Source organism: Streptomyces sp. NPDC087215 (assembly GCF_044744885.1).
In the GTDB taxonomy this organism is placed as follows: domain Bacteria; phylum Actinomycetota; class Actinomycetes; order Streptomycetales; family Streptomycetaceae; genus Streptomyces.
Window position 1 is genome coordinate 529,390 of the sequence record NZ_JBIUZD010000001.1, and the last position, 115,343, is coordinate 644,732.

88 protein-coding genes, 1 tRNA gene, 2 pseudogenes, 1 CRISPR repeat array and 1 riboswitch (1 of these 93 running past the window's edge) are annotated in these 115,343 nt (G+C 73.3%); of the genes and pseudogenes, 50 read left to right on the plus strand and 41 right to left on the minus strand.

The window, feature by feature from the left end:
• The first annotated feature begins 572 nt into the window (after window positions 1-572).
• From ACIO92_RS02245 to ACIO92_RS02255, 3 genes are all read left to right on the plus strand, one after another.
• Window positions 573-2,267, plus strand: coding sequence for a S8 family serine peptidase (locus ACIO92_RS02245; RefSeq protein WP_366446344.1), 1,695 nt, complete (start codon window positions 573-575; stop codon window positions 2,265-2,267).
• Between the two features lie 222 nt (window positions 2,268-2,489).
• Window positions 2,490-5,399: an AAA family ATPase gene (locus ACIO92_RS02250; protein WP_366446343.1), complete on the plus strand. Its 2,910-nt coding sequence runs from the start codon at window positions 2,490-2,492 to the stop codon at window positions 5,397-5,399.
• A 242-nt stretch (window positions 5,400-5,641) separates the two neighbouring features.
• Window positions 5,642-6,193 (plus strand): hypothetical protein, encoded by a 552-nt coding sequence (locus ACIO92_RS02255; protein ID WP_401236332.1) that lies wholly within the window; start codon window positions 5,642-5,644, stop codon window positions 6,191-6,193.
• Here ACIO92_RS02255 and ACIO92_RS02260 read toward each other — a convergent pair.
• Window positions 6,163-6,807 carry a 1,4-alpha-glucan branching protein gene (locus tag ACIO92_RS02260; RefSeq protein ID WP_402281204.1) on the minus strand — a complete coding sequence of 215 codons (645 nt, stop codon included), beginning with the start codon at window positions 6,805-6,807 and terminating at the stop codon, window positions 6,163-6,165. The genes ACIO92_RS02255 and ACIO92_RS02260 overlap by 31 nt on opposite strands.
• 150 nt (window positions 6,808-6,957) lie before the next feature.
• Here ACIO92_RS02260 and ACIO92_RS02265 point away from each other — a divergent pair, with 150 nt between their 5' ends.
• The 3 genes from ACIO92_RS02265 to ACIO92_RS02275 all read left to right on the plus strand — a co-directional run bounded on the left by ACIO92_RS02265 (window position 6,958) and on the right by ACIO92_RS02275 (window position 9,685).
• On the plus strand, window positions 6,958-8,190 hold the full coding sequence (locus ACIO92_RS02265; RefSeq protein ID WP_366446340.1) for a serine hydrolase domain-containing protein: 1,233 nt from the start codon (window positions 6,958-6,960) through the stop codon (window positions 8,188-8,190).
• A gap of 120 nt (window positions 8,191-8,310) precedes the next feature.
• Entirely contained in the window at window positions 8,311-8,778 is a 468-nt protein-coding gene (locus tag ACIO92_RS02270) for a GreA/GreB family elongation factor (protein WP_366446339.1), read from the plus strand.
• A gap of 4 nt (window positions 8,779-8,782) precedes the next feature.
• Complete coding sequence (locus ACIO92_RS02275; RefSeq protein WP_402281201.1) at window positions 8,783-9,685, plus strand: hypothetical protein; 903 nt, start codon at window positions 8,783-8,785, stop codon at window positions 9,683-9,685.
• Between the two features lie 17 nt (window positions 9,686-9,702).
• Here ACIO92_RS02275 and ACIO92_RS02280 read toward each other — a convergent pair whose 3' ends face one another.
• Together ACIO92_RS02280 and ACIO92_RS02285 are read right to left on the minus strand one after the other, a co-directional pair.
• Window positions 9,703-10,545, minus strand: a complete 843-nt coding sequence (locus ACIO92_RS02280; RefSeq protein WP_401239687.1) for a family 1 encapsulin nanocompartment shell protein — start codon at window positions 10,543-10,545, stop codon at window positions 9,703-9,705.
• 6 nt (window positions 10,546-10,551) lie between these two features.
• Entirely contained in the window at window positions 10,552-11,535 is a 984-nt protein-coding gene (locus ACIO92_RS02285; protein ID WP_366445111.1) for a Dyp-type peroxidase, read from the minus strand.
• A 481-nt stretch (window positions 11,536-12,016) separates the two neighbouring features.
• Here ACIO92_RS02285 and fdhD point away from each other — a divergent pair, with 481 nt between their 5' ends.
• The gene (gene fdhD, locus ACIO92_RS02290) at window positions 12,017-12,853 is read left to right on the plus strand and encodes a formate dehydrogenase accessory sulfurtransferase FdhD (RefSeq protein WP_401239681.1); all 837 of its coding nucleotides are present in this window, start codon (window positions 12,017-12,019) and stop codon (window positions 12,851-12,853) included.
• 207 nt (window positions 12,854-13,060) lie between these two features.
• On the opposite strand, the gene ACIO92_RS02295 is transcribed toward fdhD, so the two are convergent.
• Entirely contained in the window at window positions 13,061-15,625 is a 2,565-nt protein-coding gene (locus ACIO92_RS02295) for an ATP-dependent Clp protease ATP-binding subunit (RefSeq protein ID WP_366445109.1), read from the minus strand.
• 546 nt (window positions 15,626-16,171) lie between these two features.
• On the minus strand, window positions 16,172-18,250 hold the full coding sequence (gene recQ / locus ACIO92_RS02300) for a DNA helicase RecQ (RefSeq protein ID WP_366445108.1): 2,079 nt from the start codon (window positions 18,248-18,250) through the stop codon (window positions 16,172-16,174).
• 182 nt (window positions 18,251-18,432) lie between these two features.
• Between recQ and ACIO92_RS02305 the strand changes: the two genes are divergently transcribed.
• Window positions 18,433-18,684, plus strand: a complete 252-nt coding sequence (locus ACIO92_RS02305; RefSeq protein ID WP_366445107.1) for an EF-hand domain-containing protein — start codon at window positions 18,433-18,435, stop codon at window positions 18,682-18,684.
• Between the two features lie 161 nt (window positions 18,685-18,845).
• On the opposite strand, the gene ACIO92_RS02310 is transcribed toward ACIO92_RS02305, so the two are convergent.
• Together ACIO92_RS02310 and ACIO92_RS02315 are read right to left on the minus strand one after the other, a co-directional pair.
• Entirely contained in the window at window positions 18,846-19,136 is a 291-nt protein-coding gene (locus tag ACIO92_RS02310) for a hypothetical protein (protein ID WP_351790758.1), read from the minus strand.
• A 101-nt stretch (window positions 19,137-19,237) separates the two neighbouring features.
• Window positions 19,238-19,801 (minus strand): carboxymuconolactone decarboxylase family protein, encoded by a 564-nt coding sequence (locus tag ACIO92_RS02315; RefSeq protein ID WP_366445106.1) that lies wholly within the window; start codon window positions 19,799-19,801, stop codon window positions 19,238-19,240.
• A 116-nt stretch (window positions 19,802-19,917) separates the two neighbouring features.
• Between ACIO92_RS02315 and ACIO92_RS02320 the strand changes: the two genes are divergently transcribed.
• The 9 genes from ACIO92_RS02320 (at window position 19,918) to ACIO92_RS02360 (ending at window position 27,273) form a co-directional block, all read left to right on the plus strand.
• Window positions 19,918-20,841: a pirin family protein gene (locus ACIO92_RS02320; protein WP_402281197.1), complete on the plus strand. Its 924-nt coding sequence runs from the start codon at window positions 19,918-19,920 to the stop codon at window positions 20,839-20,841.
• Window positions 20,842-20,874: 33 nt separating this feature from the next.
• Entirely contained in the window at window positions 20,875-21,216 is a 342-nt protein-coding gene (locus ACIO92_RS02325; protein WP_401239667.1) for a GNAT family N-acetyltransferase, read from the plus strand.
• 92 nt (window positions 21,217-21,308) lie between these two features.
• Window positions 21,309-21,692 carry a hypothetical protein gene (locus tag ACIO92_RS02330; RefSeq protein WP_366445103.1) on the plus strand — a complete coding sequence of 128 codons (384 nt, stop codon included), beginning with the start codon at window positions 21,309-21,311 and terminating at the stop codon, window positions 21,690-21,692.
• Between the two features lie 210 nt (window positions 21,693-21,902).
• Complete coding sequence (locus tag ACIO92_RS02335; protein ID WP_402596681.1) at window positions 21,903-22,163, plus strand: hypothetical protein; 261 nt, start codon at window positions 21,903-21,905, stop codon at window positions 22,161-22,163.
• Between the two features lie 217 nt (window positions 22,164-22,380).
• Window positions 22,381-23,046: a hypothetical protein gene (locus tag ACIO92_RS02340; protein WP_401239663.1), complete on the plus strand. Its 666-nt coding sequence runs from the start codon at window positions 22,381-22,383 to the stop codon at window positions 23,044-23,046.
• Window positions 23,047-23,129: 83 nt separating this feature from the next.
• The gene (locus tag ACIO92_RS02345) at window positions 23,130-23,843 is read left to right on the plus strand and encodes a copper resistance protein CopC (protein ID WP_402281193.1); all 714 of its coding nucleotides are present in this window, start codon (window positions 23,130-23,132) and stop codon (window positions 23,841-23,843) included.
• Entirely contained in the window at window positions 23,833-26,037 is a 2,205-nt protein-coding gene (locus tag ACIO92_RS02350; protein ID WP_402281191.1) for a cytochrome c oxidase assembly protein, read from the plus strand. The genes ACIO92_RS02345 and ACIO92_RS02350 overlap by 11 nt, the downstream gene beginning before the upstream one ends.
• The gene (locus tag ACIO92_RS02355; protein WP_366445098.1) at window positions 26,034-26,702 is read left to right on the plus strand and encodes a thioredoxin domain-containing protein; all 669 of its coding nucleotides are present in this window, start codon (window positions 26,034-26,036) and stop codon (window positions 26,700-26,702) included. The genes ACIO92_RS02350 and ACIO92_RS02355 overlap by 4 nt, the downstream gene beginning before the upstream one ends.
• Window positions 26,703-26,760: 58 nt before the next feature.
• The gene (locus tag ACIO92_RS02360) at window positions 26,761-27,273 is read left to right on the plus strand and encodes a DUF3093 domain-containing protein (protein ID WP_366445097.1); all 513 of its coding nucleotides are present in this window, start codon (window positions 26,761-26,763) and stop codon (window positions 27,271-27,273) included.
• A gap of 473 nt (window positions 27,274-27,746) precedes the next feature.
• Here ACIO92_RS02360 and ACIO92_RS02365 read toward each other — a convergent pair whose 3' ends face one another.
• The gene (locus tag ACIO92_RS02365) at window positions 27,747-28,046 is read right to left on the minus strand and encodes a hypothetical protein (RefSeq protein WP_402281189.1); all 300 of its coding nucleotides are present in this window, start codon (window positions 28,044-28,046) and stop codon (window positions 27,747-27,749) included.
• A gap of 77 nt (window positions 28,047-28,123) precedes the next feature.
• Here ACIO92_RS02365 and ACIO92_RS02370 point away from each other — a divergent pair, with 77 nt between their 5' ends.
• From ACIO92_RS02370 to ACIO92_RS02395, 6 genes are all read left to right on the plus strand, one after another.
• Entirely contained in the window at window positions 28,124-32,614 is a 4,491-nt protein-coding gene (locus tag ACIO92_RS02370; protein WP_402281187.1) for a peptidase C14 caspase catalytic subunit p20, read from the plus strand.
• 198 nt (window positions 32,615-32,812) lie between these two features.
• Complete coding sequence (locus ACIO92_RS02375) at window positions 32,813-32,941, plus strand: hypothetical protein (RefSeq protein WP_366445094.1); 129 nt, start codon at window positions 32,813-32,815, stop codon at window positions 32,939-32,941.
• Between the two features lie 272 nt (window positions 32,942-33,213).
• A complete protein-coding gene (locus tag ACIO92_RS02380; protein ID WP_366445093.1) occupies window positions 33,214-33,750 on the plus strand; it encodes an EF-hand domain-containing protein in 537 nt (178 codons plus the stop codon).
• Window positions 33,747-34,880, plus strand: a complete 1,134-nt coding sequence (locus tag ACIO92_RS02385) for an isocitrate/isopropylmalate family dehydrogenase (protein ID WP_366445092.1) — start codon at window positions 33,747-33,749, stop codon at window positions 34,878-34,880. Before ACIO92_RS02380 ends, ACIO92_RS02385 begins: the two co-directional genes overlap by 4 nt.
• Complete coding sequence (locus ACIO92_RS02390) at window positions 34,877-35,539, plus strand: cysteine hydrolase (protein WP_366445091.1); 663 nt, start codon at window positions 34,877-34,879, stop codon at window positions 35,537-35,539. Before ACIO92_RS02385 ends, ACIO92_RS02390 begins: the two co-directional genes overlap by 4 nt.
• On the plus strand, window positions 35,518-36,435 hold the full coding sequence (locus ACIO92_RS02395; protein WP_366445090.1) for an SAM-dependent methyltransferase: 918 nt from the start codon (window positions 35,518-35,520) through the stop codon (window positions 36,433-36,435). The genes ACIO92_RS02390 and ACIO92_RS02395 overlap by 22 nt, the downstream gene beginning before the upstream one ends.
• 39 nt (window positions 36,436-36,474) lie before the next feature.
• Here ACIO92_RS02395 and ACIO92_RS02400 read toward each other — a convergent pair whose 3' ends face one another.
• The 3 genes and pseudogenes from ACIO92_RS02400 to ACIO92_RS02410 all read right to left on the minus strand — a co-directional run bounded on the left by ACIO92_RS02400 (window position 36,475) and on the right by ACIO92_RS02410 (window position 41,837).
• Window positions 36,475-37,452, minus strand: coding sequence for an alpha/beta hydrolase (locus ACIO92_RS02400; RefSeq protein ID WP_366445089.1), 978 nt, complete (start codon window positions 37,450-37,452; stop codon window positions 36,475-36,477).
• 1,617 nt (window positions 37,453-39,069) lie between these two features.
• Window positions 39,070-40,074: direct repeats of the CRISPR family, unit length 29 nt; unit sequence CTGCTCCCCGCGCAAGCGGGGGTGTTCCG.
• Between the two features lie 91 nt (window positions 40,075-40,165).
• Window positions 40,166-40,630: pseudogene (locus ACIO92_RS02405) on the minus strand (HAD family hydrolase); the annotation flags it as partial.
• A gap of 454 nt (window positions 40,631-41,084) precedes the next feature.
• A complete protein-coding gene (locus ACIO92_RS02410) occupies window positions 41,085-41,837 on the minus strand; it encodes a VanZ family protein (RefSeq protein WP_402281183.1) in 753 nt (250 codons plus the stop codon).
• 182 nt (window positions 41,838-42,019) lie between these two features.
• Between ACIO92_RS02410 and ACIO92_RS02415 the strand changes: the two genes are divergently transcribed.
• Together ACIO92_RS02415 and ACIO92_RS02420 are read left to right on the plus strand one after the other, a co-directional pair.
• Window positions 42,020-42,697 carry a DUF4230 domain-containing protein gene (locus ACIO92_RS02415; protein ID WP_401239631.1) on the plus strand — a complete coding sequence of 226 codons (678 nt, stop codon included), beginning with the start codon at window positions 42,020-42,022 and terminating at the stop codon, window positions 42,695-42,697.
• Window positions 42,698-42,910: 213 nt separating this feature from the next.
• Window positions 42,911-45,274: a glycosyl hydrolase family 18 protein gene (locus ACIO92_RS02420; protein ID WP_402281181.1), complete on the plus strand. Its 2,364-nt coding sequence runs from the start codon at window positions 42,911-42,913 to the stop codon at window positions 45,272-45,274.
• Window positions 45,275-45,481: 207 nt separating this feature from the next.
• Here ACIO92_RS02420 and ACIO92_RS02425 read toward each other — a convergent pair whose 3' ends face one another.
• The gene (locus tag ACIO92_RS02425) at window positions 45,482-46,330 is read right to left on the minus strand and encodes an S-methyl-5'-thioadenosine phosphorylase (protein WP_402281179.1); all 849 of its coding nucleotides are present in this window, start codon (window positions 46,328-46,330) and stop codon (window positions 45,482-45,484) included.
• A 114-nt stretch (window positions 46,331-46,444) separates the two neighbouring features.
• Window positions 46,445-47,869: a glycosyltransferase 87 family protein gene (locus ACIO92_RS02430; protein ID WP_402596683.1), complete on the minus strand. Its 1,425-nt coding sequence runs from the start codon at window positions 47,867-47,869 to the stop codon at window positions 46,445-46,447.
• Between the two features lie 113 nt (window positions 47,870-47,982).
• Between ACIO92_RS02430 and ACIO92_RS02435 the strand changes: the two genes are divergently transcribed.
• Both ACIO92_RS02435 and ACIO92_RS02440 read left to right on the plus strand, forming a co-directional pair.
• The gene (locus tag ACIO92_RS02435) at window positions 47,983-49,152 is read left to right on the plus strand and encodes a molybdopterin-dependent oxidoreductase (RefSeq protein WP_366445083.1); all 1,170 of its coding nucleotides are present in this window, start codon (window positions 47,983-47,985) and stop codon (window positions 49,150-49,152) included.
• Window positions 49,149-49,604 (plus strand): hypothetical protein, encoded by a 456-nt coding sequence (locus tag ACIO92_RS02440; protein ID WP_366445082.1) that lies wholly within the window; start codon window positions 49,149-49,151, stop codon window positions 49,602-49,604. The genes ACIO92_RS02435 and ACIO92_RS02440 overlap by 4 nt, the downstream gene beginning before the upstream one ends.
• 173 nt (window positions 49,605-49,777) lie before the next feature.
• Here the strand turns inward: ACIO92_RS02440 and ACIO92_RS02445 are convergent, their stop codons facing one another.
• From ACIO92_RS02445 to ACIO92_RS02455, 3 genes are read right to left on the minus strand one after another with little or no spacing between them, the layout of a single operon-like run.
• A complete protein-coding gene (locus ACIO92_RS02445) occupies window positions 49,778-50,443 on the minus strand; it encodes a methyltransferase domain-containing protein (RefSeq protein WP_366445081.1) in 666 nt (221 codons plus the stop codon).
• A complete protein-coding gene (locus tag ACIO92_RS02450; RefSeq protein ID WP_366445080.1) occupies window positions 50,440-51,078 on the minus strand; it encodes a DUF2064 domain-containing protein in 639 nt (212 codons plus the stop codon). Before ACIO92_RS02450 ends, ACIO92_RS02445 begins: the two co-directional genes overlap by 4 nt.
• Window positions 51,075-51,755 carry a glycosyltransferase family 2 protein gene (locus tag ACIO92_RS02455; protein ID WP_366445117.1) on the minus strand — a complete coding sequence of 227 codons (681 nt, stop codon included), beginning with the start codon at window positions 51,753-51,755 and terminating at the stop codon, window positions 51,075-51,077. Before ACIO92_RS02455 ends, ACIO92_RS02450 begins: the two co-directional genes overlap by 4 nt.
• A gap of 133 nt (window positions 51,756-51,888) precedes the next feature.
• Here ACIO92_RS02455 and ACIO92_RS02460 point away from each other — a divergent pair, with 133 nt between their 5' ends.
• Window positions 51,889-52,617: a response regulator transcription factor gene (locus ACIO92_RS02460; protein ID WP_402281174.1), complete on the plus strand. Its 729-nt coding sequence runs from the start codon at window positions 51,889-51,891 to the stop codon at window positions 52,615-52,617.
• The gene (locus tag ACIO92_RS02465; RefSeq protein WP_366445078.1) at window positions 52,614-53,726 is read left to right on the plus strand and encodes a HAMP domain-containing sensor histidine kinase; all 1,113 of its coding nucleotides are present in this window, start codon (window positions 52,614-52,616) and stop codon (window positions 53,724-53,726) included. Before ACIO92_RS02460 ends, ACIO92_RS02465 begins: the two co-directional genes overlap by 4 nt.
• Window positions 53,727-53,767: 41 nt before the next feature.
• On the opposite strand, the gene ACIO92_RS02470 is transcribed toward ACIO92_RS02465, so the two are convergent.
• The gene (locus tag ACIO92_RS02470) at window positions 53,768-54,829 is read right to left on the minus strand and encodes an NAD-dependent epimerase/dehydratase family protein (protein ID WP_402056220.1); all 1,062 of its coding nucleotides are present in this window, start codon (window positions 54,827-54,829) and stop codon (window positions 53,768-53,770) included.
• A gap of 316 nt (window positions 54,830-55,145) precedes the next feature.
• Here ACIO92_RS02470 and ACIO92_RS02475 point away from each other — a divergent pair, with 316 nt between their 5' ends.
• The 6 genes from ACIO92_RS02475 (at window position 55,146) to ACIO92_RS02500 (ending at window position 71,906) form a co-directional block, all read left to right on the plus strand.
• Window positions 55,146-55,787, plus strand: coding sequence for a CatB-related O-acetyltransferase (locus tag ACIO92_RS02475; protein ID WP_366445076.1), 642 nt, complete (start codon window positions 55,146-55,148; stop codon window positions 55,785-55,787).
• Window positions 55,788-56,476: 689 nt separating this feature from the next.
• The gene (locus ACIO92_RS02480; RefSeq protein ID WP_402281171.1) at window positions 56,477-57,331 is read left to right on the plus strand and encodes a sterol desaturase family protein; all 855 of its coding nucleotides are present in this window, start codon (window positions 56,477-56,479) and stop codon (window positions 57,329-57,331) included.
• Window positions 57,332-57,443: 112 nt separating this feature from the next.
• Complete coding sequence (locus ACIO92_RS02485) at window positions 57,444-67,097, plus strand: amino acid adenylation domain-containing protein (protein ID WP_402281169.1); 9,654 nt, start codon at window positions 57,444-57,446, stop codon at window positions 67,095-67,097.
• Entirely contained in the window at window positions 67,087-68,772 is a 1,686-nt protein-coding gene (locus ACIO92_RS02490; protein ID WP_366445073.1) for an NAD(P)/FAD-dependent oxidoreductase, read from the plus strand. Before ACIO92_RS02485 ends, ACIO92_RS02490 begins: the two co-directional genes overlap by 11 nt.
• 40 nt (window positions 68,773-68,812) lie before the next feature.
• Window positions 68,813-70,456: a phytoene desaturase family protein gene (locus ACIO92_RS02495; RefSeq protein ID WP_401239834.1), complete on the plus strand. Its 1,644-nt coding sequence runs from the start codon at window positions 68,813-68,815 to the stop codon at window positions 70,454-70,456.
• A gap of 208 nt (window positions 70,457-70,664) precedes the next feature.
• The gene (locus tag ACIO92_RS02500) at window positions 70,665-71,906 is read left to right on the plus strand and encodes a cytochrome P450 (RefSeq protein ID WP_401239605.1); all 1,242 of its coding nucleotides are present in this window, start codon (window positions 70,665-70,667) and stop codon (window positions 71,904-71,906) included.
• Between the two features lie 153 nt (window positions 71,907-72,059).
• Here the strand turns inward: ACIO92_RS02500 and ACIO92_RS02505 are convergent, their stop codons facing one another.
• Genes ACIO92_RS02505 through ACIO92_RS02530 form a run of 6 tightly spaced genes read right to left on the minus strand, consistent with a single transcriptional unit; the run spans window position 72,060 to window position 76,250 of the window.
• Entirely contained in the window at window positions 72,060-72,698 is a 639-nt protein-coding gene (locus tag ACIO92_RS02505; RefSeq protein ID WP_366445070.1) for a contact-dependent growth inhibition system immunity protein, read from the minus strand.
• A gap of 11 nt (window positions 72,699-72,709) precedes the next feature.
• Window positions 72,710-73,075, minus strand: a complete 366-nt coding sequence (locus ACIO92_RS02510) for an RNase A-like domain-containing protein (protein WP_401239599.1) — start codon at window positions 73,073-73,075, stop codon at window positions 72,710-72,712.
• A 1-nt stretch (window position 73,076) separates the two neighbouring features.
• Window positions 73,077-73,379, minus strand: coding sequence for a WXG100 family type VII secretion target (locus tag ACIO92_RS02515; protein ID WP_366445069.1), 303 nt, complete (start codon window positions 73,377-73,379; stop codon window positions 73,077-73,079).
• Between the two features lie 34 nt (window positions 73,380-73,413).
• Window positions 73,414-73,815 carry a WXG100 family type VII secretion target gene (locus ACIO92_RS02520; protein ID WP_366445068.1) on the minus strand — a complete coding sequence of 134 codons (402 nt, stop codon included), beginning with the start codon at window positions 73,813-73,815 and terminating at the stop codon, window positions 73,414-73,416.
• A gap of 58 nt (window positions 73,816-73,873) precedes the next feature.
• Entirely contained in the window at window positions 73,874-74,530 is a 657-nt protein-coding gene (locus ACIO92_RS02525) for a hypothetical protein (RefSeq protein WP_402281165.1), read from the minus strand.
• A 10-nt stretch (window positions 74,531-74,540) separates the two neighbouring features.
• The gene (locus ACIO92_RS02530) at window positions 74,541-76,250 is read right to left on the minus strand and encodes an RNase A-like domain-containing protein (protein WP_402281163.1); all 1,710 of its coding nucleotides are present in this window, start codon (window positions 76,248-76,250) and stop codon (window positions 74,541-74,543) included.
• A 2,586-nt stretch (window positions 76,251-78,836) separates the two neighbouring features.
• On the opposite strand from ACIO92_RS02530, the gene ACIO92_RS02535 reads away from it, so the two are divergent.
• The 6 genes from ACIO92_RS02535 (at window position 78,837) to ACIO92_RS02560 (ending at window position 86,552) form a co-directional block, all read left to right on the plus strand.
• Entirely contained in the window at window positions 78,837-79,709 is an 873-nt protein-coding gene (locus ACIO92_RS02535; RefSeq protein WP_402281221.1) for a helix-turn-helix domain-containing protein, read from the plus strand.
• Window positions 79,710-79,828: 119 nt separating this feature from the next.
• On the plus strand, window positions 79,829-80,695 hold the full coding sequence (locus ACIO92_RS02540; RefSeq protein ID WP_402281161.1) for an ABC transporter ATP-binding protein: 867 nt from the start codon (window positions 79,829-79,831) through the stop codon (window positions 80,693-80,695).
• A gap of 184 nt (window positions 80,696-80,879) precedes the next feature.
• Complete coding sequence (locus ACIO92_RS02545) at window positions 80,880-81,944, plus strand: iron-siderophore ABC transporter substrate-binding protein (RefSeq protein ID WP_366445062.1); 1,065 nt, start codon at window positions 80,880-80,882, stop codon at window positions 81,942-81,944.
• A complete protein-coding gene (locus ACIO92_RS02550) occupies window positions 81,941-84,046 on the plus strand; it encodes an iron ABC transporter permease (RefSeq protein WP_402281158.1) in 2,106 nt (701 codons plus the stop codon). Before ACIO92_RS02545 ends, ACIO92_RS02550 begins: the two co-directional genes overlap by 4 nt.
• Window positions 84,047-84,144: 98 nt before the next feature.
• A complete protein-coding gene (locus ACIO92_RS02555; RefSeq protein WP_402281156.1) occupies window positions 84,145-85,269 on the plus strand; it encodes a peptidase C39 family protein in 1,125 nt (374 codons plus the stop codon).
• A gap of 50 nt (window positions 85,270-85,319) precedes the next feature.
• Window positions 85,320-86,552 (plus strand): GNAT family N-acetyltransferase, encoded by a 1,233-nt coding sequence (locus ACIO92_RS02560; protein WP_402281155.1) that lies wholly within the window; start codon window positions 85,320-85,322, stop codon window positions 86,550-86,552.
• Window positions 86,553-86,706: 154 nt separating this feature from the next.
• Here the strand turns inward: ACIO92_RS02560 and ACIO92_RS02565 are convergent, their stop codons facing one another.
• The 3 genes and pseudogenes from ACIO92_RS02565 to ACIO92_RS02575 form a co-directional block, all read right to left on the minus strand.
• The gene (locus ACIO92_RS02565; protein WP_402281152.1) at window positions 86,707-88,764 is read right to left on the minus strand and encodes an FG-GAP repeat domain-containing protein; all 2,058 of its coding nucleotides are present in this window, start codon (window positions 88,762-88,764) and stop codon (window positions 86,707-86,709) included.
• Window positions 88,765-89,131: 367 nt separating this feature from the next.
• On the minus strand, window positions 89,132-90,244 hold the full coding sequence (locus ACIO92_RS02570; protein WP_402281150.1) for a hypothetical protein: 1,113 nt from the start codon (window positions 90,242-90,244) through the stop codon (window positions 89,132-89,134).
• 432 nt (window positions 90,245-90,676) lie between these two features.
• Window positions 90,677-91,492, minus strand: a pseudogene (locus tag ACIO92_RS02575) (asparagine synthetase B family protein); the annotation flags it as partial.
• Window positions 91,493-92,137: 645 nt separating this feature from the next.
• Here ACIO92_RS02575 and ACIO92_RS02580 point away from each other — a divergent pair.
• On the plus strand, window positions 92,138-92,560 hold the full coding sequence (locus ACIO92_RS02580) for a PPOX class F420-dependent oxidoreductase (protein ID WP_402281148.1): 423 nt from the start codon (window positions 92,138-92,140) through the stop codon (window positions 92,558-92,560).
• 850 nt (window positions 92,561-93,410) lie between these two features.
• On the opposite strand, the gene ACIO92_RS02585 is transcribed toward ACIO92_RS02580, so the two are convergent.
• The 7 genes from ACIO92_RS02585 to ACIO92_RS02615 all read right to left on the minus strand — a co-directional run bounded on the left by ACIO92_RS02585 (window position 93,411) and on the right by ACIO92_RS02615 (window position 99,114).
• Window positions 93,411-93,484 (minus strand) — tRNA-Pro (locus tag ACIO92_RS02585).
• Window positions 93,485-93,595: 111 nt separating this feature from the next.
• Window positions 93,596-94,177, minus strand: a complete 582-nt coding sequence (locus ACIO92_RS02590; protein ID WP_366442929.1) for a GAF domain-containing protein — start codon at window positions 94,175-94,177, stop codon at window positions 93,596-93,598.
• Window positions 94,174-94,797, minus strand: coding sequence for an ATP/GTP-binding protein (locus ACIO92_RS02595; protein ID WP_366442928.1), 624 nt, complete (start codon window positions 94,795-94,797; stop codon window positions 94,174-94,176). The genes ACIO92_RS02590 and ACIO92_RS02595 overlap by 4 nt, the downstream gene beginning before the upstream one ends.
• Complete coding sequence (locus tag ACIO92_RS02600) at window positions 94,775-95,146, minus strand: DUF742 domain-containing protein (protein ID WP_366442927.1); 372 nt, start codon at window positions 95,144-95,146, stop codon at window positions 94,775-94,777. Before ACIO92_RS02600 ends, ACIO92_RS02595 begins: the two co-directional genes overlap by 23 nt.
• On the minus strand, window positions 95,143-95,583 hold the full coding sequence (locus ACIO92_RS02605; protein ID WP_351791721.1) for a roadblock/LC7 domain-containing protein: 441 nt from the start codon (window positions 95,581-95,583) through the stop codon (window positions 95,143-95,145). The genes ACIO92_RS02600 and ACIO92_RS02605 overlap by 4 nt, the downstream gene beginning before the upstream one ends.
• 7 nt (window positions 95,584-95,590) lie before the next feature.
• A complete protein-coding gene (locus ACIO92_RS02610; protein ID WP_402281145.1) occupies window positions 95,591-97,444 on the minus strand; it encodes a sensor histidine kinase in 1,854 nt (617 codons plus the stop codon).
• A 386-nt stretch (window positions 97,445-97,830) separates the two neighbouring features.
• Entirely contained in the window at window positions 97,831-99,114 is a 1,284-nt protein-coding gene (locus tag ACIO92_RS02615) for an MBL fold metallo-hydrolase (RefSeq protein ID WP_402281143.1), read from the minus strand.
• A 736-nt stretch (window positions 99,115-99,850) separates the two neighbouring features.
• Between ACIO92_RS02615 and ACIO92_RS02620 the strand changes: the two genes are divergently transcribed.
• Window positions 99,851-101,029, plus strand: a complete 1,179-nt coding sequence (locus tag ACIO92_RS02620; protein WP_402281141.1) for a Glu/Leu/Phe/Val dehydrogenase dimerization domain-containing protein — start codon at window positions 99,851-99,853, stop codon at window positions 101,027-101,029.
• 186 nt (window positions 101,030-101,215) lie between these two features.
• The gene (locus ACIO92_RS02625) at window positions 101,216-101,920 is read left to right on the plus strand and encodes a TetR/AcrR family transcriptional regulator (protein ID WP_402056258.1); all 705 of its coding nucleotides are present in this window, start codon (window positions 101,216-101,218) and stop codon (window positions 101,918-101,920) included.
• Window positions 101,921-102,397: 477 nt separating this feature from the next.
• Here the strand turns inward: ACIO92_RS02625 and ACIO92_RS02630 are convergent, their stop codons facing one another.
• The 3 genes from ACIO92_RS02630 to ACIO92_RS02640 all read right to left on the minus strand — a co-directional run bounded on the left by ACIO92_RS02630 (window position 102,398) and on the right by ACIO92_RS02640 (window position 104,956).
• Window positions 102,398-103,168: an SIMPL domain-containing protein gene (locus ACIO92_RS02630; protein WP_401242385.1), complete on the minus strand. Its 771-nt coding sequence runs from the start codon at window positions 103,166-103,168 to the stop codon at window positions 102,398-102,400.
• A gap of 179 nt (window positions 103,169-103,347) precedes the next feature.
• Complete coding sequence (locus ACIO92_RS02635) at window positions 103,348-104,364, minus strand: DUF6745 domain-containing protein (protein WP_402281138.1); 1,017 nt, start codon at window positions 104,362-104,364, stop codon at window positions 103,348-103,350.
• Window positions 104,365-104,629: 265 nt separating this feature from the next.
• A complete protein-coding gene (locus tag ACIO92_RS02640) occupies window positions 104,630-104,956 on the minus strand; it encodes a hypothetical protein (protein WP_366442920.1) in 327 nt (108 codons plus the stop codon).
• Between the two features lie 183 nt (window positions 104,957-105,139).
• Between ACIO92_RS02640 and ACIO92_RS02645 the strand changes: the two genes are divergently transcribed.
• The 5 genes from ACIO92_RS02645 (at window position 105,140) to ACIO92_RS02665 (ending at window position 110,398) form a co-directional block, all read left to right on the plus strand.
• The gene (locus ACIO92_RS02645) at window positions 105,140-106,099 is read left to right on the plus strand and encodes an STM4015 family protein (protein ID WP_366442919.1); all 960 of its coding nucleotides are present in this window, start codon (window positions 105,140-105,142) and stop codon (window positions 106,097-106,099) included.
• Complete coding sequence (locus tag ACIO92_RS02650) at window positions 106,096-107,292, plus strand: STM4014 family protein (protein WP_402281135.1); 1,197 nt, start codon at window positions 106,096-106,098, stop codon at window positions 107,290-107,292. Before ACIO92_RS02645 ends, ACIO92_RS02650 begins: the two co-directional genes overlap by 4 nt.
• A 71-nt stretch (window positions 107,293-107,363) precedes the next feature.
• A complete protein-coding gene (locus ACIO92_RS02655) occupies window positions 107,364-108,185 on the plus strand; it encodes an STM4013/SEN3800 family hydrolase (RefSeq protein ID WP_366442942.1) in 822 nt (273 codons plus the stop codon).
• Window positions 108,182-109,528: an STM4012 family radical SAM protein gene (locus ACIO92_RS02660; RefSeq protein WP_366442917.1), complete on the plus strand. Its 1,347-nt coding sequence runs from the start codon at window positions 108,182-108,184 to the stop codon at window positions 109,526-109,528. The genes ACIO92_RS02655 and ACIO92_RS02660 overlap by 4 nt, the downstream gene beginning before the upstream one ends.
• Before the next feature lie 9 nt (window positions 109,529-109,537).
• On the plus strand, window positions 109,538-110,398 hold the full coding sequence (locus ACIO92_RS02665; RefSeq protein ID WP_402281133.1) for an STM4011 family radical SAM protein: 861 nt from the start codon (window positions 109,538-109,540) through the stop codon (window positions 110,396-110,398).
• On the opposite strand, the gene ACIO92_RS02670 is transcribed toward ACIO92_RS02665, so the two are convergent.
• Window positions 110,385-111,179 (minus strand): SGNH/GDSL hydrolase family protein, encoded by a 795-nt coding sequence (locus ACIO92_RS02670; protein WP_366442915.1) that lies wholly within the window; start codon window positions 111,177-111,179, stop codon window positions 110,385-110,387. The genes ACIO92_RS02665 and ACIO92_RS02670 overlap by 14 nt on opposite strands.
• A 153-nt stretch (window positions 111,180-111,332) precedes the next feature.
• Window positions 111,333-112,310, minus strand: a complete 978-nt coding sequence (locus ACIO92_RS02675; protein ID WP_402281131.1) for a peptidoglycan DD-metalloendopeptidase family protein — start codon at window positions 112,308-112,310, stop codon at window positions 111,333-111,335.
• A gap of 4 nt (window positions 112,311-112,314) precedes the next feature.
• A riboswitch (cyclic di-AMP (ydaO/yuaA leader) is annotated at window positions 112,315-112,470 on the minus strand.
• A 394-nt stretch (window positions 112,471-112,864) separates the two neighbouring features.
• On the opposite strand from ACIO92_RS02675, the gene ACIO92_RS02680 reads away from it, so the two are divergent.
• Complete coding sequence (locus tag ACIO92_RS02680) at window positions 112,865-113,686, plus strand: tyrosine-protein phosphatase (RefSeq protein WP_402281129.1); 822 nt, start codon at window positions 112,865-112,867, stop codon at window positions 113,684-113,686.
• Window positions 113,687-113,800: 114 nt separating this feature from the next.
• On the opposite strand, the gene ACIO92_RS02685 is transcribed toward ACIO92_RS02680, so the two are convergent.
• From ACIO92_RS02685 to ACIO92_RS02695, 3 genes are all read right to left on the minus strand, one after another.
• The gene (locus ACIO92_RS02685) at window positions 113,801-113,956 is read right to left on the minus strand and encodes a DUF6126 family protein (protein ID WP_366442912.1); all 156 of its coding nucleotides are present in this window, start codon (window positions 113,954-113,956) and stop codon (window positions 113,801-113,803) included.
• Between the two features lie 32 nt (window positions 113,957-113,988).
• Entirely contained in the window at window positions 113,989-114,618 is a 630-nt protein-coding gene (locus ACIO92_RS02690; protein WP_366442911.1) for an XRE family transcriptional regulator, read from the minus strand.
• A 124-nt stretch (window positions 114,619-114,742) separates the two neighbouring features.
• On the minus strand, window positions 114,743-115,343 hold the end of the coding sequence (locus ACIO92_RS02695; protein WP_366442910.1) for an aspartate aminotransferase family protein. The gene runs 785 nt beyond the window's last position; the window shows 601 of its 1,386 coding nt (coding positions 786-1,386); its start codon lies off the right edge, out of view; the stop codon is at window positions 114,743-114,745.

A 115,343-nucleotide genomic window follows, 5' to 3' on the forward strand; every position in this document is an offset into this window, starting at 1 on the left:
TGGGGGGGGGGGGGGGGGGGGGGGGGGGGGCGGCGGGGCCCGCCCCCCATGGGGGCGCGGGGGGGGGGGCCCCCCCGGGGGTTGGGGGGGGGGGGGGGGCGGCTACCCCCCCCCCCCCCCCGCCCCTTCCGCCGTCCCCTCCCTCACCACCCCCCACCGCCCCATGAGGGGTGACAAGGGTTTTCCCCGTATCGGGTTCACCCCCCCGTTGCCTACTGTCCTCCGCACCGGCAGATACCATCCTCCGACCCGCACCCTGACAGGTGCATGTGGAGGGTGGCATCCGCCGGTGACGGCCTTGACCCGGGCCGTCGCGCCGGTGGCGGCGCATGGGCACCCCAGCCCAGGGACCTGCGGACCGCGACCCCACTTCGCCCCGTGCGCCCCGCGCCGCCGCCACTGCTCCGCAGTTACGTCGTGATCGAAAGGGCCACACCTTGAACGGTTCCAGGCGGAGACTCATATCCGTGGTCGCGAGCGCCGCGATACTCGGCGCCGCTGCCACCACCTCCGGGGCGTTCGCCGCCGCCCCGGGCGCGGCCACCCCGAAGCCCGCCCCGGCTTCGCAGACGATGCGGGCGCTCCCCAGCGCCCCCGTCGAGAAGGTCATCGTCACCTACAAGAACCAGGCCGCCGAGGCCGGTTCCAACACCGCGGCGAAGAGCGACACGGCCGAGAAGGCCGCGAAGACGGGCGAGAAGCTCTCCTTCGAACGCCGCCTCGCGGGCGGTGCCGCCCTCGTCGACCTGGGCGGCGGGACCACCCCGCAGGACGTGACCGAGGTCATGGCCGCCTTCCGCGCCGACCCGTCCGTCGCCTCCGTCGAGCCGGACATCCGCGCCTACGCGATGGCGGTCACCCCGAACGACACCGACTACGCCAGGCAGTGGGACCTCTTCGAGCCCACCGGCGGCATGAACGTTCCCGCGGCCTGGGACAAGACGACCGGCTCCGGCGTCACCGTGGCCGTCATCGACACCGGCTACGCCGCCCACTCGGACCTGGCGGCCAACGTCGTCGCCGGATACGACTTCATCTCCGCCTCCGCCGACGCCCGCGACGGCAACGGCCGTGACGCGGACCCGAAGGACGAGGGCGACTGGAACGCCACCGACAACGAGTGCGGCGTCGGCTCCAAGGCCTCCACCTCCTCCTGGCACGGCACCCACGTGGCCGGCACCATCGGCGCCGTCACCGACAACACCAAGGGCATCGCGGGCATCGCGTACAACGCGAAGATCCAGCCGGTGCGCGTGCTCGGCAAGTGCGGCGGCTCGTCCTCCGACATCGCCGACGCCATCACCTGGGCCTCCGGCGGCTCCGTGCCGGGCATCCCCGCGAACGCCAACCCGGCGAAGGTCGTCAACCTGAGCCTGGGCGGCGCCAGCTCCACCTGCCCGAGCGTCTACCAGACCGCGATCAACGGCGCCGTCGCACGCGGCACCACCGTCGTCGTCGCCGCGGGCAACAGCAACGCCAACACCTCCGGCTTCACCCCCGCCAACTGCGCCAACGTCATCACCGTGGCGTCGACCAACCGCGACGGCAGCCGCTCGTACTACTCCAACTTCGGCACCCTCGTGGACGTGGCCGCGCCCGGCGGCGAGACCCGCCGCGCCACCGACACGCCCGGCACCGTCACCACTCCCGAGAACGCCATCTACTCCACGCTGAACTCGGGCACGACCACCCAGTCGGCCGAGAACTACAAGCCCTACCAGGGCACCTCGATGGCGGCCCCGCACATCGCCGGTCTCGCCGCGCTGCTCAAGTCGGCGAAGAGCACCCTGACCCCGGCCCAGATCGAGACCGCGATCAAGGCCAACGCCCGTCCGCTGCCCGGCACCTGCACCGGCGGCTGCGGCAGCGGCATCGCCGACACGGCCAAGACCGTCGACGCCGTCACCGCCACCCCGCCCGCGGGCACGGTCTTCACCAACGCGACCGACGTGACGGTCCCGGACAACACCACGGTGACGTCCTCGATCGCCGTCACCGGTCGCGTCGGCAACGCGCCCGCCGCCCTCAAGGTCGACGTGGACATCAAGCACACCTGGCGCGGGGACCTGGTCGTCGACCTGGTCGCCCCCGACGGCACGGTGCGCAACCTGAAGGCGTCCGCCTCCTCGGACAGCGCCGACAACGTCCTGGCCACCTACACGGTCGACGCGTCGAGCGAGGTCGCCAACGGCACCTGGAAGCTCCAGGTCCGCGATGTGGCCACGGGTGACACCGGTTACATCGACTCGTGGAGCCTCACCTTCTGACGCATCGCGTCCCCCACAGAACCACCCCCCACATCAGCATCACCGCTGGTCAGCGACGCGCTCGTGGTCCACACCACGGGCGCGTCCTGGCGTCCGCGCCCACCGGACGGCCGGGGCGCCCTGTCCGTATGCCGGACAAGGGGCCTGGACTCCGCCGGTGGGCTCCGTATTCTCAGCCCACGGGGCCCACGGGCCGGGCCCCCGGGGCGGAGGGGATGACCAGTGGCGACAGCTCCGTACCCCGTTCCCCGCCCCACGGGTACGGCGCCGGGACCGGCGCCCGTCGGCCGCGAGGAACTCCTCGCCCGGCTCGAACGCGCCCTCGCCGCCCGGGGCCGCGCCCTGCTGACCGGCCCCGCCGGAGTCGGCAAGACCGAGGTCGCGTTCGCCGCCGCCGGCCGCGCCGAGGCCCGCGGCGAGACCGTCATCTGGCTGGCGACCCTGCCCTCCGACCGCGAGATACCCGGGGCTTCGGCCGCCGCGCTCGTCGCCTCCGTCGGGGCCACCACGGTCCGCCCCGACTCCGGTCCCGACCCCGGCGCCCACCCGCCCGGGACCCCCGGGGTCCTCGCCGGACTCCCCGGCCCGCAGCGCACCGCCGTCGCCATGCTCTGCCGCGAGGCGCCCCTCGCGGCGGGCGGCTGGGACCCGATCGCGCTGCGGCTCGGCATCGCCCAGATCCTGCGCGCCCTCACCCTCCGGGGCCCCGTCCTCCTCGTCGTCGACGGGGCGCAGCACATGGACGCCGACAGCGCCGACCTGCTCCGCTCCGCCCTCCATCTGGCGCCGCCCAGCCTGCGGGTGGTGGCGGTCGAGACCCCGGAGCCGTACGCGGAGGCGGGCGGGCCCTACCGCGAACCCCACCGGACAGAGGCCCCGTACGCCACCCGGCTCTGGGTTCCGTCCGAGGCGGACGTCCTGCTCGTGCCGCCGCTGCACGCCGACGAGATCGCCGAACTCCTCATCCACCACCGGCTTCCCTCCCGGATGGCCGGACGCATCCACCGCGCCAGCGGCGGCAACCCCCGGCTCGCGCTCGCCGTGGGCCGTTCGCTCGCCGACGCCCGGACCCCCGTGCACCACGCCGAGGCCCTCACGCTCTCCGGCCGGGCCCGCGACCTCGCCCGCCAGCTCCTCGGCGCCGCGCCCCCCGCCGTCCGCGAGACGCTGCTGCTCGCCGCCCTCGCGCTGCGCCCGTCGGCGGCCCTGGTACGGCGTGCGGGGCGGTCCAACGCCGAGGCGGACCTCGCGGCGGCCGAGCGCGCGGGTCTGGTGTCGCTCGCCGAGGACGGCTCCGTCTCCTTCACCGCGGGGCTGCTGCCCTCCACCCTCGTGCACGACGCCTGCTGGGCCGAGCGGAGCGCCGGACACGCGGCCCTCGCGGAGGTCGTCGACGATCCCGTCGAGGCGGTACGGCACCGGGCCCTCGCCACCGATCGTCCCGACGAGGACCTGGCCGCCGAGGTCGCCGCCGCCGCCGACCTGGCCCGCCGCCGGGGCAACAGCGCGCTCGCCGCCGAACTCGCCCTGCTGGCGGCCGAGTCCACCCCCGGGCGGGACGGCACCCGGCGGATCGCCCGGCTCGTGGACGCCGCCGAGGAGGCCGCCCGCGCGGCCCGCGCCGACCTGGCGATGCGGGCCGCCACCGATCTGCTCGCCCGCGACGCCGAACCCGCCGACCGGGTCAGGGCGCGGCTCGCCGTGCTCGACACGGCGGGGCAGGGCCTCACCGGACTCGACGAGATGTACGTGCACGCCATGGAGGACTCCGAGGAGGACACCGCGCTGCGGGCCGCCGTCCAACTGCGCCTGGCCATCAAGTACGTGCTGGCCGACGGCGACCCGGAGCGCTCCAGGACCGCCGCCCTCGAATCGGCCGCGCTCGCCGCCTCCACCGGTGACCCGCGCCTCGCCGCCCAGGCCCTGACCGTTCAGGCCCGGATGGAGCGGGCCCTGGGCTCGCCCGACACCGAGGCCGTCCTCGCCCAGGCCCGCGCCCTGGAACTGGCCGAACGCCCCCTCGGCATCCGCAACGCCGCCCAGATCCTGACGATCCGTCACGCCCTTTTCGACGACCGGCTGTCCGACGCCCGCGACGAACTCGGCGCCCTCCTCCCGCTGGTGCGGCGGCGCGGCTCCGTCGAGGACGCCATCGAGCTCTTCCGCACCCTCGCCGAGATCGAGTCCCGGATCGGCCGCTGCCCCACCGCCCTCGCGCACGCCGGACAGTCCCTCGCCCTCACCCTGGAGGCCGGCCTCTCCCCCGGCCCCGCCTGGTACGCCCTCGCCCTCGCGGAGACCGCGGGCGGCAGCTTCGCACGGGCCGCGAGCTACGCCCGGCGCAGTGTCCAGGCGTCCGAGGAGGAGGGCGACCGGATCTTCCTCTCCCGCAGCCGGTACGCGCTCGGCCGGGTCCAGCTCGTCAACGGGGACGTCGCCGCCGCCCTGGAGACCCTGCGGCGCGTCCAGGCCGACGAGCGCGCCCAGTCGACCGTGGACCCCTCGATGCTGCGCTGGCACGAGGAACTGGCCGAGGCGCTGCTCGCCACCGACGCGGGCGACGAGGCCCGGACCCTCCTCGAAGAGGTACGTCCGGTGGCCGCCCGGCTCGGCCGGAACACGGTGCTGCTCGGCTGCGACCGGGTCCACGGGCTGTGGCTGGCCGCGGAGGGGCGGACGGACGAGGCGGCGCAGTCGCTCACCAGGACGGCCGAACGGTTCGGGCGTGCCGGGCTGCCCCTGGAGCGGGGGCGGGCCCTGATCGCGCTGGCCCGGGTGGAACGGCGCAGACGGCGCAGGTCGGCGGCGCAGGGCGCCCTGTACGAGGCGGCGACCGTGTTCGAGCGGGCGGGGGCGGCGCCGTGGCTGGCCCTCGCCACCGAGACCCCGGCGGGTGGCGCCGCAGAGGGCCCCGGGCCCGGCTCGGGGAGCGAGGAGGCGCTGCCCGGGATCTCCGCGCTCACGGAGGCGGAGCTGCGGCTGGCCCGGCTCGTCGGGCAGGGTGCCAGCAATCAGGAGGCGGCGGCGAAGCTGTATCTGAGCGTGAAGACGGTGGAGGCGCGGCTCACCCGGATCTACCAGAAGCTCGACGTCCGTTCACGGGCGCAGTTGGCGACGGCCCTGCGGCCGTGAACGGGCGGTGCGGGGGCGGGGCATCGCCCTGACACCGGCCCCCCGAGTGCGCACCGGGCCGGGCGGAGCAGACCTTCCGGAGCCGGGGTCCTCCCTCTGCGGGCGCACGGCCCGGGACGCGCCGCCGGAGCCCGGAGCCCGGAGCCGCACGGGAGCCTCCTTCCACGCCCCGCCGGGACACCCTCACACCCCGGCGACAACCACAGTTGTCGATACTGCCGCGCGTGAACTAAAGTTTCCATATGGTGACGCCTGAGATCACTCCCGAAGAGCGCTCCGCGCTCGACAAGGCCCTCCTCGACGCCCTCACCCCCCTCGCCTCGGCCCTGCGCGCACGCGCCACGGGCCTGCCCGAGGAGCGCGTGTGGAGCGAGGACCCGGTCGAGGTGGCCCTGTCCGTGCTCGCCACCTGGAAGGTGGTGGACACGCGGGTCGGGCATCTCACCGCGACGGCTGCGGGCACCGCCGGGGCCTACGGGGCGAGTTACGAGCGGCTCGGCGCCGCGTGGGGCATCACCCGGCAGGGCGCGCGCAAGAAGTGGCCCGACGCGGTCGGACGTGGGCCGGTCGCTCCGGTCGTACTCGAACTCTTCGGCGGTCGGGCGGAACTGATCGACGATCAGCCCTCGGGGCGATGGCGGTGGACGGGCCTGGGCGCCGACGGCACCCGGGGCGCCGCCGACCCCGGGACACCGTCCGCGACCAAGGAGGAAGCCGCCGCCTACGCGGGCGCCTTCCTGCGGGAGCACGGCACGGGTCCGGTTCAGGACCCGTCGGGGAGGAGCAGCGCGTAGGTCCCCCGGGCCCGGGTGCCGTCGGAGAGGCGCCACTCGGCCTCCACCCGGCCTCCGGCGGTGGGGGTCGCCTCCGAGCCGGGCCTCAGACGGCGGCTCAGCCGCAGGGTCGGGGCGGCTCCCCCGGCACGTACGACCACATCGGTGTGGCCGGGGCCGTCCACGACTCCGGCCGGTTCCGCGTCGGACGGGCCCGTCGGTGCGGCGGCCGTCACGGTGACGGTGGGGTCGACGGCATCGCTGAGGTTCTGGTCCTGGGCGCGCGTCCGGCCGGTGAGGAGGGCGTACAACTGGGCGACGAGCACCGGGTCGTGGGCGCCGTCGTAGATCCAGCGGGTACCCAGGACGCCGTGCTCGGAGGTCCCGACGAGCGCGTGCCCGGCGCCCGGCAGGGGTGCCGCCCGATAGGTGAGGGGGACGAGGTACGCGGCTCCGTCGCGGTCGGTCACCGCCATGAACTCGATGCCGACCTCGCCCGCCGGGTCGTCGAGCCGGAAGCCCCCGGCCTTCGCGGGACTCGCCTCCGTGCCCGTGAACCACTCCCGGCCGGGGAGCCACGCGGCGAGCAGCTCCAGTTTGGTGGGCCGCATGGTGGTCTCGTGGATGACGGCCATCGCGTCTCTTCTCCCTCGCCTCGTGGCCCCGGGCTTCCTGGGTGCGGGGCCCGCGCAACGTAACAGACCGGTCCGGGGCCGCCGCGCGCGCCGGGCCGCCCCGGCCTAGCCTGGGAGGTGGAGTTGTCCCCGGTCGGCAGGAGGGCCGCCGTGAGGTACTCACGTACATGCCGCAGACGCGTCTGCGCGGGCATCGCGGCTCTCGGGATCTTCGCCGCGCCGCTCGGCACGGGCGCCGCTTTCGCCGCCGAACCGCCCGCCCCGGGAACGGTCCTGACGAGTTCCTCCCCGGCGGCGCGCGACGACTTCCCGCAACTGACCCCGGCGGTCGCCCAGCAACTCGACCGGGCCGTACAGGACGTGATGAAGCAGACGGGCGTGCCCGGTGTGACGGTCGGCCTCTCCGCGCCGGGCAAGGGCACGTACATCCGTTCCTTCGGCGTGGCCGACAAGGAGACCCGGCAGCCGATGGACCCCGGTCTGTACATGCGGATCGGCAGCGAGACCAAGACGTTCACGGTCACCGCCCTGCTCGAACTCGTCGACCAGGGCAAGGTCAAGCTCGACGACACGATCTCGCGGTACGTGGACGGGGTGCCGAACGGCGACCGGATCACCCTGCGGAACCTCGCGTCGATGCGCAGCGGACTGTTCAACTACTCGGCGGACGACGGCTTCTACAAGGCGTTCACGACCGATCCCGAACGGCCTTTCACCCCGCAGGAGTTGCTGGACTACTCGTTCAAGCACCCGGTGAAGTTCCAGCCGGGCGCCGAGTTCGACTACTGCAACACCAACCTGATCCTGCTGGGTCTCGTCGTGGAGAAGGCCGGAGGGATGCCGGTGGACGAGTTCGTCCAGAAGAACGTCCTGGACCCGGCGGGTCTGCGGCACACGGTCTTCCCGACGGACGCCGCCATCCCCAGCCCGCACGCGCACGGCTACACCGATCAGACCGCGTCCGGCAAGCTGGAGGACGCCACCGACTGGAACCCGTCCTGGGGCTGGGCGGCCGGAGCGATGATCTCCGACCTCCAGGACCTGCGGACCTGGGCGAGGGTGGTCGCCACCGGGACCCTCCTCAGCCCCGCGACCCAGGCGGAGCGGCTGCGCACGTATCCGACGGGGGTGGCCGGAGCGGGATACGGGCTCGGCATCTTCGACATCCAGGGGTGGATCGGGCACAACGGCTCCCTGCCGGGGTACCAGTCGCTGACCATCTACCTGCCGGAGTCCCGGGCGACCCTGGTCGTCCTGCTCAACACCGACGTCACCCACGAGGGCAGCGCGCCCAGCACCCTCTTCGGCCAGGCGATCACCCGGATCGTGACCCCGGGGCACGTCTACGACATTCCCCATCCGGCGGCGCCGAGCACGGGCTGACGGCCCCTCCGGCGCTCCGGGCCGGGGCCGACCCTCCTGGTAATGTCCGAAATGCCCTTTAGTTTCGTATGTTGCTCGCGGTACGCAGCCGTGCCGCCGCACCGCACCACGGGAGCACGAATGACCGGTGGACCCGAGCCCATCAGCGCTGACGCCCGCAAGGGCCTGGAGCGGGAACTCGCCGACCTGCGCACCGAGCGCGAGGCCGTCGCCGTCACCCTGCGGGACGGCGGCGGCGACCAGCCGGGCGACCACGCGGACCAGGCCGACGAACTCGAACGCGTCACGGAGCTGAACCGGCTGGACCTGCGCATCGACGAGATCCACGGACGCCTCGCCGAGGCCGCGACGGCCGGGGCACCCCGTACCGACGCGGTCGGCGTCGGTACCAGCGTGACCGTGCGGTTCGAGGACGGCACCCGCACCACGGTCCGCATCGGCGAGGACGCCGTCGTCCTCGACGGAACCGTCGTCACCGTCGACAGCCCGCTCGGCGGCGCCCTGCTCGGTCACCGGGCCGGTGACACCGTCTCGTACCTGACGCCCGAGGGCCCGGCGACCGCGGTCGTCCTGTCCCTGGGCGGCTGACCGGATGGCGGACGCCCGCCCCCAGGACGGACACCCCCTCGGGGGACATCCCCGGGACGCCCGCCCCGAGGACGGACGCGCGGAGGACGGCCCGACCGGGCCCCCGTACGAGGAGCACGGGCGGGAACGGGCCGAACGGGCCGACCGCAAGGGCGGGCCGGGCCACACGGTCCTCCTGGCGCTGGCCCTCGCGGTCCCCGTCACCAAGGTGGCCTACACGGTCGGCGGCGGGGACGCCGTCCGGGACGTCTTCGCCGGAATGGAGCTGTCGAACTGGCCCGACGTCCTGATCGGCATGGTGATCACCGATCCGCTGCTCGGCTCGGTGCTCGCCGTCGTCGTCTCCCGTGTCGTCTTCGCCCTGTTCGCGGCGCGCGGCTCCGTCCCGCTCGGCGGCGGGTTCGCGGGAGCCGCCCGGCGCGCGGCGCTCACCCTGGTGAACCCGATCGCCGTGGGCGTGATCGACGCGTGTCTGTTCGGCCCCTGGTGGGGCCTCGCCACCGGACTCACCGCGTACGCGCTCCGCCAGGGCGTCGTCGTGGAGTACCGCACCGGACGGCGCCGTTCGCACCGGCACCGGAGCGGCCCGGGGCCACGGAGCGCCTACCGGCCGCCCCGCTGGCTGCGCCGGGCCGCCGGGTGCGAGCGGTGGGTGGCGCTGGGCCTGACCGTGGCCGTCCTGCCGTTCCTCGCCTTCGTCTCCGCGCTCGACGGCCGGGCCTGGACGTCGGTCGTCGAGTGCCGGGTCACGGACGGCACCCGCACCCGGAGCGACCGGCTGATCGAACTGAGCCGCGAGGGCGACGGGGTGGTCGGCTGGAACCTCGACTCCGGCCAGATCTCCAACGGTCTCGCCTGCACGAGCACCGGCAGCCTCTTCGTGCGCGAACCGTGGTGGCGCCGCTGAGCGGGGCCCCGCGCGCCTCAGGGTTCGAGGACGACCACGGCCTCGTCGGTGTACGCGAGGAACGTCAGGGTCTCCTGGAAGTACAGCCGGACGCTGTCCGCGTCGTGCCCGGTGTAGCCGATCGCCAGGTCCTGTCCGAGACGCAGCTCGAAGTCGCCGCCCCGGGTGGACAGGACGAAGCCGCCGCTGAGCGCCGGGGCCCAGATCGGGGAGCCGTCCAGCATCCGGGTGAGGTGCGCGGCGATCGGATAGCCGTGGTCGGAGGTCTCGCTGACCGCCCGGTACTCGTCGGGGCCGAGGAGCAGGGCGTACGGTCCGTCGACACCGGCGAGGCGCAGGGCGGTCAGTGCCCGGCTCACCGCGTCGGGGTAGTCGCGCGGTTCGGCGGGCAGCCGCACCACCGGGTTGGACGACCGGGTGCGCAGCCCTTCGACGCCCGCCGCCCCGTACCCGTCGAAGATCGTCCGGTCCTCGACGAACGCCATCGCGCGGGCCGCGTCCTTGACGGGCTGCCAGTCGGAGTCCTTGGAGCCGCGCTCGACATCGTCCACGGCGGACCGGGCGACGGTGAACGGCACTCTGATCTCGACCAGGGGTTTCGACTCGCGGAGCCGGGCGGTGACACCGGGGGCGGGCGGGCTCATGTCGGTGAGGTGTCCGGTGCCGACGGCGGAGAGTTCCGGCCCGGCCGGGTCGGGCACGTCGACGACCCGGCGCCCGGCCACATGGCGCCGGAAGGTGCGGCGGGCCTCCTCCTCGATCTCGGCCCAGGCCTCTGCCGTGATCGGGGCGAGTTCGCGGTGCAGATTGGTCGTGGCGGGTCCGTGGTGGACGTGACTGGTGGCCTCGGGGGTCGTCATGGGGGCTCAGGCTCCTTTCAGGCCGCCGATGCCGAGGGTGTCCCCCGGGCGGGCGGCGTCCGGCGGCGCGGCGGGCAGGTCGTCGAGGAAGTCGGCGCTCGGCACGAAGAACAGGTTGCCGGTGACGGCCCGGGAGAAGTCGAGGATGCGGTCGGTGGTGCCCGGCGGGTTCCCGAGGAACATGTTCCGCAGCATCTGCTCGGTGACGGAGGGGGTCCTCGCGTACCCGATGAAGTACGTGCCGAACTCGCCCCGTCCGACCTGCCCGAACGGCATGTTCGCGCGGACGATCTGCCGGGAGACGCCGTCCTCGTCGACGATCGTGTTCAGCGCGACGTGCGAGTCGGCCGGTTTGACGTCGTCGGGCATCTCCACGTTCGCCGCCTTGCTCCGGCCGATGGCCCGTTCCTGCTGTTCGACGGTGAGCGCGTCCCAGGCGGCGATGTCGTGCAGGTACTTCTGCACGACGACATAGCTGCCGCCCCGGAAGCCGGGGTCCTCGTCGCCGATGTGGACGGCTCCGGTCGCGGTGGTGCCCATGGGGTTCTCGCTGCCGTCGACGAAGCCGAGGAGGTCGCGCTCGTCGAAGTACGTGAAACCGTGCACCTCGTCCACGACGCTGACGGCGCCGCCGAGCCGGTCGACGATCAGCCGGGCCAGCTCGAAGCAGAGGTCGGGGCGCCGGGCCCGCAGGTGGAACAGCAGGTCGCCGGGGGTGGCCGGGGCGCGGTGCCGGGGGCCGTTCAGGGCCGGGAAGGGGTGCAGTTCGCGGGGGCGCGGGCCGCCGACGAGCCGGTCCCAGGCGTCGGAGCCGATCCCGGCGACACAGGTGAGACCGGCGTCGCGCAGCCGGAACGAGACGGAGCGGGTCAGGCCCGTGAGGTCCTGGAGCGCGTCCCTGACCGTGGCCTCGCCACCGGGGTTGACGGTGGCCACCAGGAACACGGCGGCCCGGGTGGGCGGCGTGACGACGGGCTGGACGACGACCATGGCGCTCCCGGCCGGACGGTGATCAACGAGGCTCCCGATCGCTCGCACACGCGAATGCCGACAGGGCCCACACCCGCAAGTGACCGCAAAAGGGAAGAAGAGGACAGCGTCAGCGTAGGCGCGGGGCTTCGCGCGCGCAGCACGGGGATCGGCCGGGTGGCGGCCCCGCCCGTGTCCGGAGCCTGCCGGGGGACGCTGTCCCCTCCCCGTACGGGGAGCCGGGTGACGCGCTTTGAGCACCGGCCGGGAAGCGGTACGGCCGAGTCCTTCGGCGCCCCGCCGCCGTACCGGTGCCGGAGCCGGGGCCCTGACACCGGGAACCTGACGCCGGGCACTTCAGGGTCGCGCGGCCGGGGGCGGGTGCCCCGGGCACCCCGTGGGGAACCCGTACGGGGTGGCCGTGGCAGAGTCGTACGGGGCAGCCGGGAGCGGTACGCCCGTCATCACGCCCGGGGCAGTGCTCCGAGGAGAGGAGCGGACCATGGGCCGAGTGACCGTACGGCGGCGGGTCCTGCGCGTACGGGAGGGTGACGCCTCCTACCGTCCGGACACCCTGGCCGCCGAGGAGCCGATGGAGATCCGTGTCGGCGGGCGCCCGCTGACCGTGACGATGCGCACCCCGGGGGACGACTTCGACCTCGCCGTCGGGTTCCTGGTCAGCGAGGGTGTGGTGCACCGCGCCGCCGACGTGGCCGGGATCCGCTACTGCGCGGGGGCCACCGCCGACGGCGGCAACACGTACAACGTGGTCGATGTCGCACTCGCCCCCGGGGTGGCCGCCCCCGACGCCTCCCTGGAGCGCAATTTCTACACGACGTCCTCGTGCGGTCTGTGCGGCAAGGCCAGCCTCGACGCGGTCCGCACCACGGCCGCCTGGTCGGTCGCCGAGGACCCGCTGCGGATCGGTACGGAGGTCCTGGCGGCCCTCCCGGACCGGCTGCGGGCGGCCCAGCGGGTCTTCGACGCGACCGGGGGGCTGCACGCGGCCGGGCTCTTCGACGCCGGGGGCGAACTGCTGTGCCTGCGGGAGGACGTCGGCCGGCACAACGCGGTGGACAAGGTCGTCGGGCACGCCCTGCGCGAGGGGCTGCTCCCCTTGCGCGGATCGGTTCTGATGGTCAGCGGCCGGGCCTCGTTCGAGCTGGTGCAGAAGGCGGTGATGGCCGGTGTCCCGCTGCTCGCGGCGGTGTCGGCGCCGTCGTCGCTGGCCGTGGACCTCGCCGCCGAGAGCGGGCTGACCCTGGTGGGCTTCCTGCGCGGCACGTCGATGAACGTGTACGCGGGTGACGAACGGCTCCACCCGGTCCCGACGGCCTGAGACCCGAACCCCGAGGGCGCGTACGGGATGTCCCGTAGGGCTCCGGGGACCCCCTTGGGGGACATCCCGTACGGCTCCGGGGACCCTTGCGGGATGTCCCCCACGACTCTGGGGGTACGTACGGGACGCGTCCCGTACGTACCCCGGGACGGGCGAGCCCCGGAGCCCCGGCAGGGGTCTGCCGTGCCCAGGGGCGGGCCGATCGGGTCAGGCGGCCGCCGCGCCGCTCTCCGCCGGTTCCTCGCCCGCGTCCGGGTCCGCGTCCGCGCTCCCGCCGCCGTCCGTCGGCGCGGGCCTCCGGACGGTGCAGTGCAGCGAGTCGTCGATGACGTCGGCGACGATCGTGTCCCCGGGATCGGCCTCGCCGCCGAGGAGCAGGGAGGCGATCCGGTTGTCCAGCTCGGTCTGGATCGTGCGGCGCAGCGGACGCGCGCCGAACTCCGGCTGGTGGCCGTGGGCGACCAGGAGCTTCTTCGCCGCCTCGGTGACCTCCAGGGTCATGCCCTGTGCCCGCACCCGGTGCTTGCTGCGGTCGAGGAGGTGGTCGACGATCTCCGACAGGTCGTCCTCGGTGAGGCTGTGGAAGACGATGATGTCGTCGATGCGGTTGAGGAACTCGGGCAGGAACCGGCCCCGCAGGTCCTCCATCAGCTCGTCCTTCAGCTCGGCGGCGTCGCCCTCGTGCGCGAGGATGCGGTGCGCGCCGATGTTGGACGTCATGATGACGACGCAGTGCCGGAAGTCGACCGTGCGGCCCTGCCCGTCGGTGAGGCGCCCGTCGTCGAGGATCTGGAGCAGGGTGTTGAAGACGTCGGGGTGCGCCTTCTCCACCTCGTCGAACAGGACGACGCTGTACGGGTTGCGGCGCACCTTCTCGGTGAGCTGTCCGGCCTCCTCGTAACCGACGTATCCGGGGGGTGCCCCGACGAGCCGGGCGACCGTGTGCTTCTCCTGGAACTCGCTCATGTCGAACCGGATCATCCGGTCCTCGTCGCCGAAGAGGAGGTCGGCGAGGGTCTTGGCGAGTTCGGTCTTGCCGACGCCGGTCGGGCCGAGGAAGAGGAAGGAGCCGACGGGACGGTTCGGGTCGCCCATGCCCGCGCGGCTGCGGCGCACCGCCTCGGAGACGGCGGTGACGGCCTCGTCCTGGCCGACGATCCGGGCGTGCATCTCCTCCTCCAGCCTGAGGAGCTTCTCCTTCTCGCTGGCGGTGAGCTGGGAGACGGGGATGCCGGTCCGCCGGGACACGATGTCGGCGATGTCGGAGGCGGTGACGGAGACGACGCCCTCGCGGCGCTCCTCGATCCCGGCGAGTTCGCCCTCGACGTCGGCGATCTCCCGCTTCAGTCCTGCGGCCTTGTCGAACTGCTCGGCGGCCACGGCCTGGTCCTTCTCGCGCCGCAGCTTCGCGAGCCGGTCCTCGCGGCTGACGACCTCGGTGGAGCGGGCCGCGCCGCGCAGCCGTACGCGTGCGCCCGCCTGGTCCATCAGGTCGATGGCCTTGTCGGGCAGGAAGCGGTCGCTGATGTACCGGTCGGAGAGCTCGGCCGCCGCCGTCAGGGCGCCGTCGGCGAACCGGACCTGGTGGTGGGCCTCGTACGCGTCCCGCAGTCCTTCGAGGATCTGTACGGTCTCCTCGACCGTGGGCTCCGGGATGAGCACGGGCTGGAAGCGGCGTTCCAGGGCCGCGTCCTTCTCGATGTGCTTGCGGTACTCGTCGATGGTGGTGGCGCCGACGACGTGCAGCTCGCCCCGGGCGAGGGCGGGCTTGAGCATGTTGCCCGCGTCCATCGAGCCCTCGCCGGTGGCGCCCGCGCCGACGACGGTGTGGAGTTCGTCGATGAAGACGATGACGTCGCCGCCCGCGTTCTGGACGTCCTCGATGACCTTCTTCAGCCGTTCCTCGAACTGGCCCCGGTACTGCGCCCCGGCCACCATGCCCGACAGGTCCAGGGAGACGACCCGTTTGCCCTTGAGGGTGGCCGGGACCTCGTCGGCGACGATCCGCTGGGCGAGGCCCTCCACGATGGCGGTCTTGCCGACGCCGGGCTCGCCGATGAGGACGGGGTTGTTCTTGGAACGGCGGGAGAGGATCTCGATGGTCTGCTCGATCTCCTCGGCCCGGCCGACGACCGGGTCGAGCCTTCCGGCCCTGGCCTCCTCCGTGAGGTCCCGGCCGAACTCGTCGAGGGTCGTCGCGGGCTGCTGGGGGGCGCTCTGGGCCCCGCCCTCGGGACGGGCCGCCCGGTCCGCGAGGCCACGGAGCTTCTCCACGTCCTGGCCGTCCGCGCCCAGCAGGCGGGTCGCACCGGAGTCCGAGTCGTCGAGGAGGGCGGCGAGGATGTGCTCGGGGCCGATGTACGACACGCCCGCCTGCCGCGAACGCCCGTAGGCGGCGGCCAGGGTGCGCTTCGCGGCCGGGGTGAGCCCCGGTTCCGAGGAGGGTTCGCCGGACTCCCTGGGCAGCACCGCGTCGAGCTGCGCCGCGAGCGCCTCGGGGTCGACGCCGACCTGGGAGAGGAGCCGCCGCGAGGGATCGACCTGCGTCGCCGCCCACAGCAGGTGCTCGGTGTCGAGGTCGGAGGTGCCGTCCTCCTCCGCCTTGCGGGTGGCCAGGCTGAGGAGTTCGTGCGAGGACTCGGTCAGCAGCCGTCCGATGGGGACGCGCTGCACGGCCGGGGGCGACGACGCGGGCGACATCCCGAAGAACCGGTTCAGCATGTCACTGAACGGATCGGACGAACCAAGGGGTGAACCGAACGCCATCGACATGTCAGCTCCAGGGACGCGAAGGGGGGTCGTACCCACTCAAACCCGGTCGTTCGGGCTCCGCAACCGGAATGGATCTCAGGGATTCCACGGCGGTACGGGCCCACGGGAGCCCTCGGAAGCACTGCCGGTACGGCCCCGGACCCACGACCGCGAGCGGGCGCGGGCAGGCCCGCGACGGTGACTGCCCGGCGGGGACCACGGGCCCGGCGGAGGCGGCAGGGGCGGGCCCGGCGCCTGCGACAGGCCGGACGGAGCGACGGGCCCGACCCGGGTCGGGCGCCCGACCGGGGTCGGGCGACAGGGCAGGCGGAGTGACGCGCGTGGCAGAAGCTGACGAGGCGGGCCGGGGGCGGCGGGGCCGACGAGGGCGGGCCGGGGCCCGTGGGGGCGGCGGGGCCGACCCGAGCCGCGAGCCCCGCCCGAAGGGAGCCCGGCCTCCGTGGCCGGGCACGGGCCCGGCCACGGAGGCCGGACGCGGAGGTGTGCGCCCACCGCCCGGTCACCTCGTCGACGACCGACCGCTGTACGGATGGCCCCCGGGGCCGGTTACCGCCAGTCGTCCCAGGGCGGCGGCTCCTCCGCCTCGTCCATGTCGTAGGGCGGCTCCTCGTCGTACGGAGCGTCGGCCGGAAGCGCCTCGGCACGGGCGGGGGCCCCGGCGGAGGGACCAGCTCCGTTCCCCACGGCGGCCCTGACGCCGGTGACGGCTGCCGTTCCTGCGGAGGCCCCGCTCCCGGTGGCCGTCTCCGCTCCGGCGGGGGTCCCGCCGCCGGTCGCTCCGCATTCCGCGAGCGCGCCGAGGACGCCCTCCGCGTACTTGGCGAGCTTGGCCTCGCCGACCCCACCGACCGTGCCCAGTTCCGCCACCGTGCCGGGGAGCTGCGTCGCGATCTCCCGGAGCGTCGCGTCGTGGAAGACGACGTACGCCGGTACGCCCTGCTCGCGGGCGGTCGCCGCCCGCCAGGCGCGGAGCGCCTCGAAGACCGGCGCGGCGGCGGCGGGCAGGTCCACCGGCACCCGGGCGCCCTTGCCGGTGCGCGCCCCGGACTCCTTGCGGGCGGCGGCCGGGGCCTTCTCCTTCCGCATGGTGACGGTGCGGTGTCCGCCGAGGACCTCGCCGCTGCCGTCGGTGAGGACGAGGGTGCCGTAGTCGCCCTCCACCGCGAGGAGGCCCTGCGCGAGCAGCTGCCGGACGACGCCCCGCCATTCGGCGGTCCCCAGGTCGGCGCCGATGCCGAACACCGAGAGCCCGTCGTGGTCGAACTGGATGACCTTGGCGGTCCGCTTGCCCTGGAGGATGTCGATGATCTGGCCCGCGCCGAACTTCTGGCGCCGCTCCTTGGCGAGCCGCCACACCGTGGACAGCAGCTTCTGGGCCGCGACCGTGCCGTCCCAGGACTCGGCGGGGGTCAGACAGGCGTCGCAGTTGCCGCAGGGCCCGCTCTGCTGCCCGAAGTAGGCGAGGAGCCGCACCCGGCGGCAGTCGACGGTCTCGCAGAGCGCGAGCATCGCGTCGAGGTGCTGGGCGAGGGAGCGCCGGTGCTGTTCGTCGCCCTCGGAGCCGTCGATCATCTTCCGCTGCTGGACGACGTCCTGGAGGCCGTACGCCAGCCAGGCGGTGGCCGGTTCTCCGTCGCGTCCGGCGCGACCGGTCTCCTGGTAGTAGCCCTCGACGGACTTCGGCAGGTCCAGGTGGGCGACGAACCGCACGTCGGGCTTGTCGATGCCCATGCCGAAGGCGATCGTCGCGACCACGACGACGCCGTCCTCCCGCAGGAACCGGGACTGGTTCGCCGCACGGGTCCGGGCGTCCATGCCCGCGTGGTACGGCACGGCCGCCACGCCGTTCTCCACGAGGAGCGCGGCGGTCTTCTCCACCGAGGAGCGGGACAGGCAGTAGACGACTCCGGCGTCGCCGTCGTGCTCGGTCCTGATCAGTTCCAGCAGCTGCTTGTGCGGGTTGTTCTTGGGGACGATGCGGTACTGGATGTTGGGCCGGTCGAACCCGGCGACGAAGTGCCGGGCCTCCTCCAGACCGAGGCGGGCGGCGATCTCCCGGTGGGTGGCCTCGGTGGCCGTCGCCGTCAGCGCGATCCTCGGCACCTTGGGCCAGCGCTCGTGCAGCATGGACAGGGCGAGGTAGTCGGGCCGGAAGTCGTGGCCCCACTGGGCGACGCAGTGGGCCTCGTCGATCGCGAACAGCGACACCTTGCCCCGGTCGAGGAGCCGCTGGGTGCCCTCGGTGCGCAGCCGCTCGGGGGCCAGGTAGAGCAGGTCCAGCTCATCGGCGAGGAAGGCCTGCTCGACGGCCTGCCGCTCGTAGGTGTCCTGCGTCGAGTTGAGGAAACCCGCCCGGACGCCGAGGGCCCGGAGCGCGTCCACCTGGTCCTGCATGAGGGCGATCAGCGGGGAGACGACCACGCCCGTGCCGTCCCTGACCAGCGCGGGGATCTGGTAGCAGAGGGACTTGCCGCCGCCGGTCGGCATCAGGACGAGGGCGTCGCCGCCGTCGACGACCTGCTCGATGATCTCCTGCTGCTCCCCTCGGAAGGAGCTGTAGCCGAAGACGCGCTGGAGCACCCGCGCCGCGTCGGAGATCTCGGAGGATTCGTCGGTGAGGAGCATTCGTCCAGCCTATAGGCCGCCGGGGACACTCCGGCGGCCCCGACGGAACCTGTGGACAACCCGGCCGGAGGACCGTACCGGGCAACTGTGCGGGGCCCGTACGGCGTCTTCCCGTACGGTACGGGCCGGACCGCACCGGCCACCATGACGCCCCTGCCGGGGGAACAGGAACGGGACAGAGCATGAGCGACAAGGCGCGCGTCCTCTTCGACGCGCTCGACCTGGACCAGGACGGCGCCCTCACACGGGTCGAGGTGATCAACGCCCTCCGGGCGAAGGGCCCGACCCTCGCGGCGCGGGGGGTGATCCCGTTCTGGGGCGTGGGGAACGACGACGACGCGTCGGCGCTGTTCGACGAGGCGGACCGGAACGGGGACCGGGTGCTGACCTTCGAGGAGTTCGCCGCCCTCGTGGACCGCCGTTTCGGCTGGTGATCCGATCCGGCCGGAAAGGCCGGAAGGGCGAACCCGGGCGGGCCGGAGGGGCGGTCCCGGACCGCCGGAGGGCGGTCCGACAGGCCGGAGGGGCGGCGCCGCGCGGGGAACGCGGTGCCGCCCCTCCGGGACGACGGTCGGCCGACCGGGGGCCGTACGGGTCAGGAGATCTCGGGGAGGAGCCCGGTGACCGGCGCGGCCTGGTCGGTGAGCTGGCGGAGCTGGCCCAGGTCGTGCAGCCCGTTGAGGCCGTTCAGCTGGCCGGCGATCCCGGGGTACTGCGCGCGGGACTCGGCGGGGAGCCCGGTGGTGGCGAGCGCGTCGAGTTCGGCGACGGGGTTGATCGGGGGGCCGAGCGGGCTGGTCGCGGCCTGGGCGGCGGAGGCACCGCCGAGGCAGGTGAAGGCGGCGGCCACGGCGAGGAGCGAGGTGATGCGTCGTGTAGAGGTCACACCCTCACAACGGCCCGCCCCGCCGTCGGACACGGCCGCCCCCGGCCCCGGCCGCCCGAAAGGACCACGCCACGGGCTCGACGCTCCCGTAGGGGCGCGCCTCAGCGATCCCGTACGGCCCCGCCCGCGTCCCCTGCGGGAGCGGCCGTGTCCCCTACGGGAGCGTTCGCGTCCCGTACGGGGGCCGCCGGCTCCCTCACGGGGTGCCGGCTCATGATCGAGACGCGGTTGAAGGCGTTGATGGTGATCGCCACCCAGATGACGGCGGAGATCTCGTCGTCGTCCAGGGCGGCGCGGGCCTCCTCGTAGGCGCGGTCCTGCGCGAGGCCGTCCGCCGGGTGGGTGGTGGCCTCGGCGAGGGCGAGGGCGGCGCGCTCCCTGGGGGTGAACAGTTCGGTCTCCCGCCAGGCGGGGAGCACGCCGAGGCGCCGGGGCGTGTCACCGGACCGGAGCGCGGCCCGGGTGTGCACGTCGAGGCAGGAGGCGCAGCCGTTGATCTGCGAGACGCGGAGGTTGACCAGTTCCACGAGGATGCGGTCCAGGCCCGCCCGCGCGGCTTCGGCCCGGACGGTTTCGGCGGTCCTGAGCAGCGCCTGATAGCTCGCCGGGTGCTGCTTGTCGAGGTAGACCCGTCGGCCGTCGGTGGCCCGTGTCACGTCCGTCACGATGTGCTCCTTCGCCGTCCCCGTGCGCTTCACGGGTTCTGGAGCTATGATCACCCATAATTGTTGAAAACGAAACTACATCTCTCGTGGAGAAACAATCAGGAAAGGGGTCGGCCATGTCCGACACGGAGGTCGAGATCCTCACCGCCCGGGACGTCCCGCTCGGCGGACCGCGCGCCATGACCGTACGCCGCACCCTGCCCCAGCGGTCCAGGACCCTCATCGGCGCCTGGTGCTTCGCCGACCACTACGGGCCCGACCGGGTCGCCGAGTCCGGCGGGATGGACGTGGCGCCCCACCCCCACACCGGCCTCCAGACCGCCAGCTGGCTCTTCACCGGGGAGATCGAGCACCGCGACAGCCTCGGCACCCACGCCCTCGTACGGCCCGGCGAGATCAATCTGATGACCGGCGGACACGGCATCAGCCACACCGAGGTCTCCACCCCCGGCACCACCGTCCTGCACGGCGTCCAGCTCTGGGTCGCCCTCCCCGAGGAACACCGCCACGCCCCCCGCGACTTCCGGCACCACGCGCCCGCGCCGGTCCGGCTCGACGGCGCCGAACTCCGCGTGTTCCTCGGCACCCTCGCCGGGGACACCTCCCCCGTCCCCACCTTCACCCCGCTGCTCGGCGCCGAACTCCTCCTCGACCCCGGCGCCACCATCACCCTCGACGTCGACCCCGGCTTCGAGCACGGTCTGCTCGTCGACGAGGGCACGGTACGGCTCGCCGGAACGGTCCTGGACCCCGCCGAACTCGGTTACGTCGCCCCCGGCCACGCCACCCTGACCCTGACGAACGAGTCCGGCCACCGGGCGAGGGCCGTCCTCCTCGGCGGCACCCCGTTCGAGGAGCGGATCGTGATGTGGTGGAACTTCATCGGCCGCACCCACCAGGACATCGTCGAGGCGCGGGAGGAATGGGAGCGCGCCTCCGACCGCTTCGGCCACGTCGAGGGCTACCCGGGCGACCGGCTCCCGGCCCCCGTCCTCCCGAACGCCTCCCTCACCCCGCGCGGCAACCCGCCCCGCACCTGAACCCCGCTCCCCACCCACCCCGAAAGGCACCCCATGAGCGAGCAGACCGGCGCCCCCGTCGTCCGTGACGTCGAGGCCCGCCACCGTTACGAGATCCTCGTCGACGACCGGCGCGCGGGCCTCACCGCCTACCGGGACCGCGACCGGCAGCGGGTCTTCTTCCACACCGAGATCGACGACGCCCACGCCGGGCAGGGCCTCGCCTCGATCCTGGTCGAACAGGCGCTCACCGACGTCCGCGCCTCCGGCAGGCGGCTCGTCCCGGTCTGCCCGTACGTGGCCAAGTTCCTGAAGAAGCACGAGGAGTTCGCGGACATCACCGACCCGGTGACCCCCGAGGTCCTCAGCTGGCTGGAGGCACAGCTCGCCCGCTGAACCGGGCCCCCGGGGGCCCCTGAATAATGGGCCCCCGGGTTCCTCCGCGCGCGAGCGGCCGCGACCCGGCCGACCGGGAGGAACGAGTACCGATGACACCGATGGCACTGACGGCGGGCCTGCGCGTACGGCTGACGACCGACCTCCGGCTGGGCGGGGTCACCCGGGACGACGGATCCCCGGCCGGATTCCTGGCCGTGGCGGCGGGCACCGAGGGCACGGTCGAGCGGGTGCGCACGTACGAGAAGCGGTGGAGCGCGGACGCCCGCGAGTACGAACGGCTCAAGACGCTCCTCGACGACTACGGACCCCAGATGCCCCCGGAGAGCCTGGCCCGGCTGGAGGACCAGGTCACCTCCCTGAAAGCCGCGTGGACGGCCTTCCAGCAGGAACGGAACCGGGTGACCGCCCGCGTCCGCCTCGACAACGGCCTCGTACTCGACGAGACCCCGGAGGACGCCGTCGTGCGGGTGTAGACGGCGGAGAGCGCCGACGGGCCCGTGGCCGCACGGGCCCGTGCTCGGAACAGGGCTTCCACCCCGCCGGGCCGCCGATGACGACCGGCCTCGGGAAGCGTCCTACGCTGTCGGGCCGTCGTCGCGGCCGGATCCGCAGGGGGCCAACTCATGGAGCACCGCTCCGAGCCGGAGAACGGGAAGGACGCGGTGCCCCGGTACACCCGGGACATGCGGGAATCACGCCGCGCCGTGCGGGAGGTCATGCGCTCCGATGTGCCCGACGCCCGCCTCGGCCCGGGAGTGACCGTCGTCCTCCTGATCGTGGTCGCCGGTTCCGCCGCCGGACCTCGACGGGCCCCGGTCGTCGCCGCTGTCTTCGGGGCCTGGTTCCTGCTCGCGCCGACGGTGGTCCACACCTGCGGCGGGCGCGGCGGGGACGCCGTCCGACGGGCCTGCACCGCCACCTTCGGCTGGGGCCAGTGGTTCTGAACGCCCTTCGCCGCCCGACCGTTCACCTCGGCCCGACCATGAGCGATGAGCTCATGGTCCCCACCCGCCCCTGAGGGACGGCACCACGGCGGAACGCCCCCTGCCCTCCGGGGGTGGCTGCCTCGGCGGGTACCCTTCAGCGGGCCGGTCCGGGGCGGACGGCCCGTCCGCTGCCCTCTCTCCGCCCGCTCCCGACGACCTCACGAGGGCCGACCCGATGCGACCGCTCCGCGCGAACCGCCCCGCCTCACCGGCCGTGGGCGCGCTGCGCGGGGTGCGGGCCGGGACGCTCGCGGTGCTCTGCGTCCTCCTCCCCCTCGTCGGCCACGCGCTGTCCCGGGGCCACACGCCTCCCTGGCTCGTGACCCTCGTCGCGGCGGCCGTCGCCGTGCCCGGAGCCGTCTTCGTCACCCGCCGCAGGCTCACCGACACCCAGGTGATCGGCGCCCTCACCGCCTCCCAGCTGGCCTATCACGGGGCGTACTCCCTGCCGGGCGCCTGCGCCGCGATCGTCGATCCCGGCGGCTCCGCGACCGGCTCCCCCTGGCTCGTCGAACACGGTGCCACCGGTGGTCCCCCGTCCGGCGTGCTCCTCGCCGGACACCTGGTCACCGTGCTGATCGCCGCCCGGCTGCTCGGCCTCACCGAACGCCTCCTGTGGCAGGCCAGGCCGCTCCTGGACGTCGTCCACCACACCCTGCTCCTCCTGTGGCGGCCACTCGTCGTCACCCCCGGCACCGGCCCGCGCCTCACCCTGCGCCGCAGCACCTCGGTGCTGCGCTCCGCCCTGCTCGTACGCCCGCACCGGGGCCGCGCCCCGCCTCGCCCGTACGCCCCCCTTCTCTCCCGACCGGCGCCGACCGGCGGCCCCTGCGTGCTCTGACGAGGCGACGGGGGCCCCACCGCCGGTCCCCCACCGCCCGGTGGCCCCTGCCCACCGGCACCCAGCAGAGAGCTTCCCCACCCATGGACGCCTTCCCCCGGCGCGCCGCCCGTACGGCCGCGCGCGCCCTCACCGTGCCGCTGGCCCTCGGCACGGTCGCCCTCGCCGCCCCCCTGGCGGCGGCCCACACCGGCCTGGAGAACAGCAGCCCCGAGCGGAACACCTCGCTCGGCGCGCCCCCTGACCAGGTCGTCCTCACCTTCACCGACCCCATGGCCCAGAAGTACGCGCAGGTCGCCGTGACCGCGGCCGACGGAACCACGGCCGCCCTCGGCGCGCCCCGGGTCAGTGGCCGTGAGGTCTCCCTGGCCCTGCGGCCCGACGCCCTCGCGGGCCGGTACACCGTCGGCTACCGCGTGGTCTCCGCCGACGGCCATCCGGTCTCGGGGTCGTACACCTTCACCGTCGAAGCGTCACGGCAGACCCAGCAGGCACGACCGACGCGGCCTCCCCGACCGGAGAAGCCCACGAGTCCAACACGGCCGACCCCACTGACGCGGCCGACGACCACGGCTGCCGGTCCGAGCGCCGCCGGACCCTCCGCCGCCGGTACGGAGACCAGCGCCCCCACCGACTCCGGAAGCCCCACCGGAACTGCCGCGTCCGGCCGCCCCGCCCCTGGTCAGGGCTCCTCCCCCGGCACCCCCGCCGTGCTCGCGGGCGCCGGTCTCCTCGCCCTCGTCTGCGCCCTCGGCGTGTTCGCGGCCCGGCGCCGGAGGACCCGCAGTGGCGACTGAACCGACCGCTCCCCACCATCCGGAAGCCCGCCGCACACCGCGGCTCCCCGCCGTCCTCACGGCGGCGCTGCTCCTCTGCCTCACCGTCGCCCTCCTGGTCGTACGGACCGGGGGCGGGGCCGGGTCCGCCGTGCCCGGCATCGAGGACGCCGGGCCGGTCACGGCCTGGGGCCTGCCCCTCGCGCGGGCCCTCGGTGACGTCTCCGCCGTGGCGACCGTCGGCGCGCTGCTGCTGGTCGTCGTGCTCCTGCCCGGCGGGCGACGGCTCGATCCGGTGCGGTTGCGGTATCTGACCTGGGCGTCGGCCACCGCGAGCGGCTGGGCCGTGGCCTCGGCCGCCACGCTCGTGTTCACGCTCTCGGACCTGTTCGCGCGGCCCGTGGGCGCGGTCCTGTCCCCGGCGACGGTCGCCGACTTCGTCCTCACCGACGCGCGGGGGCGGGCGTACGCGCTCTCCGGCGCCGCCGCGGCCCTGCTCGCGACCCTCTGCCTCGGCATCGGCACGTCCCGCTGGGCACGGGCGGCCCTGCTGCTCGCGGTCGCCGGGCTGCTGCCGCCCGCCTTCACCGGCCACTCCTCGGCGGCGGGCGACCACGACGCGGCCGTGACCAGCCTCGCCCTGCATCTGGTCGGCGCGGCGGTCTGGGCCGGCGGGCTCCTCTTCCTCCTGGTGGTCGTGGCCCGCCGGGAGCCCCGGGCGGTCGACGCGGCCCGGCGGTTCGGTCCGCTCGCCGCCTGGTCGCTGCTCGCGGTCGGGGCCAGCGGCCTGGTGAACGCCGTGGTCAGGCTCTCCGTCACCGAGCTGTTCACCACCGGGTACGGACTGATGGTGCTGGCCAAGGCGGTGGCGCTCGCCGTCCTCTGCGGCATCGGCCTCCTGCACCGCAGGCGTACCCTCCCGGCGCTCGCCTCCGGTTCACGGTGGGCGTTCGTCCGGCTGGCCGCCGGGGAACTGCTGGTCATGGCGGCGGCGACCGGTCTGGCGGTGGGCCTCTCCCGCACCCCCGCGCCGGGGGCGGCGGGCGCGCCGCGGAGCCCGGCCGAGGAACTGCTCGGCTTCCCCGTGCCGCCACCGCTGGGTGACTTCCCGTGGACCCCGCTGTTCACCGAGTGGCACTTCGACCCGCTGTTCGCGTTCGGTACGGGGGCCGCCGCGCTGCTGTACCTGGCGGGGGTGCGCACACTGCGCGCCCGGGGCGACCGGTGGCCGGTCGGTCGTACGGTCTCCTGGCTGGCCGGTCTGGCCGTGACGGTGTTCTCGACGATGAGCGGGCTGGCCGTGTACGGCAAGGTGATGTTCGCCGTGCACATGGGCCAGCACATGGTCCTGGCGATGACCGTGCCGATCCTGCTGGTCCTGGGCGCTCCCGCGACCCTGGCGCTGCGCGCGCTGCCCAAGGCTCCCGGGGGCGAACCGGACGGGCCCCGCGAGATGCTGGTGAAGCTGCTGCACAGCCGCTACGTGAGGGTCCTCTCGCATCCCGTGGTGGCGAGTGTCCTGTTCATCGGCAGTGCGTTCGCGGTGTACTTCACGTCGTTGTTCGAGACCTTGATGAGCAGTCATCTCGGGCACGTGGTGATGCTGACGCACTTCCTCGGCACCGGGCTGCTGTTCTTCTGGGTGATCATCGGTGTCGACCCGGGACCGCGTCGTCCGCCGCACCTGGGCAGGCTCTTCGTGCTCATCCTGACGATGCCGTTCCACTCCTGGTTCAGCATCTCCCTGATGAGTTCGACCGATCTGATCGGCGCGGGCTGGTGGGAACGGCTCGACCGGCCGTGGGTGCCGGACGCGCTGGCCGACCAGTACGACGCCGGGGCCATCGCCTGGGCCACCGGCGACATCCCGGTCCTGCTGACCACCGTGGTCCTCGCGATCCAGTGGGTGCGGTCCGACGCCCGGGAGGCCCGGCGGGTGGACCGCCGGATCGACCGTGGCGGGGAGGGTGATCCGCTGGCCGCGTACAACGCGTATCTGGCGGGTCTCCACGCCCGCGACCGCCGCGCCGCACCACCCGCCCACCGCCCCGCACCCACACCCACACCCACACCCACACCCACACCAGCACCAGCACCAGCACCAGCACCAGCACCAGCACCGAAGCCTGAGTCCGCTCCCTCCCCGCTGCTCCCTTCGGCCTCTTCCGGCGCCCCTTCCCCCTCCCGTACCACGTCCCCCACCGAGGAATCATGAGCAAGCTGAAGAAGAACCTGATCGTCGCCGCCGTGCTCGCGGCGGCCTTCGCCGCCGCGTTCGGCTCGTTCCTGCTGCTGAATCCGCAGGGCAGGACCGACGGCGGTCTGAACGCGACGCCCGCCGCCGAGGTCCTGCCCGTGCGCGGGGACAGTCACCGGCTGACCACCCCGCGGCGCAGCGAGCTGACCGTCGTGGAGTTCCTGGACTTCGAGTGTGAGGCGTGCGGCGCGTCGTACCCGGTCGTGGAGAAGCTCCGTGCGGAGTACGGGGACCGGGTGACGTTCGTCGTCCGCTACTTCCCCATGCCCGGCCACCACAACGCCGAGTCGGCCGCCCTGGCCGCCGAATCCGCCGCCCGGCAGGGGAAGTTCGCCGAGATGTACGCCCGGCTCTTCGCCACCCAGCGCGAGTGGGGCGAGGCGAAGGAGTCGAAGGCGGACGTGTTCCGTTCGTACGCGCGGGAGATCGGCCTGGACCTGCGGGCGTACGACACCGCCCTCGCCGACCCGCGCACGGCCGAGCGGGTGCGGGCCGACCAGCGGGACGGTCTGGGCCTCGGGGTCCAGGGCACCCCGACGTTCCTGGTGGACGGGATCAAGATCGCGACCCCGCCCACGTACGAGGCGTTCAAGGCACTGATCGACGCCCGTCTCGCCCGCTGATCCCGCCGCCGCGCCCGGCGGCGGCCCGTCCTCCCACCCACCCACCACGAGGTGCCCCATGCCCCCCGCTCCCACGCCCACCCCCGCCACCACCTACGACGAGCGGCTGACCGCACCGCGCTCCTGGTGGTTCATCGCCTTCCTCTTCGGGTTCTCCATGGCCCTGGTCTTCTTCCCCTTCGGGCTGCTCCCCGCGCTGCTCGCGCTGGCCGTCGGCACCGGCATCGCCGCGTCGACGGTCAGCGCCCAGGGCTCGGCGCGCATCCGGATCGTCGGCGGGCTCCTCGTCGCGGGGGACGCCCGCATCCCGGTGGCCGCCCTCGGCGAGCCGGAGACCCTCGAAGGGGAGGAGGCCCGCGCCTGGCGGACCCACCGGGCCGACCTCCGGGCGTTCACGCTGATGCGCGGGTACGTCCCGACGGCGCTGCGCGTCGAGGTCGTGGACCCGGCGGACCCGACGCCGTACGTCTATCTGTCCACCCGCTCCCCGGAGGCCCTCGCGGAGGCGATCAGGAGCGCGGCGCTCCCCTCCGGACCCAGTGGCGCTACGGGTGGTCCCGCCGGGCCATGACCCGCTGTTCCGCCTCCTCCACCACGAAGCGGGCGGCGGGGTCGCCGTCCGCTCGGCGGACGGCGGCGCGCACCAGGGCGAGGGAGAAGAGGGCGGGTGCGCACGGTGTCCGGTTCTCGGCGGGCCGGTCGGCCGTCCGTGGAGTGCGCGGCCGGCTCCTCGAACAGGGCCCGGCGGGCCGCCGCGTACGGGCTGACCGGGGAGCCGTCGGCGGGCTGGTCGTGATCCCTGGCCAGGCCCTCCTTCGCGGAGGAGTTCCCGTGGTCGTCGTGGGGACCGGCCACCCGGGGGCCGCGGTGCGAGAACAGCGTCTTGCCGTCCCGGCCGGTCCCCAGGGCCGCGTTCACGCCGAAGCCGCAGTCCGTGTGCGCGGGGGTGTCGACGGGGTCCTGGCTCTCCAGGTACTGCTCGCGCGGGGTCAGGCCGTTCTCCTGCGCGCGGTCCACCTTGATCGAGGTGGTGAGGAAGTCGTATCAGTCGGCGTAGACGGCGTCCCGGAGCGCGAGCGTGACGGCCGGGTCCTCCGCGAGAGGGGTGCGCGTGACCACGATCCGCTCGTTGTTCCAGCGGTACGGCTGCCCCAGCGCCTCCTCGCGTTCCTCGGCCTCCTGGATGGCGTGCCGCCAGCCACCGGTCCCGTCCGGGAACTCCACCCGTTCAGGGCGGTACTCGACACGGATGTCGTCCTCCAGGATGGGCCGTATCCCGTCACCTTCGAAGAGGTGACATGGCGTTTCCCCGCCGAGCAGGGTGAACCTGTCCCGCTGAGCCATCGACGCCCCTTTAATGAGTGTGTTCGCGTTGACGTGTGGCACACGTCACGGCGGCCCGGACAGGATACGGACGTGATGTGGTCGAGCACCTGACGATGATCCGGTCGGAGCGGCGGGCCTCGGCGCTCGTCGGCACGGTGGCCGTGTCCCACTACGCGCATCCGGTGGGGGCGCGCCGCGTCCTGCCGGACCTGCGGAACGTCTCCGAGGTCCGCGACCGGTTCACCGGGATCGCCCGGGACCGGCTCGGCTTCGGCGACAGCGTCCCCGTCGACGCGGAGGGCGCCACCCGCGCGCGGTTATGGGCGGGCATCGAGGACTTCCTCGCGCACGGCGCCGAACGGAAGATCCTGTACTGGACGGGGCACGGCTACGACCTGGGCCCGCTGGGCTACTTCCTCGCCTGCGAGGACTCCTGTACCGACGGCCGGTTCGACCCCGGGCGGGCGATCGCCCTGACGGACCTGGTCGACCGGCTGCTCAGCCCCGGTTCCACCGCCGACACCCTGCTGGTCGTGGACGTCTGCTTCTCGCACGGGCACCTGCCCGCCGCGCTCGACCGCGCCCTCTCCGCCGAACGGGAGGGCGTCGGCCACGCCCGGCGGCACCGCAAGGCCGGGCTGGTCGTCGTCGCGACCTCCGGCACGGACTCGTCGGTGCCGGAGGGCCGTTGGGTCGACTGGCTCGAAGAGGTGCTGCGCGCGCCGGAGTTCGTCGCGGCGGACCACGCGCACCCCTTCGACCCGGCCGCGCCGCACCTGCCGGTGCCGTACCTCCTGGAGGCCGTCGACGGCGCCGCCGCGGCCGCCGGCATCGACGAGCCCGCCCAGCGTCCCGCGTACACCGAGGTCAGGGCGCTGCCCAACAGCTTCCTCGACAACCCGTACTTCGTCGAACCCCGGCGCAAGGTGCACACCACGGCGGTGCTGCGGGACCGGACCCCCTGGTTCGGTGCCGAGCAGTTCGGGCTGGAGGACGACGGGCATCTGCGCCGCCACTTCGCCGGGCGGCACGGCGCCCTGAGCCGGGTGGTCCGCTGGATGGACACCCATCCCCGGGGGCTGCTCGCGGTCACCGGTCCCGCGGGCAGCGGCAAGACCGCCCTCCTCGGGCGCCTCGCCCTCACCTCGCTGTCCTCGTGGCGGGACGGTCTCGGGCCCGATCTGCCGCTCGCCACCCTCCCCCGCACCGGTACGGTCCATGCCGCGCTGTCCTGCCGGGGCCGGTCCCTGCACTCGCTGACGGGCGCCCTGTGGCAGGTGCTCGCCGGGCTCGACGGGATGCCGCCGCTGCCCGAGGGGCCGGTGACACCGGACCGCTGCCGCCGCGCGGTCGACGAACTGGTCGCCGCGTCCGGCTCGCTGAACCTGCTCTTCGACGCCCTCGACGAGGCACTGCCCGAACAGGCCCACGAGATCTCCCGCCATCTACTCAACCCGCTGGCCTCGCTGTGGGGCGTCCGGGTCGTCGTCGCCACCCGGCCGCGGCCACGCCGTCGTACCACCGCCCGGGAGGCGGAGGAGACCCTCACGGACACGCTGGACCAGAGCGTGGCCCCGCTGGTGCTCGGCGACGACCAGGAGGCGGGCGAGAGCATCGCCGGGATGGTGGCCTCGGTGCTGGCGGAGGCGCCTCCGTACCCGCACGCGGAGGACCGGGAGTGGATCGCCCGGACGGTCGCCGCCCGCAGCCGGGGCTCGTTCCTGGTGGCGCGGCTCACCGCCCGGTACCTCGCCCGGCGGCCCTGGGCCGTGACCGAGGCCGAGCTGACCCGCTGGATGGACGAGGGCCGCATGGACCTCGGCGAGCGGTTCGCCGAGGAGATCGGGCACCTCGCCGCGCAGGAGGGCGCCGAGCGCGCCGAGGAGGTGCTGCGTCCGCTCGCCGTCGTGCAGGAGCCGGGCCTCGCCCGGCACGGCCCCTGGCTGGTCCTCGCCAACGCCCTCCGGGACGAGGGCAGTTCCGAGCTGACCGCCGGTGACCTGCACCGGGTGGGGCTCGGCGCGGCGGGCGGGATCGTGGTACGGCAGCCCGTCCCCGACAGCCGGGACAGCTCCTTCCATCTGGCGCACCCCAGCTACGGTCCGCAACTGCTGCGGCGGGCCGGGCTCGACACCGCCGAGGCGCACCTCAGGGCCGTGAGCGCGCTGCGCGGACGGGCCTCGGCCGACTGGCGGGCCGCCGACGCGTATACGCTCGGGAACCTCGGGGCCCATGCGGCCGAGGCGGGTCCCGGGCATCTGCGGGCCCTCTTCGAGGACCTGGAGTTCCTGGTGCGGACCGACCCGGCCGTCATGCTGCCGCTGGCCTCCGCGCTCGCCCGCGACTGCGACGGGGCGGCGCTGTACGGGCGGGTCGGCGACGCCTTCCGTGACCTGGACGTCCCCGAGCGGCGGGCGCTGCTGCGGGCCACCGCGTTCGTGAGCCACCGGGAGACGGCGTACGCGCTCCTCGAACGGACCGAGGGTTTCCTGCCCTGGCAGGAGTACTGGACCGATCAGCCGCCGGACCCGCTGGAATGGCGGCTGCCCGCGCCGCTCGGCGGGGCGCGCACCCTGAGCTGGACGGCGGGCGCGGGCGCGACCGAACGGCGGGCCGGGGACACGCTCGCCGCGGGCGGACGCGGCGAGGTCCTGGTCCTGGACGCGGAGTCGGGGCTCCGGCTGCTCACCCGGCGCACCCATGGCGCCGAGCGGTCCCGGGGCGAGGCGCTGGCCGAGGTGCGGGAGGTGGGGACGGGTCCGCACCGGACGACGGTGGCCCGCGACGACCGGGCGGTGTACTTCTGGCGGTCGGGCGCGCGAAGACCCGACTACGCGTACCGCTGGGGCGGGGCGGTGCGGACGCTCGCCGCCGTGGAGCGGGGCGCGGAGACCATCGTGTGGGCCGCCGACGGGCGGCACCTGTGGATGTGGCGGTGGCAGCGGGGGGCGCTGCACCAGCGGGACGAGAGCCTGGCCGACATCCGCACGGCGGACACCGAGCGGCTCGCCGCCCTCGTGCTCGGCCGCCGGGTGTTCCTCCTGGCGGCGGGCCGCCGGGCGGTGCTGCACGAGGTGGACCTGGGTGTCAGGGGCAGCCGGGGGCTGCTCGGCGCCGGTCTCGACCTCGGCGCGCTCGGTCATCCCGCGGTGGCCGCCGCCGCGCTGGACGTGCCCTCGCCGGACGGGCGGCCGCAGGGCTGGCTCGCGGTGGCGGACGGCGGGCGGGTGTCGGTGTGGCTGTGCGAGACGGACGACCGGGCGTGCGGTCCCGTGGAGGCGTCCCCGGTGCACGCGTTCGACTCGCCCGCCCGGGGTCTGGCGTTCGGCCGCTGCGGCGAGGTGACGCTGCTCGCGGTGCAGGAGGGGCTCACCGTCCGTGTCCTCGACCCGGCGGACCCGGGCCGCGAGGCACGGTTCGCGCTGACCGCGCCCGGGGTGGGGGCGCTGGCGTTCGAGCCGAACGGGCAGGGGTCGCTCGCCGTTGCCGACGGCTCCCACATCCGGGTCCTCGGAGTCGCGTCGGCGCTGGGCACCGGCCGCGGTCTGCCGCGCCGCGGCCATGACCAGCGGCCGCTGGTGGCGCTGGCGGAGGCGGGCGGGGAGACGCCGCTGCTCTGCCGGGTGCGGGGTGACCGGGTGCTGGTGTCGCGGCCCGGCCGGGGCGCCCCGGCTTCGGCCCCGGTGGTCGTCCTCGGTCATGTCGACCAGGTCACCGCCGTACGGGCGGAGCGCTGTGCCGGGTCGTGGGTGGTGGTCGCGGCGGCCCGGCGGACGGTCCGGCTGTGGTTGCTGTCCGAGGAGCTGGCCGTACGGGCGGAGCACGATCTGGAGCTGGGCGGGGACGCCGGGAACCGGGTGCCCGCGCTGGGGCTCGTCGTGGACGAGGCCGCCGGTGTCGTGCGGCTGTACGCGGCGGACCGGCAGCGGGTGGAGTGCGCGGAGCTTTCGGTGGGCGGGGCGCGGGGCTGGCGGCGCGGGGGGTCCGTTCCGGCGGGGGTGCGGGCCTGCGGGGTGGACGCGCGGGCGATGACCGACGGGACGAGCTGGCTGGCCGCCGATCTGGGTGACGCGCTGCTGCTCCGGGAGCACCGTGACGGGGGGCTGGCGCGGGCGGAGCGGATCGCGCTTCCCGGGCGCGGGGACACCGGCCCGCAGGTGGGCAGGATCGCGCTCGGCGAGTGGTACGACGCCGAGGAGGGGGAGTCCGTTCCGCTGCTCGCGTGGGTGGACGCCGGGACGGTCGGGGTGGCCGAGTGCGGGGCGGGCAGCGGGAAGCGCCGGACGCTGCCGGGGGACGCGCTCGCGGTGAGCTCGCTGGTCTTCGCCGGTGCTCCGGAGCGGCCCCTGCTCCTCGTGTGCGACGAGCGTCGCGCGCCCGCGGTGTGGGACGTGCGGGCCGGGACCTGGCTGGGCGGTGCGGGGGTGCCCCGGCGCGGCTATCCGGTGCGCGCCGTGGCCGCCGCGCGGGACCGGGGCGGTCTGGTGGTGGCGCTCCAGGGCGACCACCGGTGCGATCTGATCCGGCTTCCGGCGGCCTTCCTCGCGCCCTCGGGGCCGGGGGCTCCGCTGCCCGGAGGGCCGTGAGGCGGCCGGTCGCCGGACCGGGGGTGCGGGCCACGGGGCCGTGTTCCGACCGCGTGTGGGAGGAGAGGGAGTCGCCGTGAGGCACGGCCCTGTGGTGTTCGTCCCGGGATTCCGGGCAGCCGTCCGGCCCGCGAAGGGCGGGACGTGTGGAACCGGTCCCCGCGGGCGTTGTCGCGGCTGTGTGGCCGGGCCCGGGTGATGGCGGAGGTCGCGCCGCCGCCGGGCACCGGCGACGGGCGGCTGCGCGGCGCGGCTCTGGGAGGGGCGGGCGGGGTGGTGAACGAGACGCTGCGCGAACTGGCCCTGACCCTGCCGGGCGAGTGCTGAGGACACGGACGGCGCCGGGGCGGGTGGGAGGACACCGACAGCGCAGGGGCGGGTGGGAGGACATCGACGGCGAGGCACCGGCACCGGCACCGGCCCGGGGAGACCTGGATTTCCCCGCCGGACGGTGCTTCACGCACCGCCCGGCGGATTCCACTCCTTCGTGTGCGCGGACACGTTTCGCCGGGGCGCGCGCCGGGGGCGACCGGAGAATGGAGCAGCCGCCGGGGTGCGCCCGGCGCGTTCCCCTCTCCCGAAAGCACAGGCACATCAGGATGACCACTCCTCAGGCCCACGACCGTGTGCGGCTCGTCTTCTCCCTGTTCGACGCCGACGGCAACGGCGCCATCGAGCCCGACGACTTCACGCTGATGGGCAGCCGGGCCGTCGCCGCGGTACCGAAGGCGGGCGATGCCGCGACCGCCCGGCTGCTCGGCGCGTTCCAGCAGTACTGGAAGACGCTGGAGACCGAGCTGGACTCCGACCGCGACGGGCGGATCAGCTACGAGGAGTTCGAGGCCGTCGTCCTCTCCCCGGAGCGGTTCGACGACACCGTGGACGAGTTCGCCGAGGCGCTCGCCGCGATGGGCGACCCGGACGGCGACGGTTTCGTCGACCGCCCGGAGTTCCTCGCCCTCATGACCGCGATCGGTTTCGAGCGACCCAACATCGAGTCCCTCTTCGACGCCTTCGAGCCGGTCGACGGCGACCGCATCCCGGTGACCACCTGGGCGAACGGCATCCGGGACTACTACCGGCCCGAGAAGGCCGGAATCCCCGGCGACCACCTCACCGACGGCGCCTCCCGGTGACCCGCGTCGCCCCCCGGGGCGCCGAGGGCGAGTTACCCGCCGCGAGGCCCGTGGTCGGGCTCGCGGTGGGCCGGGGCACCGGTCCCGAACTCGCCGACGTCTTCGAGCGGGTGCTCGGCGCCCTCACCTCCGGGCTCCCGCTCGGCGCGGAGATCGTGCGCTCCCCGCGCCTCTACCACTCGTACGTCTCGCTCCGCGCCGAGCCGGACACCGCCCGCGTCCGGGAGCTGACGGCACGGGACGCGGAGCACTACGAGCGGTTCTGCCGCGAGCTGGCCGGGAGCGGCGTCCCGGCCGTCTTCCGGACGGCGATCAACGCGCAGTCCCTGTACCTGGTGCGGCAGCGGCTGCGCGCCGTGAAGGTGGACCTCCTCACCGAGGGACCGGCCTCACTGCTGCTGGTACGGGACCAGGCGCAGGGTTTCTACACGGGTGAGAACCGGCACTCCCCCGGCGAGATCGTCCGCACGACGACCTTCAGCCGGGAGGTCACCGAGGCGGTCGTCGGCTACGCCCTGGAGAGGGCGCGGCAGGAGTGGCCCGAAGGCGGCCCCGACCGGATCGTGCTCGCGTACAAGTTCCATCTGCTCGACGGCGTGTTCGACACCTGGGTGGCCGAGCTCGCGGCCCGGCTCGGGGTGCGGATCGAGGTGTTCCAGCCGGACACGGTCAACCGTAACCTCCTCGCCCACGGCTTCCCGGACCGTACGCTGCTGGTCGCCGGGAACGAGTGGGCCGACATCATGCACGTCGTGCTGCTCGACCGGTTCGGCTCCGACCGGCAGGAGAACCGGTGCACGGAGAACGTCTGCCTCGGTCCCGGGGCGGGCGGTCTCGTCGAGTACCAGACGGTGCACGGCTCCGCCGACGACCTGGCGGGCCGGGACCTGGTCAATCCGGTGGCGACGGTCCGCGCGGCGGCCCTCGTCGCGGAGCGGCACTGCGGGGCCGCCGGTGCCGTCCGGGCCGTGGAGACGGCCCTCGGCGCCCTGGCCGGGCGGGGTGTGGGCACCCCCGACCTCGGCGGTCGGCACACCACGACCGCCGTGGTCGACGCCCTGCTCGACGCCCTCGACCCGCCGGGGGCCGTCACCGCTCCGCACCCGACGGCCCTGGTCGGCGGGGCGTGACCGGGCCGTCCGGAACGGCCCTGGTCGTCGTGGACCTGCAGAACGACTTCTGCGCGACCCCGACGGCACGGGCCCGTTTCCCCGGTGATCCCGCCGTGCTGGACGCCGCCGTCGCCGGTGGCGTCCGGGCCGTGGAGACGGCTCGTCGGCGGGGCGTGGAGGTCGTCTTCGTGCGCTTCCTCGGTGACACCGCGCACCAGGGCCCCAGTTGGCGGTGGCGCGACCGACGGCTGGGGAAGCGGCCGAAGTGCCTGGAGGGCTCCCACGGAGCGGAGTTCCACGCGGTGGCCCCGGCCGAGGGGGAACGGGTCTTCACCAAACGGGCCGCCTTCGACGCCTTCCTCACCGGGGGCTTCGAGCGCCATCTCGCCGAACGGGGCATCGGGCACCTGGTGTTCGCGGGGCTGTTCGCCGACGTGTGCGTGGACTCGACCGCCCGCACCGCCTTCCAGAAGGGCTTCCACGTCACCGTGCTGACCGAGTGCACCACCTCGCTCCACCTTCCGTACGACACCGTCCTCCGCTTCATGCGGGTCCTCTACGGCGCCCGGACCACCACCGCGGACGACCCGGGGGCGTGGACGACACCGGAACCGGTCGCGGGGGCGAAGGGCGCCACCTGGCCGGAGGAGGTGCCGTGCCCGTCACTCCGGGGCTGACCGCCGGTGTGGCGGGGGGCGTGGGCAGGACCGCGCTGCTCGTGGCCGCCGCCCGAGCGATCGAGACGCGTCGCCCCGACGCCCTGGCCACGGACCCGCTCGCGGAGCACTTCGTCCGCGCGGCTCCGGCGTCGGCCGACTGGCCGGTCCACCCGGACCAGGTGCCCCTGGGGGCCGCCGATCCGCTCTGGGGACGCCTCGGCCGGTACTTCGGGCTGCGCACCCGCGCCCTCGACGACCATCTGCTGGACTCCGTACGGACGGGCGTCCGGCAGGTGGTGCTGCTGGGCGCGGGGCTGGACACCCGGGCGTTCCGTCTCGGCTGGCCGCCGGGGTGCACGGTCCACGAGATCGACACCGGGGAGGTGCTCGCCTTCAAGCAGGAGGTGCTCGACCGGGCGGGGGCCGCCCCGGTGGCCGTACGCCGACCGCTCGCGGTCGATCTGCGGGACGACTGGGAACGGGCGCTGCTCGACTCGGGCTTCTCCCCCACCGACCCGACCGCCTGGCTCGCCGAGGGGCTGCTGCTCTATCTCCCGGCCGAGGCCGAGCGGCGGCTCGTCGCCACCGTGGACCGGCTGAGCGCGGCCGGGAGCACCCTGGCGTACGAGGTCAAGGAGATCGCTGAGTCGCCCGGGGTGCGCGCGAACCCGGTGTACGCGGCGGCCCGCGAACGCCTCGGCATCGACCTGCTGGCCCTCTTCGACACCCGGCCCCGGCCCGACTCGGCCGGTGAACTCGCCCGGCGGGGCTGGACCGTGGAGGTCCGCAGGCCGTACGACTTCACCGTCCTGCACGGCCGTGGCCCGCTGCCGGAGCCGGACGACGCCCTCGCGGTCAACCGCTGGGTCTTCGCGTCGGCCGGCTCCCGGCCCGCGCCCTCCCCCGGCCGCTGAGGTACGGGAGCCGGGCGCCGGGTCGGACCGGGCGAGACCTCAGTCCTCGCTCAGGGCTTCGCGGAGGGTGCGGGCGGCGAGGGCGGTCGCGGAGCGGGCGGCTCGGGTGTCGCGGAGGGCGTCGAGCATGACGAAGTCGTGGATGATGCCCTGGTAGCGGACGGCGGTGACGGGTACTCCGGCCGTGCGCAGGGCGGCGGCGTACGCTTCGCCCTCGTCGCGCAGGACGTCGGCCTCGGCGGTGATGACCAGGGCGGGCGGCAGGCCGGTGAGCTGTTCGGTGGTGGCGCGCAGCGGGGACGCGGTGATGTGGGCGCGCTCGGCCGGGTCGGTCGTGTACTGGTCCCAGAACCATCGCATTCCGTCGCGGCGCAGGAAGTAGCCCTCGGCGAACTGGTGGTACGAGGCGGTGTCGAAGCCCGCGTCGGTGACGGGGTAGAACAGAACCTGGGCGCGCAGGTCGAGGCCGCCGCGTTCCTTGGCCATCAGGGTCAGCGCGGCGCTCATGTTGCCGCCCACGGAGTCCCCGGCCACGGCGGTGCGGGTGGCGTCCAGGCCGTGGGCGGTGCCGTCGGTGACGGTCCAGCGGGCGACGGTCCAGTTCTGCTCGATCGCCACCGGGTAGCGGTGCTCGGGCGCCAGGTCGTACTCGGGGAAGACGACGGCCGCGCCCGCGCCGACGGCGAGTTCACGCACCAGGCGGTCATGGGTGCGGGCGCTGCCGAACACCCAGCCCGCGCCGTGGATGTACACGATGACCGGCAACGGGCCCCGCACACCCCGGGGCCGTACGATCCGGGCCCGTACCTCACCGGTCGGACCGCCGGGCACGCTCACCCACTCCTCGTCCACCTCCGGCAGCTCCACCGGCCCGGACTGCACTTCCTCCACGGCCTTGCGGCCCTCGGCGGGCGGCAGCTGGAACAGGAAAGGCGGCTCGTCCGTGGCCCGCACGAACTCCTCCGCGGCAGGCTCCAGCACGGGCACGACAGCGCTGACAGGACTCTGATCGGTCATGATCCGGCCTCTCCTGGAACGTCGGTGGAACGACGGCACGACACCGCCACGAGGGCCCCCGGGCGGGGGCGGTGCGATGACAGTCCACAACGTAGACGCGGGGCGCCGCCGGAGCCGTCCTTGTCCGTGTGCGCCGTGGCGCGCCGCACCAGATCGGCCGGAAACGGACCTCAACCTGTCCGATCATCCGACGGCACCGCCGGTACGGGCTCCGCCCCGGCGGCCGACCGAGTCAGGGGCACGGTGTCCGGGAGACGGGGAGGGCGGCGGGGAGGTCCGCGTGGAGGTCCGCATCCGCACCGGGCCGGGGGTCGCCCCTGAGCCGGCGGTCCGGGTCGAAGCGGAACGGGTCGGGTTAGTGGCGGTCTTGGCGCTGGAACGGATAGGGGCTGTAGACGACGGCGCCCGGGGCAGGCGATGGCCGCCGAGTGCGGTGTCGAACCCGGCGGTGAAGAGCGTCATGACCTGGTCGGTGATCTCGTCGGGATCGAACATCCGGCCGTCCTGGTCGGCGGCGGCCAGGATGGACATCGGGTAGCCCCGGTCCTCGGTCTCGACCCGGCAGTCCCGGACCGTTCCACTTCCTCGACCAGGTGGATCAGCCGTGAACGGGCCGCCGCACAGAGACGGTCGGCGGGTAGGGAAAGCCCGTTGAGGCCGTGGGGCAGGAGCGCCGCCGGTCATCAGGACGAAGTCGCCGACGGTCTCCCGCAGTCCGGCGAGGGGGAGCCTGGCGAAGAGTCCCGATCGGGCTCCCTCCGGCGGTGAGGACCGGCAAGTCGGTCAGCGCGGAACGCGGGCTGTACGGGCAGCCGTTGAGGGTGGCGGGGTCGTACGGAGCGGTCGCGGCCGACCGCTCCAGCGCGCTGTCGGGGACGCTGAGGTCCTCGGCGTATCCGGCCCTGCCGGTCGGGCCGGGTCGGCTTCGCGGTGTCGTCACGGAGCACGGCGAATGCCCGGACGAGCGGGACGCCACTGCCGGGAGCACCAGGGAGGTCGAAGAGCCCACACAGGGCGAGAACCGTCCGACGCCCTCAGGCTCCGGCAGGAAGCTCCACCGCTCACCGATGTGATCGTCGAGGATCAAGGTGAGCACCAACCACTTCGCGGTGGCGAGCAGTTCGGGCCCGAGAGCGACATGTCCCCAGCTTCTGGAGGCGAGATCAAGGTGGCCCTGCGCCAGATAGTGCGCGGCGGCGGGAGCGTCGAGCACACCGGAAGCAACCAGCCAGGCACGAACCGCCGCGTGAAGGACGTCGGCGCGCGGTGCGGCAGGGGGACGACAACGGCCCGCTGGGGAGCGGCAGCCCAGCAGCGCGCTGAGCCGGTTCGAGCCCAGCGAAGCAGGAGGCGGCGAGGGAGCCAGGGCTCACGGCCCGCGACCTGGCGTTCATGGGTGGCCAGGCGGAGCGATGTTCTGGACGACAAGCCCCTCACGGCGCGCGGGGCGAGGTCAGACTGACCGATCAGGACCGAAGCCCACCGTAGACACCGGTCACCCACCCCGCACTTCGACAGTGGACTCCCCACCGCATCTGCCAGAATGGACCCGCCCCCCAAGCCTCCACAAACAGCAAAGAAAAAGCAAAGGCCTCCAAAAAGCGCAGGTCAACAAGTCTGCTCCCCGCGCAAGCGGGGGTGTTCCGGACCGATGAGCACCGACACTGCGCCCGGAGGCCTGCTCCCCGCGCAAGCGGGGGTGTTCCGTCATACATGGCATTCACGGCCAGGGCCACGGTCTGCTCCCCGCGCAAGCGGGGGTGTTCCGTTGCCAGCACAGCTTGCATTGAGCGCCCCTGGCTGCTCCCCGCGCAAGCGGGGGTGTTCCGGTCCGCGACGGCCTGGAGCGCGCGCTCACCGGCTGCTCCCCGCGCAAGCGGGGGTGTTCCGCCCCGTACGGGGTTGAGCGAGTAGCCCACGGACTGCTCCCCGCGCAAGCGGGGGTGTTCCGAACTTGTCGACGGCTTCCGCGGTCTGGCCGGTCTGCTCCCCGCGCAAGCGGGGGTGTTCCGTGGAGAGCGTCCAGCACGGTCTTCTGCTCGTCCTGCTCCCCGCGCAAGCGGGGGTGTTCCGCTCACCCCCGCGTCCATCGCCAACGTGATCAACTGCTCCCCGCGCAAGCGGGGGTGTTCCGCGGGCCGATCTTCTTGCCGAGGGTCTGGCCGACTGCTCCCCGCGCAAGCGGGGGTGTTCCGGGCCGCGTCGGGTCCCTGACCACCGAGCGCCGCTGCTCCCCGCGCAAGCGGGGGTGTTCCGTCGGCGGCGATGTCGGCGAGCGCGATGTCGAGCTGCTCCCCGCGCAAGCGGGGGTGTTCCGGCGTTCCCCGGGGCGGGCCGGTACGTCTGGCCCTGCTCCCCGCGCAAGCGGGGGTGTTCCGTACAACGTGCGGCCGGACATTGATGCCGCGGCCTGCTCCCCGCGCAAGCGGGGGTGTTCCGGGAGCGAGCCATGCTCGCCCACCTGCGCAAGCCTGCTCCCCGCGCAAGCGGGGGTGTTCCGTCGTCGTCCTCGTACTCCCTCCGGCGCCGCTTCTGCTCCCCGCGCAAGCGGGGGTGTTCCGGACATCGCCCGGCTGGCCACCTTCGTGGGCGCCTGCTCCCCGCGCAAGCGGGGGTGTTCCACCAGGTCGACGACATCGAACAGCGAGTCGACTCGCCAGTCCGCCGCCGCCACCACGGCGGGGTCGTCGGCCCAGAGGTGCCCCAGAGGGCCACGGCGGAGGTGTGCGGTCCGCAGCCCGGCGGCGCGGGCCGGGTACAGGTCGTTCGCCGGGTGGTCGCCCACGTAGAGCGTCTCCGCCGGCAGCGCGTCCGCGACTTCGCGGACCTTCGCGAAGAACTCCGGGGAGGGCTTCGCGCACCCCCAGTCCTCGGACATCGCCAGGTGGTCGGCGGGCAGATCGAGGGCGCGCAGCAGACTCCCGCCCTGGTCGACTGGTTGCCCGCGACGACTACCCGGACGCCGAGTGCCCGCAGTCGGGCGAGCGCGGGCCGGACGTCCTCGTACAGGTCCGTCTCGTCGAGGTGCTCGCCGCGCCCGGCGGCCTCCCGGGCCGCGTACTCGGCGGCGATGTCGATGCCGGGGCGGATGCGCCGAAGCGCCTCCGCGTTGTCGTGGCCCTGGGCGACGACGGCGCCCACGAGCGCCGACAGGGTGTGCCGGGAGACGTCGAGCCATTCGGCCCAGGACGCCCAGTACCGGTCGTCCCGGATGAGGGTCTCGCCGATGTCGAACACCGCGGTCCTGATCATGAGGGGCGAGCGTACGAGGGTTCGGCGTACCGCGACAGACCTACGACAGGGCAGGGCGGGTGTCCTCGCGGCGCCCGGCCGCCGCCTCCGCGCGCCGACGAACACCGTGGGCGGTCGACGTGGGCAGCCCTCGCGGTCCCCGCCAGGAACGACGCGTACGCCTCGCTTCGACCGTCAGCGCGGCCGGGTCCCCGCCCTGCACATAGCCGGTCCGCCCACCGCAGCCGTACCGGCTCCGAACCGTCACCCCGGCTGCCCCGGGCCCGTACCCGGTCGTCCCGGTCCACCCCCGAGGCGGTCGTCCTCGCACGGAGGGGTGGACGACCGCCTTCCTCCCCCGCCGGAACGACCCACCGGCCCCCGCCCCTCCCTCCGAGAGGTCACACGGACCTGGCCTCCGACCGGCGCCACCAGCGCCCGCGCGTGCGGGGGTGGACCGCGCGGCCGAGTCGTCGGCCGAGGAGGAAGTAGCCGAGCAGCGCGCCCGCCGTGTTCAGCAGGGCGTCGTCGATGTCGAAGGCCCGGCCGGTGATGAGGGCGCCCTGGACCAGCTCCACGATCAGCATCGTGGCGGCGGTGAGCAGAGCGACCCGCACGGCGCCACGGGCCCTGCGGGAGAGCAGCGGCAGGAGGAGCCCGAAGGGGACGCCGAGGGCCACGTTGCCGCCGAGCTGCTTCACGGTCTCCACGAATCCCGGCTGGTGCAGATAGGCCCGGATCGAGCGGCCCGGCGTGAGGTTGTCGTGGGTCAGCGGTACGGACGCGGGCGACTCCCCCAGCGTGAGCCGGGCGAGGACGACGGCGAACGCCACCATCCCGGCGAGGGCCAGCAAGGCGACCAGTGCCCGGACCGTCCGGCCCGGACCGCTTCGGACCGGCGTCGCCCGCTTCGGCGGGGCCCCGCCCGGTTCGGGAGGGGACAGTACGGCTCCGGCTCGGTCCGCCGTGCCCGCCGTGGCCGCCGTGGCCGCTGTGGCCGCCGTGGCCGCCGTGGCCGCCGTGGCGAGATCCTTCCCGCTCGCCGTGCGGCTCGCCCTCGCCGCGCGGAACCTCCCCACCCCCCGGCCCGCCTTCCCCGCCGTGCCGTCCGCCGCCTTCTTCGGCCGTCTCCGCGGTCCACCCCAGCTGATCATGTGGTCACCACTCCTTCGCGGGAGAGCTTTCCGACGGGCGTCGTCTACCCGGGTGCGGAGCCTTCATTCCGCGCCCCTCGGCACGGCCCGGCAGAGCTCCACCACAGGTCTCTCCCGTCTCAACAGGCGGCGTTTCCCAGCCTGTTGGGCATGAGTTTCCGGGGGGAGGGCAACAGGCGTCCATGCGAGAAGACACGGAGAGAAGACGCTCGCCCCTCCCCCGACGGGAGCGCGGTGGGCGCCGGTGGCCCCTCGCCGCCGTCGCCCTGCTCGTCCTGGCCGTCGCACTCATGACGGTGGGTCAGCTCCTGCGCCTCCCGGGCCTCGACGTGTTCGGGACCGAGGTCAAGGACCGGTCCGGGCCCGCCGTCCTGAAGTCCGTCCAGGACATGAAGCGGTACGAGGGAGCCGCCGGGACCTACCAGGTGGTCGTCGACCTCGAACACGACGCGAAGTTCCTCCCGGCCGCGATCCGCGGCACCCGCACCCTCTACGTGGCGACCGGCAGCGTCGGCGCGTACGTCGAACTCGGCGACGTCGGGGAAGACGCCGTGACGATCGACACGCGGCGGACCACGGCGACCCTGCGCCTGCCGCACGCGCGCCTGGCCGCCCCCGCGCTCGATCCCGGACGCTCGTACGCGGTCTCCAAACAGCGCGGACTGCTCGACCGGCTGGGCGACTTCTTCTCGGACAATCCGGCCAGCGAGCAGGCCGTCAACGTACTGGCGGCGCGCCACATCGGCGAAGCGGCCAAGGGTTCGGACCTGACGTCGCGGGCGGAACGGAACACGACGGCCATGCTCCAGGGACTGCTGCGCGCACTCGGTTTCGAGCGCGTCACCGTCACCTACGTCTGACGCCGCCGGGCCGCCACCCACCCCGCACTCGTTCCGAACCCGTTGACGCATTGGTCCAGACCTTCTACGTTATGGGGCGTCCTGACAGAAGGCGGTGCCCGGTCCGCGCACCGGTTCCGCCTCGCTCACCGGGCTGCCTTCGGCCGGGCACACGTTGGCGTACGCGCACGGTTCATCTCACCCCTGTACCACCCCACCACCACAGGGAGAACCATGTTCCACTGGCGCAGACCACTTCCCGGAGACAGAGCACTGCCCGGCGCCCGGACGGCGGCACGTCCGCCCGGCTCCGGCGCCCCACGACGAAGGCTGCGGCGGCGTCTCGCCGTCCTCGGCACCGCCCTGCTGCTGCCGCTCGCCGGGCTCACCGCCCTCGCGGCGCCCGCCCAGGCGGCCGGCACCCTCACCGCGTCCTTCAGCACCCAGGACAACGGCTCCTGGTGGAAGGGGACGTTCATCGTCCGCAACACCGGTACGGCCCCGGTCAGCGGCTGGACCCTGGAGTTCGACCTGCCCGCCGGGGTGACCCTGTCCGGCAACTACAACGGCGACGCGACCGTCTCCGGCCGCCATGTGACCGTCAAGAACGCCTACTACAACGCCAACGTCCCGGCGGGCGGCACCACAGAGCCGTACAGCTACTGGTTCACCGCGTCCGGCACCCCCGGCGCCCCGACCGGCTGCACGGTCAACGGCGACAAGTGCGACGGGAGCCCCGACGTCCCGCCGACCGCCCCCGGGGCGCCGAGGGCCACCGCGGTCACCGCCAGCACGGTCGCGCTGAGCTGGACCGCCTCCGGTGGCGGCGACCACCCCGTGGCCGCCTACGAGGTGCTCAACGGCTCGGCCACCGTCGCCACCGTGACCGGCACCTCCGCGGTCGTCACCGGTCTCACCCCGGCCACCGCCTACACCTTCACCGTCCGAGCCAAGGACGTCCGGGGCAACACCGGACCGGCCAGTGCGGCACTGTCCCTGCGGACCGTCGACCCGGCGACCGACCCGACACCGCCCACCGCACCGGGCAACCTCCGCTCCACCGGCAGGACCGCCTCCACCGTCGGCCTGGCCTGGGACAGGTCCACCGACAACGTCGCCGTGGCCGCCTACGACGTCTACCGGGGCGCCGTACTCGTCAAGTCGGTGGGCGCCGACACCCTGGCCGCCACCGTGGAGGGGCTCTCCCCCGCCACCCCGTACGGCTTCACCGTCAAGGCACGGGACACCGCCGACAACCGGTCCGCCGCCTCCAACGCCCTGACCGTCACCACCGACGACGTGGCGGGCGCGGGCAGACAGCTCAAGGTCGGCTACTACGCGCAGTGGGGCATCTACGGACGCCAGTACTTCGTGAAGAACCTCGACACCTCCGGCTCCGCGGCCAAACTCGACGTCATCAACTACTCGTTCGAGAACATCGACCCGAAGAACCTCACCTGCCAGGCGGGGGTCACCAAGGGCGTCTCCGGCAACCCGCAGGACCCGGACGAGGGCACCGGCGCCGGTGACGCGGACGCCGACTACGCCCGCCCGATGTCCGCCGCGCAGTCCGTGGACGGCGTCGCCGACGACGGCTGGGGCAAACTGCGCGGAAACTTCAACCAGTTGAAGAAGCTCAAGGCCAAGTACCCGAAACTGAAGGTCGTGGTGTCGCTCGGCGGCTGGACGTACTCCAAGTTCTTCTCGGACGCCGCCGCCACCCCGCAGTCACGGGAGAAGTTCGTCAAGTCCTGTGTCGACGTGTGGATCAAGGGTGATCTGCCCGTCTACAACGGCGCGGGCGGACCGGGCACCGGGGCCGGAATCTTCGACGGCATCGACATCGACTGGGAGTGGCCGGGCTCCGAGGGCCACCCGGGCAACCACTACGGCCCGCAGGACAAGGACAACCTGACCGCGCTGCTCGCGGAGTTCCGCAGGCAGCTCGACGCGCTCGGCGGCGAGCACAAGCTGCTGACCGCGTTCACTCCGGCCGACCCGGCGAAGATCCAGGCGGGTTGGGACATCAGCCGCATCTTCGAATCCCTCGACTTCGCCAACGTGCAGGGGTACGACTTCCACGGCGCGGGCAGCGACAACTCCTGGGAGCCGAACCGCGTCGGCCACGGCTCCAACCTCTACACGGACACCCAGGACCCGTACCCGTTCCACTTCAGCGTCGAGAACGCCATCAAGATCTACCTCGACGCCGGGGTGAGCCCGCGCAAGCTCAACGTGGGCTTCCCGTTCTACGGGCGCGGCTGGCAGGGCGTCGCAGACGGCGGTGTCAACGGCGAGTGGCAGAGCGCGACCGGCGCCGCACCCGGCCAGTTCGACACCGAAGCCGGTGTCAGGGGCTACAACAACCTGATCACCAGCTTCCCGAACATGGTCGTCCGCCACGACGAGCAGTCGGTGTCGACGTACGGCTACACCGGGCCGGGCGGCCAGTGGTGGTCCTTCGACGACGCCTGGTCGATCGGGAAGAAGACCGCCTGGATCAAGTCCAAGGGTCTGCTGGGCGGCTTCGTCTGGGAGATGTCGGGCGACACCCCGAACGGGCAGCTGATGACCGCGCTGGACAACGGTCTGAAGTAGCGAGGCACCGAGACACGGCCCGACTCGCCCACAGGGGGTGGGCGGACGGTCACCAGACCGCCCGCCCGCCCCCGCCCGCATAGACCCGAACAAGCCCTGACAAGCCCTGACAAGCGCCGATAAGCCCCGCGCAGTCTCTGAAGCAGCCCTGAGCAGCCCTGAGCAGCCCGCCCGGAACGATTCACCCAGCGCTCCCGTGCGTGCGGGTCACGGCAGTCTGAACGGCAGTTCCATCCCGTCCAGCGCGGCGGCGCACGCGCAGTCCCGCGTGGTCTCCAGGGCGCGGGCGGTTTCGAGCACGAGGCCCTTCAGGCGTTCGGCGTTCTCGGAGAAGGCGCGGAACACCTCCTCCTGCGAGACGCCGCCCCCGCGCTCGACCCCGGCGTCGTAGTCGGTCACCAGGGCCACCGAGGTGTAACAGAGGGCGAGTTCCCGCGCGAGCACGGCCTCGGGATGGCCCGTCATGTTGACCAACGACCAGCCCGCCTCGGCGAACCACCGCGATTCGGCCCGGGTCGAGAAGCGGGGGCCCTCCACGACGACCATCACCCCGCCGTCGTGGACGTCCTCCCCCCGCTCGCTCGCCGCCTTGAAGACGGCGGCCCGACCCCGCTCGCAGTACGGATCGGCGAAGGAGACGTGCACCGCACCGGTGTCGTAGTACGTCTGCACCCGCCCCGCCGTACGGTCGACGAGCTGGTCCGGGACCACCACACGGCCGGGGGCGAGGTCGCCGCGCAGCGACCCGACGGCGCAGGGCGCGAGGACCTGCCGGACGCCCATCGACCGCAACGCCCAGAGGTTCGCGCGGTAGTTGACGCGGTGCGCGGGCACGCCGTGGTCGGCCCCGTGCCTCGGGAGGAAGGCCACCCGGCGGCCCTCGACCACACAGACGGTCACGGCGTCGGACGGCGGGCCGTAGGGGGTGGGGATCTCGCCGCGCCACCACGGCTCCAGCAGTTCGTAGAAGCCGCTGCCCCCGATGATCCCGATGTCGGCCGACGGGCGGGGGCCGCCTCCCCCGGACCGGTCGCGTCGCTCGTCTCGCTCCTGCATGGCGCGGGGCCTCCGTCTCACTCGGCGGCCGTCGTACGCACGGCCGCCCTCGTCTCGTACTCGATGGACAACGACAGAACGCCGGAAGGGCGATGCCAGGGGTGGGGTGACGTCTCACCGCTTGCGCGGGACTTCCAGCGGCGGCGCCGGAAGGCCCGTTTCCGTATCGCCCCCGGGGGCGCGCGGCCGGGTACGGTTCCGGCCGCGCGACCGCACCCGGGCCGCACCGAGGACCACCAGCGCGGCCGTTCCGTACGCCGCCGTCGCCGCGTCACCGCCCACCAGATACGCGACCGCTCCGGCGAGGGCCACGCCCAGCCACTCCCAGCGTCCGTCCAGGGCGACGAGGGCCACCAGGAGGAGCGCGTACCAGGAGTAGCCGGGAGTCATGAGGAGGAAGGCGACGCCCGTCGTCAACAGGGCTCCCCGCCAAGGACGTTCGGGGTCACCGCGCCACCAGACCGTGAGCGCCACCGCCGTCATGGCGAGGGCGACCGCCGGCAGTGCCCACGCGTCGGGCAGGAAGAGCCGCAGCAGCAGGTACCGCCCGCCCGCCGAGGCGTCGTCGTACCCCTCCTCCTGGGCGTAGCCGCCGAGATAGCCGAGGACCGAGCCCCGTGAGAGAAGGACGTACGGGAGGTAGAGCGCGCCGACCGTGACGACGGCGGGCCCCAGGACCCGCAGGACCGCGCTCGGGCGGCGCGCCCCCGAGAGGGCGCCCGGGAGCAGGACCGCGGGCAGCATCTTCGCGCCGATCGCGAGGCCGAGCAGGACGCCTCCGGTGACGCGGCGGCGGGCGACGACGATGAGGGCGGCGACCGAGAACAGGACGCCGAGGACGTCGGCATGGGCGTTGTTGACGGCCTCGACCGGTACGGCGGGGCACCAGGCCCAGAGCGCCGCCCGCCACGGGTCGCCGCGCCCCCGTGTGACGAGGACCAGCAGTCCGGTCACGGCGAGGGCGAGCAGGGCGCCGCCCGTCTGGAGCGCCTTGTGCCGGACGTCCCCGGGTGACAGTCCGTGGACCAGCAGGAACCAGCCTTCGGCGGCCGGGGGGTAGACGGTGTGCACGGCGGGCCGGTTGATGCGGGTGCAGCCGCCGTCGGCGAGCGGTACGAGGTCCTTTCCGGACGCGCAGGCGCCGCCCTCGGGGAAGAGCCAGCGGTCGCGGAGTCCCGCGAGCTCCGGATCGGCGGGGGCGTGGTCGTACGGCGAGGTTCCGGCGGCCTGCACCCTGCCGTCCCAGGCGTAGCGGAAGGAGTCCGTACTGGTACGGGGAGCGGCGGCGAGACCGGTGAGGGTGACCGCGACCGCTCCGGCCAGGACCAGGGGGACGACCGCGCGGGCGGGCACCCGGCGCAGGACGGTCACGGCGACCGCGTACAGCGCCCAGCATCCCGCGTACCCGGCCAGGAGGACGCCGCCGTCCGCGCCGCCACGCGGCAGCACGACGAGGGCGGCGGCCAGCGAGGCGAGGAGGAGCACGGCGAAGGGCACGGCGAGGTGCGGGGCGAGGAGCACGGGACGGGTGCGGGGCATGGGCGCAGCCTGACAGCGGACGGGGCCGGTGTCGGGGCGACCCGTCGTGGCGTTCGGGTTTCGTAAGGTGTCGCGGAGCCCGTTCGGCCGTCCGTACGGGTGTCATGGACGGCATGACACCTCGTATGCCCGGACGGCTCCGTCCCCCGGCGGGTGCGCTCCGGCCGCCCGAGTTCAGCGGCCGTCTGCACGACGCGCGCACGGCGACGGCCGTCGGCCGCTGGCTCGGGGCCGCGTTCGCGGTCTGCTTCCTGACCGGTCTCGTCAGCCACTACCTCCAGCATCCGCCCGACTGGCTCGCCGACCGGCTGCCCGCGCGGCCGGTGTGGGGCTACCGGCTGACGCAGGGGCTGCACGTCGCCACCGGTCTCGTGGCGATCGTGCTGCTGCTGGTCAAGCTGTGGACGGTCTATCCGCGACTGTTCACCTGGCCGCCGGTCCGGTCCGTGCGCCACGCCCTGGAACGGCTGTCCGTCGCGGTCCTGGTCTCCGGCGCGCTGTTCGAGGTGCTCACCGGTCTGCTGAACATCGTCCAGTGGTATCCGTGGCCGTTCTCCTTCGTCCCGGTGCACTTCGCGGTGGCGTGGGTCGTGGCAGGCTCGATCCTGCTGCACATCGCGGTCAAGGCGCCGGAGATCAGGGCCCATTGGCGGCGCCTGTCGCCCGGGACGCTCGCGCTGCCCGCCGAGGACGTCCGCGACCGGCGCTCGCTGCTCCTGGGGACGGCCGCGGCGGCGGGGGTGGTGACGGTGACGACGGTCGGCCAGTCCCTCACTCCGCTGAAGTCCCTGGATCTGCTCGCGCCCCGGCATCCCGACCACGGGCCGCAGGGGCTGCCGGTGAACCGGACGGCGGCGGCTGCCGGGGTGTCGGCGGGGGCGCTGGGAGGGTGGCGTCTCGATGTCGTCGGCCCGCGTCCGTACCGCCTGAGCCTCGACGGGCTGTCGGCGCTGCCGCAGACCCGGGTGCGGCTGCCCATCGCCTGCGTGGAGGGCTGGAGCGTCGAGGCCGAGTGGACCGGGGTGCGGGTCCGCGAGCTGATCGAGCGGGCGGGCGGACGGCCGGGGGTGAGCGGCCTCAGGGTGACGTCCCTGGAGGTCGCCGGGTCCTACCGGGTGATGGAGATGGGCACGGAGTACGCCGAGGATCCGCTGACCCTCCTGGCGCTGGGGCTCAACGGGCGGCGGCTCTCCCTCGACCACGGGTTCCCGGCCAGGATCATCGCCCCGAACCGGCCCGGGGTCCTGCAGACCAAGTGGGTCCACCGGCTGGAGGTGCTGTGAGCGGGACGAAGGCGGCGCGGTACGTGCTCGGCGGGCTCGGGCTCGGTCTGATCGGTCTCGGCGGGTGGCTGGTGGCGGACCGGCCGGATCCGGTGGGTGTGCTGGTGTGGCTGGCCGGAGCGCTGGTCCTGCACGACGGGATCATCGCCCCCGTGGTCCTCGCCGTGGGCCTGCTGCTCGCCGGGCGCGCCGGGCGCGGCCTGGTGCGCGGGGCGCTGGTCGTCGCGGGTGCCGTGGTCCTCGTGACCCTCCCGGCGCTGCTCGCCCCGCGCCCCGCGCCCAATCCGTCGGTGCTCCCCCTTCCGTACGGGCGCAACCTCCTGATCGTGCTCGCCTGTGTGGCCGTGGTGACGGGTGTGACGATGCTGGTGCGGCGCCGACGGGGCGGGGCCGGGCGCGGTTCACCCGTGGTGGAGGCCGGGGCCCGGACCGAGCGGACGGCGGACGGCTGAGGCGCGAGCCGAGCGCGGCACGGCGGCGGCGGAAGGCTCGGACGAAGGCCGGGTCCAGCGGTGCCCGGCCACGCCGACGCGGCCCTGGGCCGAGGGCCCAGGGCCAGCAGGGCACGGCCACGCCCCGTTCAGGCCCGCTCGGCGGGCCACGGTCCACCCGGGTCGGGCCGGGCTCAGCGGGACCCGGCCGCACACGGCTGGGGCGCGAGGGCGAGGAAGGGCCGACCGGTCACCGTCCAGGTCTCGGACACCGACCAGCCCGCCCCGGCCGCGAGGGCGGACAGGGCCCGGACGCCCACCCGGGCCCAGGGGAACGGGGTGCCGAGGCCGCCGCGGCCGTCGTCCACCCGTACCTCGCAGCGTTCGTCGACGTCCACCGGGGCGCATTCGGCGAGGACGAGACCGGTGCGGGAGGTGACCCGCCGCAGTCGGCACAGCAGCGCGGCCGGGTCGCCGCCGATCCCGGCGTTGCCGTCGATCAGCAGCACGGTGTCCCAGCGGCCCTCGGCGGGCAGCGGGTCGAAGACCGACCGGCACAGGGCCGTGCCGCCGAGCAGTTCCGTACGGGTCACGGCCTCCGGGCTGATGTCGATGCCCAGTGCGCGGCGGCCCTCGGCCGCGAGGGCGGCGACGAGCCGCCCCGGGCCGCAGCCGATGTCCAGGACCGTGCCGTGGCAGCGGTCCAGGACGGACCGGTCGGCGGCGTCCGGTGCCTCGCACCACCGCTCGACCTCCAGGGGCAGGAGCCAGCCGTCGTCCCTGCGCAGGAAGAGGGGGCCCCGCCCGGTCCGCAGGGCCTCGGTGTACGCGTCGGCCCGCCAGGTCGTCGTCGCGGTCACGCGAGCGCTCCCGCCGACTCCGGGCGGGGCGCCAGTTCGGCGTGGCGGGCCGCGAAGCGCGTACCGGGCGCCTCGGCGGCGACCCGCCGCGCGTCCTGCGCGGTGTCCACGTCCCGCAGGACGGGCAGGACGCCGGTCCTGAGTCCCGCCGCGCGCAGCCGCACGTACTGGGCGGCTCCGGTGTCCGGCCGGGACATCGGGACGCCGAGCAGGAGTCCGGGGTCGGGCGCGGCGAGCCCGAGACCCCAGAAGCCCCCGTCCGCCGCCGGGCCGAACCAGGCGTCGTGCTCCTCCCATTCCAGGGCGCGGCACAGCAGCGCCGGGGTGATCTGCGGGGTGTCCATGCCGACGAGGAAGGCGGGTCCCGCGCAGGCGCCGAACGCGGCGGCGAGCCGGACGTCGAGGCCGCCCGTCGTCTGGGGGACGACGGTGAAACCGGGCGGCAGCCACGGTCCGGGGCGCCCGTCGAGGACGAGGACGTGACGGGTCGCGGGGACGGCGGCGACGGCGGCGAGCGTGTCGGCGAGGGCCGCCTCCGCGAGGGCCGCGGCCTCGTCCGGGGTGAACGGGGGCGTGAGCCGGGTCTTGACCCGGCCCGGCAGCGGCTGCTTCGCGATGACGAGGAGGGCGGTCACGCCCGGCCCCCGCCCGCCGCCGCCACCGGCTCGTCGAGCACCCGCCGCATGTCGTGCACGGCCTGCCAGGTGCCCTTCCAGGTCCCGGTGACCTTGGAACGGCCCGCCCGGGGCGCGTAGGGCACGTCGACCTCGCGCACCTTCCAGCCCGCGTCGGCGGCCCTGACGACCATCTGGAGCGGGTAGCCGCTGCGCCGGTCGGAGAGCCCGAGGCCGAGGAGCGCCTCGCGCCGGGCGGCCCGCAGGGGCCCGAGGTCGCGCAGCCGCAGCCCGGTGCGGCGGCGCAGCAGCCAGGACAGGGCGAGGTTCCCCGTGCGGGCGTGGGCGGGCCAGGCGCCCCGCGCGGTGGGCCTGCGCCGTCCGAGGACGAGGTCCGCCGCACCCTCCGCGACCGTGCCGACCATGCCGGGCAGCAGCCCGGGGTCGAGGGAGGCGTCGCAGTCGCAGAAGCAGACGAACTCGGCGTCGGACGCGAGCAGCCCGGCGTGGCAGGCGGCGCCGAAGCCGCGCCGGGACTCGTGGACGACGGTGGCCCCGAGCTCGGCCGCGAGGGCGGCCGAGCCGTCGGTGGAGCCGTTGTCGACGACGATCGGCCGCCATCCGGCGGGGACGCGGGCGAGGACCCAGGGCAGGGCCTCGGCCTCGTCGAGACAGGGAAGGACGACATCTACGCTCATGGGTGTCACACGCTCACCGTAGGAACCGCGGGGCCCTTCGGGGCCCTTCCACTCCTTACGAAACGCGGACGTCGTCCCGCGTACCCCCGGCTGGGCGTGGCCGCCGGGGCCCGGCGGGTGCCAGGCTGGCGTCATGAACGAGCACGGCGGTCCGGGGACTCCGGCCCGGATCCTGGTGGTGGACGACGACCCGACGGTGGCCGAGGTGGTCACCGGCTATCTGCGGCGGGCGGGATGCGCCGTCGAGCACGCGGCGGACGGGCCCGAGGCTCTGCGGCGCGCGGCCCGGAGACCGCCCGACCTCGTCGTCCTCGATCTGATGCTGCCCGGTCTGGACGGTTTCGAGGTGTGCCGCCGACTGCGGGAGTCCGGGCCCGTGCCGGTGATCATGCTGACCGCCCGGGGCGACGAGGAGGACCGGATCACCGGCCTGGAGACCGGGGCCGACGACTACGTCACCAAGCCTTTCAGCCCCCGGGAGCTGGTCCTGCGGGTCGGGTCGGTGCTGCGGCGGGCCGGGTCCACGGGCGCCGCCCCGCAGCGTGCGGTGCTGCGCGCCGGGGCGCTCGCCGTGGACCCGGCGGGCCGCAGGGCCACCCGGAAGGGCGCCGAGCTGTCCCTGACCCTGCGCGAGTTCGACCTCCTCGCGTACTTCCTCGCCCGTCCGGGGGCGGCGCACAGTCGTGAGGAGCTGATGCGGCACGTGTGGGGCTGGGACTTCGGGGACCTCTCCACCGTCACCGTCCATGTCCGCAGGCTGCGCGCCAAGATCGAGGACGATCCGGCGCGGCCCCGTTCCATCCAGACCGTCTGGGGCGTCGGCTATCGCTTCGAGCCGGGGCCCGAGGAGGACGCGGAGTGAAGGACGTCCTGCTCATCGCGGTCTTCGCCCTCGGCGGGGCCGTCTGCGCCGGAGCCATGGGGGCCCTCGTCCTGCGCCTCGTGCGGCACCGCTCCGTCGCGGTCTCCCTCACGGTGGTCGCCGCCGTCACGGTCCTGGCGATGCTGGCCGGTACCCTCGCCGTCGCGCGGGCGATGTTCCTCTCGCCGCACGACCTGTGGGTGGTGACCGTCGTCGTGGCCATGGCGGCGCTCGTCTCCCTCGGCACCGCGCTGGTCCTCGGCCGCTGGGTGGTGGCCCGCAGCCACGCCCTGACCCGGGCGGCGCGGGAGTTCGGCGCCGACGGCCGGTTCTCCGCGCCCCGGGCGGCCGGTACCGCCGAACTCGCCGCGCTCAGCCGTGAACTGGCCCTCACCAGCGCCCGGCTCGACGCCTCCCGGCAGCGCGAACGCGCCCTGGAGACCTCACGCCGGGAGCTGGTCGCCTGGATCTCCCACGACCTGCGCACCCCGCTCGCCGGGCTGCGGGCGATGGCGGAGGCCCTGGAGGACGGGGTGGCCGCCGACCCGGTCCGCTACCACCGGCAGATCCGGACCGAGGTGGACCGGCTCACCGCCATGGTGACCGACCTCTTCGAACTGTCCCGCATCCACGCGGGCGCGTTGGCCCTCGTGCCCAGCCGGGTCTCCGTGTACGACCTGGTCGGCGACGCCCTGAGCGGGGCCGATCCGCTCGCCCGCGAGCACGGGGTGCGGCTCGTGGGGGCCGGGGTCGAGGCCGTCCCCGTCGAGGTGGACTGCAAGGAGATGACCCGGGTCCTGGCGAACCTCCTGGTCAACGCGATCCGCCACACCCCGGCGGACGGCACCGTCGCGGTGGCGGCCGAGCGCAGGGACGGAGCCGTCGTCGTGTCCGTCACCGACGGCTGCGGCGGCATCCCCGACGAGGACCTCCCCCGCGTCTTCGACACCGGGTGGCGCGGCACCGAGGCCCGCACCCCACCGGCGGGGGCGGGCCTCGGACTCGCCATCGTCCGGGGCATCGTCGAGGCCCATGCGGGTCGCGCCGAGGTGCGGAACGTGGCCGGGGGCTGCCGCTTCGAGGTGACCCTGCCCGCCGCGACGGGCTGAGGTCCACCGGAACCCCCGCCCGCCGTGCGGGCCGTACGGCGCTATCCGGCGGCGGCCGGGGCCCGCTGTCCTACCCGGGCGAACTCCGCCATCCCCTCGGCGAAGCCGACCTCCGGCCGCCAGCCCAGGTCCCGCCGCAGCCGGGCGGAGTCCGCGGTGATGTGCCGGACGTCGCCGAGCCGGAACTCCCCGGTCACCACCGGCGCCGGGCCGCCGTACGCGACGGCCAGGGCCTCCGCCGCCTCACCGATGGTCCGTGGCTCGCCACTGCCCGCGTTGTACGGGACGAGGCCGCCGGTCGGCGGCTCCGAGAGGGCTTCCAGGGCGCGTACGTTGGCGCGGGCCACGTCCCGTACGTGCACGAAGTCCCGGCGCTGACGGCCGTCCTCGAAGACCCGGGGCGCCTCGCCCCGGGCCAGCGCCGAACGGAAGAAGGAGGCCACGCCCGCGTACGGGGTGTCCCGGGGCATCCCGGGGCCGTACACGTTGTGGTAGCGCAGCGACACCGCCGTCCCCGCCACGGTCCTTGCCCAGGCCGCCGCCAGGTGTTCCTGGGCGAGCTTCGTCGCGGCGTACACGTTCCGGGGGTCCGCCGGGGCGTCCTCCGCCACCAGACCGGGAAGCAGCTCCGATCCGCACCGCCCGCAGCGGGGTTCGAAGCGGCCCGCGGCGAGGTCCTCCGGCCTGCGCGGGTCCGGCCGGACGAGACCGTGCCGGGGGCACTCGTACCGCCCTTCCCCGTACACCACCATCGAGCCCGCGAGGACGAGCCGCCGCACACCGGTCTCCGCCATGGCCGCGAGGAGGACGGCGGTGCCCAGGTCGTTGCAGCTCACGTACTCCGGGGTGTCGGCGAAGTCCTGTCCGAGGCCGACCATGGCGGCCTGGTGGCAGACCGCGTCGACCCCGGTCAGCGCGGCGCGTACGGCCGACGGGTCCCGCACGTCCGCCCGGACGAACTCCGCGGCGGGAGGGTCCGGTGCGACCGGATGCACCCGGGGCAGCAGCGCGTCGAGGACGACGGGCTCATGGCGGGCCCGCAGCAGGGCGGTGACGATGTGGGAGCCGATGAACCCGGCTCCACCGGTGACGAGTACGCGCATGACCAGGACGCTACGGACCCGCACCGGCCCCCGGGCCGGAGCGCGCCGGTCCGTAAGACTTCCGTCATCCACCCGGACGGCCCGCGGGGCAGAGCGGGCCCCACCGGCACCCGCACCCGCACCCGGCCAGGACAGGACAGGACAGGACAGGACAGCGGACCTGGAACGGTGGGAGGGCAGGAGGGCAGGAGGGCGGGAGGGCGGGGAACGTCCACCCCGGCGATCGCCACGCCCAAGGAAACCCGGTGTTCCCGGCGGCGCGGTGCCGCGATCATGGACCGGGACCGGACCACGACCCGACGAGGAGACGCTCCCCATGCCCGTGCCCGCCGACCCGACGATCCTCCACCCGATGCCCGGACAGCCGCGCGTGGTGCTGCTCAGACCGCTGGTGAAGTCCCCGCTGATCGAGGTCGGGGAGTACTCCTACTACGACGACCCGGACGATCCGACCGCGTTCGAGACGCGCAACGTGCTCTACCACTACGGGCCGGAGAAGCTGGTCATCGGCAGGTTCTGCGCGCTGGGCACGGGGGTGCGCTTCCTCATGAACGGGGCCAACCACCGGATGGACGGCCCGTCCACCTTCCCCTTCCCGACCATGGGCGGTTCGTGGTCGGACCACTTCGACCTGCTGACCGGCCTGCCCTCCCGAGGTGACACCGTCGTCGGCAACGACGTCTGGTTCGGACACGGTGTCACCGTGCTGCCCGGCGTGCGCATCGGCCACGGAGCGATCATCGGCTCCGGCTCCGTGGTGACCGGGGACGTCCCCGACTACGGAATCGTCGGCGGCAACCCCGCCCGGCTCATCCGCGTCCGGTACGACGAGGAGGACGTCGCCCGGCTGCTCGCGGTGGCCTGGTGGGACTGGCCCGCCACACACATCACCGACCACATCCGAACGATCATGTCAGGCACCGTCGCCGCCTTGGAGGCCGCCTCCCCGCACGCGTGACGCGCCGCCGGTCGAGGGCGGATCCGGTGCTCGGCACCACCGTCTCCCCGCACGCGTGACGCGCCGAGGCGCCACTCATCACGCCAGTACGGCACGGGCCGCCCGAGTCCCTCTCGGCTCCGGAGCCACCGAGCGTTCCAACTGCCCCCGGATCGCGCCCTGGACGGCGTCAACACCGCCCAGGAGCGCCGAACCCGCCGCACGAGTCGAGCAGATGATCATCCCGGCGACCGCCGGAGCGTTCCCACAAGCCCCTCCGTCGCCGGGAAACACCCCGCGGCACACCCCACGACCGGCACCACATCACCCCGGAGCGGCCCCAAGGGCCTCTGGGCGACCGCACCACATCCATCGGCCGTCCACCCGGCCGTGACGTCGCCCCTGACGAGCACGCACACGGCACACACCCCTCACAGCGGCCGCTCCGGCCACTCCCGTCCGGCCGTGAGGAATCGATTCCCCACGCCCACCCGTCAACATCACGCAAAACATGCCGGGTTGAGATGATCTCCGGTGGTGAACAGGGGGCGCGCGGGGAGCACTGAACCGGCGCCCGCCACACCGCGCGCCGGGGGTGGATCTGTTGCTGTCCGTAGTCCACAGACTCCATACTGTGATTGACGCCTAGGCCCCCGTCGCGCCGAAAGCGCTCTCATCCGACCCGTCGTCCCTTGTGAGTGAGGCGTGCCATGCCCTGGTTACCGACGCGAGAGGCACTGACCGTGGCCGTCCAGCCCGTCCTGCTGCTCGCCGTCGTCACCGTCTTCGCCCTCACCCAGTGGCGCGGATGGGAACCGGGCATGGCCACCTTCCTGTTCCAGTTCGCGGTGCTCGGCTTTCTCGTGCTGCTGGAGCTCCTGATCCCGTACGACGCCTCCTGGCGTCCGGACCGGCGGGAGTGGGGGTACTACGGCGTGTACTACGTCCTCACCGCCACCGGCGGGACGCTCGGGCAGAGCCTCGTCCTCCTCGGCGTCGGCGCGTTGGCCAATCCGCGTCCGCTGCTCCCCCTGTGGGCCGAGATCCCGCTGGCGCTCCTGATCGGCTCCCTCGCGAGCTACGCGGTGCACCGGGCAGGACACACCTATTCCTGGCTGTGGCGGCTGCACGGCGTGCATCACGTGCCGAGCAAGGTCAACGTCGCCAACAACGGCGTCAACCACGTCGCCGACGTCGTCATCTCACAGGGGTTCGTCCAGCTCTCCCTCGCGCTGGTCGGCTTCTCCGAGCGCGCGGTCTTCGCCGTGGGGCTCTTCGTCGTCGCCCAGGGGTACTTCGTCCACGCCAACATCCGCGTGCGGCTCGGACCCTTCAACCACGTCCTCGCCGGCCCGGAACAGCACCGGCTCCACCACAGCACCGATCTGTCCGAAGCCGGTCACTACAGCTCCGACCTGGCCCTGTGGGACAGGGCCTTCCACACGTTCACCTGGCGCCCCGGCCGTGAGCCGGCGGCGGTCGGCCTGACCGACCCCCGCGCCTTCCCGGCCACCGGCCGCATCCTCACCACGCTCGTCCACCCCTGGCGCCGTTCCACCGGGTGACCGGGCCCGTTCCCCGTACCTCTTCCACCGCTCCGTTTCCCTCCCCGCTCACGTTCGTGCGGCGCGCGTCACTCCCCTCGCGCGCGCCTGTTTCGCGGCTCAAGGAAGGCTCATGTCCACACAAGCCCGTACGTCCCCGCCGGTCACTCTCCCCACACCCCCCGAGAAAGTCGCCGTCATCGGCATCGGCTGCCGCTTCCCCGGCGGAGCGAACGACCACCGTTCCTTCTGGCGCAATCTGGTCGACGGGAAGGACTGCATCACCCCCACACCGGCCGACCGGTACGACGTGGCGGGCCTGGGCAGCAAGGACAAGGCGAAACCGGGTCGGCTCGTAGGCGGACGCGGTGGCTACATCGACGGCTTCGACGAGTTCGACCCGGCGTTCTTCGGAATCAGCCCCCGTGAGGCGCACGCCATGGACCCGCAGCAGCGCAAGCTCCTGGAGGTCACCTGGGAGGCGCTGGAGGACGGCGGACAGAAACCGGCGGAACTGGCCGGGCGGGACGTCGGCGTCTTCGTCGGGGCGTTCACCCTGGACTACAAGATCCTCCAGTTCGCCGACCTCCGGTTCGACACCCTCGAAGCCCACACGGCGACGGGGACGATGATGACGATGGTCTCCAACCGTCTCTCGCACTGCTTCGACTTCCGGGGACCGAGCCTCTCCATCGACTCCGCCTGCAGTTCCTCCCTCGTGGCGGTGCACCTCGCGTGCGACAGCCTGCGCCGGGGCGAGAGCTCGCTGGCGCTGGCCGGCGGCACGCTGCTGCACCTCACCCCGCAGTACACGATCGCCGAGACCAAGGGCGGATTCCTCTCCCCCGAGGGCCGCTCCCGCACCTTCGACGCCGGGGCCGACGGCTATGTGCGCGCCGAGGGCGTCGGCATCGTGGTCCTCAAGCTCCTCTCCGAGGCGCTCCGCGACGGCGACCCGATCCACGCCGTGATCACCGAGACCGGGGTCAACCAGGACGGCCGCACCAACGGCATCACCGTGCCCAGCGCCGAGGCCCAGGCCACCCTCATCGAGCAGGTCTGCGCCCGCGCCGGGATCACCCCGGGCAGCCTCCAGTACGTGGAGGCGCACGGCACCTCCACCCCGGTGGGCGACCCGATCGAGGCCAACGCCCTGGCGAGCGCCCTGTCCGTCGGCCGCGAGCCGGGCGCCCCGTGCTACATCGGTTCCGTCAAGACGAACATCGGGCACACCGAGTCCGCCGCCGGGATCGCCGGTCTCATCAAGACCGCGCTCAGCCTGGAACACCGGCTGATCCCGCCCCACATCAACCTGGAGAACGTCAACCCGGCGATCGATCTGGAGGCCGCGCCCTACGAGATCCCGGACCGGGTCACCCCCTGGCCCGAGCACGAGGGGCCCGCTCGCGCCGGGGTCAACTCCTTCGGTTTCGGCGGGACCAACGCGCACGTGCTCCTCGAAGCGGCGCCCCCGCGCACCGCCGAGGAGCAGCGGGCGCCCGCACCCGGGCAGCACTCCGCCACCGACGGCCTCGCGTTCCGCGTGCTCCCCCTCAGCGCCCACGACGCCTCGGTGCTCCCGGAGCTGGCCGAGGCCGTACGCGCGGAACTGGCCGACCCGCAGGATCCGGCCGCCCCGGCCGCCCTGACGGACCTGGCCCACTCCCTCGCCCGGCACCGGCAGCACCACGACGCCCGGCTCTCCGTGGTGTACGAGACCGGTGAGGACCTCGACGAGGCGCTGGCCGCGTACGCGCGGGGCGAGGAGCACCCCCGTGTCCTGCTCGGCAGGCACCGCGAGGGTCGGCACACCGCGCCCGCCTGGGTCTTCACCGGCATGGGGCCGCAGTGGTGGGGCATGGGCCGCGAGCTGTTCAAGACCTCGCCCGTCTACCGGGAGGCCGTCGAGGCCGTCGACCGGGAGATCCTCGCCCAGGCGGGCTGGTCGCTGACCGCCGAGCTGGACGCCGACGAGGCCGCGTCCCGCATGACGGAGACCTGGCTCGCCCAGCCCGCCAACTTCGCCGTCCAGGTGGGCCTTTCCGCCCTCTGGCACGCCCACGGAGTGCACCCCTCCGCGATCGTCGGGCACAGCACCGGTGAGATCGCCGCGTTCTACGAGGCCGGGGTCTACAGCCTGCGGGACGCGGTGAGGATCGTCCTGCAGCGCAGCCGCCTCCAGCAGCGGCTCGCGGGCACCGGCACCATGCTGGCCGTCGGTCTGCCCGAGGACGAGGCAGTACGGCGCGCCGTACCCTTCGGCGACCGGCTGTCCGTGGCCGCCGTGAACAGCCCCGGCGCCCTGACCCTGGCCGGGGAGCGGGAGGCGCTCGCCGAGTACGCCGAAGCGCTCCGCGCCGACGGTGTGTTCGCCAAGTTCCTGGACGTGGAAGTCCCGTACCACAGCGCCGTGATGGAGGAGATCAGAGCCGAGCTGCTGACGGAACTGGCCGACATCGAGCCACGGCCCGCACGGCTCCCGCTGTACCTCACCGGCCGTGAGGGCCGCGCCGAAGGGCCCGAACTCGACGCGGACTACTGGTGGAGCAACGTCCGTGACACCGTGCGGTTCCGCGCGGCCGTCGACGCCCTGCTCGCCGACGGGCACCGCACGTTCCTGGAGATCGGCCCCCACCCGGTGCTCGGCCATTCCGTCAGGGAATGCTCCGCCGCCCGCGAGGGCGATCCCGCGGCCGTGACCACCGTGCCGTCGATCCGCCGTGCCGAGGGCGAGGCCCTGCGCTTCACCACCTCCCTGGCCGCGCTGTACTCCCTCGGCTGCGCCGTGGACTGGACGGCGCTCCACCCGGACGGGCGGCGGGTGCCGCTGCCCCGGTACCCGTGGAAGCGCGACCGGTACTGGACCGAGCCCGAGCCCGTGGCGCAGATCAGGCTCGGCCGGATCGACCATCCGCTGCTCGGGCGGCGCCTCGCCACGGCGGAACCCGCCTGGGAAGTCGCGCTCGACGTCGAGACCACCCCGTACCTCGCCGATCACCGCATCCAGGGAAGGACCCTCTTCCCCGGCGCCGGATACGTCGAGATGGCGTACCAGGCGCTCCGGGCGCTGACCGGGGGGACGGACGCGGAACTGGGCGACATCGAGCTGCGCAAGGCCCTCTTCCTGCCCGACGACGCGCCCCGGGCCGTACAGGTGTCGCTCTCCACGCAGAGCTCCGCCTTCACCGTGGCCACCGAGGGCGACACGCCGACCGTGCACGCCTGCGGTGTGGTGCGCGGCGGGGCTCCGGCGGCTCGTACCGCCCCGCTGGACGCCGAGGGCGTCCGGGCACGGGCGGACCGGTACCTCGACGCGACCGCGTGCTACGAGACGCTGAGTGCCCGCGGTTACGACTACGGCCCGGCGTTCCAGGGCATCGCGGAGGTCTGGCGGACGTCCGGCGAGGCGCTCGCCCTGATCAGGCCGACCGTGGACGGGGCGGCGGAGCACCATGTGCACCCGGTGCTGCTCGACGCCTGCTTCCAGGCCCTCCTGGTCGCCGGGCTGCCGGACGCCACGGACGAGCCCGGCGGCGGGATGCTGCTGCCGCTCACCATCGAAGCGGTGCGGACGGTCCCGGTGGGCGACCGTCCGCTGTGGGCGCACGCCACCGTCACCCGGCGCGCGGACGACGAACTCGTCGGCGACATCGCCCTCTACACGGAGGACGGGGAGCCGCTCGGGCACGTGCGGGGTTTCCGTGCCGCCGATGTGGAGCAGGTCTCGTCGACGGTGGGGGTGTCCACCATCGACGGCTGGCTCGCCGAACTCACCTGGTCGGAAGCGCCCCTGGAGGGCGGCGCCGACGGCCAGGACGCCGCCGTGGATCCGGTGCCTCCGGTGGGTGGCGGCTGGCTGCTGCTCGCGGACCGGCCCGGCGGAGTGGCGGACCGGCTGTCCGCGCTCGCGGGCGCGGGTGGCGCGCGCTGCCATCTCGTACGGCCGGGTGACCGCTATGTCTTCGACCCGGCCGGTCGGGACTCCCGGGTCGTCCCCGGCAGCGCCGACGACCTGCGCAGGCTCCTCGCCGACCTCGCGGCCGTCGACCCGGACGCCCCCGCGCCGGACACCGTCGTCCATCTGTGGAACCTGGACCTGCCCGCCCTGGAGGACACCGCGAGGAAGGACCTGGACGCGCACGGCGCGGTGGGCGCCTACTCGGTGATCGCCCTGGCCCAGGCCCTCCACGACGACCCCCGGCAGACGGCCGCGCCCGCCGCGCTGCACCTGGTCACCCGGGGGGCCCAGGCGGCCGTGCCCGGGGAGCCGGTGGCCCCTCTCGGGGCGCCCGCCTGGGGCATCGGCCGGGTGCTGCGGCACCAGGAGCTGACCGCGCACCGGGGCAGGCTGATCGACCTGCCGCTCGCGCCGGGAGCCGCCGGTGGTGCCGTCCGGGAGCGGCCGGAGGCCACGGGAGCGCGGACGGGGGCCGGGGTGCCGACGGGCGCCGAGGCCGGTGCGTACGCCGGAACCGGAGCGTCGACCGGCGCCGGGGCCCGTGCCGACGCCGAAGCCGAGGCGCTGCTCCGTGAGATCCTCGCCCCGGACTCCCCCGACCTGCCCCAGGACGAGGTGGCCCTGCGGGACGGACGCCGTCTCGTCAGCAGGCTCACCCGTCCCGAGGAACTCACCCGTCCCTTCCCGCCCCGGCTCCGTCCGGACGGCGCGTACCTCGTCACCGGCGCCTTCGGTGCGCTCGGCAGGCTGCTGTGCCGCTACCTCGTCCAGCGGGGCGCCCGGCACCTGATCCTCATGGGCCGTACACCGCTCCCCGACCGTGCCACCTGGCGCGCCCTCGCCCCGGACTCCCCGGCGAGCGACCCGGTGGGCTTCGTCAAGGAGCTGGAGGCCCTCGGCGCCCATCCCGTCCACGCCGCCATCGACATCTCCGACGAGCGCGCGCTCACGGAGTGGCTGGCCGACTACCGGGACCGGGACGCTCCGCCGGTCCGGGGCGTCTTCCACCTGGCCGGGCACGTACGGGACATCCCCGTCCCGGCCATGGACCGCGCCGCCTTCGACTCCGTGTTCCACCCGAAGGCGGCGGGCGCCTGGCTCCTCCACGACCATCTGCGCGACGAGCCGCTCGACCACTTCGTCCTCTTCGCGTCGGTCGCGTCCCTGCTCACGACGACGGGGCAGACGAACTACGCGGCGGGCAACGCCTTCCTCGACGCCCTGGCACAGCACCGCAGGGCGCTGGGACTGCCCGCCCTGAGCCTGGACTGGGGCCCTTGGGCGACCGGGATGATCGAGGAACTGAGCCTGGTCGAGCACTACCGTGTCGTCCGGGGCATGACATCGCTCTCCCCGGCTGCGGGCATGGCCGTCCTGGAGCGGGTCCTCGGCCAGGACCGTGCCCAGCTGCTGATCGCCACCGTCGTCGACTGGACGACGTTCCTCGCCTGGTACCCGTCGCCGCCCCCGCTCGTCAGAGAGCTGGCGGCCGAGGCGGCGAGCACCACGGACCCGGCCGCCGGCGGTTCGCGGGACACCGGTTATCTGGACCGCTTCCGTGCCGCCGCCGACGAGGAGGAGCGGACCGCGCTGGTCGCGGACCTGCTGCTGGGCTGCGCCTCGGCCGTCCTGCGGATCGGCGCGGACCGGCTCGACCCGGACGCGGGCCTCAACGCGCACGGCATCGACTCGCTCCTCGCCATGGAGCTGCGGGCCCGGCTCCAGGCGGCGACCGGGGTCGCCCTGCCGGTCGTGGCCCTGCTGAGCGGGGCTCCGCTGCGCGAGCTCACCGCACAGCTCCGCGATGCCACGGCGGAGCTCGCCGCGCGGGTGGCGGGCCCCGACACGGGGGCGGTGGTGGAGGTCCACGAGGACGCGTCCCGTCACCCCCTGACCCAGAACCAGAAGGCCCTGTGGTTCCTGAAGCAGCTCCACCCGGACGGCTTCGCGTACAACATCGGCGGCGCGGTGGAGGTGCGCACCGAGATCGACCCCGAGCTGATGAGCGCCGCCGTCCGCGCCCTGGTGGAGCGGCATCCGGTGCTGCGGGCCAACTTCGTGATGGAGGACGGCCGGCCGCTCCAGATCGTCTCGGAGGACGTCGAGCCGGACATGGCCGTCTTCGACGTCGAGGGCTGGGAGTGGGAGGACATCCGCGAGCTGATCGTCGAGGAGTACCGCAGGCCGTACGACCTGGCGCGGGACCGGCTGATGCGGTTCCGGCTCTTCCGGCGCGGGCCGGACCGCTGGGTGCTGATGAAGGCGGTCCACCACATCGTCTCGGACGCGATCTCCACGTTCACCTTCATCGAGGAACTGCTCTCCCTGTACGAGGGGATGCGGTCGGGCCGCACTGTCGAACTGGCCCCGGTCCGGGGGCGTTACGTCGACTTCCTGAACCGGCAGAACCAGTTCCTCGCCTCGCCCGACGCCGACCGGATGCTGGAGTACTGGCGGGGTGCCCTGCCCGCCGAGGTGCCGCCGCTCAGCCTGCACACCGACGCGCCCCGGCCTTCCGTGCAGACCCACAACGGCGCCTCGGAGTTCTTCGTCCTGGACGAGGAGCTGAGCGCCCGGGTCCACGCCCTGGCGCGGCAGCACGACGTGACCGTCTTCATGGTGCTCCTGTCCGCCTACTACCTGCTGCTGCACCGCTATTCCGGTCAGGACGACCTGGTCGTCGGCAGTCCGGTGACCGGGCGCACCGACGGGGATCTGTCGTCCGTGTACGGCTACTTCGTCAACCCCCTGCCGCTGTACGCGAGTCTGGCCGGTGACCCGACCGTGGCCGAGCTGCTGACCCAGGTCCGGGGGACGGTGCTCGGGGGCATCGACCACCAGGAGTACCCGTTCGTCCTGCTGGTCGAGAAGCTGGGCCTCCAGCACGACCCCAGCCGCTCGGCGGTCTTCCAGGCGATGTTCATCCTGCTCGCCCACAAGGTGTCCTCCCAGCAGTACGGCTACCACCTCGACTACATCGAACTCCCCGAGGAGGAGGGTCAGTTCGACCTGACCCTGTCGGCGTACGAGGACGAGTCCGAGCACCGGTTCCACTGCGTCCTGAAGTACAACACCGACCTCTTCCGGCCCGAGACCGCCGAGCGGCTGGCCCGGCACTACCGCAACCTCCTGGACGCGCTGACCCGCGCTCCCGGCGGGGGCCCGGTGGCGGGGCTCGACATGCTCGGTGCGGCCGAGCGGCACGAGATCCTGCACGGTCCGGCCGCCCGGGGGCGCGTCCTGGAGCCCGAGCCGCCGGTGCACCGGCTGTTCGCGGAGGCGGCGGCCCGTACTCCCGACGCCATCGCCGTCACGGTCCCGGCCACGGGGGCGGACGCTCCCGCCCGCCATCTGACCTACGCGGAGCTGGACCGGGCCTCGGCGGCGCTGGCCCGGCGGCTGCGGGCGCGGGGTGCGGGCGGTGGCGTCGTCGCGGTGTGCCTGCCGAAGTCGCCGGAGCTGATCGTCGCGCTCCTCGCCGTCCTGCGCGCGGGGGCCGCCTATCTGCCCCTCGATCCCGACCACCCGGCGGAGCGGCTCGCCTACATGGCGGGGAACGTGTCGGCGCGCCTGGTCCTCACCGACCCGGCGAACGCCGGACGGCTCGACGTGCCCGGTGCCGAGCTGATCACCGACGTCCTGGCGGAGGACCCGGAGGTCTCCGGTGTCCCGGCCGACGCAGCCCTCCCCGACGGGGACGCGGAGGTGGGACCCGAGACGCCCGCGTACGTCGTCCACACCTCCGGATCGACGGGCCGCCCCAAGGCGGTCCGGGTGTCCCACGGCGCTCTGGCGGCCCTGTGCGCCGCCTGGCGGGAGGAGTACGGCCCGCAGGACGTGCCCGGTACGCACCTCCAGATGGCCGGGGTGTCCTTCGACGTGTTCACCGGAGACCTGGTCCGCGCCCTCGGCTCGGGCGGGCGGCTGGTGCTCGCCGACCGTGACCTCCTCCTCAACTCGGCCCGGCTGCAAGAGGTGATGACCGCCGAGGGCGTCGACCGCGCCGAGTTCGTGCCCGCCGTGGCCCGTGCCCTGATGACGCACTGCGAGGAGGGCGGCCACCGGCTGGACTTCATGCGGCTCGTGATCGTGGGATCCGACACCTGGAAGGTCGCGGAGTACGACCGGCTGCGCGGGCTCTGCGGCCCGGACACCCGGGTCGTCAACTCCTACGGGCTGACCGAGGCGACCGTCGACAGCGCCTGCTTCGACGGCCCCACCACCGGCCTCGACCCGAACAGCACGGTCCCCATCGGGGCGCCGCTGCCCAACTGCGTCCTGCACGTCCTCGACTCCCATCTGCGGCCCGTGCCCCCCGGGGTCACCGGGGAGCTGTGGGCCGGCGGGGCCGGACTCGCCCTGGGGTACGCGGGCGACCCGGAGCAGACCGAGCGCCGCTTCGTGACCCTCACCCTGGACCCGGGCCCCGACGCCGTACCCGAGCGGTTCTACCGCACCGGGGACCTGGCGCGCCGGGACGCCCTGGGCCACCTCCATCTGCTCGGCCGGGCCGACGCCCAGATCAAGCTGCGGGGCCACCGCATCGAGCCCGGGGAGATCGAGTCGCTCCTGACGGCGCTCCCCGAGGTCGCGGAGGCGTACGCCCTGGTGCGGACCGATCCCGGCGGCGAACCCGCTCTCTGCGCCTATGTGGTGCGCGCCGACGGGGCCGATCCGGACCCGCGGGCCCTGCGCCGCCATCTCGCCGCCCATCTGCCCACGTACCTCATCCCGGCCTTCCTGGAGACGGTGGAGGCCCTGCCCCTGACGCCGAACGGAAAGGTGGACCCGGCGGCGCTCCCCGCACCCCGCGTCCCGTCCGCCCAGGAGGACCACGAGCCTCCCGTCACCCTCTACGAGGAGCGCGTGGCGGCGCACTGGAAGGCCGTGATCGGTCTCGAACTCGTCGGTCTCCACAGCGACTTCTTCGATTCCGGCGGCAGCTCCATCACCCTCATCGAGCTGATCCACCGGCTCCAGAAGGAGTTCGGCATCGCGATCCCCGTGGGGCTGCTCTTCAAGGTGACCACCCTGCACGGCATGGCCCGTACCGTCGAGGACATCGTCACCGGCCGGGTCTCCGGCAATCTCTCCCACCTCTCCTTCAACACGGGTGAGGGGCCCCTGCTCTTCTGCTTCCCGCCCGCCGGTGGCCACGGCCTCGTCTACCGTCACTTCGCCACGCACCTCAGGTCGTACGAGCTGATCGCCTTCAACCACGTCGACGGGGACAAGGGCGTCCGGTACGCCGACCTCGTGGAGTCGCTCCAGCCCGAGGGGCCCTGCCTGCTCCTCGGCTACTCGCTGGGCGGCAACCTCGCCTTCGAGGTCGCCAAGCGGCTGGAGGAGCGGGGCCGGGAGGTGTCCCACGTCGTGATCATGGACTCGTACCGCATCGAGGAGGAGTACGGCATCTCCGTCGAGCACACCGAGGCCTTCGAGCACGAACTGCGGGACCACCTGCGCCGCCACACCCAGTCCGAGACCGTCACCGCCCAGACCCTCGAACAGGCCAGGGACTACCTGGCGTACTGCGGGCGCACCCCGAACCACGGGGTGGTCACCGCCACGGTCACCGTGATCGCCGACGAGGCGAAGGCGCAGTTCTACGGGGCCGGTCAGCGCGGCAGCTGGCACTCGGCGTCCACCGGCGCGAGCAGAGTGGTCCGCGGCGCCGGTCTGCACGCGGAGATGCTCGACGAGAAGCCCGCCGAGCGGAACGCGGCCCTGGTGCTCTCCGCGCTCGACGAGTCCCTCACGAGCACCCCCCGGGAGCGTTCCGGCTCCCCGGCGGACCACAGCACGGACGGGGAATCCCATGGCGCGTGACGACAGGCCCGTATGGGAGGACCGGGGACCGTGGCCGCCCGGCGGGCGCGCCCCCGGGGAGGCGCCCCGGGTGATCGTCATCGGCGCGGGCATCGGCGGTCTCTCCACCGGCTGCTACGCGCAGATGAGCGGCGCGGAGACCCGGATCTTCGAGCGCCACGTCCTGCCCGGCGGCTGCTGCACCGCGTGGTCGCGCCAGGACTACGTCTTCGACTACTGCATCGAGTGGCTCACCGGCACCGGGCGGAACAACGACGCCAGCCGGGTCTGGCGGGAACTCGGCGCGCTCGACGGCAAGACCATCGCCAACTTCGAGATGTTCAACACCGTCACCGACGAGACCGGCCGCTCGGTCACCTTCTACAACGACCCCGACCGGCTCGAAGCGCACCTCCTGGAGATCTCCCCCGGGGACGCCCGTCCGATCCGCGCGTTCTGCCGTGACCTGCGGCGGTTCACCCGGATCAACCTCTACCCGTTCCTGACCCCGCCGCCGCTCCAGTCCACGGGCGAGAAGCTGGCCATGCTGCGGGCGGTCCTGCCCTCCTTCGCTCTGCTCTGGCGCACCGCGGTGACCCGGATGGAGAAGTTCTGCGACCGGTTCGAGGACCCGCTGCTGCGCCGGGCGTTCCCGTTCATCTTCTTCCAGGACCACGAGGTCTTCCCGCTGCTCCCCTATCTGTTCAACATGGCGAGCGCCTTCCACCTCAACGCCGGTTTCCCGCAGGGAGGTTCGCTGGGGCTGGCCCGCTCGGTGGAGGAGCGGTACACGGCGCTCGGCGGACGGATCGACTACCGGTCGCGGGTGGAACGGATCCTGGTGGAGAACGACCGGGCGGTCGGCGTGGAACTGCGGGGCGGTGAGCGGCACTTCGCCGATCACGTCGTCTCGGCCTGCGACGGCGCCACCACCATCGACCGGCTGCTCGGCGGCCGGTACACGAGCCCGAAGATCGACAAGCTCTTCAGCGAGATGATGGACCAGCCGGACGTGCTCTATCCGGGGGTGGTGTCGGTCTTCGTCGGTCTCGACGGCGAACTGGACCCGTCGGCCCGGCACAGCACCACGTACCTGCTCTCCGACGAGGACAGCGCGGCACTGCCGGGGGTCCTGCAGAACAGTCTCGTCGTCCAGATGCGGTCGCGCTACTCCGACGGGTTCGCGCCGCCCGGCAAGTCCGTCGTCCACTGCACCTACTTCAGCGACTACGCGTCCTGGAAGCAGCTGCGCACGACGGACCGCAAGGCCTACTGGGCCCGCAAGCAGGAGGCGGCCGACTTCGTCCGGGGCTTCCTGGAGCGGCACCATCCGGGCATCGGCGCCTCCATCGAGGTCGTGGACGTGGCCTCCCCCACGACCACCGAGCGCTACACCGGGGTGCGCAACGGCAGCATCCTCGGCTGGAAGTCCTTCACCCCGGCCGACGACGTGATCACGGGCCTGATCAACAAGGACCGGATGCGGCTGCCCGGTCTGGACGGCTTCTCCATGGCGGGCCAGTGGTTCGGCGGCGGCAGCCTGATCCGCGCCGCCGCGAGCGGCCGGTTCGTCACCCAGTACCTGTGCAAGGACCTGGGTCTGGACTTCCGCGCCTGGGAGAGCCGCGGAACGGTCCCCTGGCATCCGGACAGGCTCGGACGGCTGCCCCAGCTCGAGACCCGCAGGGTGAGGTGACGGTCACATGACCGCGACGACCACGAAGCGCAGGAAAAGCATGATCATCATCGGTGGGGGCCTCGGCGGCCTCTCCACCGGTGCGTACGGCCAGATGAACGGGTACCGCACCCGGGTCTTCGAGATGCACGAGATCCCCGGCGGCTGCTGCACCGGATGGGGGCGCGGCGACTACACCTTCGACGCCTGCATCAGCTGGCTGCTCGGCAACGGTCCGGGCAACGAGATGCATCAGATCTGGCTCGAACTCGGGGCGCTCCAGGGCAAGGAGATGCGCCACTTCGACGTGTTCAACACCGTGCGCGGCAGGGACGGCCGCACCGTGTACTTCTACTGCGACCCCGACCGGCTGGAAAGCCATCTGCTGTCCCTGTCCCCGCCCGACGCGCGGGCGATCCGCAACTTCTGCGCGGGGCTGCGCAAGTTCATCGCCTGTCTGCCCTCGTATCCGTTCCTCAAGCCGGTGGGGCTGATGAGCCGCCGGGAGCGGTGGCGGATGCTGGCCGGTTTCCTGCCGTACTTCAACCTCTTCCGCACGTCGATGTCCGTGCTGATGACGGAGTACTCGGCCCGTTTCAAGGACCCGCTCCTCAGGGACGCCTTCAACTACATCCTGTACGAGAAGCATCCCGGCTTCCCCGTCCTGCCGTTCTACTTCCAGATGGCCGCCCAGGCGCACCGGTCGGCCGGGGTCCCCGAGGGCGGCTCGCTGGGCCTGGCGCGCTCCATCGAGCAGCGCTATCTGGCCCTCGGCGGCGACGTCACGTACAACGCGATGGTCGAGGAGATCATCGTCAAGGACGACCGGGCCATCGGAGTGCGCCTCTCCAACGGCGAGGAGCACTACGCGGACATCATCGTCTCGGCCTGCGACGGTCCGACCACGCTGCTCGAACTGCTCGACGGCCGCTATCTGGAGGGCGAGTACGCCACCCTGTACCGGGAGACGCTGCACCAGCCGGGCATGGTCTTCCCCGGCTACGCGAGCGTGTTCCTCGGCCTGCGCAGGCCCTTCCCGGACGCCGACCCGACGACGACCCATCTGCTCGACGAGGAGACGGCGTCCCGGCTGACCGGCATCCGCCACCCCAGCCTCAACGTGCAGTTCCGCAACCGCTTCTACCCCGAGCTGTCGCCCGAGGACACCGGCGTCGTCTACGCCACCTACTTCTCCGACACCGCGGCCTGGCGGGAGCTGGCCGAAGGGCCGGAGCGCCTCAGCCGCGCCCGCCGGGGGACCGAGCTGCACACCCTGCCGGTGAAGCGCGGCAAGGCGTACACCCTCGCCAAGCGGCGGACGAGGGACGCCGTGGTCGACTACCTCGACGGGCTGTATCCGGGGCTCAAGGACTCCGTCGCCGTCCGCGACACCTGCACCCCGCTCACCCAGATCCGCTACACCAACAGCTTCGAGGGCACCTTCCTGGGCTGGCAGCCCTTCGTGGAGAGCGGCGAGGCGATGGAGGAGCTCGTCAAGAAGAACGGGCCCGTCCTGCCCGGCCTGGGGAACTTCTACCTCTCCGGGGTCTGGGCCACCACCGGCGGCCTGATCCGCGCGGCGGCGGCCGGGCGGCAGGTCATGCAGTTCATCTGCCGGGACGACGGGCTCGACTTCACCGCCTCCGTCGACACCAGTGCCCCGCTCCCGACCCATGTCGACGTCCCGGTCGGCCCGCACCGCTGAGAATCCGGCACCGCCGCGGGTCCCGTACCGCCCGAATCCCGTACCGCCGGGTGTCCCGGCGGTACGGGAGGGGCCGCACCGCGCGAGCATCCGCACCGCCCGAGAAACCGCTGAGCATCCGCACCACCGAGAACCGCACCGCCCGAGAAACCGCACCGCCGTGCATTCGGCACCGCTGTGCGCTCGGCACCGCCCAGAAAGGCGTCCCGTGACCTTGCCCCCTGATGTCCGCCCCGCCCCGGAAGCCTCCCCGGAGCCCCTCGCGTACCCGTTCTGGACGAGCGACGGACTGGGCCTCCCCGAGGGCTACGGGCAGCTGCGCGACCGGCCCCCCGTCCGTGTCCGGCTGCCGTACGGGGACGAGGCCTGGCTCGCGAGCAGTTACGAGGACGTCCGCGCCGTCCTGTCGGACCCCCGGTTCAGCCTCGCGGAGGCCGTCCGCCGCGACCAGCCCCGGATCGGCCCGATGCCCCGGGCCGGCGGGGGTCTCATCGCGCTCGACGCTCCGCACCACACGCGGCTGCGCACGCTGCTCGCGAAGGAGTTCACCGCCCGCCGGATGGAGCCGCTGCGCGGCCGGGTCCGTCAGGTGGCCGACGGGCTCCTCGACCGGATGGTGGCGGCGGGCCCGCCCGCCGACCTCGTGGAGGACCTCGCGTTCCCCCTGCCCATGACGTTGATCTGCGAGATCGTGGGCGTACCGGAGGCCGACCAGCCGGGGCTGCGGACCTGGGCGGACACCGTGTGTTCCGGCAGTGTGACCCCCGAGGTGGTGCGCCGCCACGCCCAGGACTTCTTCGGCCGCATGAACGACTGGATCGAGACGCGCCGCCGGGCCCCCGCCGACGATCTGATCACCGTCCTGGTCAGGGCCGCCGACGAGGGCGCCCTGACCGCGGACGAGCTGACGGGGCTGCTGAACGAGATCCTCATCGGCGGCTTCGTCACCACCACCAACCAGATCGCCAACTTCTTCGCGGTCCTGCTCCTCCCGCGCGAGGCGGGAGGCGGCGGCGCGGAGCTGCTCACCACCCTGCGCGAGCGGCCCGAGGTGATCCCCCGCGCGGTCGAGGAACTCCTGCGGCTCGTCCCGCTGCTCAACGGCCTGACCCTGCCCCGGTACGCGGAGGAGGACGTGGACCTCGGCGGGGTCCTGGTGCGGGCGGGCGAGCCGGTCGTGGTCTCCCAGGCGGCCGCCAACCACGACCCGGTCGCCTTCCCGTCCCCGGACCGCATCGTGCTCGACCGGCCGGGCACCCCCCACATCAGCTTCGGTCACGGCATCCACTACTGCCTGGGCGCGCATCTGGCCCGCCTGGAACTCCAGACGACCCTGGAGCGCGTCACGGCCCGCCTGCCCGGCCTGCGCCTGGCCGTCCCGGAGAAGGAACTGCGCTGGCGCTCGAAGGAGTTCTTCAGCGGCCTGCGCTCCCTGCCGGTCGCGTGGTGAGCCATGTGGTGGGTGGGCTGAAGCGGTTTGCGCGATGACATGAAGCGCCCGGGTCGGGGCGGCCCCGGCCGCCCGGACACCGTACGGACCCGTGCCGGTCACGGCCGGGCCGTACGCCGCCCGCGCCGGATGCCGTGACCGGGGCGAGGCCAGTCAGCCGCGTAGCCGGACGGCCAGCGTGGTGAGCCAGGCGGCCGGGGTGTACGGGGGCGGGGGTTCGACCTCCGCGCCGAGCGTCACCAGGGCCAGGGCCAAGCCGTCCTCGTCCAGGCCGAGGGCGAGGAGGTCGTGCAGTTCGCCCGTCAGCTGGGCGGTCAGACCCGGATCGGTGCCGTCCAGATAGTCGGCGAGCGCCGACTCGTGGTCGCCGAACTCCCCCGGCATGTCCTGCGTGAACCAGCCGCCGAGCAGTTGCGCCAGCTCGGGGAAGCGGGCCCGCCACTCCCAGGGGCTCTCGGGCACGCCGGGTGGTGGGGCCTGGCCGTTCGCCAGGCTCGCGTCGAGCCGGTCGGCGAGGCCCGTGAGCCAGCCCCGGATCTCCTCCGGCGGCACTCCCACGTCGGGCAGCCGGTAGTACTCGCCGAGCCGCAACCGCAGTCGCCCCGGCGGATTGTCGGCGTAGACGCGCAGTTGCTCGGCCGCGACCGCGATGGCCCAGGGCCGGGTGCGCCAGGTCTGCCGCAGATATCCGGCCACCGCCTCGGGCGCGTGCGGGCCGACGCCCAGGTGGGAGCGGACGACCTGGTCGAGCTCGCCGTACTTGCGGTCGTGCTCTGCGGGGTTCAGGGGCATGGAAGCGGCCTCTACAGGACGACGGGCAGGGAGGAGTGCACGGTGAACGGAGGCACGCCGGGCTCGTCGGATCCGGTCCGGCGGAGCACGACCCGGACGGCGCGCACCGGGATCGGCTCCTGGCCCGCCAGGGCCATCCCGTGGGTGAGCAGCGTGCCCACCGGCTCGGGACGTGAGGGCCAGGTGGCCTCGATGACCAGTCGCCGCCGGGTGGACTGGGCGAGCCAGCGGTGGATGATCTGCTCGTTCAGCGCGATGACCTGCTGGGTGGCCCACCGGGCGGTCGCCCGGTCGGGGAAGGTCGCGGCGCGGTCGGCGCGGGCACGAGCGGGTGGTGCGGCCGGTTTCGTCATGTCGGGGGTCGTACCAGAAGTCATGTCAGGCCCCGCCCCAGCCGCGCAGGGTGGCCCGCTGGGCGGCGGAGTAGTTGGCGTGCCCGGTCGCGGCGATGGCGTGCAGCCACTTCTGTGCGGCCTGTAGATCCTCCATCTGGCGGTCCCAGCGGTCGAGTTCGTCGACGAACGCCTCGCGGGCCTCGCCCTGCCAGGCCAGGACGACCGGCACCGCACGTTCGTACAGCGCGGTCAGGCGCTCGTTGAGCGATTTCACGATGTCCTCCAGGTCGCCTGCCATCTCGCGCAGCGCGACCAGGTCGACGGTGATCGAGCCGTCGTCGTTCATGTGCCCCCTGCCTCACGGGTGTTCGGGCTTGCGTTCAGATGTCGTGGATCCTGCTGGTCGGCGCCGTCCCCCCAGCCCCGCCCGGCCCTTCCCCGGACAGCCCTCGTACCTCCGCTTCGACGTCGACCCTCCTCGACTCGGCCCGGAACCGCCGCAGTGCGTCCAGTTCCTCGCGGGTGAACCCGTCCCGGCTCATCCGGATCGCCTCCGCCAGGACGCCCAGGATCTCCCGGACCCGTACGGCGTCCGCACCGGCCTCCCGGTGCAGCTTCCGGTACGCCGTCGCCGCCTCGCTGCGCCATCGCGCCTCGGCCCGGTCGACGATCGCGTCCATCCTGCGCACCTGTCCGTCGATGTGCGTACGCATGGTGTCCAGGTCGTCCGCGAGACGCTTCAGGTCCTCTTCCGTCACGGCGAGGTCGGGCTGGTGGGGCATCGCGGTGGCTCCTTCCGTGACGGTGGGGCAGCGGGGTGGTGGGGTGGTGGGTGGCAGGTCAGTGCTGCTCCGCGAAGTGGGCGTGGACCGCGTCGAGGAGGATCCGGACGCGTGCGTGTGTCACATAGGGCATGGCGGTGGCGAAGGCGTCGTCGAACTCGGAAGGCGTACGGAACAGGTACAGGACGCGCTGCAACTCCCCAGCCAGGTTACCGAGTCGCTCATGGCAGTCGGGGTGCTCACTGGTAAGAATCTCGTCCAGGGCTTCGCCCACGCTGTCGTACTCCCCCGAGACCATGGATGAGACGAAGGCCGAGGTCAACGAGAAGCGAGCGCTCGCCTCCCAGTCCGACAGCGGCAGCTCCGTCAGGTCCGGAGGGAAGAGGAACCGGCGGTCGCGGACGCGCGCGGCCAGGGAGCGCAGGAACTCCGTCGGCGGGTGGCCCCCCGCCGCCTTTGCCAGCCCTTCGCGGTACGAGGCGGGTCTGGTCTCGAAAGCGTCCGTGCCGACCTCGTCGGCCAGGAGGTCGAGCAACGAGGCGAGGACCGCGGGCGTCATCGCGCCGTAGGTCGCCGGAGAGTCCTGCAGGAAGCGGGACAGCCGCTGGAGTTCGGCCTCCAGCGGCGCGGCCCCCGAGTTGCGGGACGCGACGGTGATGCGCAGGCAGAGTCCCACCGCGCCTTCGGTGAGGAACTCGTGGTGTGTCGTGGTCACGGGGCGCATGTTACGGCGGGCTCGGGTAGGCGGTGCGGACATAGAAGGTTCCGGACTCCGGCGAGTAGGCCAGGAGCAACTTCACGCTGTGGACCTGGCTCGGCTGGGCTTGGAAGCCCTGGGCCCCGAAGTCGGACTGCGAGACGGAGGATCCCGTCACGACGCTGTTCCCGTTCCCGTCCTTCACCGTGAAGACGGCGAGATCCGGCGCGGAGGCCGGGCTGAACGTGCCGTTGGCCACCCTCTGCCGCTGCTTCTCCATCCACTTCTCGATCGTCTGGATGTTGGCAGGGTCGTTCAGGGCGGCCTGGACGTGCCGCTGGGCGGCCGGCAGGTCAGGGAAGGCCGAGGCGTCGACGCCCTGGTCCCGCACGCGCATCCGCAACTGGTCAGGGCTGAGGCCGACGTGCCGATCGATCGCATGGGCGTCCTTCCCCGGCTTCACCGGGTCACTCGGAGTGGCCTGGTAGGGGTTGGTCTCCCATTCCATGGACGCGAGGTCGATGCCGAAGCGGTTGTTCGGGTCCCGGGACTGTTCGTTGAGCGGGACGATCGACCGGTCGAACTCGAAGAGCGAGCGGGCGCCGAACGCTTCGGCCCGCGCCGACTGCGACTGGAAGGTCGGCACCGCGCGGGCGGCCTCGCGGAGCGGCTCCAGGAGGTTCTTCACCTCCTGCGTCTGCGTGCGCAGCGCGGTCTCGTAGGTGTCGACGGCCCGGTTGACGGCGTCCGTGTCGATGCTGACGAGCACCGCGGCGCCCAGGCCCTTCCACAGATTCTTGAGGCGTTCGAAGAAGCCCTTGAGGTCGGTGAAGTCGAGGATGGCCAAGGCGTCCTTGATGGCCTTGTACAGGATCCCGCGCAGCTCGGTGCGGACCTTCTCGGCGGCTTCCGCGTAGGAGCGGATCGCCTGGGCCAGGATCTGGGCGGTGGTGCTGAGGACGCCGAAGACCGGGTGGCTCGTGCCCGCGCCGGTCGGCGGCTCGTGCCCCCATGCGTAGCCCGACGTGTTCTTTCCCCAGGCCGTCGTGCCCCACAGCGACGACACGAACTGCAGCATCGCCTTGTGCCAGTCCCCGCCGTCGGTCTGGTCCGTGATGGCGCCGATGGTGCCGGTGAGCTGTCCCTGGATGATGCCGAGGCCGGTCTGGTACGGAAGCCACGCCTGGGAGAGCTCGTTGACCCGGAGGTAGTTGGGGAGCGGCAGGATCTCCAGCGCGCGGCCGGTGCGCAGCGCCTCCTCGATCACGGTGCGCATCAGGGAGCCGGGGATGTCGCCGTCGTCGAAGATGTCGGCGAAATCGTCGATGGCGTTGCCGTCACGGACGCCGAACGGTGGCGGGGGCGTGTACCCCGGCGGAGCGGAGATGACCTGCGGCGGCGGCTGCGGGACGAAGGGCGGGTTGAACGGGTGGGTGGCCGCGTCCGCCTGCCGGAAGTTGTTGGCCGTGGTGGTGAAGCCGACCGCCGCGCCGCCGATGGCGACCACCGCCTTGCCGTGCGTCTCCAGGAGCAGGGCGACGACGGCGGCGTACTGGGTGGCGAACTCGACCGTGACCGTGCCGGATCCGCCGACCTTGGAATAGCCGGCGTGGACGTCCAGGAACTGCACGAGTGCCCTGTGGAACGACTGCTGCTCGACGGCGAGAGCCGAGGAGACCTGGTACAGGTGTACGGGCTGTACGTCGAATCCGCCTGGAGCCGTCCACGCGCTGCTCACGGCGGGCGGGGGCGGCGGCGGCAACTGGGCCGGCGGAGCGGGGCCCGGCGGGACCGGCGGCGCGTTGGGGACCGGCGACGGCGTCGGCTGGGAGCCGGGCGACCCGCCCGGCTGTCCGGACGGTGGCGGTGGAGTGGCCCCGGCAGTGGATGTGGGCGTCGATGTGGGCTGGGAGCTCGGGCTGGTACTCGGCGGCGCGGTACCGGTCGGGCTCGGCGTGGGCGTACTCACCGGCACGTCCCGCCCGTGCCGCACACCACGCGGGAGTGCGTGTGTGTACCCCGTTCCCGTCCCATGAGCCCCCCGACTCCGTCAGACTGTGGCCGAAGCTAGCAGGACGACGCTTCAATTCCCTTGGTCAGAATCAGAGTTGGCTTGAAGAAGCCGTATGTGCGCCATCGGTCCCGCCGAGCGGGTGGGGGCTCCGGCGACGGCCAGACGACCGGGGTCCGGCCGCGACGGGTGCATGGCCGGGGTCGCGTTCACGGCCGGATCGACCATGACTCCGCGCGGCAGCCCCGCGACCTGGACCGCTCCGGCGTCGGCCCTCGGCGCGCGCTTGCCCCGGCGATCCTGAGGCCATTCCTGGACGTGTCGTCGCGCGTCAGGTGGCGGGTTCCGGGGTGAAAGACCTTGACGACCTCTCAGCACAACAACAACGCCGCCCGCCATCGGCGCCCCAGGAGGAGCGGCCCCGCCCGGTGCCCGGCCCGCGCGCCCGTGCCGGTACCGCCACTCCCTGGCCCGCGCAGCCGACGCCCAGCCCCCGCCGCGTCACCACCTGGGTCATGCGGCACCACGGATCCGCGACGGCCACCGCGATGCGGCCAGGGCCCCACGACGCCGGAGACCGGTGCGTCCCTCAGCCGGATCCGGCCCCGGTGTCCCGGCTCAGGCACCAGCCGCAAAGGAGGTCCCGGGCAGCCGGGCGAGCCCCGTACTCACCGTGTGAGGCTGTGATCACGCGGGCGCAGAACGGGCTCAGGTGCTGAGGGACGTGCCGTGGACTTCGTACTCCGGCTCGTGACAGTGGTGTTCGGCCCGGCTCTCCGGGCGGCAGGATCACGCCGCCCGACCACAGCAGCATGGAACGCTGACTTCCGAGGGCGGGTGGTCCATGGGTGGCCGCTCCGCGTGCCCGGTCGCGGGACTCGGGCGCCGAGCCGATCCGGCACCCGGCGCTGCCGGGCCGGACTGCGGCCTCCCGCTCGACCGGTCGATCAGGGTGTCGGCTGCTCCGCCCCCGCGCCCGCGTCCCGCGGCGCCTCCGGCACAGCCCCTGGCACGGTGGCCGACGACGGCTCCAGACGCGATCTCACGTTCTGTGGGGGGTGTCCGTCTCCTGGTCTGGAGAAGGGAGACACGGATGAGCATCCGACACCTCGTGATCGAGACGGGCCTCGGGGCCGATCACGATCGTCGCCAAGGACGAGACGATCACCGGCCTGTACTTCGGGCACGTGGGGCGGCCACCGCGGCTCGAAGATCTACGGACGGCTCGACTGCCCTACGGCGCCGCGCGCCATCGCTCGCTGCGGCTACGTGAGCCACCGGGTCTTCTTCGCCGACGAGGCCACGGCGGCCGCAGCCGGGTTCCGTCCTTGCGGCGCCCGCCTGCTGCGAGGACCGCTATCAGCGGTGGAGGACCGCCCGAGAGAACGGCCGACCGTGGACCTCCTGACCAGCCCCCCGCCGAAGAGGGCCGCGAGCTACGAAGCGGACCTCACGGCCACGGCCGCCGAAGTCGCGGCCCTCGTCCGGCTGGCGCGCGACCGCCGGGCCCGCACCATCGTGATCGGCTCCGGCCGCACCCCTCACGCACGTGAGACCTCACGCCTGATCGAATCGGCCTGGGAGCGCGCGGGAGGCGCGACCCTCGGCACGATCACCTGGCCCCGAGACCGGGGCCTCCTGGCTGCGCCACGCATCACGGTTCGCGGCCGCCCAGCCCGACCTGTGGGTGATGGCCGACCCGGCGACCGGCTGGGCGCGGATGACCCGGCGCCTGCCGCGGTCGACCCCGTGGCGCCCCGGCCGCACCCTGACCACCGCCGCGGTCGGCGATCCGCGCACGCTCGCACTCGTCGGCCTGATCAATCTGAACAGCGGCAGCGCAGCCGTACCGGTACACGCGAGAGGCCACCGGCGTGAACGGCGTCCGTTTCCTTGCGTTCCCCGACCGGATGATCCGTCCAGGACGCTCCGCCCTTCGGACCGCCGGGCACGACGCACCGGCGCGGCACCTCCGGAATCTGGACATCGTGACCCTGTTCCGCCTCTTCCTCCAAGGCCCCACCGACGCCGAGAGCGCGCTGCGGATGCCGACCGCCCACGCGGTCCCCGGAGCCGGAGAAGCAGACGTCCCGGGCCGCACCCCGTGGAGGTGCGGCGAGCCGTCCCGCGCATCGGCTCACGAGGGATTCCGCCCCCGGTGGTCGAGGCGTTCGCCCCGGCGTTCGTCTGCCCCCAGGACGGAGCCGTCGGTCCGTCACTGAATGGGGGCGAAGGCCCTGGAACCAGCCCGGACCGGGCACCGATAGACTTCTCGTCATGGTTCAAGCGCCCCCTGACGCGGCGACCCGCGGGATGTGGCGGCGCGAGGTGGGCACCGTGGTCCGGCGGGCCGAGCCGCTCCCCGATCCGGCGGCCGCCATCCTCGCCAGGTCCCGGATCGTTCCCGCCCCCACGGAGTGGTCGCCGCATACGCACACCCTGCACGAGCTCGTCTGGGTGCGCGGGGGAACGCTGACGTCCCGCGTGGGCGACCGCGTCCACACCGTGGTCGAGGGATACGGACTGTGGATGCCCGCCGGGATGGTCCACGAGGGCCGGGCGACGGCGAGTGCGCGGCTCTTCGACGCCTTCTTCGCCCCCGATCGCACACCGATCGCGTTCACGCGGCCCATGGCGATCACGATGACTCCCTTGCTGGAGTCACTGCTGACCCATCTGTCCTCCGCGGACATCGACGTGGAGGCGAGGGCGCGGGCGGAGTCGGTCGTCTTCGATGTGATCCGGCCCTCGGAGCGTCAGTTCGCGTTGCGGTTGCCCGGCGATCCGCGGATCGACGCCATCGCCGAGGCCCTGCTGGACGATCCCTCGGACGGCCGCTCGCTGGAGGAGTGGGCACGACTGCTGGGGACCAGCGACCGTACGATCACCCGCGCCTTCCGTCAGGCGACGGGGCTTCCCTTCGCCCAGTGGCGCCAGATGCTGCGCGTGCACCGGGCGCTGGTGCTCCTTGCCGAGGGCATCGACGTGACGACGGTCTCCGAGGTGCTGGGCTACGCGCAGCCCAGCACCTTCATCGTCGCCTTCCGGCGGGTCATGGGAATCACGCCGGGCGCGTTCTCGGACGCGGCCGAACCGTCGGGGGGTGTCCGGAATTCCGTATCGCATGACCAGAACTCCGGATTGTCGGCACAGCAAGCGGAATATAAGCTTCACCGGGTTAGGTAACCCTTAGTTGCTGTTCTCCGTGCGCGGCTCCGCCGTGCGTGGGCGAGCGCGCGGCCTGTCCGGTGACACCGGACAGAGGTTGCCGCAGCCCCCGCCCCTGCGACCGTCCGGACCTCTTCGTGTTCACAAGCCTCTTCCGGTCCGCCGGGAAGACCGCGACCGCCCCTGCCTCCGCCCCGGTGTCCGCGCTCACCGGGCACGACCTGGTGCTGCGCTACGACGGCGAGCCCGTCGTCCACGGCGTCTCGGTCACCCTGGAACCCGGCCGCGCGACCGCCCTGGTGGGACCGAACGGCAGCGGGAAGTCCACGCTGCTGCGCGCGCTCTCCCGGCTGCACCGGGTGAGCGGCGGCCGGGTGACGCTCGGCGCCCCCGGGGGAGAGCCCGAACGTGACGTGGCCCTGCTCGGCTCCCATGAGTTCGCGCGCGAGGTCACGCTGTTCTCCCAGGCGAGGCCCGTTCCCCAGGGGCTGACGGTCGCGGAGGTCGTCGCGTTCGGGCGACATCCCCACCGGCGCGGCTTCGCCGGACCGACCGTCGAGGACCGGACCGCCGTCGACCGCGCCATGGGGGTCACCGGAGTGCGCGACATGGCCGGACGGCAGGTCGGAGAACTCTCCGGCGGGGAGATGCAACGCGTCTGGCTCGCGGCCTGCCTGGCCCAGGACACCGGTGTCGTACTGCTCGACGAGCCCACCAACCACCTCGACCTGCGCTACCAGTTCGAGACGCTCGATCTGGTTCGGGACCTCGTCGAGGAGCACGGCATCGCGGTCGGGATCGTGCTGCACGACCTCGACCAGGCCTCCCGGATCGCGGACACCGTCGTCCTCATGCGCTCGGGCCGGGTGTACGCGGCCGGCGCACCGGCCGATGTTCTCACCGCCGAGAACATCGGCGAGGTCTACGACATCCGCGTCGAGGTGGACGTCCACCCCCGAACAGGGCGGCTCCGCATCGAGCCACTCGGACGTCACCTCTCCTGAACACGGCGTACGTCTCCCGGAGCGCCGCACCAGCCGCACCAGCCGCTCCGTCCGTGACGAGCCCCGAGACACCGGCGCGCCTTCTCCGTGTCGCCCCCATCGCACCATCACCCACGTCTCCCCCATCTCCCCCATCTCCCACGTCTCCCACGTCTCCCACGTCTCCCGTGAAAGAAGAACACTCATGAACCGTGCCCGGCGCCTGGCGCTGTCAGCCTCGACCGGACTCGCGCTGCTCGCCGCAACGGCCTGCGGAACGACCGATGTCGACAAAACGACGGCCGGGAGCAGCGCCGAAGCGTCCCCCGCGTCGAAGGACTGCGCCCAGGACACCACGGCCACCTCGACGGAGCCGGTCTCCTTCAAGGACGGCGTCGGCCGCCAGATCAAGCTCGATAAGCCCGCCAAGCGGATAGCGGTCCTCGAATGGCAGCAGGTCGAAGACGCGCTGACGCTGTGCGTCACCCCCACCGCCGTCTCCGACGCCAAGGGATACCGCACCTGGACCAGCGCGGAGAAGCTGCCCGCCGGTGTGACGGACATCGGCACCCGGGAGGAGCCCGATCTCGACACCCTCTACGCGGCCAAGCCCGATCTCATCGTCGTGGAGGCCTTCGACGCCCAGGACGAGATGATCAAGAAGCTGGAGAAGAGGGGCGTCCCCGTGATGGCCACGCGGGGGGCGGACCCCAAGGATCCGATCGGGAACATGCGGAAGGTGTTCGGCATGATCGGCCAGGCGACCGGGCGCACGGACCGGGCGGCCCAGGTGCTCAAGGAGTTCGACCAGCACCTCGCGACGGCGAAGCAGCGGGTCACCGACGCGAACCTGCCGACGAAGGACTTCCTGTTCTTCGACGGCTGGCTGGAGGGAGGCAACCTGACCGTACGCCCCTACGCGGACGGTGCCCTGTTCACCGAGATCGGCAAGGAACTCGGCATGACACCGGCATGGACCAGCGACGTGAACAAGAAGCACGGCGACGGGGGCGTGGACGCCGCCTACGGCCTCGCGCAGACCGATGTCGAAGGACTCACCTCCGTGGGTGACGCCAACCTCTTCTACGCGAACGACGACGCCGCGGGCGGATACGTCGCGGCGCTGGGCAAGAACCCGATCTGGCAGAAGCTCCCCGCCGTGAAGGAAGGCCGTGCCCACGCGTTCCCCGCGCAGGTCTGGGGCGCCGGTGGTCCGCGCTCCTGCGCGCAGGCGATCGACGCCTACGTCGACGTGCTCGACAAGAAGTGAGCGCGGTACGCGCGGTGGCCTCCGAGCCGGGGCCGCTGCCACGCGCCGGGCTCGGCGGCGGCCCCGCCGCCGGGGCGGCCGTCCTGGCACTCCTCCTCGGGGCGACGGCCCTCGTCGGCGTGTGGCACCTGACACAGGGAACGTCGGGCGTCGGCGTCGGCGACCTGGTGCGCCATCTCACCGGGCAGGACGGCGGTGCCCAGGGGGCGCCCGTCGGCGAGATCCTCACCGGCTCGCGCCTGCCGCGTCTGTTCGCGGGCGTCGCCGTCGGCTTCGCCCTCGGCTGCGCTGGCGCGCTGCTCCAGTCCGTCACGCACAACACGCTCGCCTCGCCGGACACCCTCGCGGTCACGTCCGGGGCCTACTTCACCCTCGCGCTCGTCGCCGCCCTCGGCCTGACCGTCCCGCTGTGGGCGTCGGGCGCCGTCGCCTTCGCGGGAGGCATCGTCGCGGCGGCGCTCGTGCTGCTCCTCTCGGGCCGCGCCGCAGGCACCGCGGGCACCCGCCTCGTCCTCGCCGGATCGGCGACGGCCATGGCGCTGGACGCGGCGACCGGGATGTTCCTCATCCTGTTCGACCAGAACACGACCGGTCTCTACGCCTGGGGAAGCGGCTCGCTGGCGCAGCTGAACATCGACGCGTCGGTACGCGCCGCGCCTCTCGTCGCCGTGACGCTGTGCCTCGCTCTGGCGCTGTCCCGGCGGCTGGACGTGATGCACCTCGGCGACGACGCCGCGTCGACCCTCGGCGTGCCGATCCGGAACACCCGGGTGACCGCCGTGATCTGCGCGGTGCTACTGACCAGCACGGCGGTGACCCTGGCGGGTCCGATCGGCTTCGTCGGTCTCGGCGCCCCCGTCCTCGCCCGGCTGATCGCGGGGCGTGTCCGCGCCCTGCGCCGACACCTTTTCCTGATCCCCGCGGCCGGGCTGCTCGGCGCGCTGCTGATCCTGCTCGCGGACGCGGCCCTGCGTGCCGTCCAGGGGGCGGACGGGGCCGCTTCCATCCCCACCGGCGTGCCCACCGCGCTGCTCGGTTCCGTCGTGATCGTGGTCCTCGCCCTGCGGCTGCGTGACACGGGGCAGATCCGGCAGCCTCCACGCGCGAGGGTCGCCGCCCGCTCGCGCCGCGCTTTCGTCCTCGTCACGTCCGGCGCGGTGGTGCTCCTCGCCGGAGCCGCCCTCGTGGCCGTCCTCGCGGGGAGCCTGTGGCTGCGGACCGGGGACATCGTGCTGTGGCTCCAGGGCGCGGCTCCGGACCTGATAGGCCAGGCGCTCGACGACCGGATCCCGCGGGTGACCGCCGCGGTCCTGGCCGGTGCGGCGCTCGGGCTGGCCGGCTGCGTCGTACAGGGTTCGGTGCGCAATCCACTGGCTGAGCCCGGGGTGCTCGGCATCACGGCGGGCGCCGGTCTCGGCGCGGCGGGCGTCGCGACCTCGGGTCTGTCCGGTGGGCGGACGGTACTCGTCGTGGTGGCGGTCGCGGCGGGACTGGTCACGTTCGCGGTGATCGCCCTGCTGACCTGGCGCGGTGGTTTCCTGCCCGACCGGTTCGTACTGATCGGCATCGGCATGGGGTACGGCCTCAGCGCGGTCACCACGTTCCTGCTGCTGCGCGCGGACCCGTACAACACCCCCCGGATCTTCACCTGGCTCTCCGGTACCACCTATGGCCGGACGTTCCCGGACGTCGTTCCGGTCGCGGTGGGCCTCGCTCTCGCCCTTCCCGTTCTGCTGTCCATGCGCGGTCGGCTCGACCTGCTCGCCGTCGACGAGGACACCCCGCGCATCGTCGGGGTCAAGGTGGAACGCACCCGCTTCACCGCGCTGGCGATCGCCGCGGCGCTCGCGGCGCTCAGCGTGGTCGCCGTCGGTGTCGTCGGTTTCGTGGGGCTCGTCGCCCCGCACCTCGCCCGTTCCCTGGTGGGCGCCCGGCACGGCCGTTCGATCCCGGTCGCGATGCTGCTCGGTGGTGTGCTGGTGTGCGTGGCGGACGCCCTGGGCCGTACGGTCGTCGCTCCCGCCCAGGTGCCGGCGGGCCTCATGATCGCGCTTGTCGGCGGCCCGTACTTCGTGTGGGTGCTCCGGAAGTCCCGCGCATGACCTCACGGCAGGGCACGGGGTCCGCGCCCACGGATTCGGGTCCTCCCCCTCCCCCGCTCTCCTCCTCTCGCCCCCTCCGTCCCACCAGGAGCACCGGAATGCAGCCCCGTCAGGAACCGCCCGCGCGGCCCGCCGAGCCCGAGCGCCCGGTGGAGAGCTTCGTCGTCCGCTACGAGCCCGACGCCCCACCGGCCGGGCTGGTGCGGCTCGTCGGCGACGAGGTGCCGGAGCGCTGGCACGGCGTCGACCGCTCCGCCCACGCGCCTCGGCTCGTGGTCGTTCCCGGAGACGACGGCCAGGAGTGGACCGCCGCGGCGCTCGTGACAGCACGCCCGGACACGGTCTATCTGAAAATCGTCGACGCAGTCGGCGACGTGCGGGCGGCCGTGGAGGCGGTCGTCGCCCTCGCGGACCGCCGAGGGCTCGCGCAGGTCAAGTGGGAGGGATGGACGGCGCGTCCCGAAGATGTCGCCGCCACCGGTTTCACCGCTCTGACGCCCCCGCTGACGCGGTCGGAGGGCGCCGCAGGACCGGCTGCCGGATACGTCCGCTGGCTGCGCGAAGGCGTCACGACCGCACCCGCGTACTACGGGCAGACCACCCACTTCACCTGCGGAGCCGTCACCGCCCTGGTCGCACAGGCACACGCCGGGACGCTGGAGTGGGAGGCGCTGGACCGGCAGGCGGAACTGACGCTGTGGCGCGACGCCACCAACTTCCTGGCGTGCGAGCCCGTCGGGCTGGGCGTCGCCGTGCGCCGGGCATGGCCCTCGTCCCCGGTCAGGGTCCACTTGGACACCGATCGGCCGGTCATGCTCGACCACTACCCGGAGAACGATCGGGAGTGGCGTGCCGTGCTCCAGCTCGCCTCCAGGAAGGACGCGGAGCGCACCGGTGTCCCCATCGACCCGAACCGTCTCTCCCTGAGCACGGTCCGGGACTCGATCGGCCGACACGAGCACGTGCTGCTCCTGCTCTCGCTCGCCGGGATGCAGGGATTCGACGTGCCGCACTGGGTGCTCTGTCACGGCGTCGTACCCGGCGCCGTCGTGATCGAGGACCCCTGGACCAACGCGACAACGGGTGACACCTGGGTCGACGCCCACCTCCTGCCGGTGTCCGACTCGTCGCTCGACGCGATGTCGGTCCTCTCGCCGGAGGGCTTCCGTGGTGCGGTGACCATCGGCCGTCCGCCGGAGCGGGACGCGGCGCCGCTCCCGTGAACGAACACCACGACCCTCTGTGCCGGTACCCCGGGAAGGAAGCGACAGCGATGGAGATTCGACCCACGACCGACGAGGATCTGGACGTCGTCGTCGACACGGTCCACACGGCGTTCGGGCACTTCCCGGAGGCCCCGGTCGCGGGTGGCGGACGCTGGTGGTCGGCTCTGGAGATGGATCGCGGTCTGCTCGCCCTGTCGGCGGACGGTCGGCCCGTGGGCACCGCCTCCGCGTACTCCTTCGAACTCACCCTGCCCGGCCCGCGGGTGGCTCCGGTCACCGGGGTGAGCGCGGTGGGTGTCCTGCCCTCGCACCGGCGGCGCGGTGTGCTCAGCGCGATGATGCGGCGGCAGTTCTCCGAGGTCCGGGCCCGGGGGGAGTTCCTCTCGGTGCTGCTGGCTTCCGAGGCTCCGATCTACGGCAGGTTCGGCTACGGACCGGCGACCTTCACCACCCGTCTGACGGTGCCACGGCACCGGGCCGCCCTCGCGGTGCCCCGGGCCGGTGCGTCGGTCGGCGCACCGGCTTCCGACTCCGACAGCGGCACGGTCGAGGTGATGCGGCGTGCCGAGTGCGGCACGATCATCGAAGAGGTGTACGACCGGTACCGCCGCGCCCAGCCCGGCGCGCTGTCCCGGCCGCACCGGTGGTGGGCGCTGGGAGCGGGGCAGCCGCCGGTCTCCTCGGCACCGCGCTACATCGCGGTCCACCGGGACGCCGACGGGGTGGCGGACGGGTACGCCAGCTACTCGATCGGTGAGGGGAGCACCCTGACGGTCGACGAGACCATCGCCACCGACGACGTGGTCTTCACGGCCCTGGCCCGGTTCGTGCTCGGGCACGATCTGGTCTCGCAGGTCGTGTTCCGGCACGTCCCGCCCGAGCATCCGCTGCGCTGGCAGTTCGCGGACCTCCGCGCCGCCGAGGTCGGCGATCGGACCGACTGGCTGTGGGTGCGTCTCCTCGATGTCCCTCGCGCCCTGGCCGCACGCGGCTGGTCCACGGACGGCGATCTCGTCCTCGATGTGGAGGACCCGTTCCTCGGCGAGCACGGCCGCTATCTGCTGACCGTCCGTGAGGGCGGGGCGGAGTGCGTCCCCACGGACCGGCAACCCGATCTGTCGCTGGACGTACGCGACCTGAGCTCGCTCTACCTGGGCGGTATCGCCCCCAGCACGCTCGTCCGCGCGAGACACGTCCGGGCCCTCCGTCCGGGCGCCGTCGCACTCGCGGACGCGCTGTTCCGTACGGAACGCCCCCCGCACTGCCTGCACTGGTTCTGAGCGCCTCCGGGCGTACCGGACCGGGCCCGCGCTCCCGCTCGCCGCGCTGCGACCGAGGGCGAAGGCGGCGTCGTGACAACGTGAGGAGCGGGCACGCGGAGGGAGCGGCCGCCCGGGGAAGTCCGGGCGGCCGCTCCCTCGCCGTGCCGGTGGATCAGGCGATGCCGGAGTAGGCGCTGCCTTCGCCGGGGTTGCCGTAGAGGTGCGTGCTCACCCGGGTGAAGGGCGTCGCCCAGCTTCCGGTGGCGCGGTAGAGGTAGGTGCCCTGGGGGCCGTAGCCGATCAGGTCCGGGCGGCCGTCGTTGTCGACGTCACCGGCGCCGACGAGCTGGCTGAACATGTTCCAGCCGCCGCCGACGCGGGTGCGCGCGGCGAAGGTGCCGTCACCCTTGCCGAGGTACAGCCAGAGGACGCCGCCGGTGTCGCGGGCGACGAGGTCGCCCGCGGTGGCACCGGCGATGTTCCCCACGGCGGTGATCTGGTTGTAGACGCCCCAGCCTCTGCCGAGGCTCACCCGGGCGGTGTAGGGCTTGGCCCAGTCGCCGGTGCCCTTGTAGAGCCATGCGGTGCCGTCGCGGTCGGTCGCGACGAGGTCGGGCCTGCCGTCGCCGGTGAGGTCGGAGCCACCGGCGATCTTGTCGTAGATCTGCCAGCCGCTGCCGACGGCCGTCCGGCCCGCGGACTCGTACTGCCCGTCCACCGGGCCGTCGAACAGGTCGTCCCGCCACAGCGTGCCCGAGGAGTCCCGGGCGAGCAGGTCGGTCGATCCGTTGTCGTTGTAGTCGTGGGGGTTGGCCTGCCGGGTGACCTGGAACGTGCCGGAGGCGCGCGCGGCACTGCCGATGCCGCCGGGGATGGCGACGAACTGCCAGGTGTAGGCGCCGTTCGGAGCGCTGGCGCCGTCGATGGCGCCGTTCCACTCCATGACCGGATTCGTGGAGCGGTCGTCCGGGCCGGGCAGGGTGATCTTCTTGCCGGTACCCAGGTGCGTCAGCGTCACCATCGCGAAGGCGGAGCGCGAGATCGTCCACTCCCACCGCACCGGGGTGCCCGGCCGCTGGAGGTCCACGGTCCCGGGAACCTTCGAGTCCAGGACGGTGACGGCGAGGTCGCGGCCCGTGCTCGCGACCTCGGTCACTACGGGGACGCCGCCCTGGAATCCGTCGGACAGCCGGTACACGCCGTCGGCATCGTTCTTGACGCCACGCACGTGCACAGCGCCGTCCGGGGCGTGGGCGGCGCTGGAGAAGCGCTCCAGAAGTTCGTAGGGCCGGGCGTCCGACCTGGAGAGGTCCACGGCGTACAGCGGATTGACCGAGTTTCCGGCGGCCTCGCCCGGGACGCCGTACAGCAGCACGTCACCGACGATGCCGACGACGACGGCCTTCTGGCTGCGGCCGTCGAGCCGGATCTCCTTGGGGAGCTTGCCGGTCCTGTCGACGACGATCCTGTTGCCCTCGGCCCGGTGTTCGACGCGGGCGGTGTAGTCGTGGGTGAGGGCGCCCGAGGCGTCGGTCACCAGCTTGCCGGTGTCCCTCAGCTGCCGCAGGGACCGGCCGTGGACGAAGTCGACCGACGCCAGTGAGTCCTGGTCGCGGAACATCACCCCCGACGCGTACCGGGTGGTGACGAGGACGAGCGCCTCGTTCCCGGCGGATGCGACGACCTTGAAACTCAGGTGGTTGCCGAATCCGGAGACCTGGACCTTCCTGGTCCGCTCGCCGTCCGGCGTGTACAGCCACAGGTCGTACAGGTTCCCCGCTCGGGGAACCTGTACGAACAGGTTGTTGCCCGTCGTGCCGACCAGCTCGGCCCCGGCGGCGAACTCGGTGGCGAGGTCGACGGTGACGGGCGAGGCGGCGGGGGCCGTCATGTCCCGTACGGTGATCGTGCTGCCGCCTTCTGTCGTGACGACGAAGTCGGACCTGCTGTCGTGGCCGGTGGTGCCGCTGACCGGCTCGACCGAGCCGTCCGTCCCGCGCCATTCCAGGACGGTCCTGCCGTCGGTGTCCTTGCGGGAGGTGAGGTAGCCGGTGTCGCCGACGCTGACGACGTCGGTGTCGACCGGCAGCGCCGCCGTGTCGGCGACCTCGGCCGCCGACACGGGAAGGGCGGCGGCCGGGACACTGGCGAGGGTCCCCGTCACTGCCGTGACCGTGGACAGGGTGAGGACCGCGGCGACGAGCCGACGGCCGGAGATGTGGTGCTTCACGTACGGGGTGACCTTCCGAAGGCTGCTTCATGGTGGAGCGAACGCGCGGGACCTCCGAGCGGACGCGTACCGACCGTCCCTCGGTGACCTCGCGCCGGGCACGAGCGTTCCCTTCGCGCCACACCGGCCCTCACGCGGCACAGCGGACCCCACGGGAGGGCCGACATCACCACCTGCGCACACATGAGTCCCGGAAGCGGACGGGAACGGCACGCCTATCCCTGCGCACCACCCGGTACGACACCCGGACCGGACGAACGGTTGTACGCGAAGGCAGGTCTTTCTCCATGAGGGACGCAGGGCCCACGCACCACCTGCGCCGCGCCCCCGTGGCGGGCGCCGCACCCGTCCGGCGGCTGCCCGTTCTTCAGCGGACGATGTCGTGGGTCCGGGGGGCCGGGGCGGGACGGGCGCGGGAGAGCCTCACGGCGGTCCCACGGGCGTTCTCGAAGGCCACCACCGGGTTGCCGTCCTTCCGCCAGGGCGGGGCGCCGCACCAGGGTCCGATCCGGCGGAACTGCTCCAGGGCACCCTCGTACAGCATCGACCGCAGCATGTAGTGGGCCAGCAGGTGCCTCAGGAGCGGCAGCCGCTCATCGTCCGGAGCGACCCGGTCGAGGGAGGCGGCGACCCGCTTGAGCGTGTTCCTGGACAGCGGGGTGACGGGCACGGCACTGAAGGACGACCTCTCGGAGAGCTCGTCGAGGGCGTGCAGGTAGATCCCGGCGAGCGGACTGCCGGACGGAGCCTTCCGCACCGCTCGGCGGGCGAACCGGAGCATACGGCGGTCGCTGCCGAACCACTTGGCACACCAGTACTGGAGCGCCTGCCAGTGTCCCTCGTAGTGGTACGGCGCACGGGCGACGAGCCCGTCCCAGAGGGGCCGGAACGCCACGGGACGGTACTGCGCCCCGCGAGCCGCCGTGATCATGACGACCCAGGGACCGGGGTTCGCGGGGTCGAGCAGCGCCGCCTCGCGTGCTTCCTCGATCGCGGCCGGGAGGAGAGCCTTGAAGCGCTCCATGTCCGAGGTCATGACCTCGTGGGCGTACCCGCTGCCCCGGATCGCCCATGCCCGGTGGACCATCAGGCTCGCGTGGAGGGTCGCGGCGTCGCAGTCGTCCGGTACGGCGGTGCGCCAGGCGTCGAGCCAGGCGTCGTCCTCCTCGGCGACCTGCTGGAGGAGCGCGAGCCTCCTCCAGCGCTCGTCCCAGTCCTCGCCCGCATCGCCGACGTAACGCGCGGGGGTCCGCCAGTCCCCCTCCCGGGCGGCGTCCACGACGGCCCACCGCTCCTCCTGGAGGTGCGCCTCCGGGGGCGGGCCTGGGCGCCGTGAATCGAGTGCCTCACGGGGCGGAAGCCCGTGGTGGGCGGCGACGAAGTGGTCCGCGGCCCACGTGGCGGCGCGATGGGGGCTGGCCAGGAGGCGGTAGACCCCGAAGAGGAGCACCGCGAGGACGGCGCCGAGGAAGAGTGTCACGGCGGGAGATCATCCCCGACGTGATCACTCTCCGCAATAGTCCAGGCCAAAGGAAAAGCCGAGGTCAGCATCCGGGATGCGCTCCGGACCTCAAGACCATCGAGCGCCCGGTCACCGTGAGCAAGCACGTCAGGCCCTCGTTTTTTGCCCGTTGGCTCCGCCGAGCCCTCCTCGGCTTCGCTCCCGAGGGATCGTGCTGCCCGGCAGGGCAGGTACAGGTCGGTGAGTTCCTCGTCCAGTCCCGGCCGGGACGCAGGGCGGTGACCCGGTCGCCCGCCGGGGCGATCAGTTGCTCCTGCGCGGCGGGCATCTCCTCGCAGGAGTACCGGCACCTGCCGTACGCGGGGAGGCCGAGGAGGTCCGGCACTCCGTGACCCGTCTGTCAGCACGTCGCCTCGTGACTTCTCGTCGCCGAGCGCTGCCGCCACGCACCGCGTCCAGAACTCTTCGCTGTCCGGCACGCTCGCCGTGTTCGGTGCCGGAGGCGCGGGCCACGTCGTGCACGTAGGGGGTGTCGGGGGTGGCGCGCAGTTCGTCGGCGACGGAGTTCTCGGTGCGGCCGGCGAAGTCGACGGCGAAGCCGCGTACCTTCTCGCCGTGTCCGGCCAGCTGGAGGGCGGCGAGCGCGGTCATCGCCGAGGAGTCCAGGCCGCCGGAGAGCAGGGTGCAGCGCGGCACGTCGGAGACGAGCCGGCGGCGGACGATGTCGTCGAGGAGGGTGCGGACGTGCGCGATCGTGGTGTCGCGGTCGTCGGTGTGGGCGCGGGTGCGGGTGCGCAGTGACCAGTAGACGTGTCGGTGCGGTCCGCTCCGGGCGACGGTGACGACGGTGCCGGGCTCGATCTCGCGCGTCCCTTCCCAGACGGCGTGGCCGGGGGTCTTGACGAAGGCGAACAGCTCGCGGAGGCCGTCGAGGCCGGCCTTGCGGGCGGCGAGCGGATTGGCGAGGATCGCTTTCGGTTCGGAGCCGAACAGGACGCCGTCGGGGGTGGGGTGGTGGTAGAGGGGTTTGATGCCCGTCCGGTCGCGGATCATGACGAGCCGTTGGAGATGCTCGTCCCATATCGCGCAGGCACACATGCCGTTGAGGCGTTCGGCGGCGGCCTCGCCCCACTCCAGGTAGCCGCGGAGGACGGCCTCGGTGTCGGAGCCGGTGGTGAGGCGGTGGCCCCGTGAGACGAGTTCCGCGCGCAGCTCGGTGTGGTTGTACGTTTCGCCCGAGTAGACGATGACGACGGGGTTTCCGTCCCCGTACGCGGTGAAACGCGGGGCGGCCCGGGGCACGGGTGAGTGGTACACCCGGCGGCTGGGAGCTGTGCAGGATTCAGGTCATGTGGCTGAGCTGATGCGCTTGAGCCACATGACCTGAACCCTCTGAGGTGGAGTCCCGGTGCGTAGCCTGCCGGGCACTTGTCGTAGCGGGTGTCGAGTCCGCGCCAGGCCTTGACCTCGGTTCGCGTCCTGGTCGCTCTTCTCCGGGATGATCGCGGTGATACCGCGTCCGCGCGGGTAGGTGCGGTTGGCCTTCGGGGATCGGCGGGGTCCGTGAGTGCCGCGTGCGGCCCGCCTTCACGTGTGGTGCGGCTACCCACCCCGCCTGGCCAGGCTTCTGGCCTGCGGTGACGTGACGAGATCGGTGACGCTCGCCCAGGTACGACCCGTCGGCAGGTCCACGGACGCAAGGCCCGTGAACAGTCCGAGGGAGGAAGAGAGGCCCGCGATCAGGTGGCGCGGCTGCACGGCCCTGGTCCCGGCTCGTCGCGCTTCCGCCCGCCCCCTCACGGACGGGTGCGACTTCCAGCGCCGTGTCCAGCCGGGCCAGGCGAGACGGCAGTCCACCAGCCGGGTACGGTCGAGGCGTCGATCCGATCGCAGGACAGCAAGGAGCAGCCGTTGCCCGCCGACGCACCACAGCCTTCCGCGGAAGGCGACGAGTTCTGGCGGGAGCGCCGTGTCTGCTTCCTCACCACCCTGCGGGCCGACGGCACCCCCCATGTCACCCCCGTCGGGGTCACCTACGACCCCGGGACGCGGATCGCCCGCGTCATCACCGACGGGAAGAACACCAAGACCCGCAACATCCGCGCCGCCCTGGCGACGAGCCGGGAGGCCCGGGTCGCGGTGAGCCAGGTGGACGGCCGCCGCTGGTGCACCCTTGAGGGCACCGCCGTCGTCAAGGACGACCCCGCCTCGGTGGCGGACGCCGAGCGCCGGTACGCCGAGCGGTACAAGACACCCCGTGTGAACCCCGACCGGGTCGTCATCGAGATCACCGTCACCCGGGCCCTGGGCACCATGAAGCCGTCGGGATGGTGAGCCCGCGGAGTCGACGCGTCGACCCTGCGCCGAGCCGAGACGAGTTCAGCGATGACGTTCCGCTTGGCCCGCTCGGTGATGCCGCTGCGAGTGGCCGCATCCCGCAGCCGGGCTTCGGGGTCACGGGCACTCACGAGCAGGGCCTGGACCCCGAGGAACCGCACCGGATCGAGGGAGCGTCCCTCAACGACCTGTGCGGCAAAGGTGCCCATGTGACGTCCGTGGTCGGTCACCTCGCCGCGTTCTCCGGTGAGCACCTCACCGCCTGACGGGGAGCCGGGAGCGACGGGATGCCGGTGGACGCGTCGGACGGCGGGTACCGCCCGGAGGAGAAGCGTACGGAAATCCGCCCGGGACCAGAGGGCGGAGGGGTCCCACGCGCGAGAAGCTCCGTCGCGGCCTGCCCGCGCGCGGGCAGGATCCAGGTCGTGGCCTGGCATCCGCCCCGCCCAGCGACCAACGAGGCACCCCCGCGCTCGACGACTCGCCGCAATGCCGCCGACCAGTGGCGGCTGGGTGATCCGGAGGTCCTGGTCGTACTGGACGCCGGACACGGCTCCCCGCACGTTGTCTCGGCCCTGCGCAGCCAACGAACAGCCCGACCGCCCCAGGCCCCCTTCGCGCATGGGCCGTGCGGGGAACGGCCGATGCCGAGGAGTGGCCCCACAGTCGCCGTGGCCACGGCCCGCTGACCACCGCTCAGCAATGCGCGCCCCGGGTCCGCAGAAGATCGCTTCAGGGCCCGCCTGCGAGGGCCGAGGCGAGCCGCTTCCCCGCTGGCCCCCGGAAACGATCAAGGGGCCGTTTCAGATCTCTCTGAAACGGCCCCTTGATCTCCGACTTCGAAAAGTCGGGACGACAGGATTTGAACCTGCGACCCCTTGACCCCCAGTCAAGTGCGCTACCAAGCTGCGCCACGTCCCGTTACCCGTCTGACCTGGGGTTTCCCTGGCCTGGCGTGCATGAGAACAATACCGCACTTTCCTCGGTGGTCACGAACCCCTTTCCGGACGGCGGGGTGGCGGGGTGGCGGGGTCAGAGCAGGCCCTCCTCGCGGCGGTGGATCTGTTCCACCAGTTCGGCGGCCATCGCCTTGATCGTCTCCAGTCCCGCGCGCCCCCAGGCCCGTACCTCGGTGTCGAACACACAGACGGCGCCGAGGGCGACCCCCGTGCGGTCGATCAGCGGGGCCCCCATGTACGAGCGGACGCCGATCTCGTCCACCACCGGGTTCCCCGCGAAGCGCGGGTAGTCGCAGACGTCCTCCAGGACCAGCGCCTTGCGGCGGACGACCACGTACGGGCAGTAGCCCCGGTCCCGGGCCAGCTGGCGGCCCAGGCCGCCCGCCGCCGCGGCACCCGCCGCCGCCGCGCCCAGGTCGCTGCCCGAGAGGGTGCCCTCGGGGGTGTGGAGCCCCGCGAAGAACTGCCGGTTCTCGTCGATGAAGTTGACCATCGAGAAAGGCGCCCCGGTCACTTCGGCGAGCCGCTGCGCGAACGCGTCGAACGCCGGGTCCGCGCGTTCCCCGAGGCCCAGCTCGCGCAGTCGCCGGGCGCGGACCGGCGCCTCCCTGTCCACCGGGGTCAGCAGCAGGTGGCACGTGGGGTCGTACGTCATGGCATGGCTCCGTAGCTCGGCGCACCGGCCGGGAGGGCGGCGAGCAGGTACTGGACGAGGGTCAGCAGGGTGCGGATGCCGGAGCTGGACGTACGGGCGTCGCAGAGCACGACCGGCACCTCCGGCCTGAGGTCGAGCGCGGCCCGCACCTCGTCCGGTTCGTACCGGAACGCACCGTCGAACTCGTTGACCGCGACGACGAACTGGATGCCCCGGCGTTCGAAGAAGTCCACCGCCGAGAAGCAGTCCTGGAGCCTGCGGGTGTCGACCAGCACGACCGCTCCGAGGGCACCCTCGGAGAGCTCGTCCCACATGAACCAGAAGCGCTCCTGTCCCGGGGTCCCGAAGAGGTAGAGGACGTGCCGGTCGTCGAGCGTGATCCGGCCGAAGTCCATCGCGACGGTGGTCGTCGTCTTGGACTCCACCCCCACCAGGCTGTCGGTGGCCACGCTGATCGAGGTCAGCAGTTCCTCGGTGCTCAGCGGCGCGATCTCGCTGACGGCACCCACGAGGGTGGTCTTGCCCACGCCGAAACCGCCCGCCACCAGGATCTTCAGCGCGGTGGGGAAGGTGTCGGTCGCGGGCTTTTCGTGGCGCTCAGAGCCGTCGTCGTAGGCCATCGAGCACTGCCTCCAGCAAGGAACGGTCGGTCGGATGGGCGTGGTGCAGCGGCGCGCGGGCGGTGAGCGCGCCGCAGTCCACGAGGTCGGAGAGAAGGATCTTGGTGACCACGGCCGGGAGGCGCAGGTGCGCCGCGATCTCGGCCACCGAGGTGGGCGCCTCGCACAGCCCGAGGGCCAGGCTGTGCTCGGGCCCCAGGTGGGCCTGCGGCGACGCTCCGGTCGCCATCACCATGGACAGCAGGTCCAGTGCGGTGGTCGGCTCGGTCCGGCCCCCGCTGACGGTGTACGGGCGGATCAGCCGACCCGCCGCGTCGTCGAGCCAGGGCCCTTCCGGGGGCAAGGTCACGCGGGCTGTCCGTAGCCGCCCATCGCACCGGCCGCCTGCCGCGCGGGAGTCACCAGGTAGGGCCGGACGCTCTTGACCAGCATCGCCATCTCGTATCCGAGGACGGCCGCGTCCGCCTCCCGTCCGGCGAGGACCGCGAGGCAGGTGCCGGAGCCCGCGGTGGAGACGAAGAGGAGGGTGGAGTCGAGTTCCACGACGACCTGGCGGACCTCGCCGCCGTCGCCGAACCGGGCGCCCGCGCTGCGCCCGAGGGAGTAGAGGCCGGAGGCCAGGGCGGCCATGTGGTCGGCGGCGTCGGGGTCGAGGCCGTGGACGGATTTCACCAGCCCGTCGGAGGAGAGCAGGACGGCGTTACGGGTGTAGGGGACCCGCTGGACGAGTCCGCTCAGCAACCAGTCGAGGTCCGAGGAATGGCCGGTCGGCACACTGCTCGCCATGGTGCATCTACTCCTTGCGCGCGTCGCCGGGGAGCGACGGTTCGTGGGGGGTCGGCTGGGATTCGGCGAGACCGATGCCGCGCTGGAACGCGGCCATCAGGCCGGGGTCGTGCAGGGCGTGGTCCTCGGGCTTGCGGACCAGGGGTTCGTCACGCAGCTGGGGCGCGATGTGTTCCTGGGCGCGTCGCCTGGGGAGCAGGGGCCGTCCGCGGTCCGCGGGCGCTGTGGGGAGCGGCGCGAGGAGGGATGCGGGCGGCCCCGTACGGGCGTCGTCGGACCGGGTGGGGTCGGCGGCGGGGGTACGGGTGGGGTCGGGGTGGCCGTGCGGGGCCGGGGTGCGGAGGGGCTCCGCGTACCCGCTGGGCGCGGGGATGCTCGTGGGGTCGCCGTAGGTGTCGGCCGTGGAGGTACGGGGCTGTTCGCCGTATCCGCTCCTCCTCGGGGTACGGGCGGGCTCCGGGCGGCTGGGGGGGGTGGGGGCCGGAGGGGGGGTGGGGGTCTGGGGCGTCTGCTTCGGCGGGGGCGCCGAGGCGGTCGGTGCCGGGCTCTGGCCCGGTACGGGAACCGGGGGGACGGGGTGGGCGGAGGTCCGGTGCTCGGGTGTGGACAGACAGTCGGCGTCGGTGCCGAGGAGGCCCTGCGGAAGGACGAGGACGGCCTGGACACCGCCGTAGATGTTGGACTGGAGGCGTGCGGTGATGCCGTGGCGACGGGCCAGCGCGGAGACCACGAACAGTCCGATGCGGCCGTCCTGGAGGAGATGCGCGGCGCTGACCTGGTCGGGGTCGGCGAGCAGGGTGTTCATCCTGGCCTGTTCGCTGACGGGCATACCGAGACCGCGGTCCTCGACCTCGATCGCGAGGCCGGCGGAGACGTACTGCGCGCGGAGCAGGACGGTGGTGTGCGGCGCGGAGAAGAGCGTGGCGTTCTCGACCAGTTCGGCGAGGAGGTGGATGACGTCGGCGACGGCGTGTCCCCGGAGGGTGCCGTCGATCGGCGGGACCAGCTTCACCCGGGGGTACTGCTCGACCTCGGCGATGGAGGAGCGCAGCACCTCGGTCATGCTGACGGGGTTCGACCACTGGCGCCGGGAGACGGCGCCGCCGAGCACCGCCAGGTTCTCGGCGTGCCGACGGACCCGGGTGGCCAGATGGTCGACGTGGAACAGTCCCTTGAGCAGGTCGGGGTCCTCGACCTCGTTCTCCAGCTCGTCGAGGAGCTGGATCTCGCGGTGGACGAGGGACTGCAGGCGCCGGGCGAGGTGGACGAAGACCTCGACCTTCTGCTCGTTGCCGGTGGGGCCGGCGAGCTTCGCGGCCTGGACGACGGCGGCCACGGCGGCTTCGTGGGAGCGGGCCAGTTCCCGGGCGAGCAGGTCGAACTCGTCGTCTCCCGGGCCGTTCGGCGGAAGTGCGGCGCGGGCCGGGAGCTGCTCCCCCTTGCTCAGGTGTTCGACGATGGTGCGGAGTTCGGACTGTCCCCTGACACCGGAGCGGCGCAGGGCTTCGCAGCGGTCGCGCACGGCTCTCGCGGCGCGGTCCGCGCCGAGCGCGGCGGCGGTCACGGAGGCGACCGTGAGGGCGGCGGCGCCGGTGAGCGCGATCCAGAGGCCGGAGGTGGGTTCGGCACCGGTGGACCGGATGGTGAACAGCACGGCCGCCGCCCAGCCGAGCGCCACCGCGACGGCGGGGAGCACCGAGGTACGCAGGAGTTGGGGGCGTATGCGGGCTTCCGTCGTGTGCGACGCGGGAGGTTGCACCTGGGGGGTGTTGCCGCCGGAGGCGGGCCGGGCGCCTGTCCGGCCGTGCCGCCCGCCCTCGCGGCGATCGGACCGCGGGGCGGGTGCGCGAAGTTGAGACATGAGTGTCCTTGGTACGTGCCCAGGAATCGGCGTTGCAGGGGGTCGCTGAGGGTGGATTCTTCAGCGAGGTGGACGACGGGGTGCGATGAACCTACCGATGATCACCGACCACACACTGTAGTCGCCAACCGTTCACGCGTGATGCGCAGTTGGCAAACTCACCCGTAGAGCTGCCTCGTCTGGTAGTGCCGCTCGCACGACTGACCGAGAACACCGGCCGAAAGCGAACGGCATGGCCGGGAAGAGCCGCCCGGACGGGCTGGACGGGCGGGGACGACAGAGGGCGGAGGTGCCGTCGCACCTCCGCCCTCTGCGGAAATCGTCCCCCGCCCGGAGTTTCGTACGCCCCCGGGGCAGGACCGGACCAGCTTGGTCCGCTTCTGGTGTCAGGGGGTGCGCGCGGCCTCCGGGGCACCCCGGCCGGAGTCCGCACCGGGGCCCTCGGGGGACGTCCCGGCCCCCGGGGCGGCCTTTTCGTCCCCATCCGCTCCGGCCATACCCCTGGGGTGACCGTCACCCTCTGTGACGTCCGTGGTGTTCCATCCGCCCTGAGGGACCTTGGCGACCGGCCGCCACCACGGGGTGTCCGGCAGCCGCTCGGCACCGGGCTCGAAGGGCTGGCCGGGGATCGGCAGGGCGATGCGCTGGACGGCCCCGGCGGCGGCCGTCACCGTGCCCTCCCCCGGCTCGGCCCACGGGTGCGGGGCCAGGTTGAAGGTGCCCCAGTGGATCGGCAGCATCACGCCGTGCGGTGCGCCGCCCTGGAGATCAAGGTGCGCCCGCATCCCCTCAGCGGGGGTCATGTGGATGTCGGGCCAGTACTCGGAATACGCACCGATCTGGATCATGGTGGCGTCGAAGGGGCCGTGGGCCGCGCCGATGTCCTTGAATCCCGGGAAGTAGCCCGTGTCACCGCTGTGGAAGACACGGTGCTCGGGCCCGGCGACCGCCCAGGACGCCCACAGGGTCATCTGACGGTTGCGCAGGCCCCGGCCGCAGAAGTGCCGGGCGGGGGTGGCGGTCAGGCGCAGGTCGCCGATCGAGGTGGACTCGTTCCAGTCCAGCTCGCGCAGCCGGGAGGCGGGGACGCCCCAGCGTTCCAGGTGCGCGCCGACGCCGAGCGGCACCGCGAAGACGGTGTCGGTGGCGGCCAGCTCCTTGATCGTCGGCAGGTCCAGGTGGTCGTAGTGGTCGTGCGAGATCACCACGACGTCGACCGGGCCGAGCGCGGCGAGCGGCGCGGGCACGGGGTGGAGGCGCTTCGGCCCCGCGAAGGGGAACGGGGAGCAGCGCTCGCCCCAGACCGGGTCGAAGAGGACCCGGTGGCCGTCGATCTCGGCGAGGACGCCGGAATGCCCCATCCAGGTCAGCCGCAGGCCGGTGGCCGGGGGGCGGGCCAGGTCGGCGACGGTGGTGGGGTGGACCGGGATCGTGCCGGTGGGGGCGCGGCGCGAGCGTCCTTCCTTGTCGAAGTAGATCTTGGCGAACTCGACGCCGGAGCCGGAGGGGCCCCGGCGGGCCTGTTCGGGGTTCTGGAAGATTCCGTCCGCGAAGTTCGGCGAGCGCCGGATGCGGGCGAGGCGCGCACCCGTGGGGTCCGCGCCGAAGGACTCGGGGCGGAGCGCGCGCAGCCGGGCCCGCGGCGAACGGTCGGAGCCGGTACCGGTCACAGGACCTCCTGATCTCTGGGGGTCGTTCCATTATGGGCGGCTACCGCGAAGGACGACCGGGGCGGGCGGGCGGGGAAGATCACTGACGGGCGGGAGGAGGGGCGGGGGCGGGGCGCTGGAGGAAGGGGGGACGGCCCGGGGCAGGACGCCCGAGGCGCTCGGGAAGGGGCTGGGGCCGCGAAGAGGGCGCGTCTCCTGTGCCGGTCGAAGCGGTGGGGGCCGGTGAGGGGGGCTGGGTCCGGTGAGAGGCAGGGGCCTGTGAAGAGGGCGGGGCTGGGGCTGGAGGCTGATCGGCGGGGTGGTCCGGGCCCAGGGTGGCGTGGGGAGGTCGGTCGCTGCTTGCCACCGGGCGGACGGTCCGGCTCATGGGTGCTTGCCGCCGGGACGGACAGTCCGGCTCATGGGCATTTGCCGCCGGGGCGGGACGGTCCGGCTGGCGCTGGGGAGGGGCAGGCGGTCGGCGCTTGGCCGACGGGACGGACCGGCCCGTGGATACCCACCGACCGGACAGGACGGTCGGGCCGACGCCCTCCGGGAGGAGGAGGGGCGCGCGGGCAGGCACGCGGCGGGAGGTTCGGGCGGCGGCCGGTCGGTCGGTGCTCGCCAGCCGGGCGGTCAGGTTGCCGGAGGGCGGTCGGCTTGGGCACCCGACCATCGTCCATACTGAACAGCTGTTCAGTATGGACCGCGGTTCGGCATGGACCGCGGACCCCGTCCCGCCCGGAGGAGTCCCGTCATGAGCGCCGCCCCCCTGATGTCCGTCCGCTGGACCGATCATGTGACCGGGTGCCGGGGGTACCTCGTGGTGGACCGGCTGGTGCGCGGGGTGGCCAGCGGTGGACTGCGGATGCGGGAGGGGTGCACGGAGGCGGAGGTCGCAGGACTCGCCCGTGGCATGACCATGAAGGAGGCCCTGCACTACGACGAGACCGCCCGGTACGTGCCGCTGGGCGGCGCCAAGGGCGGCGTCGACTGCGACCCCCGCTCCCCCGAGGCGTACGGCGTGCTGGTGCGCTATCTGCGCGCGATGCGTCCGTACGTCGAGCGGTTCTGGACCACAGGTGAGGACCTGGGGCTCACCCAGGACGTGGTGGACCGGGCCGTGGCCGAGGCGGGCCTCGTCTCCTCGGTGCAGGCCGTGTACCCGCTCCTCGACGACGAGGCCGCCGCCCGGAAGCGGCTCGCGGACGCCTTCGCGGTCCGGGTGGACGGCATAGGCCTCGACGCGCTGGTCGGCGGTCTCGGGGTCGCCGAGTCCGTGCTCGTCGCCCTCGACCGGGCCGGGCGGGCGCACCCCGGGACCCGGGTGGCCGTGCAGGGGCTCGGCACGATGGGCGGGGCGACCGCCCGGTTCCTGGCGCGGGCGGGCCTCCTGGTGGTCGCCGTCGCCGATGTCCGGGGCACGATCGTGAACCCCGGGGGCCTGGACGTCGAGGCCCTGCTCGCCGCCCGGGACGCCCACGGGACCGTCGACCGCGCGGCCCTGCGGCCCGGTGACCGGGAGGAGCCCGGCGACGCCTGGCTCGCGGCCGACGCGGAGGTACTGGTCCCGGCGGCCGTCTCGTACGCGATCGACGCCGGGAACCAGGGCCGGATCACGGCCCGCTGGATCGCCGAGGCGGCCAACATGCCGGTCCTGCCGGACGCCGAGGAGGCGCTCACCGCGCGCGGTGTGACGGTCCTGCCCGACGTGGTCGTGAACTCGTGCACCAACGCCTGGTGGTGGTGGACGCTCTTCGGCGACATCGAGGCCGACGCCGACCAGGCTTTCGGCCGGGTGCGCGGAGCCATGCGGGCACTCGTCGGCGGCACGCTCGACCGCGCGGAGGCGGACGGTACGAGCCCGCGCGCCGCGACGCACGCGCTGGTCGCGGAACGACTGCCGGTGATCGCCGAGCGCTACGGCTGGTACTGAGTCCGTCGAAGGCGGTACGGGGCCGGGCTCGCACCCCCTCGGCCGTACGGCCCCGGTCGCACCGTCCGGAAGGGGCGGGCTCGGGGCACGTAACGGGTGGGAAAGGGCAGGTCTCGTGTGATGGGTGGTGCACGGTCGGCACTTGTGATGATCATGCCCGTGTCATGTGCTGTGTAGGCTGCCCGCGTGGCAAGAGTGCGGTTGAGCGTGGCCGAACGGCGGGAGGAACTGCTCCGGGCCGCCGTCGAGCAGATCGAGGCCCGGGGCGTCGGGGCCGTCCGGATCGCCGACGTCGCCACCGCGCTGGGTGTCAGCAACGCCCTGGTGCTCTACCACTTCTCCTCGAAGGAACAGCTGGTCACGGCCGCCTTCACTCATGCCGCCGAGGGCGACCTCGCCCGGCTTCGGCAGATCCTCCGGCGCCGCTCCAGCGCGGTGCGGCGGCTGCGCGCCGCCGTGCGCTGGTACGCCCCGACCGGACGGGCCAAGGGCTGGCGGCTGTGGATCGAGGGCTGGGCGGCCTCACTGCGCGACCCGGAGCTGCGCCAGGTCGCTCACACGCTCGACCAGGAGTGGAAGCGGGCGCTGGTGGAAGTGATCACGGAGGGGACCGCCGCCGGGGAGTTCCACTGCGCGGACCCGATGGCGGCGGCGTGGCGGCTCACCGCCTTCCTCGACGGCCTCGCGGTGCAGACGACCGCCTACCCCGGGGGCCTCTCCCGCGCCGCGATGCTGCGCTGGGCGGACGCCGCGCTCGTCCGTGAACTCGGGCTCCCGGACGCCGAGAGCCACGTCGGCGACGGCACGACCGCCGAGGAGGCGACCGGTCCGCCGGGCACGAGGGCACCCGGCGGACCGGTCAGGGAGCCCAGGGCGAGCGGGCGGGCGTGACAGCCGGGGAGCACACGGGCTGACCGCCGGGCTCGACCGCCGGAACAGCGATGACCCGAGCGATGGGGTGTGATTGTCCGACCGCCAGAGCGAAGGGCCGACCGGCCGACGGACCGACCGGCCGACGAGCTGACTGTCCGACGGGCCGACGGGCCGACGGGGCTGTTTGTCTGACCGGCGACCGGCTGACGGCCGTCATCGTCTGACCGGTACATGGACCGGCAGGCGGCTCCTGCCGGACGGTCGACCGGCAGACCACACCAGGCAGGGGCGGGCCGTCACGGCGGGAGCGGCCTCGGGGCCGACCGCCGACGCGTGACCGCCCCACAGGCCCTCAGGCCCGGCCGCCCACCGCCCCGCAGGCCTGTGGGACCCATCGCCCGGCCCACCCATGGGCATGTCGTCGGGTCCGGTCGGCCGCCCGGTCCGCCCGTGGCCCTCGCGGGTTCGGGGCGGCCGACCGTGGCCGTTCTCGGTTCAGATCAGTTCGAAGACCGCCGAGACCGTGATCTGCTCCTCGATCTCGCCGGGGGCCAGCGGCACGCTCGGCTCGTCGGCGGACATGCCGGGCGCGGCGCCGGGGCTCGGGCGTACCGACTCGCCCTCGCTGAGGGAGACCAGACGGCCGAGCCGGTGGCCGCTCAGCCGGGCGTGCTGCTCCGCCTTGTCGTGCGCGTCCCGGTAGGCCGCCTCCCGGGCCTTCACCCGGAGCGAGGTCGGGTCGGCGACGTCGAAGACGACTCCGTTGATCCGGCCCTCCTCCCCCGTGGCGTCGTTGACGACGCCGACGACGTGGCCCGTCCGGTCGATGTCGCGGACCTTCACGGAGAAGGTCTGGCCCGCCTGGTAGCCGGTCACCTTGCTCTCCCCCTCGGTGTTCTGGGTGTAGACCGGAGCGAGCGAGAGGCTGTCGGTGCGGATGTCCCGCTCGTCGATCCCCTGTCTGCGCAGGACGTCCAGAAGGGCCTCCGACGCCTTGCTCTGGGCGGCCATCGCCTCCTTCGCGGTCTTGCGGGTGGCCTCGACGCCGACGGACAGGATCGCCAGGTCGGGCGCGGCGGCAGCCCGTCCGTTGCCGGTGACGGAGACCGTCGCGGGCGTCTGCGCCGGGGTCGTGGCGCGGAGGGCCGACCGCTCGGGCGTGGCGGCCAGGGCGGGGCCGGCGGTGCCGACGAGGAGGCCGCCGAGCACGGCGGTGGCGGCGAGCAGTCGGGCGGTACGGGCGGCGCTGGGCCGTCGGATCGTCACGGGCTGTCGGTCCCTTCGGGAATGGGTGCCGGGGCTCCGGCGGGCACATCCCAGCACCCGGCGCCGCCACCACCCGTACGCCACACCTGGCGGCGCGCCCCTTCACTCTTCCGCATGAACCACGCTGTCCGCTCCCGGCCGGTTCGTCCCGAACGGACTGTCCGTCACCGGCCGGGTGCTCAGGTCTCGACGAGCGGCCGGTAGGCGTCGGCGTGGAGTCCGAAGGTCCAGGCGACTCCTTCGCGGGCGGTCCGGGTGGTGGGCGGCACCCGGAGCCAGTAGGTGCGGTGGCTGCCGTCCGGCTCGGGCGTGGAGTTGACGACCTCGACCATCACCACGTCCTCGTCGTCGTCCAGCGCGATCCGCCAGAGCCTGCCGGTTCCGTCGCGGTGCTGGTGCCGGGCGCCGGAGGCGGCGAGGTAGCGGTCGTAGCCGTAGTGCTCCAGCATCACGCGCCTCAGTTCGGCGTTCTCCTCCTCCCGTATCCGCTCGGGGGTGAGGTCGGCGAGCCCGGCGAGGAAGGCGGCGGGCACGGACATGCCGTGCCAGGCGTGCAGGGCGAAGCCGTCGGCGAAGGCCAGCGCGGGCCCGTCGCCCCGGTCGAGGCGCCCTGCTTCGTCGCGGTGCAGCGTGACGGGCCGCTCGCAGAGCACGACGGCGTTCTCGTAGGGCCACCACCAGCCCGCGTGCTCGGCGACGGCGGCGAGACCCGCGAGCCGGTCCCCGTGTCCTTCGAAGGCGAGGAGCCAGGCGGCGTCGTGCTGTCCGAGCACCGCGTCGAGCAGCAGGAGACGGGCGTCACTCGTCTCCCGCGCCCCCTCCGCGCCCCCGGAGGCGTCGGTCACCCCGGCCCGTATCCGGTCGGCGAGCATCCGGGTGAGGTCCCACAGGACGGCCCCGGTGCTCCGCCAGTGGGCGGCCCAGCCCGCCGGGCCCAGCGCGTCGTGGAGGCGGCGGCGCTCCTCGGCCCACGGCCGGGTGCGCACCTCGTCCCGTACCGAGCGGCCCCGGCCCGCCAGGGTCGGTACGAGGGTGACGGCGGCCAGCGGCGAGTCCGCCCAGACGAAGCGTTCCGGCTCGGGAAGCCCCGCCGTGCGGTAGGCGTGCCGGACTCCCGCCTCGGCGGCCGGCCGGTCGGCGGGCCCGGTGACCGCGGCGACGGACCGCCACTTGTCGAGTGCGGTGGTGTGGTTCATGTCGATGTCCCCCCAGGTCTCTGTCCGGCCGGGTATCGGCCGGGTCTGTGTCGGAATCCCGGAATCCCTGTCGGATCTCCGTCCGGCGGAGTCCCTGTCGGGCCGGGCCCCCGGGCGTTCTCGATCGGGCCGGGTCCCGGCCGGGTGGCCGCTCGGCCGGGTCCCTGATCCGCCAGGACCCGGCCAGGGCTTCGCGCACGGCCGGGTTCCGGCCGGTCCCCAGCCCGGTCCCGGCCGGATCGCCGCTCAGACGGGTCCCGCTCGGTCAGTCCGCGACGATCCGGTACGCGCCGGGCACGTACTCCCGCTGGCGCACCACCCGGTACCAGCCCTTCGGCAGCGCTATCGGCGCGTGCTCCTCGTGCACCACCCGGCCGCCCTCGGGCAGTTCGAGCAGGAGCGGGCCGAAGGGGCCCGGCTCCCTGACGAGCCGGCCGGGTCCGGGGACGGCGTGGGCGTGCCGGGTGACCTCGCCGAGGGCGAGGACCATACGGCCCCTGGCGTCCCTGGGTTCCCCCGGGGCGGTCCTGGCGCGCGCCGGAACGGCCGTCGTGTCGACGGGCGCGATCAGTACGTCTCCCTGCCGGTACATGGCTCTCCCCTTCCCATGTCCGGCGCCGATGGCCGGACATGGGAACGACGCTAGGACCCGGCACTGACAATCGGCTCCGGGCCGACCCGGCGGGGGGCGTTGTCAGCGGCGCTTGGTACAACTCTTGGCGTCAGTCGATCCACGGCGTACGTCGTACGTCATCCGTCGTCCGGGAGCGCAGTCATGACCATTGGCCACTACTTGCAGGAGTTCCACGGCCTGCCCGTGTTCGAGTTCCCGGACGCGGAAGCCCGGGTCGAGCTGCCCGACGCGGGCGCGGTCGCCTGGCGGATCTCCTCCCCCACGTACTGCGGCCCCCGCGACGAGCAGTGGGTGCCGCGCTTCGAGCGGTTCCTGAAGGCGGTCGACGCGGGCCGGGTGCGGGCCCTCGTGGTCGGTGGCTGGAACGAGGCGTACGACACCTCGTCGGCGGAGGTCGTGACGGCGCTGATCGGCGCCAACGACCGGCTCTCCGGGCTCGAAGCGGTCTTCCTGGGCGACATGGTCATGGAGGACTGCGAGATCTCGTGGATCGTCCAGTCCGATGTGACGCCGTTGCTGGCCGCCTACCCGGAGCTGCGCGGGCTCGGTGTGCGCGGTGGCACGGGTCTGGTGTTCCATCCGGTCCGGCACACCGGTCTGCGGGAGCTGGGGGTGGAGACGGGCGGTCTGCCCGCCGAGGTGGTGCGCGGGATCGCGGGCAGCGACCTGCCCGCCCTGGAGGACCTGGAACTGTGGCTCGGCACCGACGAGTACGGCGGCGACAGCACGCCCGAGGACCTGGCCCCGCTGCTCGACGGTTCGTCCCTCCCGGCCCTGCGCAGACTGGCTCTGCGCAACAGCCTGATCCAGGACGAGGTGGCCTCGGCCGTGGCGAGCGCCCCGGTGGTCGCCCGGATCGAGCGGCTCGACCTCTCCATGGGGGTGCTCACGGACGAGGGAGCGACGGCGCTGCTCGAAGGGCAGCCGCTGACGCACCTCACCCATCTCGACCTCTCCCACCACTACGTCTCGGACGCGGTGCGGTTGCGGGTGCTCGCCGCGCTCGAACCGCACGGTGTGACCGTCGATCTCAGTGACGCTCAGGAGCCGGAGGACGACGGCGACGGCGACGTCTTCCGGTACGTCGCGGTCGCCGAATGACCGCCCGCCCGCGCCTCGTGGTCGTCGGTGATCCGGCGGGCCGTCGTGTCGCGTTCTTCCAGGACGCGCTGCGGGCCGCCGGACTGCCCGAGGCGCGGGCGGTGTCCTGGCCCGAGGTGCTGCGCGGCACCGCCCGGTTCACGGCGGGCGAGACCGTGCGGCTGGACTCGCCCGGGGAGGACCCTGAGGCCGACCGGCTGCTGCGGGGACTCGACGACCCGGCGCGGGTGGAAGGCACCGGCCGCTGGTACGCGCGGTTCGTCGCCGCGACGGCGGACCTCGGCCGGACCGTGGCCGAGGCGGGCGCCACGCTCGTGGACGATCCGGCGGAGCTGGCGGTCCTGTTCGACAAACGGCTGTGCCACGGTCTGCTCCGTACGGCCGGAGTGCCGGTGCCGGAGTCCCCGACGTCGGGGCCCGCCGCTCCGGCGGTGCGCGGCTGGGCGGACCTCAGGGAGCTGACCGGGCGGCCGGGGCTGCGCCGGGTGTTCGTGAAGCCCGCGCACGGCTCGTCCGCCTCGGGGGTCCTCGCGGTCGAGACCAACGGGGCGGGGCGGTGTCAGGCCACCACGTCGGTGGAGCGCGGGCCCGGCGGGCGGCTGTTCAACTCGCTGCGGGTCCGGCGCTACACGCGCGAGGAGGAGATCGCCGCGATCGTGGACGCCCTGGCTCCTGACGGTCTGCACGTCGAGCGGTGGCTGCCGAAGGCGGCTCAGGGCGGCCGGGCGGCCGATCTGCGGGTGGTCGTCGTCGACGGGCGGGCCACCCACGCCGTGGTCCGCACCAGCCGCTCGCCCATGACCAATCTGCACCTGGGCGGCGCCCGGGGCGATCTGGCGGCGGCGCGGGACGCGATCGCGGCGGCGGGCGGACGATGGACGGACGCGCTGGAGGTGTGCGAGCGGGCCGCCGCCGTCTTCCCCGGCACCCGGTGCGTGGGCGTGGACCTGCTGCCCGGCTCGGGCTGGCGCCGGTTCGCCGTGGGCGAGGTCAACGCCTTCGGTGATCTGCTGCCCGGTCTCACGGGGCTGCCCGGCAGCGGCGCCGAGGGCCTCGACACCTACGCGGCGCAGGTCGCCGCCCAGCTCCCCGGCTTCCGTCCACCTCAAGGGGGCCCGGCCGCGGGGCACCCCGACCGCACCACAGGAACAAGCACCACAGGAACAAGCGCCACAGGAACGAGCACCGCGTGAACGAGCACCATGTGAAGCAGCACCGCGCAGCCCAGCCCGACAGGTCCCAGGCCGACATGCCCCGGCCCGACATGAACGTGATCGTCGGAAGCCACGACCTGCTCCTGGTCACCCTCGACACGCTCCGGTACGACGTGGCGGCGGAGCTGGCCGCCGAGGGCCGCATCCCGCACCTGGCCCGGCATCTGCCGGGCGGGGTCTGGGAGCGGCGGCACGCACCGGGCAGCTTCACGTACGCCTCCCACCAGGCGATCTTCGCGGGGTTCCTGCCGACGCCGACCGGTCAGGGGCCGCATCCGCGCCTGTTCGCGGCGCGTTTCGCGGGCAGCGAGTCGACCGCCGACGGCACCTGGGTCCATGACACACCGGACTTCGTCTCGGGCCTCGCGGACGCGGGCTACCGGACGGTGTGCGTCGGCGGGGTCGGCTTCTTCAACAAGCGGCCGCCGCTCGGGAGCGTGCTGCCGGACCTGTTCCAGGAGAGCCACTGGGAGCCGTCGTTCGGCGTGGCCTCCCCGACGTCCTTCGAGTCGCAGGTGGTGCGCGCCGAGGAGGTCGTCGCCGCCCTGCCGCCCGAGCGGAAGCTCTTCCTCTTCGTCAACGTGTCGGCGCTGCACCAGCCCAACTGGTTCCACCTGCCGGGCGCGACCCGCGAGACCGGCGACTCCCGGGCCACCCACGCGGCGGCACTGGAGTACGTCGACCGGCACATCGGGCGGCTGTTCGACGCGATGAGCAGCCGCCGCCCGTGCTTCGCGGTCGTCTGCTCCGACCACGGCACGGCGTACGGGGAGGACGGGTACACCGGCCACCGCCTCGGCCACGAGGTGGTCTGGACCGTCCCGTACGCGCAGTTCGCGCTGGCGGGCCCCGGACGGGAGGCCACGGTATGACGGACGACGCCCTCCGCCCGTACCGCGCCTACGTGTACGCGTACCCGCACAAGACCGCGTACCGTCCGCTCCCCGATCCGACGCCCCCGCTCGCCGCGCTCTGGGCGGACGAACCGAAGGACGCGCTCTCCCTCTACGCGCACATACCGTTCTGCGAGGTCCGCTGCGGGTTCTGCAACCTCTTCACCCGTATCGGCGCCCCGGACGAGCTGACCACCCGCTACCTCGACGCGCTCGACCGCCAGGCCACGGCGGTGCGCGAGGCCCTCGGGGACGGATCCCCGGTGCGGTTCGCCACGGCCGCCTTCGGCGGCGGCACGCCGACCTTCCTCACCGCCGCCGAGCTGGAGCGGCTCTGCGACGTGGCGGAGAAGCGCATGGGGGCCGATCTGCGGGCGATACCCCTGTCCGTGGAGACCTCGCCCTCGACGGCGACCGCCGACCGGCTCGCGGTCCTCGCCGAGCGGGGCGCGACCCGGCTCAGCATCGGAGTGCAGAGCTTCGTGGAGGCCGAGGCGCGGGCGGCGGTCCGGCCGCAGCGCCGCGCCGACGTGGAGGCGGCGCTCGGCCGCATCCGGGACACCGGTGTGCCGGTGCTGAACATCGACCTGATCTACGGGATCGACGGGCAGACGGAGCGGAGCTGGCGCGCCTCGCTGGACGCGGCCCTCGCCTGGGAGCCGGAGGAGCTGTACCTGTATCCCCTGTACGTCCGTCCGCTGACCGGGCTCGGCCGGCTCTCGGCGGCCGAGCGCGGGGCCGCCGACCTGGAGTGGGACGCGCACCGGCTGCGCCTGTACCGGTACGGCCGCGACCACCTCCTGGCACGGGGGTACGCGCAGGTGTCGATGCGGATGTTCCGGCGGGCGGACTCGGCGCCGTCGGGCCCCGACGACCACGCCTGCCAGACCGACGGGATGATCGGTCTGGGCTGCGGGGCCAGGTCGTACACCTCGGAGCTCCACTACTCCTTCGACTACGCGGTGGACATGCGGGAGATCCGCTCGATCATCGACGTCTACACGGGGACGGCGGACTTCTCGCGCGCGGAGGTCGGCAGACGGGTGGACGCCGGGGAGGCCCGTCGCCGTCATCTGCTGCAGTCGCTGCTCCAGGCCGCGGGGATGCCGGTGACGGGGTACGAGGAGCGGTTCGGTTCCTCGCCGTTCGCGGACTTCCCCGGGGAGCTGGCCCGGTTCGAGGCGCTGGGCTGGCTGGACGCGGGGGCGCCCGAGGGGCTGCTGCGGCTGTCGCCGGAGGGGCTGGCGCACTCCGACGGACTCGGCCCGGAGCTGTTCTCCCCCGCCGTGCGGGCGGCGATGGCCGCGTACGAGCCGAAGTAGGAGGATTCCGTGGACCTGACCCTGCTCTACCGGGGGCCGCTCGCCTCCTGCGACTTCGACTGTCCGTACTGCCCCTTCGCCAAGCGCCGGGACAGCCGGGAGCTGCTGCGCGCGGACCGGGCGGCGCTCGACCGGTTCACCGGGTGGGCGGCCGACCGGGCCGAGGACCGGCTGCGCGTGCTGTTCACCCCGTGGGGCGAGGGCCTGGTCCGGTCCTGGTACCGGCGGGCGCTGGTCGATCTGTCCCGGCTCGCGCACATCGAGCGGGTGGCGATCCAGACCAATCTGAGCTGCCGGACCGACTGGTTGGCCGAGGCGGACCGGGAGAGCGTGGCGCTGTGGTGCACGTACCACCCGGGGCAGACCCCGTACGAGCGGTTCCTCGGCAAGTGCGGGGAGCTGGTGGACCTCGGGGTCAGGTTCAGCGTCGGGGTGGTCGGGCTGCCCGAGCACCTGGAGCACGCGCGGCGGCTGCGGGAGGCGCTGCCGCCGCACGTGTACCTGTGGGTGAACGCGGCCGAGGGGCACGCGTACACCGACGCGGAGGCCGCGCGGTGGACGGAGCTCGACCCCCTCTTCCCGTACAGCAGGCATCCTCACCGGTCGGCAGGACTGCCCTGCCGCACCGGGGAGTCGGTGATCTCGGTGGACGGCGAGGGCACGGTCCGGCGCTGTCACTTCGTCCGCGCCGAGCTGGGGAACCTGTACGACGGTTCGTACCGTGCGGCCCTGCGGCCCCGCGCCTGCCCCCTCGCCGTCTGCGACTGCCACATCGGCTACGTCCATCTGGAGACGCTGCCGCTGTACGACGTGTTCGCCGGTGGGGTCCTGGAGCGCGTCCCCGCCTCGGTGCCGCTCAGAGGGGCATGAGGTCCGGACGCTTGGCCTCGACGTGGTCGCCGGAGCTCTCGCCGCGCAGCCTGCGCCCGATCCACGGTACGAGGTACTCCCTCGCCCAGTGGATGTCGTCGCGCCGCACTTCGAGCGTGCCGCGCGGCGGGACCGGCGGCCAGGACTGGTCCGGGTCGGCGGGCACCGGAAGACCGAGGACCTGGGCGGCGCGCAGCGCGACCCGGGTGTGGCCCTCGGCCGAGAGGTGCAACCGGTCGTCGTCCCAGGCGCGCCGGTCCTGCACGGACCGCAGCGACCACAGGTCGAGGACCGGGCAGTCGTAGCGGTCGGCGATGGACCGGACATGGGCGGTGTACGTGGCGATCTTGCCGCGCAGGTGCTTGAGCACGGGGACGTCACGGGTGTCGAAGCCGGTGGTCACCATGACGGTGCCGACGGCGGAGGTCAGGTCGGCGACGGCGCGCTCGAAGCGCTCGGCGACGTCGTCGGGGTCCGTGCCGGGGCGGATGATGTCGTTGCCACCGGCGCAGAAGGTCACCAGGTCGGGGGCGAGTTCCCTCGCCCGGGGAACCTGTTCCGCCACGATCTGGTCGAGGAGGCGCCCGCGTACGGCCAGGTTGGCGTAGCGGAAGGCCTCGTGCTCCGGCAGCTGGTCGGCGAGCAGTACCGCGAAGCGGTCCGCCCAGCCGAGGTACGTCCCGTCGGGTCCGGGGTCTCCGACGCCCTCGGTGAAGCTGTCACCGATCGCCGCGTACGACCCGAATGCGTTCTTGTCTGTTGATCTCGAATCGTCTGCCACGGGTGGACATCCTTCCCTTTCGGATGTGACCTACGCGACCGTAAGGAGGGGTTGACGCCGGGTGACATATGACACCGATAAAGAAATTGCCAAGCCGGAATACGCCGGAGGCCCGGCACGCACGGGTGCCGGGCCTTCGGTGGGGCGGGTGCGTCAGACGGAGACGCCGTGCTGGCGGAGGTAGGCCAGCGGATCGACGTCGGAGCCGTAGCCCGGCGAGGTCCGGATCTCGAAGTGGAGGTGGGGTCCGGTGGAATTGCCGGTGGAGCCGGAGAGGCCGATCTGCTGTCCGCCGGAGACCGCCTGGCCCGCCGAGACGGCGAGCGAGGAGAGGTGGGCGTACTGCGAGTAGTTGCCGTCGGCGTGCTGGATGACGACCTCGTTGCCGTAGGAGCCGCTCCAGCCCGCCGAGACGACCGTGCCCGCGCCGACGGCGCGGACGGTGGTGCCGGAGGAGGCGATGAAGTCGACACCGGTGTGGTAACCGGAGGACCACATGGAGCCGGAGGCGCGGTACGGGGTGGAGAAGCCGCCGCTGACGGGCTTGACCCAGCCGGAGGAGGAGGCCGAGGAGCCGGAGGACTGCGTCGTGGACGAGCCGGAGTCCGGGGTGGTGGCCTGGGCGGCCGGGCGCTCGGAGCTCCGGGTGGTGTGCGTGGAGTCGCCGGAGTCCTGGGCGGCGGGGGCCTTGCGCTCGGTCTTCGGGGCGGCCGTGGCGGGGCTCTTCGGGGCGGCGGCGGGAGCGGTGCTCCTGGCGCCGAGGGTGAGCTTCATGCCGGGCAGGATGAACGAGGGGTTCTCGCCGACGACCTGGCGGTTGTCCGCGTAGAGCCGCTGCCAGCCACCGGTGAGGTGGTGCTCGGCGGCGATCTTCGAGAGGTGGTCGCCAGGGACGACGGCGTACGTCCTCGGCGCGGCCGGGGCCGCGACCGGCGCCGCGGCGGGCGCCTTGGCCTGGGCGGCGACGGTGACGGTCCGCGCGGGGGCGGCCGGGGCCGTCTGCTCGGCGGCGTGGGCACCGGTGGCGCCGAGGAGCGGGAGGGCGACGACGGCGCCTCCCGTACCGGCGGCGGCGATGCCCCGGGTGAGGGAGTTGTTCCTGGGACGGCGGTGCTTACCCTTCGCGGGCATGGCGAATTCCTCTCCGGCGCCTGCGAGGTGAGCTGTCGGGTTCGGACGGGAGATGTCCGGCCGCGCTCTCGCGCGACTTCACCCCGAGCCGTCCTGCGTCGCGGGACCGGCGTACTTCCTGGGTCCCCCGCTCCTGCCACGCATGGGATGAGTGGAATTCCGGACGGTGGCAGGATTCGGCGGTCCGACCGGATTGACGGTGACGCTAGACGAGCGTTTCGGCGCGAACAAGCCGATGCTTTATCAGTTCGGCGTCCGCTCGCTCCCGGGCCCGGAATTCCGGTCACCCTGCGTGGATGACACTTCTTCGACTCCCTTTTTCCGTAAGGCGATTGCGTCGCGGCCCCGGGCACGATCCGTCACTTCTATGACGCTGCTCACGCTCCGATTCCCATCTCATCTGCAATCAGGGCGTGTTATCCGGAAGGTGTGAATACGGACAGATCGCCCATTCCTAGCCAGGGGGGTGCGCCCCGTTCGTCCTGCCTGGATGATTGGCTCTTGGAATCGGCCCCGTGCCGTACCCCCGAACGCCGAATTCTCCAGGAGCATCCGTGACGCAGCAGCTGCCGCAGGTCCCGCCCGCCGAAGCGAACGAGCCCGAGCTGGCCGAGGTCCGCAACTTCCGGGACGTGGGCGGCCTGCCGACGACGGACGGGCGCGCGGTGCGCCCCGGCCGTCTGTTCCGCAGCGGCCACCTCGCCCACGCGACCGAGGAGGACGCCGCCTTCCTCGCCTCGCTGGACCTGCACACCGTCTTCGACTTCCGCAACCAGGCCGACGTGCGCATCGAGGGGGCGGACGTCGAGCTTCCGGGCGTGCGCAACGTGAACATACCCCTGAACGACCCGGCCGAGGGCAAGGAGTTCTGGCGGCTGGTGCGGGACGGGGACATAGCCCAGCTGCGGGAGATCCTCGGTGGGGACAAGGCCGCCGACCGGATGGCCGATTCCTATCGGAAGATGGTGGTCGAGCGCACCGCCGACCACAGCCGCATCCTGCACGCGCTCGCGGAGAACAGCGTCCCCGCCCTGATGCACTGCGCGGCGGGCAAGGACCGCGCCGGGCTCTCGATCGCGATCACCCTGCTCGCCCTCGGGGTCGAGCGCTCGGCGATCGAGGCCGACTACGTGAAGTCGAACGACCCGCACCGCCGCTACAAGGTGAGCCGCAGCTCCACCGCGTCCGACGCCATGTCGCCCGAGGTGATGGAGCTGCTGAGCCCGCTGTTCGACGCGCGGGTGGAGTATCTGCGGGGCGCCTTCGAGACGATCGAGGAGACCTGGGGCTCGGTGGACACCTACCTCGCCGAGGGCCTCAAGCTGACCCCGGAGACCCTCGGGCGGCTGCGGGAGCGTCTGCTCACCGAGGTCTGAGCCGGACCGTCCGGGCCGCGCCGATCTCTGCGGAGCGCGGCCCCGGCGAACCCGTACGGGGTCCGGTCTCACCGCCCGCCCGCGCGTCGGGCCCACCGCCCCTCGCCGTCCGCGCTACTGGTTCTGCCCGCCCAGCATGAAGAGCAGATACAGGAAGCCGGCGAAGAGGTGGCCCGCCACCAGGTACGCGAAGAGGCGGAGCACCAGGCCCTTGGGGAACTTGCCCTCACCGCGCTCCTCGCCGGTGACCGGTGCGTGCTTCTCGGACATGTCGAACCTTTCGGAGGAAGGGTCAGGCGGGGTCAGCGACGGTGCGGAGTTCCGTCGCCGAGGCACAGCTCGGCGACGGGGCTCTGCATCAGGGTGTGGACGAAGAGCAGCTCGGCCCCGCTGGAGGTCGCGGCGCCGATGCGGTGCGGGGTGAGCGAGTCGAAGTGCGCGCTGTCCCCGGGATCGAGGACGTGGACGGCTTCGCCGAGCGCGAGCCGCACCCGGCCCTCCAGGACGTGGATCCACTCCTCACCGGGGTGGACCCGCACGATGTCCGCCCGGGTGGCGTACGGCACGTGGACCCGCAGGCACTGGAGGGCGCGCCCGGCGCTGCCCGCCTGCCGGTAGATCCAGCCGTCCGCCTCGACGGGCTCGGAACGTCCGGCGCGGACCACGGGGTCCCGTTCGGGGGGTGTCTCCCCCAGCAGCTCGGAGACCGTCGTACCGTAGATGCGGGAGAGGGCGAGGAGCATGGGCAGCGAGGGCTGCCGGTTGCCCGTCTCCAGCCGCGAGAGATGGGCGGGCGAGAGACCGGCGCGCTGGGCGGCGGTCTCCAGGGTCAGTCCCCGGCGTCGGCGCAGGCCCCGCAGCTGCGGGGCGACGTCCGGCAGGACGTCGGGAACGGCGGGGGCCGGGGTGCTGTCCCCGGGGACGTGGTCCATGTGTCCATTCCGCCAGGATCGTGCCTCTGAGGCAAGTTTCTTGCCTCAGAGGCAAAAGTCCGGAGCGGTACGAGCCCGGCGCGGAGCGGTACGGCCCCGGTGCCGGGCTGGCGGACTCGGCAGGTCAGCGCTGGGCGACCGCCTGCTTGACCAGTGTCCTCCCGAAGTCCCACATCAGCCCGCCGCCGCCGTGGGCGTCGTCCATGACCGCCGTGAAGGCGGTGACGAACCGGTCCACGTCCGCCTCGTCGATGACCAGCGGCGGAATCAGTTTGATCACCTCCAGACGGTCCCCGGAGACCTGGGTGAGGATGTGGTGGCGCTGGAGCAGCGGGACGACGACCATCTGGGCGAAGAGACCCTTGCGGGCCGCCTGGAGCATCGTCCAGCGCCCGCGCAGCCCCAGTGAGGACGGACGGCCGAACTCGATCCCGATCATCAGACCGCGCCCGCGGATCTCGTGCAGCAGCTCGTACCGGGGCACCAGCTCCTTGAGCCGTCCGGAGAGCAGGTCGCCGATCCGGCGCGCGTGGGCGACCGTGCCCTCGTTCTCCATGACCGAGAGGACGGCGAGCCCGGCGGTCATGGCCTGCGCGTTCGAACCGAAGCTCGCCGAGTGGACCAGGACCCGGTCCATCGACGAGTAGACCTTCTTGAAGATCCAGTCCTTGCCGAGGGTGGCGCCGACCGGCACATAGCCGCCGGAGAGCGCCTTGGCGACACAG

What these genes read in the sequence shown, in the direction of transcription:
- ACIO92_RS02605 (WP_351791721.1), bottom strand. Translation starts at nt 95,583, where the DNA reads ATGGCGAGCAGTGTGCCGACCGGCCATTCCTCGGACCTCGACTGGTTG.
- fdhD (WP_401239681.1), top strand. Translation starts at nt 12,017, where the DNA reads ATGGGCCGAGTGACCGTACGGCGGCGGGTCCTGCGCGTACGGGAGGGT.
- ACIO92_RS02685 (WP_366442912.1), bottom strand. Translation starts at nt 113,956, where the DNA reads ATGTCCGAGAAGCACGCACCGGTCACCGGCGAGGAGCGCGGTGAGGGC.
- ACIO92_RS02380 (WP_366445093.1), top strand. Translation starts at nt 33,214, where the DNA reads ATGACCACTCCTCAGGCCCACGACCGTGTGCGGCTCGTCTTCTCCCTG.
- ACIO92_RS02590 (WP_366442929.1), bottom strand. Translation starts at nt 94,177, where the DNA reads ATGACGTACGACCCCACGTGCCACCTGCTGCTGACCCCGGTGGACAGG.
- ACIO92_RS02455 (WP_366445117.1), bottom strand. Translation starts at nt 51,755, where the DNA reads ATGAGCGTAGATGTCGTCCTTCCCTGTCTCGACGAGGCCGAGGCCCTG.
- ACIO92_RS02660 (WP_366442917.1), top strand. Translation starts at nt 108,182, where the DNA reads ATGACGGACGACGCCCTCCGCCCGTACCGCGCCTACGTGTACGCGTAC.
- ACIO92_RS02490 (WP_366445073.1), top strand. Translation starts at nt 67,087, where the DNA reads ATGGCGCGTGACGACAGGCCCGTATGGGAGGACCGGGGACCGTGGCCG.
- ACIO92_RS02460 (WP_402281174.1), top strand. Translation starts at nt 51,889, where the DNA reads ATGAACGAGCACGGCGGTCCGGGGACTCCGGCCCGGATCCTGGTGGTG.
- ACIO92_RS02375 (WP_366445094.1), top strand. Translation starts at nt 32,813, where the DNA reads ATGGCGGAGGTCGCGCCGCCGCCGGGCACCGGCGACGGGCGGCTGCGC.
- ACIO92_RS02365 (WP_402281189.1), bottom strand. Translation starts at nt 28,046, where the DNA reads ATGGCTCAGCGGGACAGGTTCACCCTGCTCGGCGGGGAAACGCCATGT.
- ACIO92_RS02635 (WP_402281138.1), bottom strand. Translation starts at nt 104,364, where the DNA reads ATGAACCACACCACCGCACTCGACAAGTGGCGGTCCGTCGCCGCGGTC.
- ACIO92_RS02295 (WP_366445109.1), bottom strand. Translation starts at nt 15,625, where the DNA reads ATGTCGATGGCGTTCGGTTCACCCCTTGGTTCGTCCGATCCGTTCAGT.
- ACIO92_RS02470 (WP_402056220.1), bottom strand. Translation starts at nt 54,829, where the DNA reads ATGCGCGTACTCGTCACCGGTGGAGCCGGGTTCATCGGCTCCCACATC.
- ACIO92_RS02430 (WP_402596683.1), bottom strand. Translation starts at nt 47,869, where the DNA reads ATGCCCCGCACCCGTCCCGTGCTCCTCGCCCCGCACCTCGCCGTGCCC.
- ACIO92_RS02410 (WP_402281183.1), bottom strand. Translation starts at nt 41,837, where the DNA reads ATGATCAGCTGGGGTGGACCGCGGAGACGGCCGAAGAAGGCGGCGGAC.
- ACIO92_RS02285 (WP_366445111.1), bottom strand. Translation starts at nt 11,535, where the DNA reads ATGGTCGTCGTCCAGCCCGTCGTCACGCCGCCCACCCGGGCCGCCGTG.
- ACIO92_RS02690 (WP_366442911.1), bottom strand. Translation starts at nt 114,618, where the DNA reads ATGGACCACGTCCCCGGGGACAGCACCCCGGCCCCCGCCGTTCCCGAC.
- ACIO92_RS02640 (WP_366442920.1), bottom strand. Translation starts at nt 104,956, where the DNA reads ATGTACCGGCAGGGAGACGTACTGATCGCGCCCGTCGACACGACGGCC.
- ACIO92_RS02425 (WP_402281179.1), bottom strand. Translation starts at nt 46,330, where the DNA reads ATGCAGGAGCGAGACGAGCGACGCGACCGGTCCGGGGGAGGCGGCCCC.
- ACIO92_RS02595 (WP_366442928.1), bottom strand. Translation starts at nt 94,797, where the DNA reads ATGGCCTACGACGACGGCTCTGAGCGCCACGAAAAGCCCGCGACCGAC.
- ACIO92_RS02555 (WP_402281156.1), top strand. Translation starts at nt 84,145, where the DNA reads ATGCAGCCCCGTCAGGAACCGCCCGCGCGGCCCGCCGAGCCCGAGCGC.
- ACIO92_RS02305 (WP_366445107.1), top strand. Translation starts at nt 18,433, where the DNA reads ATGAGCGACAAGGCGCGCGTCCTCTTCGACGCGCTCGACCTGGACCAG.
- ACIO92_RS02610 (WP_402281145.1), bottom strand. Translation starts at nt 97,444, where the DNA reads ATGTCTCAACTTCGCGCACCCGCCCCGCGGTCCGATCGCCGCGAGGGC.
- ACIO92_RS02330 (WP_366445103.1), top strand. Translation starts at nt 21,309, where the DNA reads ATGACACCGATGGCACTGACGGCGGGCCTGCGCGTACGGCTGACGACC.
- ACIO92_RS02400 (WP_366445089.1), bottom strand. Translation starts at nt 37,452, where the DNA reads ATGACCGATCAGAGTCCTGTCAGCGCTGTCGTGCCCGTGCTGGAGCCT.
- ACIO92_RS02515 (WP_366445069.1), bottom strand. Translation starts at nt 73,379, where the DNA reads ATGAACGACGACGGCTCGATCACCGTCGACCTGGTCGCGCTGCGCGAG.
- ACIO92_RS02320 (WP_402281197.1), top strand. Translation starts at nt 19,918, where the DNA reads ATGTCCGACACGGAGGTCGAGATCCTCACCGCCCGGGACGTCCCGCTC.
- ACIO92_RS02475 (WP_366445076.1), top strand. Translation starts at nt 55,146, where the DNA reads ATGCCCGTGCCCGCCGACCCGACGATCCTCCACCCGATGCCCGGACAG.
- ACIO92_RS02510 (WP_401239599.1), bottom strand. Translation starts at nt 73,075, where the DNA reads ATGACTTCTGGTACGACCCCCGACATGACGAAACCGGCCGCACCACCC.
- ACIO92_RS02355 (WP_366445098.1), top strand. Translation starts at nt 26,034, where the DNA reads ATGAGCAAGCTGAAGAAGAACCTGATCGTCGCCGCCGTGCTCGCGGCG.
- ACIO92_RS02520 (WP_366445068.1), bottom strand. Translation starts at nt 73,815, where the DNA reads ATGCCCCACCAGCCCGACCTCGCCGTGACGGAAGAGGACCTGAAGCGT.
- ACIO92_RS02270 (WP_366446339.1), top strand. Translation starts at nt 8,311, where the DNA reads ATGACCGGTGGACCCGAGCCCATCAGCGCTGACGCCCGCAAGGGCCTG.
- ACIO92_RS02645 (WP_366442919.1), top strand. Translation starts at nt 105,140, where the DNA reads ATGACCATTGGCCACTACTTGCAGGAGTTCCACGGCCTGCCCGTGTTC.
- ACIO92_RS02435 (WP_366445083.1), top strand. Translation starts at nt 47,983, where the DNA reads ATGACACCTCGTATGCCCGGACGGCTCCGTCCCCCGGCGGGTGCGCTC.
- ACIO92_RS02360 (WP_366445097.1), top strand. Translation starts at nt 26,761, where the DNA reads ATGCCCCCCGCTCCCACGCCCACCCCCGCCACCACCTACGACGAGCGG.
- ACIO92_RS02260 (WP_402281204.1), bottom strand. Translation starts at nt 6,807, where the DNA reads ATGGCCGTCATCCACGAGACCACCATGCGGCCCACCAAACTGGAGCTG.
- ACIO92_RS02495 (WP_401239834.1), top strand. Translation starts at nt 68,813, where the DNA reads ATGATCATCATCGGTGGGGGCCTCGGCGGCCTCTCCACCGGTGCGTAC.
- ACIO92_RS02535 (WP_402281221.1), top strand. Translation starts at nt 78,837, where the DNA reads ATGTGGCGGCGCGAGGTGGGCACCGTGGTCCGGCGGGCCGAGCCGCTC.
- ACIO92_RS02545 (WP_366445062.1), top strand. Translation starts at nt 80,880, where the DNA reads ATGAACCGTGCCCGGCGCCTGGCGCTGTCAGCCTCGACCGGACTCGCG.
- ACIO92_RS02335 (WP_402596681.1), top strand. Translation starts at nt 21,903, where the DNA reads ATGCGGGAATCACGCCGCGCCGTGCGGGAGGTCATGCGCTCCGATGTG.
- ACIO92_RS02505 (WP_366445070.1), bottom strand. Translation starts at nt 72,698, where the DNA reads ATGCCCCTGAACCCCGCAGAGCACGACCGCAAGTACGGCGAGCTCGAC.
- ACIO92_RS02485 (WP_402281169.1), top strand. Translation starts at nt 57,444, where the DNA reads ATGTCCACACAAGCCCGTACGTCCCCGCCGGTCACTCTCCCCACACCC.
- ACIO92_RS02655 (WP_366442942.1), top strand. Translation starts at nt 107,364, where the DNA reads ATGAACGTGATCGTCGGAAGCCACGACCTGCTCCTGGTCACCCTCGAC.
- ACIO92_RS02560 (WP_402281155.1), top strand. Translation starts at nt 85,320, where the DNA reads ATGGAGATTCGACCCACGACCGACGAGGATCTGGACGTCGTCGTCGAC.
- ACIO92_RS02255 (WP_401236332.1), top strand. Translation starts at nt 5,642, where the DNA reads ATGGTGACGCCTGAGATCACTCCCGAAGAGCGCTCCGCGCTCGACAAG.
- ACIO92_RS02420 (WP_402281181.1), top strand. Translation starts at nt 42,911, where the DNA reads ATGTTCCACTGGCGCAGACCACTTCCCGGAGACAGAGCACTGCCCGGC.
- ACIO92_RS02345 (WP_402281193.1), top strand. Translation starts at nt 23,130, where the DNA reads ATGGACGCCTTCCCCCGGCGCGCCGCCCGTACGGCCGCGCGCGCCCTC.
- ACIO92_RS02675 (WP_402281131.1), bottom strand. Translation starts at nt 112,310, where the DNA reads ATGCCCGCGAAGGGTAAGCACCGCCGTCCCAGGAACAACTCCCTCACC.
- recQ (WP_366445108.1), bottom strand. Translation starts at nt 18,250, where the DNA reads ATGCTCCTCACCGACGAATCCTCCGAGATCTCCGACGCGGCGCGGGTG.
- ACIO92_RS02415 (WP_401239631.1), top strand. Translation starts at nt 42,020, where the DNA reads ATGCGAGAAGACACGGAGAGAAGACGCTCGCCCCTCCCCCGACGGGAG.
- ACIO92_RS02650 (WP_402281135.1), top strand. Translation starts at nt 106,096, where the DNA reads ATGACCGCCCGCCCGCGCCTCGTGGTCGTCGGTGATCCGGCGGGCCGT.
- ACIO92_RS02280 (WP_401239687.1), bottom strand. Translation starts at nt 10,545, where the DNA reads ATGACGACCCCCGAGGCCACCAGTCACGTCCACCACGGACCCGCCACG.
- ACIO92_RS02620 (WP_402281141.1), top strand. Translation starts at nt 99,851, where the DNA reads ATGAGCGCCGCCCCCCTGATGTCCGTCCGCTGGACCGATCATGTGACC.
- ACIO92_RS02245 (WP_366446344.1), top strand. Translation starts at nt 573, where the DNA reads ATGCGGGCGCTCCCCAGCGCCCCCGTCGAGAAGGTCATCGTCACCTAC.
- ACIO92_RS02275 (WP_402281201.1), top strand. Translation starts at nt 8,783, where the DNA reads ATGGCGGACGCCCGCCCCCAGGACGGACACCCCCTCGGGGGACATCCC.
- ACIO92_RS02325 (WP_401239667.1), top strand. Translation starts at nt 20,875, where the DNA reads ATGAGCGAGCAGACCGGCGCCCCCGTCGTCCGTGACGTCGAGGCCCGC.
- ACIO92_RS02480 (WP_402281171.1), top strand. Translation starts at nt 56,477, where the DNA reads ATGCCCTGGTTACCGACGCGAGAGGCACTGACCGTGGCCGTCCAGCCC.
- ACIO92_RS02340 (WP_401239663.1), top strand. Translation starts at nt 22,381, where the DNA reads ATGCGACCGCTCCGCGCGAACCGCCCCGCCTCACCGGCCGTGGGCGCG.